The organism is Nostoc sp., from assembly GCF_036916975.1.
Classification (GTDB): domain Bacteria; phylum Cyanobacteriota; class Cyanobacteriia; order Cyanobacteriales; family Nostocaceae; genus Nostoc.
Genome location: NZ_JBALFF010000064.1, coordinates 1 through 100,458, shown reverse-complemented (window position 1 = coordinate 100,458; position 100,458 = coordinate 1). Strand labels below are relative to the sequence as shown.

The window sequence follows — 100,458 nt, the reverse complement described above, 5'->3', positions numbered from 1 at the left end:
GCAGTAAGGGCAGTAAGGGCAGTAAGGGCAGTAAGGGCAGTAAGGGCAGTAAGGGCAGTAAGGGCAGTAAGGGCAGTAAGGGCAGTAAGGGCAGTAAGGGCAGTGCCATGCCCCTACGGATGTTATATGTCTCCCCTCTCCCATATTTGGGAGAGGGGCTGGGGGTGAGGGAAAAGATTTAAGCCAAAATTGGGATGCTCCCTTAAAAATGGACTAAAGGAGGAAAAGAGCCAGCCTTTTTAAGCAAAGTCATATCATGTCCGCTTGATTACTTATACCAATTCTGTATGAAGATGCGCCATATATGAGGAACGAACCGCAAAGGTCGCAAAGGACACAAAGAAAGAAACAAATAAGAAGTCAATAAAATTTAGCGCAGCCTCACAAAGAAATGGTATTACTAAACCTAAAGAACCCCAAAGAGCCAAAGCTACGCTTTGTCTCCCCTCCCGAAAAGCGGGTTTGGGTTGTTTGTTTGGTGCAATGACTGTGCGAATAATAACTAATTACCCGGGCTTGATATCATTGCCTAGTGACTTCCAAGAAATAAATTACTCAAATAAACGAACCACAGAGACACAGAGAACACAGAGGAATAAAGAGGAGAGAGTTTTTTGGGTATTTATTTTATTTGGAAGTCCCCTATTGAAGCGGCTTCTCCTAAATAGCGATCGCCCCAAAAGACAAAAATTATTTATACTGCAATAGAGTTCAGTTAAGGCTTGATCGTCCCTAACCCTCCTTAAAGGGGAAGAGGGGGAGATTTAGGGAGGGGCGGACTCTTCAGAAGTGGTAGTTTGACTGTAAACGTCGCCCCTTGTCCTTTTCCTAGACTATTTGCGTGGATAGTACCGCCATGTAATTCTACTAAATTACGCACGATCGCTAATCCTAGTCCTAATCCGCCATAGGTTCTAGTGCTAGAACTATCAGCTTGACGAAACCGATCAAAAACGTAAAGAAGAAAATCAGGGCTGATACCAATACCTGTGTCAATTACCTGAATCTGGGCATATTTATCTGTTGTCTGTTGTTTTTCTTGGCCAGTGACTACAGACAATTGCACGTTTACCCTTCCTCCTGTGGGTGTGAATTTGATGGCATTGGATAGCAGATTCCAAATTATTTGCTGCAAGCGCTCGAAATCACCGGATACTAAGAATTGAGAATTTTCGCCCAACATGCTTTGGGATTGTGCTTCTCTTGATTCTAGATTTTCCTGATTGATTCCTAATTCCAAATCTGAATTTTGGGTTTCTTTTGAAGGAATAAGGGAAAATCTTAAATCGATTTCCTTAGATTGGGCGGCGAGGCTAATAGTCTCTAGGCTCGACTGAATCATTGGAACCAAATTACAAGTACAGACATTAAGGCGTAACTTGCCTCTCATCATCCGTGATATATCCAGCAGGTCTTCAATTAGCTGGGTTTGCGCTTTTGCATTGCGTTCAATTGTCTCCGTAGCCCTAGCCATTAACGTTTCATTAAGCTTGCTTCGTTGCAGTAATTGCGCCCAGCCAAGGATGGCATTGAGGGGCGATCGCAATTCGTGAGATAATATTCCCAGAAACTCATCCTTCATCCGGTTAGCCTCTTGCAACTGCTCAGTTTGTTGTTGCAAAGAAGCAATTAAAGTCGCTCGTTCCATTGCGATCGCTATTTGGTCGCATACTGCTTGCATCATCCCTTTTTGATTCTCGGTAAAGCTTAACCGAGTGCAACTGCCAAAAGAAAGAGTACCCAACAAGCGTCCTTGGGCGATTAATGGGTATGCATAATAAGCAGTAATCCCTAAAGAGCGAATCAATTCTGTTTGCGCGTCAGTGGATTGCTGCACATTCTCTACAGAATGGGGATGCCGTTTTTGCGCTACACCACCAGAAACTCCTTCACCAACTGCCAACCACTCAATTTCCTTTGCCATCTCCTGAGAAATACCACTATAAGACCCCAACCGCATTACTTGAGAGTTATTCTCAACCAAATAGTTCAAATAAACATCTATTCCAATTTGCTCTCTTAGTTTTTGGTAGACCCTATCAATTAGTAGTACTGGTTCTTGGCTTGATAGTAAATCGCTGGCTGTGTCAAATAGTAGATTTAGCCTTTTGTAACCTAACGAGAGGGCTTTTTCTACCTGTTTGAGGTTGCTAATTTCTTGGAACACCAAAATACAGGTAGCCGGATGACCGTGCATTGCTGGTAAGGTATCAGCAAATACTAGTAGAGAGCGGACACCACCGGGGGTGTGCCAGTCTACTTCCAATCCATTCAGACGTTCGCCAAGAGCAACCCGCACTCCTGGCATTTGCTGATTGGGGATGCGATCGCCAGCCGCATCTGTATAGTGGTAAACTGTGTGATAGTCTGCTGCTGCTACACCTTTGGGAAATTCGCCCCCAGCTAATTCGTTAGCAGAGCGATTGGCAAAAGTTACCCGCGCCGTTCCTGGTTCGATAAACAGCAAGGGTCTTGGCATCAGATTTAACACATTCTCTAGCCATTTTTGCTGATTTAAGAGTACTTCTTGTGCCTGTTTGCGCTCCGTAATATCTAAAAATGCACCAACGCTTCCTCTGGTTTTACTTTCTTCGTCAAATAAAGGTGCAACGTACTCCAACAAGTTGACGATTTTTCCATTTTCATGAACAACATCGAGTTCACAACCCAGAACTTCAACACCATGAGTTGCAGAGTATTGCATCGGGAGTTCTTCTGCTGAGAGTTCCTTTCCCTCGCGGTAGATTTTAAAGCTTGTCGGTTTTTCGCCCAAGGGAGGGTTGAGGGAGGCATTTGTATGTGAGGATATTCCTAACTGCTTGGCAAAAGCAGGGTTGACCTTGATATTTTGGCATTCTGGATCTTCGGCAATGCCAATTCCAATAGGAATTACCTCTAATAGAGTTTGTAATTCAGTAATGCGGCGCTGTAAATCTTTGTTTAGTTGTAGAATTTGTTCCTTAGCCTGCTTTTGCTCGCTGATGTTGCGAGTCACAGTTGCTAAGGCAATTGGCTCACCTGTGTTTTTGTCTGTAACAGTGAAGATATTGTAATCAACTGGTATCGGTTGACCTGTTTGGAGATGCCGAAAACAGAATTCTCCCTGCCAACGCCCAAGTTGTAGCACAGTCGGCAATATATATTGTTGAAAATAGGCTTTGTCTTTGGGCATGAAGTAATCTAATACTGCCTTTTGTCTGACTTCCTCAAGGCTGGAAAGACCTACCAGCTTTTGACCTGCATCATTTATGTAGAGTAATTGACCCTTAAGGGTGGCGATACCAATAAAGTCAGAGCTATTTTCTACCAGCGATACTAATTTTTGTTGTTCTGCTTCTGCTTGCTTGCGATCGCTTAAGTCGAGGATGAACGCTACTGACTCCTCGCGGTTTTCTCCTAGCAGCACGTAACCAACTAAAACCGGGATGCGGCTACCATCTTTGCGAATATATTCTTTCTCGTAAGGGGTACAAGCAGCGTTGGTATTTCCCTTTGCTTCGGCGACACCTCGCTCATCTAAGTATAAATACTCTGATGGTGTGATATTGCTCCAACTTAACCTACCTGCTAACAAATCCTCTTGCGTGTAACCAATCATCCTCAAAAATTCGTCGTTTGCCTGTAAAATACCCCCATAAACATCGCCAAGCAGAATGCCGATAACATTAGAATCTACAAAACTTCCTAGTTTAGCTTGGTAGGTTCTCAGTGCTGACTGGGCAAGATCGCGTTGATGGCTGAGGCGTTCAACAACACTGGCACTTTGCCAAATCAAAATAGTAAAAATTACAATCAAAACGATCGCAAATACCGATACTGCAAAAGCCGGATCGTATTTTTCTGCCCGTTGACCTTCAACAATTACCCACCCCAATATAGAAGGGACTGCGATCGCGGCAATTAATAAACGACGTGCAAGTAAGCCGCCGTAACTATCACTTGTAACTACCCTCATTAACCCCTCTTCTGACCGCGCCCACAGAATGCCTATAGTTAATAAGCTGAACAACAGCGCTGTATGTAAAGCCATTGATGTTGTATAAGGGGCAAAACCGTAGAGAACTTTCACTTTGTAGGCATAGCCCATGAGCGCCTGAAAGGAAATTAAAGTAGCGATCAGAGCGATAATCTGAGCATACCAATAACTGCGGTGGGTTTTTGGATGAATCAAAATCTGTAGGGCGACGCTAACGAGCATAAAATTCAGTGCTGTGTTCACGCCCATTCGCCCCGGATGCGATGTCACTATACTAGTTGACAAATCACCAAACAGTAGCTCGTCAATGTGGAGATTCCAGCCAAACAGATATTCACAAAGTGTAAGCGCAGCTATTGTAGTGACAGCTATTGCACAGACTTTAGAAATTACAAGGGTATGCGGGGAATTTTCAATTGTTCCTTCCCCGATGCTCCCCTCCTCCCTTGCTTTTAAAAATAGCCACAGCGACACACCACACAGTATAAAACACAGGGCTGTATTCACTTTCATCGTGGCAGGACTACCAAAGAAGCCATGCTTGAAAACTTCAATGCCAAGACACCAACCAACTAGTACCAAGCTGCCAACAAAAACAGCGATCGCACCTGCTACTTTTGCCACAAGTGTATTTGTAGGCATTTTAAATATATCTTGCCACCGCAAGCGGTTAATATTTAACATTTATTGTTCTCTAACCGCATCTATCTAGTGTAGGAAACTTACCTATTTCTTACGGTTTAACCATTTCTATCCTTTGTATTGTAAGTTAACCCTTGACTTGCTTTTCATCTACCTCTATACATATTTTTTCTGGCACAATATCGAGTAAAAAATAAAGGTGGTTTTTTGAGCCACCTTTGTGAGTATTTTAAAATTGCAGAGTCTGTTGCTTACCATCATCTTGGAAACGTTGCTCTCCAACCCCAACAAGTTCTACAATCACCTCACGCCGTGGAGGTGTCCATTCCCCAACTCTTGCTTTAATTTCAACTACTGTTTGATTAGAGTCAGTAAACACGCTGATATTTGTTAGCGAAAAGTTTTTATTTTGATACTCGTTTGTCTGTCCATCATCTTCAAATAGTTGATATTCGTTATTACCAGGCCAAATCCGTAATCGGATCTCATCGAGTGGCGCTTGATCGACGTATTGCCTGACAGGTTGCATAGGAACGATCGCACCGCTACGGACATAGAGTGGCATTCTTTCGAGTGGTGCATGAGCAAGAATGTGAATCGGGCCTTCGTAGCGATCGCCACTCCACCAATCATACCAAGTGCCAAGAGGTAAATAGACAGATCGATGCTCAACTCCAGGGCGGTAAATTGGTGCAGCCATCAGCGATGCACCTAGCAATACTTGATCGTAGAGGCTATAGGTTTTTGGATCGTTAGGGAAATGGTATAATAATGGTCTTAAAATCGGTGCGCCTGTTGTTACCGCTTCCCAAAAAAGAGTATAGATATAGGGAAGTAGTTGATAGCGTAGATTAATGTATTCTCGACAGATATTTTCAACGCGATCGCCAAATACCCAAGGTTCATGCCGAGCAGTAGACATTGCCGAGTGACCGCGCATTAATGGGTAAAGCATTCCTACCTGCATCCACCGAGCGAATAATTCAGCGGTAGCATTACCAGCAAACCCGCCAATATCGCAACCGACAAACCCCACACCCGAAAGTCCCATATTGCAAAGCATCGGCAGAGACATTTCTAAATGCTCCCACAACGATTGGTTATCCCCCATCCACACAGAAGACCAGCGTTGCACACCAGCATAACCCGATCGCGTCAACACAAACGATCGCTCTGAACTTCGATGCCGTTCCAACCCTTCATAGCAAGCTTTAGCCATCATCAGCCCATACAAGTTATGCACTTCCGTGTGAGTCACATCAATTTTAGATTTTAGATTTTGGATTTTGGATTGAAAGTTCTCCTCCTCTCCCCCTGCTTCCCCTGCTCGCTCATCTCCCCCCTGCGGTGCATCTAACGGAAACCAAATCTTTTCACCATCATCACCGAAAGGGCGATCGTTTATGGCAGGTTCATTCATATCATTCCAAATTCCTGCCACACCAACATCAGTTAAGCTTTTGTGTAAATCAGCCCACCAGTTAGCCACATCAGGACGCAAAAAATCAGGAAAGACAGCTTTATCAGGCCAAACGTAGCCGTGGAACAACTCGCCATCAGCTTTCCGCACAAAATAGTCGTTTTCTAAGCCTTCGTCAAAAACATGATAATTTGCTTCTGGTTCATACTTCACACCAGGGTCAATGATTGTTACTGTTTTAAAACCATCCTCTGCTAAATCACTAATAAGTTTTGCTGGATTGGGAAAGCGTTGAGGACTCCAAGTAAATACCCGATAACCCCGCATATAGTCAATATCCAAGTGAATAACATCACAGGGAATGCGACGCTGACGAAATTCTTGCGCCAGTTCCCGCACAACGGTTTCTGATTCGTAACTCCAGCGACATTGATGATAACCTAGCGCCCATTTCGGCGGTAATGGCATTCTCCCAGTTAACTGAGTGTAAGTCTCCAAGATTTGGGCAGGTTCGGGGCCATAGATAATGTAATAATCCAATTCACCGCCACGAGTTTCCATCTTCCAAGTACCTGGTTGTTCAGCACCGATATCGAACTGACTCCAAAAAGAGGTGTTGAAAAAGATGCCATAGCCTAACTCTGGGCGCAAAGCCATAAAAAATGGAATTGCTTGGTACATTTCATCAGTCAGTGCATCATAATCTAAGGTATCCGTTGTCCAGTTGGTTTTTACCTGGCTGAGTTTATCCAGAAAGCCTGTGCGTTCACCAAAACCATAGAAATGTTCATCGGCTGCAATTTTTTTCCATCCTGCAACTGCGCCCATCCGCCAACCTATACCCATCTCTGCATCTTGGGCAAACGGGCGATTATCTTTGTCAAAATATGCAATGCGGCACTTTTCTCGCTGGACGCACACACGAATCTGCGCTGTTTCAATTTCTACCGTTGCTTCATTTTCCCGCACCGTAAAAGGTATTATTGCCCATTCTGCGTCATCTGCCGCCACTGCCCAAGAACGGCGGGGCATAAATTCTCCAGTTGGTGCAAAACGCACGCGGATTAAATTGGCAGCAAGGACGCTGATGGTAAGGCGTGAGTCGCCACAGTCAAAATTAATAATATTATTGTCCCAGGTTACAGCTTTTACATTGCCGATGGTTGTCCAAGGTTGGTTAGTAGTGGGTAGTTTTCCGAAATATTGCGGCATATCAGTTATTCAGCAGGTAAATACTTGTCCGTATTCATAATTACAGAGATACTCAACCTCAAACTCTTTCTTTCGCTAGAGGTTGGGTGAAAGATTAGCAGATATTTTTTAACATAGAGTAGAGTGGTTTGGAACGCGTACTTCCCCAATACGTCCAACGCCTTTACCAGTTGAGTCTAATACTGGTTTACCCAGCAGTAATTTTAGATGAATTTCACGAGTTTTGATTATCGTCCCCCTGGAATTCGTGCGATCATGCGATCGCGCTAAAAATAAACTTGCACATTTGGGATGCTCGCTATTTTTAAAATTTATTCTATTAACACAAATTAGGATATTACTTTCATTTCTATATAGCGGTTCCCATTCAGATGCGGTACAACATTATATCGCCAGGTGTAGGGGCTTGTCTAAGACAAGCCCTACCGATGTACCTCACATAAACGAGAACCGCTATAAGACTATGATTTGATTTCGTGAAAAAACTCGCCCTCAACTCGAAAAGCGTGATTCCATATTCCCTACTCCCTACTCCCCACTCCCCACCTATCCCAGGGCTGTTTCATTCCCTAAATAGCTAGAAAAATCAAGGTTTCTAGCGATTAAAAATTGATTATTTTGTTACTAACGTGCCGATAAAATGAACAATTTTACTGTTGTTTAAGTGCTTAAAAGTTCATCTCATCGTCACCCTCACTTACAATTTTTCTCGCTAACCATCTTGACAAATCCTGTTTGAAATGGAATGAAACAGCCCTGCCACCTATCCCGCTTGCGCTGCGCTTCGCTTCGCGCACCATATAAGTAGGTAGGCAAGATAAAACCAAACTATGTAATGAAAAGTAAAATCTCTGTATTTGGCTCGCAGTTGCGCTGTCTTCGCTAAAGCGCAACTACGAGCTAGTGATGATTATTTGCGCCCACTTACTTAGATAATTTCAAAAATCAAATATGATTCCTATAGTAAATTATGACGGTTGCAAGGCCAAAAGTTTTACAAAAGACTTTAAATTATTTTCAATTTTAAAAATATTTGGTCATTAAACCACGTCTATCTTGAAACCTATAGTTCTTCCATGATAAAAAGGATTTGCTCTCATCCCCCAACCCCGAATCCCAAATCTGGGATTCGGGGAGCCAGAATTTCAAACTCCCTCTCAAGCATTTGGGAGAGGGGCTGGGGGTGAGGGTGAAAACTACGGTTCTCAACTTAGATAAGGTTTACATCCCCTATTAAGCATATTTTGATGTCTATCATGATGCAGATACTTTATTTACAATTAATAGTCTAGGCTTATACAATAACAAGCTGGAATACACATCTAAGCTTGGTTGTGGCAAGGTTGAAAGACACATAAAGGCACAATCATAGAAGGGAAAATCTCAAAATATTTTTCCTTCTAGTTTCCCCTTACTCTTACCTTCATAACCTCGCTTGGAATTCCTCAGAAACAGACCTGGGATTGCCCATGTCACGGTTCGCGGTTTGATACGCAGGGAAAGGTAATCAACTGCCCAGCGATTAATGGGCTGGCACTATTGGAAAACAAGTAAAAAGTGGAGACTATAGCTTTAGTCTGACTCGAAAAAACTGCTTAAATTTCCATATATTGAGATCAGTGATATCATGTCCGCATAGTCATAGTTATGCTAACCACAGTTCTTACACCCCATCCCTAACCCCTCCCCGCTTGCTCTTAGGGGAGACAAAGCACAGCTTTGGCTCTTTGGGGTTGTTCGGGTTTAATAAGCAATCAAGCGGAAATGATATGAGAGGTCAAATATTCATAAATATTTTATTGAGTGGGCAAACATCCCACTTTTTTATTGTCAATCTCGTAAATATACGGGAACATCTTCTTCTCAGTTATAGTCACCTTATGTCACCTTGAACAGTAAGCAGGTTCCCACTGTAACCGATCAAGCGTGGATGTAGCCCAACCCAGCCATCGCAAGCCTCTATGTCTAATTTAACTTACCCTAACTCTCGTACAAGCCACCATTCGCATCTAAAGATGCGTACACTTACTGTTATTCATTACCAGCTTCTCCGAAGATTGTCTTTATATATACAATAATTATAATTTTTTAGTCAAATTAACGCAGACTTAAAACATTTTTAAATCCCGACAATCGAAGTTTGCTCATGGAAAAATTTCGCCCTAATCGACCAAATATTAGCATAATTCTTTATATATCCACTAAAACTTCATGATAGCTATATCAAACGCCATATTAAAGATTTTTGCGACCAAAACCCTATATACTAAATTAGACTTTGATAAATTTTAGAGTTTTGTTAATTGCAACACCAAAAACTATTAATTTTTAGATGAAATACTAGCGTATCTTATAGTCTATAGTTTTTAAGGTTTAGTCAAAACTATATCCAGTATCATCAAAAAACTGCAAACTTCATGTGGTGCAAAAATCAATCGGGGAGTGAAAACATGAATTTACGTAGAGATGCATTGCAAATCCTCAAAGAAACTAGCCGAACTTTTTATATCCCAATTAGTCTTTTACCGCCAGGATTACAAGAAGCAGTAGCATCAGCATATTTGTGTATGCGTGCCATTGATGAAATAGAAGATCATCCTGAACTAGATAACGCTACTAAAGCAAAGCTGTTAAGAACGATTAGCCTGACATTACAGGCAGGGGTTGATGGCTTCGCGGTAGATGCTTTCATTGCAGGATTTAGTGGGTATGAGAATACCTTAGAAGAAGTCACAGTGAGGGTTAGAGAATGGTCGATACTAGCACCAGAGACCATTGCACCTCGAATTTGGGATGCTACTGCTGCAATGGCAGACCGGATGGCTTACTGGGCAGAAAGAAACTGGAAAATTTATACAGAATCTGATTTGGATCGTTATACCTTTGGGGTTGCAGGTGCAGTCGGATTGTTACTATCGGACTTATGGGGTTGGTATGATGGAACGCAAACGAACCGTACCCAAGCCATCGGGTTTGGCCGCAGTTTACAAGCAGTTAATATCCTGCGTAACCATACTGAAGATTTAGGGCGTGGGGTAGACTTTTTCCCAGAGGGTTGGAGTGCAGAAAATATGCAAGAGTATGCTCGGCGCAATCTAGCCCTGGCAGAAGCTTATACCAAAAACCTTCCTACAGGGCCTGCCTTAGACTTTTGCCAAATTCCCTTAACCTTGGCTAATGGCACTCTTGACGCCCTTGCTAATGGTAAAGAGAAACTCAGCCGCAGTGATGTTTTTGCACTTCTCGAACAACTGATTAGTGTAAACATGAAAGCCAGCTAATAGTCTCTTAACGACTAATGGAGATGATTCTAAATTGCCTCCAAACTTGAGCATCCAAAATTCTACAGCAATTTTCTGTAAGGGAGTCAGTGTGGTTTTATATCAGGTTTGGTTAAACACTTAATAATATCTGTTCTGTAGATTGGGGAGCCATTGCGAAGAAAGCGGTTTTCCGACGAGCCTTGCAAGTGGCCTTTGAGGAACGTAGACCTGAATGCGAACAGCATCTGTCTGCAACATGCTGTTCGCGTTCCTATAGAAGAGGCTTAAGGCAGGGTAACCCAACATTTTATCCTTGCTTATGTTGGGCTTATGTTGGGTTACACTGCCGTTCAACCCAACTTACATCTTACATTGATAGATTTTACTATAAGTTATCACCCGAACTTGATATTATCCTTTGCTGCTAGCCTTTCTTTTTGGCAGAACGGGAGATGCCCGAAGTAGGTGTAGGTTGATAGCGCAGCATTTTGGTATATGCTATAAAGTAATTTAAATACTTATTTAAGATTATAAGTATAATAATTTTCTTGTTTGACCACCAATTTACGTAATATTAGCTAAACTTTAGAAAATCTTCAAACCATTTCCAGCAAAAATTACCTGGCAAGAGTTGATTAATATCTAAATAATTGAAAGAGAGTATAACAACTCACCGTAATTATTCGTGCAGCGAGTTGACAGTGCATGAGCTACTGCTTAAATCCCACCTGTCCCAATCCAGAAAATTTGGTACATAGCCAAAGGTGCCGCTCTTGTGGCTCGCAACTACTGTTGCGCGATCGCTATCAAGCGATCAAACCATTAGGTCAGGGTGGCTTTGGAGCAACCTTCTTAGCCAACGATCAAGGCTTACCAGGAGAACCAAGCTGTGTAATCAAACAATTACGCCCATCAGGAAGCGCCCCACACGTTTTACAGATGGCCAGAGAACTCTTTGAACGAGAAGCCAAAACTTTAGGCAAGATTGGCAATCATCCCCAAGTACCAAGATTGTTAGACTATTTTGAAGATGATGAGCAATTCTACTTAGTTCAAGAATACGTCAGTGGTGATACTTTGCAGGAAGAGGTCAAACTTAACGGCATCTTAAGCGAAACTGGAGTCAAGCAATTTTTAAGCGAGATTCTGCCACTACTGCAATACATCCACGAGCAAAAGGTGATCCACCGTGATATTAAGCCAGCCAACTTAATTCGCCGCACTCAAGATGCCAGAATGGTACTGATAGACTTTGGGGCTGTCAAAAACCAAATCACCCAAGGTACGGTAAATCAATCAGGACAGACAGCATTAACTGCCTATGCCATTGGTACTCCTGGTTTTGCACCTCCAGAGCAAATGGCTATGCGTCCAGTCTACGCCAGTGATATCTATGCAGTGGGAGTGACATGCATTTATTTACTAACTAGCAAAACTCCTAAAGATTTAGATTACAATCCCAACACTGGCGAGATGATGTGGGAGCAACTTGTGCAAGTGAGTGACCACTTGAGCAATGTATTGCGAAAAATGTTAGAGGTGTCTGTACGTAATCGCTATCAGTCAGCGACAGAAGTTCTCAGAGCTTTGGAAATAGAACCATATTTAGAAAGTTTAGCCAAGGGTTTACTAATTAAATCAGACACTGGGTCTAAAGAGCGAATACCCAACCACCCGGAAAATTCTGCTGTTTTATGTAACAACTCTTCTGCTGCTGCTGCTCCTGCTAGTACAGGAGTGGCACAGGTAGCGGCAGCAATTCGCGCTAGACGAGCCAAGGCAGCAGCAGAAGCAGCTGGATTACAGCAGGCTTCTGGGATTGCCAAATCAGCGACTTTAACTAATAGCAACAGTAATAGTTCACAAGTTAAAACTTCTAAAGTTGAGCGTAAATTAGATACCCAAGGTTTATTAACTGCCTATCAGAAGGGAAGACGAGATTTTGCTCTACACAATTTAAATTTGCTGAATCTACAAGGTGCTGACTTATCCCAAACAAATTTCCATTCCACTCAATTGCAAAAAACCAATCTCCAGGGAGCTAATCTTCACAATAGTGACTTTAGCAGAGCCAGTCTCACTCGAGCAAATCTCAAGGATGCTAATTTGAGCAAAGCATACCTTAACCATGCTGATTTAGAAGGGGCAGACCTGCGAGGCGCAGACCTCAGCAATGCTTATCTCACTAATGCCAACCTCCGAGGAGCTAATCTGTGTGGTGCTAATCTCACCAGTGCCAAAATTTCTGATGAGCAGCTAGCACTAGCAAAAACAAATTGGATGACCATCCGCCCCAGTGGTAAACGAGGCTTGTTGTGAGTTAAAAGTTTAAATTTGAGAGTTACTCTTTGCTCTAGCTCCCAGACTAGTACCGCAAAGCGGAAGTCAAAAGTCAAAAGTATTATGAAATAAGCTTTTTAGGGGTTTGAATTCGTGGTTCGTTCGTTTACCCTTCAAACTTGGCTTGACAGACTACTACTTCCTTCTTTTTTAAGGAGGCTTAGGCAGGATCAAGTCTTAAACTCAACTGGATTGTTTTATAAAGTTCACAAGGGTTCTATTTTCTCATGAGCTTAGATAAATCAGCCCTTATTCTTATCGATAAAACTCAGATTTATTCAAAATTGACCAAATCAATAATAACAATCGTATTAATTTGTGAGAATTGCAATCCAACCCGCAGATCCCCGACTTCCTAAAAGTTGTTGAGGATCTTGTTGATCGCTAATAATTCAGGATTGTTATAAGTAGGTAGGCAAGATAAAACCAAACTATGTAACGAAAAGTAAAATCTCTGTATTTGGCTCGTAGTTGCGCTGTCTTGCGCTTTAGCGCAACTACGAGCTAGTGATGATTATTTGCGCCCACTTACTTAGTTGGGTTCAACGATAGTCATCGCTCTTGCAAATATTAATAAATATCCTATATCTAGCAAAAATACGTAGTGATTTGGCAATTATTCATCAAATCTTTATAATTTTTATCTGTTACAAATAACAAATGATTATTTACAATAAATAATAAAGTATCATAATACTTTTTTTTAGATGTTTTCATGCTTTTAATGGCTAGAAACAACAGGGAATCTCGCATTTAAAAATTGTAAAATCTAACGCTCTTAAGCCACTCAATTTTTAAAATGCTAGCGGAAAGTGAAAAATTAATTATCCCTGGTTGTAGGCTGAAGCAGAATATTCACAACCGAAATCAGGTAATAGAAGGTTTACGTATAATGACTGACTTTGCACAAACGGAAATAGAACGGAGATTAACTTTATATCAGGTATTTATTAAGTTGTATGAACACCACAGCGGCCTTCTAGATGAAATTCTTCAGCTAGAAAACCTATCTCAACCTTCGTTGACAAGAGTGAAGAGATGTTACGTACATGGTGTGGTGGATACTTCTGCTGTTTATTTGATGACTAATTTGTGCGACAATCAGACCCAAAGTTTACGGCAGCCTCAGCAAATCTGGACAATAGGTCGTAATCGCAGCAGTGGTATTTGCATTGTTGATAATTATATGTCTCGTCGCCACGCTGCTATTCAATATATTGACGATCAAGGCTTCTACTTTATAGACTTCAACAGTACCAATGGCTCATTTGTGAATGGCGATCGCGCTTTTGTCCGGATCAAGCTCAAAGATGGCGATCGCATCCGTCTAGGTAGTATGACTTTTGATTTTTTCATGAATTCTACAGCCCGCGTTTTGCCAACTGTAGCAATGGAGTTATTGATGCAACTTATGCATCGAAATAGGGAGAATCAAGTAGAAATACTTACTTATCCCCGGAATAGACCAAAACTTTTACCTGAAAAACCAGATGATAATTCAGAAATTAGAAATTCTCCACTAATAGATAAGTTTGAAGATTGGTATGAAAACTTCAGTTCAGAACAGAAATCAGAAATTTTAGACCGCTTTTTTAGCAGAAAAATACCATAGAATCCCAGCTAAAAAATTGGAAATTATCTAGCAGTTTTCGTTTGCATAAAGTACATTTTTAAACCTCACCCCCAGCCCCTCTCCGATGCTTTGCAGAGGGGAGTGTAAGTTTCCTCAAATAGGGGGTGAGGTTCAGACTGCAATAACTCATCAATACTTTCAAAAAGGTGGGTTAGCTCTCTATGTAACCCACTACATATTAAAAGTTGCAGATAAATCCGCATTCCTTATTCTTCTGGCTCTAAATCAATTTCTTCCTCTTCATCATCTTCACTGGTTTTAGCTACAGAGTTAGCAGAAACAACAGCACCTTTATCTAGCTTTTCACGCACCAGTTTTTTAATTTCTTCAGCAAATTCTGGTTTTTCTTCTAGATACTTAATGGCGTTGTCTCGTCCTTGGGAGATATTGTCACCGTTGTAACTATACCAAGCCCCCTTGCGGACAATAATAGAAGTTTCTTCTGCCAAGTCTACAATACAACCCAAGGTAGAAATTCCCTTGCCAAAAATAATGTCAAATTCCGCAATCCTAAAAGGCGGCGCTACTTTATTTTTAGCAACTTTAACTTTAACGCGGTTCCCAAATTCATCTGTACCTTTTTTCAAGGTTTGAATCCGGCGAATATCCAAGCGTACCGAAGCGTAAAACTTCAATGCGTTACCACCAGTTGTGGTTTCTGGGCTACCGTAAGTAACACCGATTTTTTGCCGCAACTGGTTAATGAAAATTACTGTACAACCGGATTTTCCAATATTACCCGTAATTTTACGTAGGGCTTGGCTCATTAACCGCGCTTGCAAACCAACGTGAACATCACCCATATCGCCTTCAATTTCAGCGCGGGGAACCAGTGCTGCTACTGAGTCAATGACTACAATATCAACCGCAGCAGAGCGAACCAGCTGATCGACAATTTCCAAAGCTGATTCGCCTGTGTCAGGTTGGGAAATCAGCAAATTGTCAATATCTACACCCAAAGCCGCAGCATAAGTAGGATCAAGGGCGTGTTCAGCATCAACAAAGGCAGCAATACCGCCATTTCTTTGCACTTCGGCGAGCGCATGTAGCGCTACTGTAGTCTTCCCGGAACTTTCCGGCCCATAAATTTCAATTACCCGCCCCTTGGGTAAACCACCACCCAATGCTAAATCTAGGGTAAGCGCCCCACTGGAAATTGTTTCCACCCGCATCCGGGTAGCATCGCCCAGGCGCATGATTGCTCCTTTACCAAAGCTGCGCTCAATCTGGTTGAGTACCATAGTCAGCGCTTTTTGCTTGCCTGAAGTATCGGTGTTGATAGCCATTCTTGCCTCTAAATATATGGTTTTAAGGAGTGTTGCTCTGGGAGTTTGAGTAGAACAGATATACTATTTTAACCAGAAAATTCTGGAATAGGACTTCTCAAATCAAAAAAGGGGTGTAACAAGATCGTAACTCGATCGCTACCAGATTAGGGTAGTCTTGCATGATGATACCAACTTGCATTCAGAGATAGCTTTTTTTCGCTAGGTAAGCAAGAGGTTTTCAACAAAAAATTATCTAAACAACTGACCTTATGCACTGTACATAATGAGACTGCTTTATTTTGGAGATAGAAAACCTCTATCGTGGTGCGACGCCGAATAGCCCGTCGTAGACATCGCTCGTCAAATCTCGATTGACCACAACCAAAAACTAAGTAGTCTCCAGCATCGATAAGTTTAGTAAAGTTACTGCTATGACTGAATCCGGCTTGTTGGCATGGAGATAATGTCTTGATGTCATAGTAACATAAATTACATAAATTATCTTCAGCAAACGTGAATAAATCACAGTCTATTAAGCTACTTGAAAGCGAGGGATGGACAAAAGCAGATGCTATGCGTGCTTTGGAAGTAATTGATTTTAGTACTAATCCTGATGAAATTACCATTCGCAGAGCTATTTCGGCTTTTGCTGGTTCTGAATTAATTAAGCGTCAGCGTCTTCAAGCTGCCCAGAAAGGTCTGGTAACGAAGAAAACTAAAGAGATTGAGTTGAAGGAGCAGGAATATGCTGCCAAATTTGACGAAGTTAAAAAGTATCCAAAACAGGAAAGAGACAAATACGAAGCTGAAATTAAAAGCTTGTCTCAAAGAAATAATATTTTAGAAGTTGAGATCAAAACAATATATTCTCAAAACAAAATTTTAACCGGAGTTAATGAACAACTCAAAAAAGACAATAAATCTCTAAAAAATTTAGTCGATCAAATTAGACTTAAACTAGCTATAAATACTAAAGAAATTCTTAAATATGAAGATAGTGAAATTCGGAAAGCAGTAATTACTTTTTTCAAATGGACTTTAGGATAAAAAATTGACTATATGGCTTCTCAAAAAGATAAAAAAAGAAATTTTAGAAAAATGAGTTATCGAGTTGTTCAACTTGCTAACTCAAAGAATCGAAGTAAGCTTCATAAAAAAGACCAAATTTGGCTAAAAGAAAACTTTTACAAAAATATTGGTTGGGATAATGTTATTAACCTTTATCAAAAAATAGAGGAATTTATCGGTAATTATCATATTGAAGAACTGACGCTTGAAGAATTATTTATTGAGGCCGATCGGATTGGCAATAAATATCTCACTAATCAAGAAATAAAAGAATATAACCAGAGCTTATCTAAAGAAGTTAACGAGGTAGGAGAAGAAATAGATAAGCAGTATCCTGATACTGAGATGGAATTTATTGATTTTAGTCAAAATACTAATATCAAATATAAAAATAAGCGTAATCAAAAGACATATAAAACAGTCAATTTTTAGCAATCAAGATGGTTAATATTGAAGATAAACAACTTAAAGAATTATTTGAGCTTGCGGACACAATTGGTAACAAGCGATATCACAGGCTAACTCATCAAGATTTTGAAACTTATAGGAAATTCGATTACTGGCGATATGTTAATGGTGATTATGAGTGTGGTACAACTCAAGATAGTAAAGATTGGGTGAGAGAAAATTCCAATTGGTACTGTCCAATTTGTGGATCTCATTACTCTGACAAAGGTGGTAAGACGATAGATCACAAGCTACCTCGCTCACAGTATCCTTGGTTATCAATGGAATTCAAGAATTTATGGGTCATTTGCCGGGTTTGTAACAAAGAAAAGGGTGAAATGCATTGGTACAAGTATGAACACTATATATTTGTTCACTATCCCGATGTTTATCTTGCTGTGAAGATGGCACGTCCTACCCAGTTACTCCAGTCTTTGAAGGATTAAACTAACATTCAATAATGAATACTGGATTATCTCGATCCAGAATTAAGGTGAGAAGTTTTATCTGTTAAAATATAGTCAAAAGGGCTAAAATAGTCACAATTACTATGCAGACCTACACTCTGACTGATGCTCGCAACAAACACGGTGAGGTTTTTGATAAGGCTGCTATTGAGCCAGTTCTACTAACGAAGCAATCACGGCCTAGTCATGTGATTATTTCAGCCGAGAGCTACCAAAAATTAATTAATCGGCTGGAAGAATTAGAGGATATGGTTTTTGGTCAAGCAGCTGAAGTTGCTCTGAGTCAGTCCAAAATGATTGGTGCGGAGGCTTTTACATCTGCATTAGAGCATTTAGCTAATGGCGAAGCTTGATGGTCTAGCAACTGTTCTTGATTTTCTGAACGGTTTGCAGCCTAAAATAGCAGCACAGATTGCCAAAAAGGTTTTGGCTTTGAATGTTGAGCCAAAACCTGCTGATAGTGAGCAACTATCTGGTTATCAGGGTTTATATCGAGTTGATAGTGGTGAATATCGAATTGTTTACAGGTATTTTCCTGATCAAGATTTAGTAGAAGTGATTTTAGTCGGTAAGCGTAATGATGATGATGTCTACAAAAGATTAAAGCGTTTACTAGCATAAACTTCTGTTTTCATTAAAATGCTAAAATCGCTCCAGCACAAATGCTTTCAGGCATCTTTGATGACTTTTGACCTTCCCGACTCTCTGATTCTCCATACGGCACTTTCAGTTTCTGGATTAACTGACTATATCCGCTTGCTGTTAGAGCAAGATGAACAATTACGGCAAGTTTGGGTAACTGGTGAAGTTTCTAGTGCTAATCACCATCGCAGTGGTTTATTTTTTACGCTGCAAGATACCGATCGCACCGCCGGAATTAAGTGTGTAGTATGGAATAGCCAATTGCCAAAACTCGCTCAGATACCCGTTCCCGGTGAGCAAATAATCATTTTGGGTAGTATTCGCCTCTATCCGCAACGGGGAGAGTATCAGTTATCAATTTGGCAGACTCTACCTGCTGGTGTTGGTTTACAGGCGCTACGCTATCAACAACTAAAAAATCGCTTGCTGGCTGAGGGATTGTTCGACACGCAAAGAAAGCGATCGCTCCCCACCCACCCCCAAACGATCGCTGTCGTCACTTCACCAACGGCTGCTGCTTGGGGTGATATTCAAAAGACTCTCAGACAAAGGTATCCAGGTTTACACGTTTTGTTTTCTCCGGCTACAGTCCAAGGTGAGCAAGCGCCGGAATCTATCGTCAAAGCAATTGAACGGGTGGAAAAGGATGGACGCGCCGAAGTGCTAATTTTATCGCGGGGTGGTGGCGCGGTTGAGGAATTGGCTTGTTTTAATGATGAACGTGTGGTGCGATCGCTTGCTAGTTGTTCTATTCCTGTAATTACTGGTATCGGTCATCAACGAGATGAATCTTTGGCAGATTTAGTCGCAGATGCTTGTGTGCATACACCCACTGCGGCGGCGGAAATGGTTGTGCCAGCACTTTCAGAGTTGTATACTGAGCATCGGGGGCGAGTTGTAGCTTTACATGAGGCGGTGCATGACTCTGGGGAAAATGCTTTTAATAAATTGCAAGTATTAAGAAATCGTTTGCGACGTTTGCGGTTAGATCGACAAGTGCAGCTGGAGGTGGAAAAGTTAGCTTGGAAGCGTCAGCATTTGGTGCAAATTACAACCGGGCGATCGCAGCAAGCAACGCAGCATTTAGAATTATTACGGCAAAAGTTAGCTAGTCTTGACCCGAAAGCGGTGTTACAGCGTGGTTATGCGGTGGTGAGACAAGAAGATGGAGCGATCGCTCGTTCTGCTGCTGAGTTGGCTGTGGGGCAAGATTTGTTGATTCAGTTGGGGCAGGGTGGGGTTAAAGTGAAGGTTATGGAAGTAAACGAACCGCTCCAGACGCAGAGGACACAGAGAGGTTAATGGTTAAACGTAAGAGTGCTTCTAGTTCTGAGGAAGGTTGGAATTATGAGGCAAAGGTTATTGAAATAGAGGGAATCATCGCTGGTATTGAATCGGGTGAGTTGGAATTGGAAGCTGTGTTTGAGCAATTCGCAAGTGCTGTTGAGTATTTGCGTCAGTGCGAAAGTTTTTTGCAGCAACGACAGCAACAGGTAGAGTTGTTGATTGAAACGTTAAGCGATGAGTAGAAGCCAGAGCCGGCTGGTGCGGTTGTTCGGGTTTAATAACTAATTAACCTTTGTTTACATCGTCTTTCAATAGCACTTCTCGAATAATGGCGGAGCGCTCAAGAGCAGAGTGCGCCTCCTCTTTCAATCTTTGTGCTGCGAATGGGAGGTTGCGAGCCTCCATCCTTAAAGCCAAGCGATGTGATAAAGAAGCTTTCTCTTCCAATGCCCTCAAAGCGATCCATAGCGCCTCCTCTATGGCATCAGACTGCTTATTCAGCAAAGTTTTTGCTGAATAAGCATGACCCGTGCGACACCGGAAGCGCAACAAATTTCCCTCTTCGACTTCCCAAAGGATACCACCGCAGTCAGGACAGCCAAAGGTTGATGCTTTACCGGGTCGATCGCTTTCATTTTCTACTGCTTCTAAATTCAATTGCGCTATTTCAGTTTCAAACTCCATCTTGCTAGGTATGGGGTTTTCTGGTTCTATTTCCATTGGTATATTAACTAAACCTACCAAAATAGAAGGAATATCTGAAAGTGGCACAATATGGTCAATATCCTCTACATTCTCGATCGCATTACGTGGCATATCAGAAAACAAAGCATCGTCGGGATTTTGGACAATTGCCACACCGCCCCGCATTTTAACAGCCATTAGTCCGGCAGTGCCGTCGTCAAGCATACCTGTTAGTAGCACAGCAATCACTCGCTGCCCATAGGTTCGCGCTGCACTGCGAAACAATGGATCAATGGCGGGACGACAACGGTTTTCTTTTGCTCCCCGCGTCAAACGCAAATATCCTTGTTCTACCAGTAAGTGGTAGTCAGGAGGAGCGACATAAATCCTACCATGAACAATAGCTTCCCCGTTTTGAGCATGAGACACTGGTAAGTTGGCAGCGCGACTTAATATTTTTGGTAGAACACTCGTACCGTGACTGGATACATGAAGAACTATAATCACAACAGCATTGAGATCGGGCGGCAAATTCTTAACTAGATAAGTCAGCGCCTCAACTCCACCTGCTGATGTTCCAACAACTATAATATTCTGTTCAAGCATTTATGTAACGATTTCACTATCAGCATGAGCAACAAAAGCAATATTTACTGGCGTTAACTATCATAACGCAGCCAAAGAATTTGCTCACCTAGCTTTAAGATAATTTATTCTTCATTTGAGGATTGACACTCTCCAGTCCTAAAAGACTCAGCTAGCTTTCATCCCATGTCTGAAGTAGGAAGCTCTGGTAAAATCTTTACATAAATGAGGATTTTAGGGCTATTTTCAAAACACTGATTTGTCTATGATAATCTGCGGAATGTGGGCTTTAACTCTATCCGCTCAATTAATTTACGATGTCTCAGCAACAGCGCATCCTCCTAATTGTCGATGATTCCCCAGAAGATCGAGAACTGTATCGGCAATATTTGCTGCGCGATCGCCAATATTCCTATACTATTCTGGAAGCAACGTTAGGGGTGCAAGCACTAGAACTGTGGCAGCGACACCAGCCAGATGCGGTTTTACTTAATTATCGACTACCCGACCTGGACGGACTGGAATTTCTGGCTCAATTGCAACTCATGGCCCCACAGCCTTGCCTACCTGTGATTGTCGTCACCGCAGAGGGCAATGAAGCGATCGCACTTCAAGCCATCAAAGCGGGCGCACAAAATTATCTTGTCAAAGAGCAAATTACCCCAGAAGGGCTGCAAATAGCAGTCAATGGGGCCATTGAAACAGTGCGACTACACACCCAACTACAACAGCGGATTGAACGAGAACGCGTAGTCTCATATATTACCCAGAAAATTCACCAATCGCTGAATCTGGATGAAATTCTCCAGACAATCGTAACCCAAGTCAGAGAATTTCTTCACACCGATCGGGTTTTGGTGTTTCGGTTCAAACCTGACGGCAATGGTACAGTCGTAGCAGAATCGGTTGGGGCAGAGTGGCGATCGCTGCTTTCTTCGACTATATATGATCCCTGCCTCGCTGAAAACTACCTTGGATGGAATCGACAAGAAATAAGCTCCGTTCCCGCCTTTATTGAAAATTATATCCAACGCTATAGTCAAGACGTAACAGCAATATTTGATATTCCGTGCCACCTGGAATTATTAGCTCATCAAGTGAAAGCTAATCTGGTCGTGCCGATTATTTATGGTGACTACTTTTGGGGGTTGCTCATTGTCCATAAATATGCTATATCACGGAGGTGGCAGCCCTTAGAGATTGACTTGGTTAGAGAAGTGGCGAGTCAAGTTGCCATTGCAATTCGGCAGACGGAACTTTATGAGCAGGTACAGAATGGGCTGACCGATCGCAGACGGGTAGAAACGCAACTATGGTCAAGCGAAGAACAGCTGCGATTGGCACTGTTAGCTTCTCGAATGGGAACGTGGAACTGGAACATCCAGGCGGGAAAAATTTCTTGGTCAGATAACCTAGAAGCCTTATTTGGACTGCAACCAGGAGAGTTTGACGGCTCATTAGAGATGTTTGTGGCGCGGTTACACCTTGACGATTGCGATCGCGTGCTGGCAGCTGTAGCTCGTGCTGTCGCCACTGGAGAAGACTATGACATTGAATTTCGGGTAGTATATGCCAACGGTAAGATTCGGTGGACACTGAGTCAAGGCAAGGTGTTCTACGACCAACAGGGGCAACCGATGCAGATGGCTGGTATTGATATAGATATCACCGAACGCAAACGGTCAGCCGAAGCTGTGCGCGAGAGTGGGGAACGTTTCCGGCAACTTGCAGAAAATATTGATGCAGTATTCTGGATCGCAGAAGTGTCGGAAAATCGAGTCAGCTATGTCAGTCCTGCTTATCAACGCCTCTGGGGATTAAACCCGGAAGAATTGTATCAAGGACAATCATGGGTCGAGCGTATCCACCCAGAAGATCGAGAATCGACTGATAGAGCGTTTCATGAAAAAGCTGTCGCAGGTAAATTTGATCGGGAATACCGGATTATTTTACCCGATGGTAGTATTCGCTGGGTTCACGATCGCTGCTTTCCACTTCGAGATCAAACAGGAGAGATTTATCGGTTTGCAGGTATTGCCGAAGACATCAGCGAACGCAAACAGGTAGAGCAGTCCCTGCGAGACAGTGAAGAACGCCTGCAAATGGCACTGGAAGGTTCTGGTGGCGGTCTATGGGATTGGAACATTGTTACCAATGAAGATTATTTAAGTTCCCGATGGCTGGAAATGCTGGGATATGAGCAAGGAGAGTTACCTGGCAACTTTAGCAGTTGGGAGCTACTGATTCATCCTGATGATAAAGTTTGGGTGATGGAACGCTTGAATGCTCACCTTCAGGACGATTCGGTGTCTTACAAATTTGAATATCGGATGTTAACCAAGTCTGGGGAGTGGAAATGGATTGCCAACCACGGAAAAGTGGTTTTGCGCGATCAACAGGGCAATGCACTTCGGATGGCAGGCATCCATCATGATATAACTGACCGCAAACAAGCAGAGGAAGCATTACGCCAAAGCGAGGAACGTTATCGGTGCTTGGCAGAATTAATCCCGCAATTAGTCTGGACAGCCAACGCAGAAGGAGCGTTAATCGATGTCAATCAACGTTGGTTGGAATTTACAGGATTAACGCCAGAACAAGCCTACACCAACGACTGGAAAGAGATTGTCCATCCAGAAGATATAATTATTATGGCTCAAAAGTGGAGCGAGGCAGTACAACAGGGTACTTCTTATCAAGCCGAAGGTCGGATGCGGCGGGCAGATGGTGTTTATCGCTGGTATCTACACCAAGCAATTGGGCAAAAGGATAAGCAAGGTCAAATTGTGAAATGGTTTGGCAGTGCAACTGATATCGAAGCACAAAAACAACTCGAAACTGAACGCGATCGCCTATTCCAGCTAGAGCAAACAGCCAGAGCCGAAGCAGAACGTGCCAATCGCATCAAAGATGAGTTTTTAGCTATCTTATCTCACGAATTGCGATCGCCTCTCAACCCGATTCTCGGCTGGACAAAACTGCTGCAAACTCGCAAATTTAATGAAACCAGAACAGCTGAAGCTTTAGCCACCATCGAACGCAACGCTAAACTGCAAACTCAACTGATTGATGATTTGCTCGATGTCGCCAAGATTCTGCGCGGCAAACTCAGCATCGATGCCGCTCCTGTGAATCTGGCATCTGTGATTGAATCTGCGATCGACACGGTAAGTACAGCAGCTGTTGCTAAATCAATACTATTACATCCAGTACTGCCAAATATTGGGCAAGTTTCTGGAGATTCCAACCGCCTGCAACAGATCGTTTGGAATTTACTTTCTAATGCTATCAAGTTTACTCCCAAAGGCGGACGGGTAGAAATCCGACTAAAGCAAGCCGACGATCAAGCACAAATTATCGTCAGCGACACTGGCAAAGGTATTACCCCTGACTTTCTCCCCTATATTTTTGAATCATTCCGTCAAGAAGATGTCTCAATTACTCGCAAGTATGGCGGGTTAGGATTGGGGTTAGCGATCGTCCGGCAGTTAGTTGAGGCTCATGGCGGCACGATCGCGGCTGATAGTCCAGGTGTTGGCTTTGGAGCCACCTTTACAGTCCAGTTACCACTGCTGAATGTTCAACCGGAAATCAACCAGATAGATGAGTTGTCACAACAAGCACTCGAACTTACGGGGATTAGAGTCCTCACAGTTGATGATGATGCTGATGCGCGTGAGCTATTAACAGTATTGCTGGCTGAATACGGAGCGCAAGTCTTGACTGTTTCCTCTGCGGCAGAAGTGTTAGCAAACCTAGAGTCCTTTCAACCCGATGTTTTAATCAGTGATATTGGGATGCCCGAAGTCGATGGTTATTCCCTAATTCAACAAATCCGAACTTTAACCCCCGAAAAAGGCGGAAAGATTCCCGCGATCGCTTTGACTGCTTATGCCAGAGTTGAAGATTACCAGCAAGCCATAACCAGTGGCTATCAACGCCACGTTATCAAGCCCCTTGATCCAGAAGAGTTAGTTCAAGCTGTGGTAGCACTTGCACATACTAAACCATCCCCTTCCTGAAAATGATTCGGTTTAGGTAACTTCCAAATAAAAAAATACCCAAAAAACTTTCTCCTCCTTATTCCTCTGTGTTCTCTGTGCCTCTGTGGTTCGTTTATTTGAGTAATTTATTTTTATTGTCAGTCCCTAAGTACTTATCTGCTGAATAAACATCTGATGTTCCACTGAACTTAGCCCTTTCTGCAACACTGCCAACACCTGTTGCATATTTCCTGCAACTAATGCTGATACATCAAGCCACAATCCCGGAAACACTTGACTTTGAACTATCCCTGACGCATTTGGGATCAGCGCTACGTATTCACCATTTTGCAAGCTGAACCAACTAACAATAGTTCTTCCATGATCAAAAGGATTTGCCCTCATCCCCCAACCCCTTCTCCCAAATCTGGGAGAAGGGGAGCCAGAATCGGGAGCCAGAATTGGGAGCCAGAATTGGGAGCCAGAATTTCAAACTCCCTCTCCCAGACTTGGGAGAGGGATTTAGGGAGAGGGTGAAAACTACGGTTCTCAACTTAGATAAGGTTTAGTTGCCAAAGTTTGAGCGTTTGCAGCTAATCTTCTTCCATATATAAGAAACACTTAAGCATTTGCTGCAAATGTATAATTAATTCTTGCAAATACTTAATTCTTTGCAACAAATGTTCTTCCATCTATAAGAAATCCTTTAGCATTTGCAGCAAATGTATAATTACTTCTTGCAAATGCTTAATACTTTGCAACAAATGTTCTTCCATTTATAAGAAACCCTTAAGCATTTGTAGCAATCATTGTAATGAACTTATAAATCTATTTATCACGCGAAATATAATAACAAAGGCAGTTTTTGCAAGAGAAATACTATCCTCTCTGTCTCCTGAGTTTTTTGTTAAAGCAGACTACATCTATCTTTTATTTAGATAAGTGCAAAAAGGACATAAACTTTTTGATGTAAAACGATGCATTAAAAGGTGGTTATGGCTAAATTTCTTTTTGTAACTGACTTAGATGATACCCTCGTGTATCGCACTGTGGGCGATGACAGCGCTTTGCCAGAACTAAATCAACTACTAAGTCAACATCGCCAAGAATACGGCACTAAAATTGTTTATTCTACTGGGCGATCGCCTGTACTTTACAAAGAACTCCAAGCTCAAAAAAATCTTTTGCAACCCGATGCCCTCGTCCTGTCTGTGGGTACAGAAATTTACCTTGATGGTACAGATACTCCCGACTCTGGTTGGTCAGAAATCGTCTCTCCGGGATGGGAACGGGAAACTGTATTATCTATTACCCAGAAATACCGTGAGTTAGTTCGGCAACCAGATTCCGAACAGCGTCCCTTTAAAGTGAGTTGTTTTCTAGAACAGGATGCATCTGCGAATGTTATACCACAACTTGAAGCAGAGTTGCAGAAATCTAATTTAAATGTAAAGTTAATCTACAGTAGCGGTATTGACCTTGACATTGTACCCCATAGCAGCGATAAAGGTCAGGCAATGGAGTTTTTACGCCAGAAGTGGAAATTTGCAGCAGAACAAACAGTTGTCTGTGGTGATTCGGGTAATGATATTGCTTTATTTGCTGTAGGCAACGCACGGGGCATCATTGTAGGGAATGCCCGAAAAGAGTTACTTCAATGGCACAATGAGCATCCCTCTGAACACCGCTACCTGGCTTCATGTTTTTGTGCAGGTGGAATTATCGAAGGATTAAATTATTTTGGTTTTTTGTAATGATTAGTTATTTAAAAGGTATAGTCGCTGGTATCCAAACAATTGGCGCTAATCGCGTGATTCTGACTCTGGAAGTGAATGGCTTGGGGTATGATTTGCAAGTTCCCCAACGGCTAGCAAACCATTTACCAGAGTCGGGAGGAGTAACGCAAATTTTTACCCATTTCCAAATTCGTGAAGAAGTACCGTTACTTTATGGCTTTGCTTCCCCAGCCGAACGCGATTTATTTCGTCACTTGCTGACTGTTACCGGTATTGGTGCAGCCTTAGCGATCGCCCTCTTAGACACTCTGGAACTACCAGATTTAGTCCAAGCAATTATCGCCGGCAATACACAAATATTAATTCAGGCTCCCGGTGTCGGTAAAAAAATCGCTGAACGCATCTGTTTGGAACTAAAAAGCAAATTAGTCGAGTGGCGCAAATCAGCCGGGTTCTTCGTCGCCACAGGCGGGCCAGCACCAGGAATTCTCGAAGAGGTGCAAATGACCCTCTTCGCCTTAGGATATACTGCCCATGAAGTCAGTCACGCCCTGCATGTCGTCAGCGAAGACATCGGATTACCCAAAGATGCCTATGTCGAAGATTGGATTAAACAAGCGATCGCTCATCTCAGCAGCGAACAAGTTTAATTATCATTTGTCATTTGTCATTTGTCATTTGTCATTCTCCCCCTGCCCCCATGCCCACCAACCCCTATGCTTGGCTAGAACAGTCCTTAGCAACAATTCATCGGGCTGACTGGTATCGTTCAGTACAACCTATCAACGGCCGTCCGGGTGCAACGGTAGTTTTAGCTGGGCAAGAGGTAATTAATTTTGCCAGCAATGACTATTTGGGATTAACTGGGGATGAGCGGTTAATCGCAGCCGCAACTGCTGCGATCGCAAAATTTGGAACTGGTAGTACTGGTTCTAGATTACTCAGTGGGCATAAGGAATTACACAGAGAATTAGAAGAGGCGATCGCATCTACCAAACAAACAGAAGATGCCTTGGTATTTAGTTCCGGGTATCTAGCCAATTTGGGTACAATTACCGCCCTTGTAGGCAAGCGTGATTTAATTTTATCTGACCAGTACAATCATTCCAGTCTGAAAAATGGAGCAATTCTCAGTGGTGCAGTAGTTGTGGAATACCCACACTGTGATATGGCAGTATTAAAAACTCAGTTGAGTCAACAGCGACAAAACTACCGACGCTGTTTGATTCTTACTGATACTGTCTTCAGCATGGATGGCGATTTATGTCCGTTGCCAGCACTATTGGCGATCGCTGATGAATTTAACTGTATGCTGCTAGTTGATGAAGCTCATGCCACTGGAGTACTAGGAAAAACTGGCGCTGGGTGTGTCGAACATTTTGGATGTACAGGAAAGCAGTTAATTCAAGTTGGCACTTTGAGTAAAGCTTTAGGTAGTCTAGGCGGATATGTAGCAGGAAGTAGCGCCCTAATTGATTTCTTACGGAACCGCGCACCCACTTGGATTTACACAACTGCACTTTCACCGGCTGATACGGCGGCGGCTTTAGCAGCAATCAAGATAGTCCAACAAGAACCGCAACGCCGTACCCAATTGTGGCAAAATGTACATTACTTGAAAAATTTGCTGCAACAATTACCTAATTTAAAATTACTGCCTTCGGAATCACCTATATTATGTTTTCAATTGTCCAGTGCGACAAATGCCCTCAAAGCTGGAAAACAGCTAAAAGATGCTGGCATTTTTGCCCCAGCAATTCGTCCTCCCACAGTGCCGATAAGTCGAATTAGAATATCTTTAATGGCAACTCATGAAGCAGCACATATTGAAAAATTGGTAACAGTCCTGAAGGATGTCAATTACAGCGAATTTTATGTGAATTGATCGCAGTAGGTTGGGGATTAATTGAAGATAGTCCTGTTAACGAACTATGTTCAGTTTAAGTCAAGAGTCTAAGAAGGGCAGCGCGAATTGAATGCCTCAGCTAAATCCCACGTTGTAATGCGAGTCGGAAGCCGTCCCCACAACAGCACTCAACTCTACGAGAGGCTTTGTGCGTTCGTCACAAAACGTAATTACGAATTACGAATTACGAATTACGAATTACGAATTACGAATTATTTAATGCCGTATTATGTTCCCGGACGAGAGCGAATACCATCGGGTATATGATAGCGATCGCCTAATATTTCTAACAAAGGGCCATTAACGTCAAATTTAACCATACTTACCGACGCGACCAAAATATTCACCCGATAGCGATAGCGTCCCAAATCAATTCCCAGTAAACTGCAAAGCATAATCCGAATCGTGGCTTTATGGGAAACTACTAAAACATTACCTTGAGGATGTTTTTCTTGAATTTCAGCAATTACAGGCATAGAACGGTTAGCAATATCTACCGCAGTTTCTCCACCAATGGGTGCATTCCAAGCGGGTTCTGTTAACCATTTTACATAGTTTTCTGCGTAATTCTCTTGGGCAAACGATTTACTCTTCCTTTCCCATTCGCCGTAACTACCTTCTTTAAGTCCCTCACGCAACTGCATATCCATACCGATAGCATCACAAAATGGTTTGGCAGTTGCAATTGTGCGCTTCATCGGGCTAACATAAACCGCTTCCCACAACAAGCTTTGATAAACATCGGCAAAACCGGATGCCATCTGCATCCCCTCTGTTGTCAACTCGGCATCAGTTTCACCGCAGAAATTACCACTTTGACTAAAAGTAGTTTCTCCATGCCGCAGTAAATATAAATTGAGTGTCATAGCTTATATAGCGATTAGGATAAAGGAGTTTGTGCAAAAATAAAATACCATCAATCTCGCAATCGATTATGTAGACAGGAGGACAAAGTAATCAACCAAAAAAGTTAATCCCCTGACAAACTTTTGATCTCCTTGACAAAAGTAGCGGTAAGAGCTATTTATTTTGACATTTTTTATAAACTTGGGTAACAGCATTTCTTGGAGTTGAGTATTGATCAGCAGCAAACCAATGTTCTAAATATAGAAGATTAGTAATAAATTCTGGTGGATACTATATTATCGAGTAATTAACCTCTTACAAAAGAAGTTTTATAAATAAATAAAAATCTATCTAGAGGTAAATTACTAAAAATTACAAACTAACTTAGGGTGTATACAGCCTTTGCAATAAGTATTGGTTGTTCCAAAACATTTTCATGCCCCATATTCGTTATTTCGAGTTACTGCGTTATGGCATTGTTGTATTAAGTGTCGCACTTGCATTAGTGCTGATGTTGATGCTAAACCCTTGGTTAAGCATGAGTGGAACTCCTTTCTTGCTGTTTTTTAGCGCTGTAATGGTGAGTGCTTGGTATGGTGGTTTGAAATCAGGGCTGTTAGCAACCGGCTTGTCTGCGTTACTGAGCGATTACTTCTTTCTCCCCCCAGCTTACGCTCTGAATTTTGACTTATCTAATTTTCTGCGAATTGGGTTGTTTGCATTACTTGGATTGCTCTTTAGCATCTTAGGTGAGACATTAAGGACTGCTAAAAGTTGGGCTGATGGAAATCTGCAAAAGCTGAAAGTTAGTGAGGAACGATTTCGATTAGCGTTAAGTAGTTCAGATATCGTGATCTTTCAGCAGGATCGCGATTTACGATATCAGTGGATTCATAATCCTCCAGGTCTAGGCACTGCTCAGGAAATGCTGGGTAAGTCTGATGATGAATTATTTCCAGCCTTAGTAGCAGAGCAATTGAAGGCAATTAAGCAGAAGGTACTAGAGACTGGTGTTTCAACCCGCCAAGAGGTTTATCTGACAATTGGTGGAGAAAACCGTTACTACGATTTGCTGGTTGAACCATTAAGGGATGTAGACAATAGCATTCAAGGTATTACCTGTGTAGGTGTAAATATTAGTGAGCGCAAGCAGGCAGAACTAGAAAAAGCCACGTTGCACCAAGAACTTAAGCAAGCGATTCAGCAAAAAGACGAATCTCTGGCATTACTCAATGCTTGGGTTACTAGTTCACCAGTGGGGCTGGCTTTTCTCGATACCGAACTTCGCTACATTCATGCGAATGTTGCGTTGGCACTTACCAATGGTGTACCGCAAAGTGAACATATTGGTCGCACCTTTAGGGAAGTACTACCAGAATGGGCAGCCCAAATTGAGCCTGTATTTGAGCAAGTGATGCAAACCAGGCAGCCCTTACTCAACCAGGAAGTGAGCGGTGAAACCTATCCTCCTGGAGTATATCGTTATGGTCTTGTCAGTTATTATCCCGTGTGTTTACCGGATGGGCAGTTATTAGGAGTAGGCATTAGTTCAATTGATATTACTCAACTCAAACAAACTGAGCAAGCACTACGGGAAAGCGAAGGGAAGTTTCGCAGTGTGGTTGAGTCAAACATGATTGGTATTGGCTTCTGGGATAGAGACGGTGGGATTACAGAAGCCAACGATGCCTTGCTGAATATGGTAGGTTATTCTCGTGAAGAATTAGTTTCTGGAAAGATTAACTGGCAACATTTAACTCCTACAGAGTACGTGCAACTCGATAAGCAAGCACTGACTCAACTTGAAGACAGTTCCTTTTGCACACCCTATGAAAAAGAATATATCCGTAAAGACGGCTCACGCTTGCCGATTTTGATCGGTGGTAGTTACTTTGAAGGGAGTGTAAATCGAGGAGCTTTTTTTGTTGTTGATATTACAGAGCGTAAGCAGGCTGAAGAAAGACTCCGTTATATTGCCCAAATTAGTAGTTTTTTTTCCACTTCCCTAGATTACGAAGAAATTTTGCAACAAATCGCCAAAATATCAGTTACCCAGCTTGCTGATTGGTGTAGCGTTGACATTTTAAATGAAGATGGTTCTATTCGCCGTCTACCCATTGCCCATGCAGACCCATCGAAAGCGGAGTTGGCGCGTAAACTTCAGGAGTATGCCACAGATTACAATAGTGTAAGTGCAATTACTAGAGTATTGCAAACGGGGCAAAGCGAATTAATAACAGAGGTATCTGACTCGCTAGTGGCAGGTATTCAGAATCAGGAACATTTAGAACTGATTCGGCAATTGGGGATAAAGTCTGTGATGATTGTGCCGTTAATTGCACAAGGGCGAGTCCTCGGCACTATTAGCTTTGTCAGCACCCAATCAAACCGTCGCTACGATCGCACTGACCTAACTTTAGCAACAGATATTAGCCATCGGGCTGCCTTAGCAGTAGAAAATGCCCGACTTTATCGAGATATCCACAAGGCTTTAGTTGATTATGCCGAATCTCTATCTCTTCTAGATGCGTTCTTAGAAGCTGCTCCCGTTGCCGTATGCTTTTTAGATAGGGAATTGCGATATATCCGAATTAATCAAGTTTTTGCTGACATTAATGGTTTGACCATAGAAGAACATCTAGGACGCAAATTTGGCGAAGTGTTGCCAAAAATGGCGGCTAAGGAGGAGCTACAGTTACAGCGCGTGTTGGATACTGGAGAACCCCTGCTGAATGTAGAAATCAGTGGTAAGACAAGGGAACAACCAGAACGTTATGGCTACTGGCTGGGTAACTATTATCCCGTCAACAACGCAATGGGGGAAACGGTAGGAATTGGGATTATTTTGGCAGATGTGACAGCAGCAAAGCAAACAGAAGTTGCTTTGCGAGAAAGCGAAGAAAGATTCCGAACAATGTTCAACCAGGCAGCTGTCGGCATTACTCTGGTATCGTTGGATGGGCAATTTCTGCAAATTAATCCTGCCGTATGTGAAATTACTGGATACAGCCATGAAGAGTTAATCCAATTAAAATGTCAGGATATTACCCACCCTGACGATTTAGAAGTAGATTGGGAAAATGCACGGCGAGTTTTGGCCAAAGAAATTAGTGGTTATTCCCTAGAGAAGCGCTATATCCGCAAAGATGGTTCTATTGTTTGGGTAAACCTAACTTCATCGGCAGTTTGGGATGATAAGGGACAACCAAAGTATGCATTGGGCATTATTGAGGATATTAGCAAACGGCAAGCCGCGCTGCACGAACAGCAAGCTGCGCTACGCGATCGCAAACAAGTTGAAACCACACAAAAGTTTTTAGTCGAAGCCAGCACCCTACTAGCTGCCTCATTGGATTATGAAATCACCTTGGAAAGTGTGGCTAATCTAGCAGTTCCAACCTTAGCCGACTGGTGTATTGTAGATGTTTTCCAGAAAGATTGGTCAAGTAAACAAATTGCGATCGCAATTGCCGATCCCACAAAACAAAATATTTTAGACGAAATCCGACGGCGTTATCCACCGAAAAATAGAGCTAAACAGCTTGTGCATCGGCTACAGTTGGGAACATCTATATTTTATCCCGAATTATCAAACTCTCATCTTCTACAAATGGCTGAAGATGACGAACATCTGCAATTGCTGCAAAGTCTGGGTATTCGTTCGCTAATGGTGATTCCAGTTCGTTCTCGTGGGCAATTATTTGGAGCAATCTCTTTTTTTACAGCCGAGTCAGGTCGGCACTACAAACAAACAGACTTGGCTTTAGCACAGGATATTGCTCGTCGGGCGGCAACAGCCATTGACAACGCTAGATTATACCAAGAAACTCAACGGTCTGTCAATCGCACCATACTTTTACAAAAAATAACTGCTGCCCTCTCAGAAGCCCTAACTCCCCAACAGGTGGCTGATGTTGTGGTGAACCAAGGGATTGCCGCCTTGCAAGCCACTGCTGGTTCCGTTACCTTACTTACTGAGTCTGGTACTACCCTGAAAATTGTCCAAGCAATTGGCTATCCACAATCAATGATAGATACCTGGGCAAATTTTCCCATCACTGCACCTAACCAAATAGCGGAAACAGTCAGAACTAGGCAGCCGATTTTTATAGAAAATTTAGCAGCCATGATTGCTAGATATCCCAACTTAACAGATGTTGTGACTCTCACAGGGAATAATGCCTGGGCTTCCATTCCATTGATAGCAGAAGGCAAAATAATTGGCGCACTGGCATTAAGCTTTAACACTGGACAAATATTTAATCAAGAAGACCGGGGATTTATGTTGACACTGGGACAACAGTGTGGTCAAGCGATCGCCCGCGCTCAACTTTATGAAGCCGAAAAAACTGCCAGGGCGCAAGCCGAGACAGCCAACCGAATTAAAGATGAATTTCTCGCTGTCCTTTCCCATGAACTTAGAACTCCCCTAAATCCCATTTTAGGATGGGCGAAGTTACTTAGAACCCGCAAGTTTGACGAACCCACGAGAATCAGGGCATTGGAAACAATCGAGCGTAATGCCAAGTTACAAACCCAACTGATTGGAGATTTACTTGATGTTTCGCGGATTTTACAAGGTAAAGTTAGTTTAAATCTTTATGCAGTGGATTTGAAAGTAGCGATCGCAGCTGCACTAGAAACAGTCCGTTTAGCAGCCGAAGCCAAATCAATTGAAATTAAAACGGTGCTAAGTCCTAATATTGGCAAAGTTTTGGGTGATGGCGATCGCTTGCAACAAGTAATGTGGAATCTCCTTTCCAATGCCGTTAAATTCACACCCACAGAAGGACGAGTAGAAGTGCGTCTAGAGCAAGTTGGGTTAGAAGCCCAAATCCAGGTGATTGATACAGGTAAGGGTATCATGCTGGAATTTTTGCCCTACGTCTTTGATTACTTCCGACAAGCAGATGCCAAGACAACCAGGATATTTGGCGGATTAGGATTAGGACTGGCAATTGTGCGTCATTTAGTAGAACTTCACGGTGGTACAGTTCAGGTAGAGAGTCTGGGAGAAGGAAAAGGGGCAACATTTACAGTCAGACTACCTTTGCTGAAAAATTCTGAGTTGCGAGTTGAGAGTGGTGAAGCTTCAGAAGCAGAATTTAGCACTGACGACACATTACTTGCTGGAGTAAAAATCTTGCTTGTGGACGATCAAGCAGATGTGCGAGAGTTTTTTAGCTTTGCGCTAGAACAATATGGCGCAATTGTAACAGTAGCTGAATCAGCAAGTGAAGCGCTGGAACTACTAGTGCAATCAAAGCCAGATATTTTGTTAAGCGATATTGGAATGCCCTTAATGGATGGCTATATGCTGCTGCGCGAGATGAGAAAATTACCGCCAGAACAAGGCGGGCAAATTCCGGCGATCGCATTGACAGCTTATGCTGGAGAAATTAACTACAACAAAGCTTTGGCAGCAGGATTTCAAAAACACCTACCTAAACCCGTCGATCCGGCAGATTTAGCTACTGCGATCGTTAATCTCATCGGACAGAATCAACCTTAAAAGAGGCAGGGGGGAGAAGCCCATACATAAATTTAGGGCTGCTGAAAACTTGGACGCATTATAACTCGAAAGCACTTTCGGACTGAAATAAATATTTTATGCTTTTGGGCGTAAAGAAATTTACCTACTTTGAAACCCTTCTTGCAGGGAAATTCCAGTATCTTTCTCCCTTGCCCCCTAGAGCTATTTCATTCTATACATAAACCGCCCAGAACTAAAGTTCTAGGCTTATAGCTAAAGTCCGTTAAAACGGACTAAGTAAGTGGGTCAAATTAAATATAAAACCTCCAGCTTCCCTCTCCTTAATAAGGAGAGGGATTGAGGGTGAGGTTTGCTCTTATAACTTAATTACGACTATCTACTTATAACGGTTCCCATTCAGATGCGGTACAACATTATATCGCTAGCAGGGGCTTGTCTTTGCCATGCCCTTACCGATGTACCTCAGATAAACGAGAACCGCTATATAACCGCTATAAGAGAGGTGAATTCATTATGAGGCGGGCTAGATGAGAATGAAATAGCCCTACCTGCCCCCAGCGAGAACTGCCTCAACCAATAGGCCGATTACCAGGATTGACTGCATGAATATATTCACTACCCGATTGCGGTCTTCCTCGCTTATAACAAGCTTCTTCTGGTTTACCCCATCCTAGCTGCAAAATCATTTCCAAAAAGCTAGAATTTTCCCACTTGCACAAACCTGCCCATTCTGTTCTTTGAACAATTCTTTCTACATCAGATATGACAATTTGTTGGTACTGTTTATTATTGTTGAAACTCAAATATAAATCCATCCCCATAGAGACTTCATACCAAAATTCTACAATAGAATTTCTAGCAGTTTTTAATATCTCTAAGTCACTGTTTAGAGCTATTAACTCACTGTCTACTTCGGGATAGTTCAACTTTTTACCTTTGACCGTTACCTCACGCCAAATAATACCTGAAACTTGATTTTCCCTCTGATATTCATGAATTGCAGCTTTGAAATCTTGATAGGCAGTGAACTGTTGCAGCCCATCAGTCATCAGAAACTGGTCAATTACAGGATTACCAGAGACTGGTATTTCTAATTTTAGGCGTTTTCCCTTGAGGCAGGCTTGGCGTTCGGCTGCCAAAATTTGAATTAGTTCCTGGGCGGTGTAAACCTTTGACATTAGAATACACTCTAGTTAGTCATTAGTTATTAGTCATTAGTCATTTGTTATGGACTATAGACTATGAATTGGGAGCATCCCGTCAGGTGGAAAAACCTTGATAGCCCTCATCCCCTGATTGTCTCCCCTCTCCCACAAATGGGAGAGGGGCTGGGGGTGAGGGAAAAGATTTAAGCCCTCATTGGGATGCTCGCCTATGAATTAACTTTCTAATCTGTAAACACGGATATTTTAATATTATGCTTTGATATCGGCGGCAATGTAGTAACAGATATCACTAAAAAGTAGGGCAGACCAATTTGGTCTACCCCATAAGTTATTTAGCTAACTCACTACTAAACTCATTAAAGGCTCGCCGTTTTAGCTGTGCTGTTTCAGTGCGTGGTACTAAATCAAAGATTTTACGAAATTGATCGTCTATCTCTTCAAAAGGTACTTGACCTTTTTTATTTAAAACTACCTCACCTGATTTATTAAACACCACGACTTGAGGAACACCCCCAGAATAGTAATATCCTACTTCTGTAGGATTATAGGTCTGTTTAAGCGGGATACCATCTACATTAATAGGCATAATCTCTGCTACCCGACCATAGAATTCCTGTACCCGTGAAATGGAAATGGCATATCTTTTAGAATCGCTGCTGTCATCCAAATAAAAGGCCAAAAATATGGGTTTATGTTCCGCTAAAGCCTGTGCTAGTGTCTGTCTAGGAGGAACCAATGAACCATTGCCAGCATAAACGACAAAGATGTTGCCATCATATAAATCATTATTAAGACCAGCATAAGCAGGTTGCATACTTATAATGAAAAGACTTGCAAGCAACAACAGGCATTTGGACAACCACCTTCGCCAGCCAGTAATTTGTTTATGTAAAAAAAGAAACTTTCTGCTATTCATCAAAAGGAACCTTGCAAGCTACTACTTGTTGTGAGTTTGTGCTGAATTCGGCAAACTGGGCTGGATATGTAATTACGCCCGCGCACTTCTTTTTAAGATAACGCCTACTGAGATTATCTCTCGGAAGGGGGAGTGGGGAGTGGGGAGTGGGGGAGATGGGGGAGTAAATTCTTCCTTGTCCCCCTCATCCTCATGACCCTTGTTTCCTTTTTCGTAATGTCAAGGCTGGCTTTTTAAGTCAGGATTCGCTAAACTCACGCATATTAAATTTGCAATTAAATACTTTCAATTAGCAACTGCCATTCGACTAGGATACCGATGTGGGAAACAAAATACAATTCATAGATAGGCTGCGATTGGGTTTCGCGGTGTCAGTGGCAAAGAGTGTAACGTTTACAGTGCGATGTCTTCGACGGGCTGCGCCTACGCTCCGTCTGGGTGCTGGTAGTGTATTACCAGGCGCAATTGCTCGTCGCATTGAACCCCGCCTTTTACAATTATTGAGTCAGCAAGTTAAAAACGGGGTGATTTTAATTGCTGGTACTAACGGCAAAACCACTACAGCGCTGCTTTTAAGCACAATACTAGAACGCAAAGGCTACCGCGTCACTCATAATTCTACAGGTGCAAATCTGGAAAATGGCTTGATGACGGCGCTGTTAGAAAGCACCAACCTACTAGGTACGCTAAATGCTGATTACGCCATTTTGGAAGTTGATGAAAATATTGTCCCAAAAGTATTAACGCCACTTCAGCCGCGAATTATTCTCTGTTTAAACTTGTTCCGCGACCAACTCGATAGGTACGGCGAAGTAGACACAATTAGTAAGCGTTGGACAAAAGTTATTTCTACCCTACCACCAGAAACAGTGGTAATTCCCAATGCTGATGACCCAACTTTATCTAACCTTGGTCAGCAGTTACCCCAACGGGTGTTATTCTTTGGCTTGAATGAACCAGAACATTATTTAGAAGCAATTCCTCACGCCGTTGATTCTATTTATTGTCCCAAATGTGGACATTCCCTAGATTACAAAGGTGTTTATTTGTCTCATTTGGGAGATTTTACTTGTCCCAAGTGTGGTTTTAGTAAAAGTAAACCGACTCTAGAAAGTAGTGAATGGTCGCAAATTCTAGTTGGTTTGTACAACAAATATAATACTTTAGCTGCTGCTACTGCGGCTATTGAGTTAGGAGTTGATGAAGTAACAATCAAAGATACTATTAATACCTTTCAAGCTGCCTTTGGTCGTGCGGAAGATTTGGTAATTAACGGTAAACGAGTGCGGATATTATTATCAAAAAATCCTGTAGGAACCAATGAAACCATTCGCGTAGTTACTCAAAGCACAGATAAAACCACACTGCTAGTCTTGAACGATCGCACGCCCGATGGGACTGATGTATCCTGGATTTGGGACGTGGATACCGAGAAATTAGTCGAACGCGGCGGGACTTTAGTAGTTAGTGGCGATCGCGTCTATGATATGGCACTACGTCTACGTTACAGCCAAAAGTCCCCTGATAGTAACTTAAATTTAATAGTCGAAGAAGATTTGCGACAAGCGATCGCTACTGCACTAGAGCATACACCAGATAATGAAACCTTGCACATTCTGCCCACCTACTCAGCCATGCTAGAAGTGCGAGAAGTCTTAACTGGTCGTAAAATTCTTTAACTTAAGCATTGGGGAGTAGGAATTAGAGAAATTTTTCCCATTCCCCAGTTCGCAACACCTAATCCAATTACGAATTACGAATTACGAATTATGAATATGAGTTCTCAAAATTTGGAATTAACAATAGGTTGGTTATATCCGACGCTGATGAGTACTTATGGCGATCGCGGTAATGTAATTACTATAGAACGTCGCGCCCAGTGGCGGGGATATGATGTGAAAGTGTTACCCCTAGATCAAAATGCCACAGCCGCAGATATTAAAACTGTAGATGTCATTGTTGGTGGTGGCGCACAAGACCGTCAGCAAGAAATTGTCATGCGTGATTTGCAAGGTGCGAAAGCTGACGCGATGCGTGAGAAAATCGAAAATGGAACACCAGGAGTATTTACCTGTGGTTCCCCCCAATTACTGGGACATTATTATGAACCAAGCTTAGGACAACGGATTGATGGTTTGGGAATACTCGATTTAGTTTCCGTGCATCCTGGTGAAAATACTAAGCGCTGTATTGGTAACTTGGTAATTGAAGTGACAGCTTCACGCCTAGCACAAGAATTAAAAGAGATGACAGGTAGCACACCATATTTGGTAGGCTTTGAAAATCACGGCGGACGCACCAAACTTGGGAAAGTGGAAGCTTTAGGACGAGTGGTGTATGGTTTGGGAAATAATGGTGAAGATGGGACAGAAGGAGCATTTTATCAGAATGCGATCGCTACTTATTCTCATGGCCCTTTATTGCCGAAAAATCCCTTTGTTGCTGATTGGTTAATTCAAACAGCGCTGCGGTTAAAGTATCAGCAAGAAATTACCTTAGAACCTTTTGACGATAGTCTCGCTATACAAGCACGAGAAGCGATGTTTAAACGGTTGAAAGTCAGTTTACCAAGTGCTGCTACCACGAAAGTTTAAATTTTCGGGTTTTTCTCGTTCCCTGACTTTCACAGGGAAGCCCTTGGCGTTGGCGCAGCCATCGCAATTTTTTCGTTTCCATTTTTACCCCAAGGAGATTATATAATTTTTCGTTTCCTGGATTTGACAAGTAACGCAATTCAGGAGACTCTGCTTTTTATTTTAAATTAACAAAGGGCAAAGCATGACTCAAGCCTTAACCAAACAAGTAACATTTGATGAATTTATCGCTTGGTATCCAGAAAACTCACAACGACGCTATGAACTGCATGATGCGGTAATTGTTGAAATGGCTCCTTCCACAGGTGATCATGAACAGATTATTGGATTTTTAGTTGGGGAAATAGTTACAGAATACAAACGTTTAAAACTACCTTATTTCATCCCCAAAACAGCATTTATTAAACCGAATCAGAGCGAAGCAGCTTACTCACCAGATGTACTGTTGTTAAATAACTCTAATTTAGTAAATGAACCTCTGTGGAAAAAAGAATCTACTGTAAGCCAAGCTGCATCAATTCCTTTAGTAATTGAAGTAGTAAGTACCAACTGGCGAGACGACTATTTTACCAAAGCAGGTAAATACGTTCGCGCAGCGTCTCGAAGAGAAGATGTTGGAATACCTGAATATTGGATTGTAGACTATCTAGATTTAGGTGGTAGGCGCTTTATTGGGAATCCTAAACAACCAACAATCTCGATTTACCAATTAATTGAAGGTGAGTATCAAGTTAGGCAATTTCGGGGAAGCGATGCCTGCGGCGGTAAACTACGCATTCAGTCGCCAGCGTTCCCAGAGTTGAATTTAACTGCTGAACAGATTTTTCGGGCTGGAGAAGTCGCGTAAAAAACGGCTAATAAAAGTAAAAGAGTGATCAAAGACTCATCCACGAGTATAAAAGACTCATCCGCGAGTATCAAAGACTCATCCACGAGTATCAAAGACTCATTAGCAAGTATCGAAGACTCATCCACGAGTATAAAAGACTTGTCCACGAGTATAAAAGACTTGTCCACGAGTATCAAAGACTCGTCCACGAGTATCAAAGACTCATCCACGAGTATCAAAGACTCGTTTACCAAGATAGTAGATTGCTTTGATATCTTGCAGCATTCTTAATTAGTAGGCGCGATCGCCTGAAACTCGAATTTCTAGGAACCAATAGCCAAAGCCACGTAGACTAAAACCTAAGTCTGGAAAAAATTTAGTCCTCTTAAGAGGACTTTCGCTATTAGCGATATGTTTCTAACCTATGGCGGTTGTTGGGATTAGTGCAAAATATTAGTGGTTGTGAAATTGTCCAGCGAAGCAGGGGCATTATATATAACTTTTGTTGGCAGGTGAACCTCAGTATGGCAAATACGCCTCAACGTTTTCTAAAAAAAATCCGAGAAGCGAAAGAGAAACAGCTTAAACGATTAGATTTAAGCAATGATTGGAATATTGACAACAAGAAAAAATTAACAGAGATTCCTGCTGAGGTGTTTGAACTCGAATGGTTAGAGGTTTTGAATTTAAGCGGCAACCAAATAACGACACTGCCAGAAGCGATCGCCCACCTGCAACAACTCACCACCCTGGATTTAAGCGGCAATCAAATAACGACGCTGCCAGAAGCCATCACTCGCCTGCAACAATTCACCTCCCTAGATTTAAGCCATAACCAATTAAATACCCTGCCAGAAGCGATCACCCGCCTGCAACAACTCACCTTTCTGTATTTAAGCCATAACCAATTAAATACCCTGCCAGAAGCGATCGCCGAACTGCAACAACTCATCTTCTTGGATCTAAGCCGCACCCAATTAACAACGCTGTCAGAAGGGATCGCCAGCCTGCAACAACTCACCTCCCTGGATTTAAGCGACAACCAATTAACAACACTGCCAGAAGCGATCGCCCACCTGCAAAAACTCACCTTTCTGGATTTAAGCGGCAATCAAATAACGACGCTGCCAGAAGCGATCGCCCGCCTGCAACAACTCACCACCCTGAATTTAAGCGGCAACCAATTAACGACACTGCCAGAAGCGATCGCCCGCCTGCAACAACTCACCACCCTGGATTTAAGCCGCACCCAATTAAGGACGCTGCCAAAAGGGATTGCCAGCCTGCAACAACTCACCACCCTGGATTTAAGCTACAACGAATTAACGACACTGCCAGAAGCGATCGCCCGCCTGCCACAACTCACCTCCCTGGATTTAAGGGGCAACGAATTAACGACACTGCCAGAAGGGATCGCCAGCCTGCAACAACTCACCTCCCTGGATTTAAGCGACAACGAATTAACGACAGTACCAGAAGCGATCGCCCGCCTGCAACAACTCACCTCCCTGTATTTAAGCCGCAACGAATTAACGACACTGCCAGAAGCGATCGCCCGCCTGCCACAACTCACTTTCCTGGATTTAAGCCGCAACCCTATCGAAAAGCCGCCGCCAGAAATTGTTAAACAAGGCATTGAAGCAATTAGGGATTATTTTCGACAACTAGAAGTAAAAGGCACAGATTATCTGTACGAGGCAAAGTTACTAATAGTTGGCGAAGGAGAAGTAGGAAAGACAACACTGGCGAAGAAAATTGAAGACCAAAATTATCAACTCCGAGAGGAAGACTCTACGAAGGGAATTGAGGTTATCCAGTGGCGTTTCCCAATGGAAAATGGGCGAGAGTTTCGAGTCAATATCTGGGATTTTGGTGGGCAAGAGATTTACCATGCTACTCACCAGTTTTTCCTCACAAAGCGTTCCCTTTACGTTTTAGTGGCAGATATCCGCAAGGAAGATACAGATTTTTATTACTGGCTGAATGTGGTGGAACTGTTGAGCGATAACAGTCCACTCCTAATCATCAAAAATGAGAAGCAAAACCGCCACCTAGAAATCAATGAACGTGAGTTACGGGGACAGTTTACTAATTTGAAGGAGACTTTACCAACAAACCTTGCTGACAATAGAGGTTTAGAACAAGTTTTAGAACAAATCAAGCATTATATTAAAAACCTGCCTCATATTGGTAGTCCTCTTCCAAAAACCTGGGTTAGAGTCCGGGAAGCTTTGGAGAGTGACGCACGCAATTACATAGGTTTGGATGAATACCTGAACATCTGCCAACAAAATGGGTTCACCCAAAGAAATGATAAGTTACAGCTGAGTGGCTATCTGCACGATTTGGGAGTATGCTTGCATTTCCAAGAAGACCCACTTTTGAAGAAGACCGTCATCCTCAAACCCAAGTGGGGAACTGATGCAGTCTACAAAGTGCTGGATAATGAAACAGTGATTCGCAACCTGGGCAGTTTCACACGGTCTGATTTGGCAAACATCTGGTGTGAAGACGAATACGCCGCGATGCATGATGAACTATTACGCCTGATGATCAACTTCAAGCTGTGCTATGAAATTCCTAGAAGCCAAGGAAAGTATATTGCCCCACAATTGCTATCTGCTAATCAACCCTCCTATGATTGGGATGAAACCGACAACCTAATTCTGCGTTACACCTACGAGTTCATGCCCAAAGGCATCATCACCCAATTCATCGTTGCCATGCATGAGTTGATTAATGAGCAAAAATGTGTTTGGAAAAGTGGGGTTGTTCTCAGCGAAGACCAGACGAAAGCAGAGGTAATTGAATATTACAGCAAGCGGGAGATTAAGATTCGATTCTCAGGTTATTACAAAAGAGATTTGATGACCATAGTTATACATGAACTCGATAAAATTCATGACTTGTATAAGCGACTGAAGTACAACAAGTTAATCCCCTGTAATTGCCACACCTGCAAAGATAGCCAAGAACCACACTTTTACCCCTTTGAGATATTGCGAAAGTTTGTAGTTGATAAGCAAGAAGGCATTCAATGTCAAAAAAGCTATCAAATGGTTAATGTGTTGGATTTAATTGATGATGTGATAGATAGGGGGAAAGAGAGATTTTTTGTAGAGCAGTTAAGGGTTGAATCGAATTTTCCTCAATCCCCGCAAATACCATCTAATATATATATCAACCTAAATCAAGTTCAAGAACAACAAAATCAAATTCGTCAAAAGGAATATAATTCAATGTCAACAGTAAATCAATACGGTTCTGGGGATAACGTTGGTGGCGATAAAGTCATGCATGATAAAATCGGCACTCAAATCAACAACTCGCAAAACTTGGCACAAGCTGCAAAAGATATTAAAGAACTTTTAGATCAACTGTCACAGGAATATCCTAATAATACTAGGATTGTTGGCTTGAAAGCAGTAGAGGAAATAGAACAGAAGCCAAAATTGAAAGCTCGAATTATCAATGCCCTGAAAGAAGCAGGATCAGAAGCTCTGGAAAAAGTAGTTGATCATCCTGCTGTTAGCATTGTCATAGCAGCCGCCAAGGGCTTTATAGATACCTGAATATATCTTAGTTTATCCACAGTACACAGCTACTTTGCTCGGCTATTTTGAAGAAATTAAATAGTTAGGAATAAGAATTAAATAACATACAATTTATGTCCTTGGTTTACCTCACCCTCAATCCCTCTCCTTATAAAGGAGAGGGAAGCTAGATAGAGAATGAAGTTTTGCATTTTATTTAATCCACGTTCCTTACTTGGGTAATAATTTATAAAATAAATTACCCTTTACTAACCAGTTAATTTTAACTCCAAACTCCAAACTCCTAACCCCTAACCCCTAACTCCTAACTCCTAACTCCTAACTCCTAACTCTTTCTACTATTCTTCACCTTTCTCCTGAAGGAGCGATCGCCAATCTTCAATCGCCTTCTCTGTCCACAGCCAATTTTTAGCTAATTTATCTACCTGAAAGTTGACTGGATCAGACTTAATTACCAATTGTCGCAACTTGATCGCTTCTTTCAGATATTGTGTCTGCTTACCATTAGATTGGCTCAGTGCAGATTTATACAATCCGAGAGCTAAACCAGCATAAGAAGTTAAAGCATCTTGAGGGACTGTAGATGTTGAGCCTGTTTTCTGTTCTTTAAGAGCTAAATTCAAAGCCTTAAACCAAGAGTCATTACCTCGATTTAGATCGCCTTCAGTATAGTAAGCAAATCCCAAAGCGTTATTATACAAAAGCGATTCTGGGTTAGCTTTTGCCGCAATTTCCCAGTAACGGCGGGCATCATCGACGCTATAATTACTGTTTCCGGCTTGGATAGACTGCCATGCTAATCGTCCCTTGTAAAAGTTGACAGATGGATCGTCAGCTTGTTTACTTGAAATCAGTTTCAGGGCGGTTTCAGCCGCAGTCAATGCGCCACGATTGAGTAGTTCTTCTACAGCCAATAACCCACTTTGCAAGTCGCCTTGACTCAATTTTTCTGTAGCAGTGGCGGTGACAATTCCAGTCTCTGCTGTTTGTAAGTCGGCATTTTGCTGTTTTTTAATGGGTAAAGACTGGGTAGGAATTACTGGTATATTAGGCATTAGCTGCTGGGGACGATGCCACCACCAATTTAAAGCGATCGCAGATGCTAACGCACCGATCCCCACAATACCGACAATCGGCCACATCTGGCGGCGTTGGGTACGAGGTCTTGGTGGCGGTGGTTGCGATGCCTGCGGCGGGCTACGCCTACGCAAAAAATCAGCAGAATTTTGCCTATTTCTTTCAAAGTTTCCAGCAGTTTGAGGTGGCGGCGCTGGGGCTTCTCCCCACAAATCTGCTTCTTCTTCCGAAGAAGTCATTTCTTCGGAAACCTGGCTTTGCTGAAAACTATTTTCTGAAATTTGTTGATCCACTTCAGTTGGATCTTTTTGGTTATCTAGCTGACGAAACAAATCCGAAACTATCGCACAATCTTCTGCATAGCTTGGGTCATCATACTCAATTTCATCAACAAGATCGCCCCAAGTATCTTCACCTAGCCAGTCCAACCCAGAATCACGCGCCAAACCAGAAGGAATCATATCCTCCATTCCTAAAGGCATCTCGCTATCGTCTGCCATAGCAGAGTACATTGTAGAAGTTATACCTAAAGGCGAACCATACTGGTTGGGCTTTGCACTTTCCGATAACTCAGTTTCCTGGCTCAGAAAACCGTCAAATTCTGGCTGGAGATACAAAATCGGTAATGCCCAGTACATCTGGTGAGAACCATAGGCAGAAATTAATCCTTGGCGTACCCGACTAACGCACAAATCTACTGGATATCCCTGACTCAAGTTGCGGTAAAACAATTGTGTGAGCGTCAACGCCACTTCATCAGGAATCCGTTCTGACATCGCCAAAACGCTTCTAATTCCGCGCTTCACCAGACTTTCTGCCAGATTTCGTTCCCCAGTATCTCCAGAGGGATCGGATGCAGCTGTGTACGCCCCCAAGCAGGAGTTAAACACTGCCATTTGGATGTTATTGTTGACGAGCAAACCAGCCAGATCGTCCCCAGTTAAGATTTCCGTTAAGCCAGTTCTGCGACTAGCAAGATAAATTTCTCCACCATTGGAACCTAAGTTACTATGACCAGAGTAGTGGAGAACATGGTATCTGCCTTGTTCTAAAGCTTGCGTCAGTTCTTCCCGCCCTGGTTGATCTAAGACAGTGAGTTCAATTTCTGGAAAACGGTTGCTATTTTCAGCAATTCGTGGTATGCGGTGGAGTTCTGCTTGGAGTTTGACAGCTTCCTGTGTCTGTAAGTCAAGGCGGACTTGATCTGAGGGGGAAGCGATAACCATCAATACTTTTACACTACCTTGTTGTAGTGGTGTGGGCATATTTTGCGTAGGCGTAGCCCCCCGCAGCGATCGCATTGGCGAAACTCCCAAAATTCCACTTTGGAAGCGAGAAAAAGCGACATAAGGCCCAGTAGCCAGAGGGCGATCGCCTGCGTGCATCACTTCCCAAGGCAGACGAGCTAGCCTAGTGTCTTTTAGCCCCAACCGTAAGCGTAGTACTTGTTGATGGTTCTGGGCAATACCTTGGGCAGTAATCCAACTATCCCTGAGAGTGCCTTGAAATAGGGCGTTATAAAATTGTTGACCTAAGGCCACCAAATTAACAGAGTTTTTGGCGATATCGCTTTCGTGTCCGCCAGAGGTGAATGCATCTCCTTGTAACACCGAGTTCAACGGATCATTCATCAAATGCCCAGCAGTTATCAACCAATCAGCTACAGGCCAAGTCACCAATTCTTCTGCCAATGGCACTCCAGGCGCGACTTGTTCCGTCCGCACCAAGTAGTCATTTCGCCCTACAGGAGTTACCGAGATGTGGAATTCCTGGGTCACAGTTTCTCCTGTTTGCCTCCTAAATCTGGTTTGAAACGCGAAAGTTTCAAGTCGATTTTTCGCTTCCTCTGATAAATTAGATGCATCCCACCCCTAAATGTTTCTGAATTCTAGTTGTTTTGCTTTTTCTGCCTTTACAACTTTATCCGGATTGGATTACTTGCGATTAGAACACTTAATTGGTAGATGCACCTTGATCTTCAACTCCCCTAGTTGGCTAAAACCCACTGGGGGTTTTTTTAATTTTGGCAAACAACAGCAACTTCTGACGCAGATATTCTCTACCAGAAAATAGTACTTAACCCTAGAATACTTGATTAGTAGATAGGATGTCCCTTGATTTTTAACTCCCCTAATTCAGTTAATATCCACTCTTGTTTTTTTGACACAGGAGAACAATCAATTTTCTCAGAAATTTATCCGGAGCATGGTGGTTAAACCTAGAACATTTAATTGGTAGATGCACCCTGATAACTAGCTCCCCTGGTTGGCTAACGCCCACTGGGGGGTTTTTTTATGAAGCAAGTAAGCACAAAACTTACGCACTAAAAACCTGAAACCTATATCTAAATAAGCTTACGCCAGTTGCTTCTCTTGTTCAAAGACGCTCTTGCTAGCAAGCTTTAATACCATTTCAGTTTAATAATGATACAAATACACTCTTTTGGGGCCAGGCATTGCCTGGCCTTTACGATAAATCTATATGTATCAGGATTTTCGTGAATTGATATAATAGTCCGCAGGGAACCCTTTGAGTAGTTACATACCCTACGCATTCCTACGTTACTACCGCTACGCTAAGATCAAGGTACTGGCTCCCCTGAAAAAGGGGGAACTCTAAGAGCAAACTTTTTCAGGGGTTTAGGGGATATCTTGTGCGTAAGCCTTAAAGCAGCAATTATCCTTAACATACCGATTATTTAGGGCAGCACACCAATCATTTAATTGGCAAATTAGTCAGGGTAACTAACCCCTCTGAGGTTTTTCTTTGATAAACAAACAGTAACAACTTCAACCTCTGCTAATTTATCCGGTAGCGACACATTTACTAGAGAAAAGATTATTGGTAGATGCACCCTGATAACTCACTCCCCTAGTTGGCTAACACCCAGTGGGGGTTTTTTCTAGTTGCTTTGGCATAGCCAGTCCTAGACATTACCATCAACCCCGATTTTGGCGATTTTTTCCCGAAGATACTGGCTGCTCCTAGTAAAGATTACTGGTAGATGCACCCTGATAACTCACTCCCCTAGTTAGGCTAACACCAACTGGGGTTTTTTTATTAAAAAAAATAACTGACCTTTGTCCAAATTTATCCGGAGTATGGTGTTCAACCTGAGAACATTTAATTGGTAGATGCACCCTGATAACTAACTCCCCTGGTAGGCTAACACCCACTGGGGGTTTTTTTTGGCTTAGACGCGTAGCAGCTTGTCCTTAGACATCGCCTAGATAACTGGAGTCAATTTACCTTCTGTTGCCAGGATAAAGCATAACGCGATCGCCCCGTCCCTGAATCCCTTTCTTTTTATTATGAGGTAGATATCCCATACCAAAATGATTGCTATGGTATTTAATCATATTCTTAATTTTTTTTCTACATTTTCACCCTGACTCCCAAAAATTAAAAGCAGGGAAGGAGAAAAAGTTATTAGTTCAGGGTTTTACTGTTAAGCTGCCAAGAATGACCAGCTATATGGTAATATTTTATGGCATTATGCTAAAAAAGTTTGCCTAGAATCAAAGAGTCCCCAACCCATGAGTTTAGCTGTAATTAAGTTCTCTTCTGAAGAGTGCGGCATCTGCCACAAAATGTCTTTTTATGACAAAAAGGTGGCACAAGAACTGGGTTTAGAATTTATTGATGTAAAAATGCAGGATACCGCTACTTACCGCAAGTATCGCAAGATTTTATTAAGTCAATATCCCGATAAATCAGAAATGGGATGGCCTACTTACATCATCTGCAATTCTCCAGAAGGGGAATTTCAGATTGTGGGTGAAGTAAAAGGAGGCCATCCCAAAGGGGAGTTTAGAAGCCGTCTTCAAGAGGTTCTAAATTCTCCAGCTAAGTAGGTAGGCAAGATAAAACCAAACTATGTAACGAAAAGTAAAATCTCTGTATTTAGCTCGTAGTTGCGCTTTAGCGCATCTTTATCCAGATGCGCTAAAGCGCAACTACGAGCCAGTGATGATTATTTGCGCCCACTTACTTAGTCAAAACTAAATTACCTCAAAAGATTTAACCTCTAGAACAGGGCCAATCATGGCAGCTGTCATGATATCTTCACGCACCTGTCCTTTAACTTTTGCTTTTTGTCCGGCTTTGAGCAAGTCTTTGTCAGCCCCTTTGAGGATTTCGTAAGTAACGCCCTCTTCTGTAACTAACGCCCATGCGCCTGTGCCAATATCACGGCGTTCGATTGTACCTGTAAGTGTAATGCTCATAAATAGTGCTGAGTGCTGAGTGGGGGAGTTAGGAGTTAGGAGTTAGGAGTTAGGAGTTAGGAGTTATAAAAATTTATTCCCCATGCCTAATTCCCAATTCTCTATTTATGCTGTTTTTTCTTCGTTTTTCAATGCTAAACGAGCTAGTCCATAACAGATTAGGGCATTAGCAATGAGGAAGAGGCGTGCTAGGTGACCACTTCCTAAACCCATAACTGCTGGATCTAAAAATGCACTTACTGTCAAGCACGCTGCTACACCTAAGGTTGAACCAATGGCAAACCATCTCCAACTAGGATGTCCCAGTAGCAATGCCATTAACACTATGGGAATCAGTACGCTAGCAAATAGGGGATTCAATGCATCGGTTCCCTGGAGACTATTGCCGAGTTCGGGAATTGAACTGCCCAAAACCCGGAAAGGCCATTGGGGAAGATCGAAAATATAGATTCCTTTGAGAAAGAATAACCCGGAACTGCCAGCGATTAGTCCACTAAATAAAGACCAACTCCAAGTGAAGGGGAAGTAAACCCGTAAAAACCAAGCTAGTAGATAGGAACCAACTACCATTAAAATCTTAGGTAACAGTGCGATCGCACCACCATCAATCCAAAAGCCGGGGTTAAGATAGCCGCTATCCCGTAACCAGCGAAAGAAATCTGGAAAACTGATTTGTCCCTGGAAAGCTAGTTTAACTGCTGCTGCTGCATTAAGTTGTCCAGCGCCATAATAGTTCAAACCATCATCCTGGATAACTAGCGCTGACTGCTTAAGGACTTTTAAAACTTCATCTGGTTCTTTGATCCCAGCAGCTTTGATTAATGCCGCAACGCCAGCAACGTGAGGAGAAGCCATGCTTGTACCCTGGAAGCCCAGAAATACCCCTTCGCCCTTTTCGTCAATAGTTTCTTGGAGAATCTTACCAGCTTCACTACCACCAGGAGCAGAGATATCTACCCCAGCACCAAAGTTAGAATAGGGCGCTCTTTCACCATCTGGGCCAATTGCGGAAACGCCGATGACGTAAGGATAGCGGGCTGGATAGCTTGCCCCATTAGTGTTTTCATTTCCGGCTGCGGCAATGATAACTACGCCTTTTCTATGGGCATACTCGATCGCTTCTTTCATCAACTGGCTTTCACCGCCACCGCCTAAGCTCATATTAATCACATCTGCGCCTTTATCAGCAGCAAATTTAATCGCTTCGGCAATATCGGCTACAGTACCGCCACCAAAAGAACTGAGTACCTTCAACGGCATCAAACTGGCTTCATAGGCAATTCCAGCTACACCATATTTGTTATTTGTGGCTTGGGCAATAGTTCCGGCAACATGGGTACCATGACCATTATCGTCTGTGGCTTCTTCTCGGTCGTTAACGAAATCATAGCCTTTGACGAATTTTGTCTCATACAAGTCGCGCACCTTGGTAATCCCGGTGTCAATTACTGCAACTGTGATGCCACTGCCTTTAGTTTGACTCCATGCGCCTTCAATGCCAATTTTGTGCAAGTTCCACTGCTTGCTGTAATATTGGTCATTGGGGCCAGTTAATGAGGGGGTTGTCTCATCATCTTCTTGGGGTCTTAAAAATTCTCCAAGCCAAGCTGGCTTACCGGGTTGAGGAATCGTGCTGTAGATATAGTTTGGTTCTATGAATTCTGTCGCTTGGGCAAACTGAGATTTTTTCAGTTCTTGGAGGCGTTGCCGATCGCCTTTGATAATATACACATTATCTTTTTTGGAAAACTTGTTGTCTAATTGGGGTGTAACGTTGTATTGTTTGGCGATCGCTTGTAGATCCTTCTCCACCACCAGTGATGGAATATCTTCCCGAAAATCAAGCACAATCGTCTCAAACTCTCCTTTGGCTGCCAATCCCTGAAAATTCAGGAAACCAAATATGGCAGATCCCAGCCCAATGACAAACAAGCACCATAATATAAGCTTTCTCATATTAACTCATCACCGCTTTTTGCCAGTTTGCTCACTACCATAACTTATCTCTATCCTTTAGTGGTGGATTTTGCACTTTTAGTTACAAGTTTCACTCAGGAATTTTTTAAACGATGGAACGTGGTCTTTTGTGGTTGCCGTTATTAGTAATGTTTTTCTGGTTGGCTTGGCAAGGCTCCAAGGAATATCAAAAGGTTGAAGCCTATCGCACTTGGGCAGAGCAATTTGAACGGGCTAAGTACGATATTTATTCAGTATTAGGTCAAAAAGGCAACAATCTAACTTGGGGAAAACCCACGCCTAAAGGGCCTGTTAAACTAGAAACATTCTCTTTGCTTGATGTTAAACAAATATATCTTTTAGTGGATGACAAAAAAGTAGATTTAGAAAGTATACCAGAAAAAGGTCGTTCTATAGAGTTAGAATTTCTATTTTCCGAATCTACTGATTCAGTGCGGGTTCCGTTTACAGAAATCCCTTTGGCAGCAGAATGGGGTAAGTTTTTGCAGGGGGCGTTAGAAAGTTTGCGAAAGGAAGCAAATCAGTAGTTATATCAAGTCTGCAAAATATTCTCCTTTTTTGTACTTTTACAATACGGAGAAGTTGTGCCATAACCGCACGTTTGGGGTAGTGCAGACGGAGGCGATCGCAATGCGGATTTTGATTAAGATATCACCTGAAGATAGAGAAAAATTGTAGAAGCACTTTGGGGAAATATACGCAATTTCAACTAAAGAAGTAAATTCATCAAAGTAAATATCTAACCTAAGACGTGTTTTTCTCAAAGTCTCTCCAGAGAAAGAACTCTTTGTACCCTCGATTTTTTACAATGTTATTAGTAAAGCTAGATTTTTCCCTACCTGAAAAAGCTATGAGTGATAAAAATCAAGAAAATCAAATTAATCAACCAGTAAGTGAGGATACACATTTACGCCAAGAACCGAACGTCAATGAAAGAAACTTAACAGCAAATCCAGGAGATAAAATTGCTGATGAGTCTCAATCTGTTGAAGAAAAAGCTAAACAAGTAGCTGTGGATGATGTACCAGATATTACAGGCGACAAGATTACAGTCCCAACTTATTTCGTTGTAGATGAACCCGATGGGACAAAAAAAGCACTGCACCACGTTAAAGATGCTGAAGAAATTTCTGACGTAATTCGCGCAGCCCGACTTGACGAAAATGGAAATCGGATTTGGTAGTAGCCCTTCACTAAAGACACACGGGGACACAGGGATAGGGAGAATTGTTTCTTTGCGTCCCCGTATCTGTTTTCTTTGATTGAGTTAGTCTATTAATGAGGTAATCAAAATCTGAAAATTTTCCCAGAGTAGACGATTATGGGAAATGTTGCAACTAGCAAAGAGTTGGCATATTGGACTACGGCAGAAATTAAATAATTCGTAATTCGTAAATTTTGTTTTGTAATGGGGATTTAACCCCAATCGCATTACTTGTCGGTTTTAGAACCGGGGGACTAAAACCCACGGAACCAGTTAAAAATCAAATCTTTAGAGTATTTATATATAGATAATGACTTTCGGTTAGTTAATACTCAACGAGAAGCAACACAGCGACCAAGTTATACAATAGCTGTTCGCAAAGATTGAACTAACAAAATTTTCTAATGCTAAGTAAGTGGGCGCAAATAATCATCACAGGCTCGTAGTTGCGCTTTAGCGCTAAAGCGCAACTACGAACCAAATACAGAGATTTTACTTTTCGTTACATAGTTTGATTTTATCTTGTCTACCTACTTATGCTGCCACTACAACAACAAGTTAGTTCTACTGACAGCTACAACTATCTGCTATTTTCGCCCAATGGGGTATATGCAGACGGAGGCGATGTCTATGACGGGCTACGCCTACGCAACCAAATACAACAGCTACTTTTGCCAACAATCCTATTTTTACATGGTGCGGGTCAGAGAGGTTCTAACTTAGATGATGTGAAAAAGTACGGTGTTGCCAAGATTGTAGAACAAGAAGCGGATTTTCCTTTTATTGTCATTTCACCCCAATGTCCACGCGGTGAATATTGGAATGTAGAGCGATTAAGCGCCCTTCTGGATCGGGTTATCGCATCCTATCCTATCGATCTAGATCGAGTTTACCTGACCGGCTTAAGCATGGGTGGTTATGGAACATGGCATTTAGCAGCAGCACAGCCAGAACGATTTGCAGCGATCGCGCCTATCTGTGGCGGTGGTAACCCACAAGCCGCACGTAATCTAAAAAATCTTCCTGTGTGGGCATTTCACGGAGCCAAAGATAATGTAGTTCCCTTAAGCGAGTCTGAAATCATGGTTTCTGCACTCCAAGCCCGCGACGGGAATGTGAAATTTACAGTTTACCCAGAAGCTAATCACGACTCGTGGACGCAGACATATAATAATCCAGAGTTATATAAGTGGTTTTTACAGCATCGACGCCAGCCGGCTATAGGTTAAAGATATTTTTCTCTGCATTGGAGTGAAATCTGTCGGTATTTATGCAGGGACGATTACTAAAACTTCAAAATATTTTCATTGAAAATATTTTTTAGCCCTCGAAGATTAAAACTTCTAAGAAGTTTTTAAGTACCAGGGTGTAAATAATTAAAGGTTTGTAGTAAGCAGTTCTAGTCCTAAAGGTAGAGCTAGAGTCACTTACTACAAACTAATTTCAATATTTTCGACATTAATTAATATAGTTTCGATTATTCTTACCGATTTACATATTTATACCTTTGACATTAGAGAATATAACTTTAATAATGTTATTACATTAAAAAAATTGATTCTTATATAGAACTCCTATTTTATTTTTGCCAAATTTACTGAGAGGAAAAGCCCGATCCGGCTAGCTTCTGAGTCAGCTTTGCTTTGAAAAATAAAATGGAATTGCTATATAACTTGACATTAATAGGGTTGCATTATGCTTTTATCGAATTCCAAAGCCAGTTTAAAAAGTCGCCAAAAAAATCATAAAATATCTAGAAGCTTTTGGACACCTACTAACATTGTGCTGCTCAGTGGATCTTTAACCATTCTACCGATTTGTACATTCATAATTTTATCCTTCTTATTGCCTTTATTCACTGCTAGCTTATCCGCTTCCACTGGAACGTCGCATTACTCTACATCGATTCCTTGGATAGATAATGTATCTGAATGTGAACATACTGGGAGAAACTGGCGCGATAGCAAGTGTTGGGATAATGTACACGATCCTACGTTCTAAATGGACATGGCATTAAATAATTCGTAATTCGTAATAGAGCCTCCGGCACGCTGCGCGGTTTTCATGCCCAAAGGGCTGTACGTAATTCGTAATAGAGCCTCCGGCACGCTGCGCGGTTTTCATGGCCCAAAGGGCTGTACGTAATTCGTAATAGAGCCTCCGGCACGCTGCGCGGTTTTCATGGCCCAAAGGGCTGTACGTAATTACGTTTTGTGACGAACGCACAAAGCCTCTCGTAGAGTTGAGTGCTGTTGTGGGGACGGCTTGCGACTCGCTATTTAGCTGAGGCATTCAATTCGCGCTGCCTGTAGAGACTCTTGACTTAGGGACTTCCAATAAATAAATTATTTCAATAAACGAACCACAGAGACAAGGCAGCGCGGTCTTGGGGGTTTCCCCCATGAGCGACTGCCGCGCAGAGAACGCAGAGAGAAGAAATAGAGAGAGTTTTTGCGTCAGTTTTGGAACATTTTTTTATTTGGAAGTCCCTTAAACTGAACATAGTTCGTTAAAAGCTATGCAAATCATCAGAACAATTGCATAAGAAAGACAAAACAGGCTAACAGTCTTGGAATTAGATCAAAATAGATATGTAGCTTGTTGTTTGTCCAACCTTGAATCAACCTAACTTCCTTCGTGCGAAATCTGCAAGAAACTCACTTAAATCGGGCCCGCGCCAGTCTCAGACAAGCGTTGTCTTGGTATGGATATCTTCGTAAGTCAGGACAGCTTTCATCCAACCCGGAATTAGCAGGTTTGTTGAAACCAGAATTGGAAGCTTTGAATTCCACACTCAAGAAGTTGGACTCTAACGTTATTAGAATTGCTGCCTTTGGTTTGGTGAGTCGGGGTAAATCGGCAGTTTTAAATGCCTTACTGGGAGAGAAGATTCTGCAAACTGGTCCCCTAAACGGTGTCACTCAATGGCCCCGTTCCGTCCGTTGGCAGCCCGGTGGTAAGGTACTAGTAGAGTTAATTGATACCCCTGGATTAGATGAAATTGAGGGTGAGTCACGGGCGGATATGGCGCGAGAAGTAGTGCATCAGGCTGATTTAATTTTGTTTGTCGTGTCTGGTGATATCACGCGGACTGAGTATCAAGCACTGCTGGAATTAAGGCGATCGCAAAAACCCCTGATTTTAGTATTTAACAAAATAGACCTTTATCCAGATACAGACAAGTCGGCTATTTATCAAAATTTGCAACAACTCGGTACAGGAAATTTTGCAGCAAAGCCTCTACTACCTGATGAAATTGTGATGGTGGCGGCGGAACCAGCCGCAATGGAAGTGCGGGTTGAGTGGCCTGATGGTCGTGTCAGTTATGAATGGGAGACCCCACCACCGCAAGTAGACGAACTCAAAGAAACAATTCTGAACATTCTGAATCGGGAAGGGCGATCGCTTCTGGCTTTAAATGCACTGATTCAAGCACGAGATGCAGAAGCCGCGATCGCTCAAAAAACTATCGACTTACGCGAACAAGAAGCCGAAAATATCATTTGGCAATTTACCAAATACAAAGCTTTGGCAGTAATGCTCAATCCCATTGCTTTTTTAGATATCCTTGGCGGAACTGTTGCCGATTTAGCTTTGATTCGCGCCCTAGCTAGATTATATGGTTTACCCATGACTAGTTACGAAGCTGGGAAAATTTTAAAAACGATTTTATTTAGTTCTGGTGGTTTGCTACTTGGGGAATTAGGTAGTAGTTTGCTTTTGGGTTTGGGTAAAAGTACGGCGGCAATTACCAGTGGTGACAATCCTAGTAATATTACTGCCTTTGCTGGCAGTGCGATCGCTCAAGCTGGTATCGCCGGTTATGGTGCCTACTCCGTTGGCAAAGCTGCCCAAGTCTATCTCGAAAAAGGCTGCACTTGGGGACAGTTGGGCGCTAGTAGTGTCATTCAAGAAATTCTCTCTCAAGTTGACCAAAACACAATTCTGTATCGGTTGCGACAAGAATTAGGCATAAAATATTGATAATAAATAAGAATTATTTTCCCTTTGTTGCCGTTTGTCAACTTCTATCAAACTCCTCTGACAATTGACTGACATTCCGAATTTGGGATGCAAGACTGAGAACATGACCATCTCTACTAGTAGTCTGTCAAGGCAAGTTTGCAAAGTGAGATACTTCTTAAACATCTCTTTTTTCTCTAACTCTGTGCCCTCTGCGCCTCTGCGGTTCGTTCCTTTACGCTTCAAAGTTAGCTTGACAGACCACTAGTAGTCTGTCCCATTAATTTTGATGGGTGAATAAGTTCGTAGTAACGACTTTAGTCTTTGATTTGAGCGCCCAAGCGCTCACTACAAACCAAGCATTGTTGACTTGGTGGCTAGGGACTTCAACTAGTGGAATTTCTTTAGCTTTTTGAATCAAAGATGACAATAGGGTAATTCCCACTCAAATTAGCTAAAAAGATGGCGGTGTTTACCACCACCTCTGATGGGAAGCCTATCTAAACTGGAAATGTGAGCTTCATGGGTTCATTGAAAGCTCACAGTTAATATCTATCTCTGTAAATTAAAGGTAAAAGTATCATGACAAAAACCTTAAACTCATTTGAAACTGCTGGGGCAAATATTGAACAAGCCATTACTGAAGCCATTACTGAAGCGCGGACAACTTGTGAGCAAGATGGCAGTGATTCAGCTGGTTGTGCCGTAGCCTGGGACACTGTAGAAGAATTACAAGCTGAAAAAGCTGATCAACAGCAAGCCAAATCAAAGAAAACCTCTTTGGAAAACTACTGCGATCGCCATCCTGATTCTGTAGAATGTCTAATCTACGACGTTTAACTTTTACGTAAATCAGTTGTTGCTGATTGTGTAATCTGCTTAATTGCCTCTAAATCAGGTGATGGCGTTTCACTTTCAGTTCCCAACCATAAAAGATATTCGATATTTCCAGCCGGGCCAGTGATCGGCGACCAAGTTAAACCCTTGTATTTCCATCCTAATTCCTGGGCTGTCTGCAACACCTGGAAAATGGCATCAGCTTGGTCGTTTGGATCGCGCACAACACCTTTTTTACCCACACGGGATCTGCCAACTTCAAACTGTGGCTTGACTAACAATACAGCTTCTCGGTTAGCCTGAGTTAGTTGCCACAAAGCAGGTAGAATTTTCGTTAAAGAAATAAACGATACATCGACCACTGCCAAATCAGGAATCGGGTCATTTTCACCATATAACTCATCTGGTCGGAGTTGGCGTAAATTGGTGCGTTCCCGCAAAACCACCCGCGAATCATTTCTTAAGAGCCAATCAACTTGTCCGTAACCGACATCAATTCCGTAAACTTTTTTTGCTCCAGCTTGCAACAGACAATCAGTAAAACCACCAGTAGAAATCCCCCCATCTAAACAAATGCGCTCTACTACGGGAATGGCAAATACTGATAAAGCTTTGGAGAGTTTTTCACCGCCTCTAGAAACAAAAGGCGATCGCTCTTTAATATTTATTTGAGCAGTAATATCAACTTCAGTCCCAGCTTTATCAACTAGCTGCTGATTAACAGTAACTTCCCCCGCCTGAATTAGCCGTTGTGCCAAGGCGCGAGAAGAACATAAATTTAACTCTACTAATAATGTATCGAGTCGCTGTTTAGCCAATTAATTAGACTCTCCTGGTAAGATTAAAGTCAAAGCACGATTGATAATTTCTTTTTGGTTAACCAGCTTTTCTAATTCTTCGACTTCATAACGACCTTCTTCTACTTCAAGCGTTGCCTGATCAATGGCATTTAAATAGGCTTCTGTTAAGGTTTCTAACAATTCTTCTGGCGTGAGATAATAGCCCCCAGCTTTACGCCGCTTATTTTCCCGTTGAATTTCCCGAACCGAATTCCGAATAGAGACTTCCCAGGAGCGAGTCGTGCGATTTTCAGCTTGTTGTTTTATCAGATGCAACAGCAAAATCACTGCATAGCAACGAATCGTTTTGATTATGTCATTTCGGCTCATTTCTGTTAATTCTTCAACTATAATCAATGCCCCTTGAACATCGCCTTTAACAAGCAAGTCTTTTAAACTTAATAATTCTTCCATAATCAGCGCTTCAAACATCGGCAACTTATATTGTGGCTTATGGCGGTTCTAGTTCAAATAAGATAAGCTAATGCGTTTTATCTAGGAGCGATATCTACGATGGGCTACGCCTACGCAATTACTAAATCTTTGCTAGTCTTTGCAAAACAACCTGGTATCGGAACTCAACATCCTCTCGATCCAATTTTTCCAATAAATCTTGGCTGCCACGTCTAATCATATTTGCATGACGTAATAGCGTCGCGTGGTTATTTTTGTTCTGTGTGTACTCAGCAATAATTGCGATCGCCTCCAGCAAACGGATTGTAACTGCCACCTCTTGCCGCGCATACTGTCGAATCTGGTGAAAGGCATCATCAACTAGTCCTGCAAACGTCACCTGGTCGGCAATTAAACGCAGCTGATCGTTATCATCGTAGCAGTATTGGGATGGGAACTCTCCTTGAGTCAAACGGCATAGGGCTACACTAAGCTGGTCAATACACCGAATTGCCGTGAATGGGTCGTTGACCGCAGGGGAAATCGCACGAATAGCAATTTCCACTAGTTGCTTAATCGAAAATTCTACATCTTGAAAGGCAGTGCGTTCTCTACCCAAAATGAATGCTTGATTGATTTGCTTTGTGAGCTTTTGATTCCCACGTTCACAAGGAAAAACCCTCACCAGCTTGCTACCTCGCACAATAAACTTACCTGGGCGCTGCTTTAAATGCAACACCAGGTCTTTCGATTTAGCAATCTTCATCAAGCAGTCGTAATCAATTGCTCGAATATAACCACTGCTAGTCGCTAAGATTGGATAGGCTTTTTGCTCGAAATCCCTTGCGATTTCCTCAACAAGTTGCCCCTTGTGATTGGGGTGACTATTTCCCAGATTTTCAGAGAATACATAATCAATATTAGATTCTAATTCGTCACTAATTTCCCTGATGATATGCCATGCATGAATTGAAGTTGAGGCGTGGTGGATGAAGTAAATTAGTACGGCGATGCTGGCCATCGCCAGCAGGATGGCGACAGCGATTGAAATTTTCGGTACAAATGCTTGTTTTCCATCAGTATGAACACTCCATAACACGAGCAAACAGTAAATAAACGTAGCAATAAACGTGCCGAGTACGAACTGAAATTTGATGTCCTGCATAAAATTTCGCAGTACTCGCGGCCCGAACTGTTGAGAAGCCAGCGTCAGAGCAACAAGGGTGACTGAGAAGACAGTACCAGCTACGGTAATCATTGAACTAGCGATCGTTGAAAGCAGAGTTAGCGCACTATCCGATCCGCCAGTGTAAATCTTCAAGCCCGACCTTTCTATTAGTTCTGACTCGCCTATGAAGTCAAGTCTGAGCATAAAGAACGCTAGCGCGATCGCTGCGCCTGTGATCAGTAATGGCACAAACCAGTAGCTAGAACGCAGCCCTTCCCGAAGTTTGATCCGGTTATATTTTTTCATCTGCTATAGTTCGTATATAATTGCGATCGCTATTTTTTGGATTAATAAGCAATTTTGAGCGATCGCTACTTAATGTATTATTTTTTGCGAATAAAAACATCAAAATAATTAAGATACAGCAAAATCCGTGTATTGCCGTAGTTCAGCCGGATGGAAACCCAAGACAATATCTTCGCGCAAAATACCCGCTTCCAATAATGCCTCTGCTACAGGCTGGGAAGTACCATCATATTGAATCCACACTTTATGATTAATAATATCTATATGTACCATCGAACCATGTACGCGGCGCACTCCATCCCAAGCGATATGTAAGACTTCATAATGGTCTCGCTCCGAGTCAATCACGGCTTTTGGCTCTATTTGACCATTAGCAGGTTTATGAGTAGCATATTCAAATATCAACTGACGAATAATTTCACGATACCGATTTAGTTTATCCATTTGATAATCTTTTATTATTGGCTCGTAGAGTTTACAAAAAAAGCGATCGCTCCTTCCCAACAAAGATAAAAGTGCGATCGCTATATTTTATACTTCTTATTGAATGACTAAATATCCTCTTCGCTCAACTCGCGTGTGATGTGATCAAATGGCTCATCCACAAAAGTAGTATTAACCACACCTGCTGCTGCTACTTGTTCCTTAATCAGATCCTTGAGAATCTGGATACCACGAACCGTAGGCCCAATAGGCACTCCTAAAGAATTGTAAGTTTCCCGTAGCCCTTGTAGCACCCGCTCATCCAATACATTCGTGTTTCCAGCAACCAGCGCATAGGTGGCATAGCGCAGGTAGTAGTCCATATCCCGCAGACAAGCTGCATAACGACGAGTTGTATAAGCATTTCCACCGGGGCGAATTAATTCTGGCAGTTCTTCAAATAACTTTAAACCAGCTTGCTTGACAAGTGCAGCTGCATTAGAGTTTATCGCCGCCGCCGCTTGTACTCGTGCTGTACCACTGTCAAAGTAAGACTTCAGGCTATCGATCGCATTCCGGTCAAAATACCGACCAGCTAAGTCATAATTCTTAATTAAACTTGTTACCGCATCGCGCATTCCTTCTTCTCCCAATCATTACTATTTATGGTTTGATTTTTATTTGGCTGCACTTATGCACCAGTAAATTTTTGTGCTATTAAAAATAGATTCGGCACAAAAACAATTTATCCACTATCTATGGATTCTATGCCAAAGTTGACCCCTGATGTGATGAACTTTCCAGTTTTGTAGAGATGATCGCTGAAAGCTTAATATAACCTGATAATCCAGATATCTGTAACACAGGCTACAAAATCTGCTAATCTCTAGTATTTAAGATATCTCTGGTGTGTCACGGTCTGATTGAGATAAGCAGGGTTAGGATGCAATGTAAGATTCTGGTTTACTTTAGAAAATTGGTAGAGAAGGAGTAACAATGACAACACCACAAGAAGTCTTGAAGAGAATTCAAGATGAAAAAATTCAGCTGATTGATCTCAAATTCATCGATACAGTAGGGACTTGGCAGCACCTCACACTGTACCAAGACCAAATCGATGAAACTGCATTCACTGATGGTGTACCTTTTGACGGTTCCAGCATTCGGGGTTGGAAAGCGATCAACGAATCAGACATGACGATGGTACTCGACCCCAACACTGCTTGGATCGACCCATTCATGGAAGTCCCAACGCTAAGTATAATTTGTAGTATCAAAGAACCCCGCACGGGTGAATGGTACAATCGTTGCCCACGCGTTATTGCTCAAAAAGCAGTAGATTACCTGGTTTCCACTGGTCTTGGTGACACAGCCTTCTTTGGCCCTGAAGCTGAGTTCTTTATCTTTGACAGTGCTAGATTTGCCCAAACCGCCAACGAAGGCTACTACTTCTTAGACTCAGAAGAAGGTGCTTGGAATTCTGGTAAAGCCGGTACAGATAACAAACCCAACTTGGGTTACAAACCCCGCTTCAAAGAAGGTTACTTCCCAGTCGCACCAACGGATTCTTTCCAAGATATCCGTACAGAAATGCTGTTGACGATGGCACAATTAGGTGTACCCATTGAAAAGCATCACCATGAAGTAGCTACTGGTGGTCAGTGCGAACTAGGTTTCAAATTTGGAAAGTTAATCGAAGCGGCTGACTGGTTGATGATTTACAAATATGTCATCAAGAACGTTGCCAAAAAATACGGTAAAACCGTTACCTTCATGCCAAAACCAATTTTTGGCGATAACGGTTCTGGTATGCACTGTCACCAATCCATCTGGAGAGACGGACAACCTCTGTTTGCAGGTGATAAGTATGCTGGTTTGAGCGACATGGCATTGTACTACATTGGTGGTCTTCTCAGACACGCACCAGCGCTGTTGGCAATTACCAATCCTAGCACCAACTCATACAAGCGCCTAGTACCTGGTTATGAAGCACCAGTAAACTTGGCTTACTCCCAAGGGAATCGTTCTGCTTCTATCCGTATTCCTTTATCTGGGACTAACCCCAAAGCCAAGCGTTTAGAATTCCGGTGTCCAGATGCTACTTCTAACCCCTACTTAGCATTTGCTGCAATGCTTTGTGCTGGTCTTGATGGCATCAAGAACAAAATCCATCCTGGTGAACCCTTAGATAAGAATATCTATGAACTCTCTCCAGAAGAACTGGCAAAAGTTCCTTCAACTCCAGGTTCTTTAGAACTGGCGTTGCAAGCACTAGAAAAAGATCACGCCTTTTTGACCGAATCAGGCGTATTCACGGAAGACTTTATCGGAAATTGGATTGACTACAAGTTAGGTAACGAAGTCAAACAGTTGCAGCTGCGCCCTCATCCCTACGAGTTTTATCTCTATTACGATGCTTAATTAAGTACCGTATCTATCTAAATATATAAGTTTAGCCACCCTAGAGTAGAGGGTGGCTTTTTTTTCAGAGTTATCAGTTGAGACATTCACTCAAAAATCAACCTTAAAACTTAGCTCATAGAAGCATGACTTGGCCCATAAATCATCCGAGTGTTAGCATCTACTTTCCCTTGAATCGGGTTCCAGTAGTGAGATGCTTCTTCAGGAAGACCAAGTTCTTGTGCAGCCCGCATCAGTATTGATTGTTGGCGATTCTTGACTTGCTGATGTTCACGCACCATTAACGCACGAGATTTTTCTGCGATAGACATAACCATAGTCCTCTCTATTTTCTGAATATATAATTTTTACTTTTCTAAATACTAATATAGCAAAAATTCTGTAACATAAGCTACTTTTTGAAAAACTTTATATTTACTTTTGCTGACAATATTAGGTATTTTTCCCCAAAACTGGAAAAATCCTCCCTAATCTACCTTTGATGGCTAAAATTATCTGGCTTCAGATTTGTCTAACTTGAGAATTTTACCTTTGCAACAGTAGGTAATTTATTCGTTACAATTATTTATATAAATTAATCAAAACTTGAGCTATTTTTATGCCTGAGAGTTTAACTAAGCTGACTTATCAAACCTTTCAGCAGAGCAAAAATTACTTTGGTCTGGCTCACAAAATATTAAGTTTGCGGTTGAGCAAGCTGGTGTATCCGACACTTGAACAAAAGACCAAACCCATCCCGAATCAGCTTTTACTCAAACTTCAACAAAGATTGAATCAGTTACTGGAAACAGACTGGCAAGATGCCCAAAAAGGTGTGTACCCAGAAAGTTTGCTGTTTGACAATCCTTGGGAAGACTTTTTCCGCTACTATCCATTGTTATGGCTAGATTCCCCTCAAATGTGGGAGCGGGTTAAACAACAGAATTACCAAGATTTTTCGCCGGAAATTGACACAGATGGTTATCCCAGCTACTACGTGCAGAACTTCCATCACCAAAGCAATGGCTACTTGAGTGAGTTGTCAGCCAATTTATATGACTTACAAGTAGAAATTCTTTTTGGTGGGGCAGCTGATGCAATGCGGCGGCGGATTCTCGCTCCTCTCAAGCAAGGGCTGAAAGCAATTAATTCGGTTGCACCACGGCAAGCCCGTATTTTGGATGTAGCTTGTGGAACTGGGCGAACTCTAAAGTCGATTCGGGCAGCCTTGCCTCAAGCATCTCTGTTTGGCACAGATTTGTCACCAGCTTATTTGCGTAAAGCAAATGAACTACTATCCCAAATTCCAGGAGAACTGCCGCAACTTTTACAAGCCAATGCCGAAGAGTTGCCCTATCTAGATAACTATTTTCATGCTGTAACTTCTGTTTTTCTCTTCCATGAGTTACCAGCATCTGTACGTCAGACAGTCATTGAGCAATGCTTCCGGGTAACAAAACCAGGAGGAGTCTTTATTATCTGTGACTCAATTCAGTTGAGTGATTCACCTGAGTTGGAATATATAATAGATTCTTTTCCCGAAACTTTCCACGAACCCTATTACAGGCATTACACCACTGATAACTTGCTAGAACGTTTAGAGAGAGCAGGTTTTGAGAATATTGAGACGCAAGTCCATTTTATGAGCAAGTATTTCATTGCTCATAAGCCAGCTTGAGATAAAACCTTCTCATTCTCATAATCTTTAAATAAACTTTACCTAAAAAGGGCAAATGCAAAATTTTGCATCTGCCCTTGAGTGTAGAATAATTAAGAAGACTAAGAAGAGGTAGCAGATCCTTCTTAATATTTATTTCGTCGGCAGCCATCTGTAAGAAGAAGGAACCAGGGGCAAGAGTAAGTCAAAAATAGTAAGATTCGCTGCCAAGTGCAATAAACCTATACTACTTGTGCGAATCTATCCTTTAGATAAGCTCAGATGCAGCGCAAGACATTTTATGCTTCGGCAAAGCACGCCAAAGCGAAAATCAATTATTTGCTGATGTAGATAGCCAGCTACTCAATGTATGAGAAAAACTATTTGGCAATAAAGTGAAATTGCCTTAAAACTGTTTCCTCAACAAGCAAAATGTCTGAATTAGATGTGCTTTAGATTAACTGATAGCCTAAGTAACATCTATTTCTAGAAAAGTTGAGGATTGAGACGCAAAGCTTCCCACCGAATATGAGCAACAGTTGTGTACCTTTTGAGAAGTTGGTGATGCTGTTGATCGAGGCACTTAATTTAATTTGCGTTTTGATCGCCAGGATTGACGCTAACTATATATACAAAGCTTGCAGTTGAAATACTAAGCGATCGCTGAAGATTTTCGTGTGTCAACTGTATATATATTTGCCAGAAAAGCTGTGTAAACGATGTTAACAGAACGCTGTGTTTTCTGATACTTTGTTTCCTTTAAAAAAAGCATTGCTTCAAGGTAGTTAAACCACAGGATAGATATTTCTAGATTTTTGCGTCGCTTCTCTGCGCCCACTACCGCGATGACGTGGCGTATCATCTGAAGCTTCAGATGCCGCCGAGAGCCACTGTTTTGCAGCAGGCGTGGAAGGCAGCCCATAGGATAAATGATTGACCATTGTTTGGCAGTTAGAAGCTAAGGGGCCGAACATCAGACTTGAGACTAAAAGAGAAATGGCAGCACGCATAGTAGCAGATGTCTATTTTGAAACTATCCACTTCACTGATACTTAGCTTTTTGATTAATATCCGGACAATTCATCAAAAAGTATTCTGTTTTACTGAAAATAAACTCTTTTTATCCTCCGTTTAAATGTTCGACTAATAACCAATTACTAAAGTGGTTCTGACGGCCCCACAATGTAACTAATTTTTCGTTAGGATAAGCGCGTAATTGCTCGTCGATATGCGATCGCAAAGTCACAAGCTGCCAATTTTGACCTTGATATGCAGCTGGTGCTGTGACAGTGAATCTGTATTCCTGCCGATCGAAGCGGTAGAAAATGCCTTGGAAACAGTTACTTTCCCGAATTAATCCCTTACCAAAAGTAGAGTCAGGGTACTGATTCCACGATGGGCAAGGGCAATCACCACTAGCTGGATAGGCTTGTGGGTTATTTAAGTAATACAGTTGCCAGTGCAGCCAATCCGAATGATTGGGTGGAAGATTAAATAAAGGAATAATTGCTGCTTTTGAGCGATTATCTTCTAATAAAGCCGTTTGCAGCGCCCTAACAGGTAAATCCCTCGGCTGGCAGTTTAACTCAACACACATCGCTGCTGCCATCCCTGCGGCTTGACCAATGCCCATAACCACAGGTTGTAATCTGGTGGCCCCATTGGCAATGTGGGAGACAGAAATATTCTTTTCACAAACTAAAAAACCATCTGTTGTGGCTGGAATTAGGGAACTGTAGGGAATTGTAAAAGGAGTTCCAGTCCAGCGTCCTCCCCAACGGATAGATTTAGGTTGCAGTGGGAATTGAACATTAGGATAATGATGATCATTGGCGTAGTTACCAACTGCGATCGCTTCATATATAGATGCAACTCTACCTCTTGCGATCGGCAAAATATCCTGTTCTCGGACAGTAGTTAGCCCCACAAGGCGGCGGCTTTCCCGGTAATAGGGATGCAGTGCAAAAGCTGTAGGAGTGTGAGGAAATACTTTTTCTGCTAAACCATAACGACGACCAAGCTGATTTTGAATAAAATGGGCAAAATTTTGGCTGTGCCAGCGAGATTCTTGGATAAATTCACCTCTGGATACATCTGACTCTATCAATCGCCCTACTCCTTCGCCGTAGTCATTGCCACAGATTGGCCAGTTCATCATAAACAGTCCACCAGGCAAACGTCCATAATTCAAAAATGTCTCTGCTCCATAGCCATCCCAAGCACCTGTAAACTGGGATGGATTATAGTTAGGCGCAGGCGGAATTTCTAGAGCAACGGCTTCACCAAAGTCTTGCATAATCACTACATAAGTGGGCGCTTGCACTGGATATCTTTCAGTTAAAGAGTTAAAAGCTACTGGGGCGCTGGGTTCTCCCCACTCAGATTGCAATTCCCAGCCCCAGCGATAGGGTATCTCAGCTAAAGCCAATAAATCTCCTAATTCTGTGCCGTCGAGAATAATTTTGGCTGTGACAGCAAAATCAGCAAAGCGCACACCAGTAATAGAATCACCCTGTCGGAACACTTCTATTGGCACTTGTCCAGAAATCCAGTGTAGATTAGGCAATTCTTGCACCCAATCTGCAAAAATCTCTGCCCCAATGCGGGGATCGTAACTAAAAAAGCTTACCCAACTGTTATCTAATCCTCCGGGCTGTCGTTGTCGCAATTCCTGCAAAAACGCACCCCATAATCCTGTTTGAAAGGCTTCTAATTCGTTGCCATCGGGTGCGGGTACTCCTGCCGAAGTCAGCATTCCCCCCAACCAAGCAAATTCACTCACTAAAATCGTTTTGGCTCCCCGTCGCGCCGCTTGGATAGCAGCCGCACTGCCTCCGGTTCCCCCACCGACAACTAAAACATCAGCTGTGTATGTTTGATTAACCATTGCTTAACCTGACTGGAGTTTTGACATATTCTCCCCAGATAGCTTGGCATCAAACAAGATAAATTATCACGACTTACGCGAAAATCGCCAAAAAATATCAGTCCTATATAGGGTTACTATAGCGATTGTCGAATGGAAAATACACTTTGACCTCTCTCCATTCCTCTCTTCCTTTAAGGGGAGAGGCTTTGAATTTTACTCCCCAACGCTAGCTCTTAAGGGGTTGGGGGTTAGGTCTGTATTCCATACGAAAACCGCTATATTTGATTGCGTTAATACACCCGACAATACCTAATTTTTTTCAGAAATCAAACCGGATTCCCATATTTGATCGTGTCAAGAAAAATCATTTTTTTATCTAGCTAGATATACCGATTTTGTAAAAATGAGATATTCAAGTTTTGTACTCAGCTAGCAGAAAGATTTTAGCAAAGTTGGTATTTTTGATTTATGCATCAGATAATTCAATATCAAATCCTTTAATGGCAAGACTTACAAAGAATTTTATTCTGGCTGCATTTGCATAGGATTTAGGGTTACATCTAACAATAGATTGATATTTTTAGCCGTAATCATAAAAACTTGATATTAAACTGCTATGAAAAAGTAGAAGTTGTATATACAGCTAAAGATAGAGGTTGTAACTATATTTCGTATTTAAACTTAATATAAATATAAAGTATATGGATTACTAGTAATAATCAAAATATGATGTTTACTAATTGTTTTAAAGAAAATGATAAGTTAAGCACAAATCAAGGAAAGAATGTCTCAATTGTTGAAATAGCACTTTTTATAGATCAAATCAAAAGTAATATCTGGCTATTTGGTATTCCATCTTGGCTTTTTGGTATAACCGATAGAAGCATAGCTGCATTTGCTGATGGTTATTTATCTCCTATAGAAATATTTCAGCTACTTACAGCCTCTTTCTTTTTTCTGAGTTGGCTATATCTCAAGCCTGATGAAAGCTTCAACAGCAATGATTTAGATCCCAGTCAATATCAAGAATATCTTGCTCGTACTCAAGCTAACAAGCTTCAAGTAAAAAAGCTCCACATGATTAGCCAGGAGTATATTTTACCGTTTCCTTATATTTGCCAAATTTATCATTTATTGAATTTAAGGCATTTGGAAACAGTTCATAGCTTTAGCCTTAATAACCTGAAGATTTTTCAAATTAGCCACTTTCAGCCCACAAGCACTGGTGGAATAATCAAATTTCAAACAATATTAGATTCGCCAGCTAATGCTCTGAGAATTTGGCGACAACCGATTGTAGAGGTGGATTTAATATTACATACTCCCTACACTGTTGAACTGAGTATCCCAGTCTACAATAACAAAAGGATATTTGTTATATTTCATGCTTTCCCATTAAATGACTTAGAGCATCACTTCTTTATAGATATTTATAGTGATTTAGAGTGGCCAAAACCATTATTACAAATAATATTGCATTTGGCTTCTTGTTTGACACTATTTGAAGATTTGCCGTATCTAAGAGCTTTAGCTGATAAAAAGATAGGGCGTTTATTCAATTTAAGTAAAGCTCCAAATCACGAGACTGCATTGCTGTTTAAAAGATACGTTGAGCTATATGGTTCGAGTGGAGAACCAACTAAATTACTTGAAGAGAGTTAGGAGTTTGGAGTTAGGAGTTAGGAGTTAGGAGTTTGGAGTTAGGAGGTTGGAGTTAGGAGTTAGGAGTTAGGAGTTAGGAGTTAGGAGGTTGGAGGTTGGAGGTTGGAGGTTGGAGGTTGGAGGTTGGAGGTTGGAGTTAGGAGGTTGGAGTTAGGAGGTTGGAGTTAGGAGTTACGCAAAACTACACGCTGTAGGGGCAATTCATGAATTGTCCCTACCATAAAATCAGGGTTTTGGCTATTATTTGCGTAAGTCCTAATCATGTCCACTTCATTACTTATTAAACCTCAAGAACCTCACCCTGCCAAAGTTATGCTTTGTCTCCCCTCCCCAAAGCATCAGGGAGGGGCTGGGGGTGGGGTGGTATGACTGTGGGAATCATAAATAATTACCCGGACTTGATATTACCTGACTTTGTTTGGTTAAGCGCGTGCTAGTAAGGGAGCAGCAGCTAATAAGGTTTTGGTATAAGGATGCTGAGGATTAGCAAAAATGGTTTTTGTCAGACCGAGTTCGACAATTTTACCGTTATTCATCACGGCAATACGATCGCACAAAAATCTCGCTAACCAAAGATCGTGAGTGATGAACAGATAAGTTAACTCAAATTCTTCTTTTAATTGCAACATCAAATCCAGCACTTGCGACTGTACGCTAGCGTCTAACATACTCACGGGTTCATCGCAAATGAGAAGTTTAGGGTGAGTAATCAAGGCACGAGCGATCGCAACTCTTTGCTGCTGTCCTCCAGACAAATCTGATGGATAACGCTCATAATACACTTTTGGCGGTGTTAACCCAACTTTCTCTAGCATCCACAAAACCTGTTCTTTTGCCTTAATGGGATCGGCTAAATTGTGGATAAATAAAGGATCGGCGATACTTTGTCCTACTGTCATCGCTGGATTGAGACAAGCATGGGGATCTTGAAAAACCATTTGTATTTGTCGCCGCGAGGAGCGAATTTCTTGACGCGATAGTTTTGTTAAATCCTGTCCTAAAAACTCAACTTTGCCACTAGTAGGACGAATTAGTTGCAAAATTGTCCGTGATAGTGTACTTTTACCACAACCTGATTCCCCAACTAAACCGAGAATTTCTCCGGGATAAATATCCAGGTTGATACCATCTACTGCTTTAATTGTCTGGGCTTGTGTTTTAAGCAGTCGTTCAATAAAATTAGGTTCTATGGTGTAATATTGCTTAAGTTCACTGATACTCAAAATTGGGGATTTATCATTAACAATCGGTAATTGCTTTTCTGAGTCATTGGCAATTATCAATTCTCCATCATGATTTACTGCTTGAATATGTAAAGCTGCTTTTAAGAGCGATCGCGTGTATTCATGTTGAGGATGTCTAAATACGGTTTCTGTAGAACCCATTTCTACCATTTTGCCGTTGTACATTACGCCAATGCGATCGCAATACTCAGCCACCATTGCTAAATCGTGAGAAATCAGCAACAATCCCATGTTTTCTTCACCGCACAGACGAGTTAATTCTTTCAATATCTGCCCGGAAACGGTAACATCTAAACTGGTGGTGGGTTCATCGGCAACAATTAACTTGGGGTTGAGGAGTAAAGCTAAAGCGATCGCTACCCGTTGGCGCATTCCACCGCTAAACTCGTGGGGATACTGATTCCAACGACTAGGGGGAATATTCACCTTTGCCAAGGTAGCAAGTGCTTTTTCTTTGGCTTTTGGGGTTGATAATTCTGGTGAGTGCGCCTGGAGGGTTTCGATACAATGCTTACCAATCGTCATTAACGGATCGAGGCGTGTCATGGGATCTTGAAAAATTAAGGCGATCGTTTCTCCCCGAAATTTCCGCAACTGGTTAGGCATCAAGTCAAGCACTGACTGTCCTTGAAATGTCACCCGTCCCTCAATGCGACTAGAGGCTGGTAGTAAACGCATTACTGCCCGTCCTATAGTTGACTTACCACAACCCGACTCTCCCACTAATCCCATTCTTTCACCTGGTTGCAAGGTGAAAGATACATCATCAACCGCCCAGCTTGCTTCTTCTCCACTCCGCGCAGGATAGGCAACTCGCAGATTTTCGATACAAAATAAGGCTTCACTCATAGTTTAGTTATCAGCTCTAAGCTACCAGCTTTTATAATTTCAAATTTAAGATAGTTTATCAGATTAATATTAAACATCCGTTGTGCGAACATCTTTATTGTTTTAGTGTAAGCGTAGCCTCTTCAAGATAACCCTTGAAGCTGGATTAACCTAATGTATCTATCGGCAACCAACCCAAAGTCAGCTACCATATCCGCCAATGTTCTATCATATTTTAAAAATTAGTAAATCAACTGGATGCAAACGGAGGTTTAGCTAATAGCTAAGTTGCTAATTTTATTATTTTGGTAAATACTGCCTGTATAAAATCCAATTTTTTGATTTAGTATTGACTGCTACAGACTTAAATATTTGCTCCAGTATTATCACTTGATCGAATCGACACCATTGCTAAACGAGTATAGATCATACATTGCCAAGGGTGCGATCGCGTATCTGCCCAACCTAACAGGGCTGTTTCTTTCTCAGTTACCTTAGATGAAATCACCAGTTTATTTCCTCCTTTTTAAGGAGTGTTAGGGAAAATCAAGCCTTAACTGAACTGTATTAGAATATAGCGGTGATGCCAATTGTCGTAATAAAGCTTTAGCTGATTAATTCACCCATTTGTAGGAAGTAATTAGTAAGGAAATAAGTGTATTTTGCTTATAATCAGACCAACACAAGATGGTTTGAAATAGCATTTACGCAATAGATGTATCAATCATGTCAAACCTGATATTCACCGGATGTATAAAAATAAAACCCTTGGTGCTTTCAACAGCTTTTGTGCTGGCTATACAGACTTCTGCTAATGCTGAACAACCCCTTCCTAGTTTGACTCCAGCACAAGCTCAACATTTATCCCGTGACTTAGTACCATATAACTCTCAAGACTTTTTTACACAAGGAAAAAATTCGATTGAGAGAGAAATTCAAATTCTTAAGCTAGGGCAACTGCGCTCAATTAAACCTGTTCTTAAGATTGATTCACTACCGCAGATAAAAATACCCCATACTCAGCAAAACCCTAATATCTTAATAAGGTAACAATCATCATGCGTTTATGAAATCTTAGAACCCCAGGCATCATAATCAGTATGCCCTACTTCGTTTTTACAGAGCTTTTGTGTTTTAATAAACTTTGCAACACAAATTTACAATATCAATCATCTAGCAAACCCATCAACGCTTGAACTTCAACGTCTTGCGGCTCTGACAATTGACCTTGTAACTTTAATAGTTCATCTTGTAATGCTTCTGCTACATGGAGCATATTAGATTCTTGTGCAATTTTTAGCTGATTTTCTTTAATCTTGATTTGTTTAAGCAAATTATTTTCAACATGAATTGAATTGTGATGTTGAGCAATCATAGGTTTATATTTTTGATCAATCTACGGAATGGAATTAAATTTACCATCTATGTATTATTCCACAGTTTCACCATTTTTTAAATATCTGGTGATTTAATCTTTGCTAGTTGTAGTACAGCAGAGCGTAAATAAACATATCATTTGAAATGGCGCAAAAGCTTGGAATACAATTATGCGTGAATGCGTGACTTTTGCCTTGCGGTATTAGTGTTTACGGGTATAACATTAATACAGCATACCCGTATTTTTAGAAGCTTTTACAAAAATGTCAATCATGATATAAGATTGGTTAACTTAAAAGGAATTGTAGATAACACATATCGAAATACACATGAGTACCTGAAAAACGTGGAGTCATACTACTAGGTCGAAGCAAGCTACGCTTGTCGCAGACTACAACAGAGGACAGGGTGAAATAAAACTTTCAGAAACTTTTTGCGTAATTCCTCACAGATTAATTTGTCTCTTACTTCACCGAGTATTCCTAAATATTTTAAAGACTTTTTTGTGAATGATATGAAATTAAAGCTTATAAAAAGATACATTTTTCCCTTTGTAAAAATTCTATCTACAATCCTTATAACAAGCGCGATTGGATTGGAATCATGGAATATTTATGCAGTAATAACGAATACTAATCTACCAAGCAGCCTTAATCCAATTTTTTGGATTGAGCGTTTTGCCATGACTAGCCATTTTCTCGAAAGCATTATAGCAGCTTTTTATGCACCTTCAAGAAAAAAGATGCCAAGAAAGTATGCTACTTATACTTTTTTCGTAGGCACAATTGGGTTGTTAGAACTGTTTGATTCAGAGAATGACTCTTAACGCCTCTACGCCTTGAGGCATAGGTTTTTGGATTAGGTCGGTTGGTAGGGTGGATTAACACCTGACGTAAGAGTTATTAAATAATTCGTAATTCGTAATAGAGCCTCCGGCACGCTGCGCGGTTTTCATGGCCCTTTGGGCTGTACGTAATTCGTAATTCGTAATCCGTAAATTTTGTTTTGTAATGAAGAGTGCTGTTGTGGGGACGGTTTCCGACTCGCATTACAACGTGGGATTTAACCCCAATCGCATTACTTGCTTTTTTATTGAAGCGGGGGACTTCAACCCACGGACAGCTGTTAAATCCATGCTACTAAGCAAAAGTCAGCTGTGGAGGTTTACCAATGTAGGTAACTGGTGAATTTGACAGGCAGAAGGGAGTATAGTTTGTATAGTTAGCTTTTTGCTGAAATTTTAGTTTGACACTAAAGGATTAAAAAATGTCTACAGATACTCACATAGTTGCTTACGTTCAAGAAAGTGATTTTGATGCTGTTTTAACTGAAAGTGAAGAGAAAGTTGTTGTTGTTGATTTTACTGCTACTTGGTGTGGCCCCTGTCGCCTGATCAGTCCGTTAATGGATCAACTTGCTGAGGAATACAAAGGTCGCGCTAAAGTTGTTAAGGTAGATGTTGACAGCAACAAGCCAATTTTCAAAAAATTCGGTCTTCGCAGTATTCCAGCAGTTTTAATCTTTAAAGATGGTGTTTTAGCAGAAACTATCGTGGGAGTTTCACCCTACGAAGACTTCAGCAACGCTGTTAAGAAGCTTATTTAGCTAATTCGTAATAGAGCCTCCGGCACGCTGCGCGGTTTTCATGGACCTTTGGGCTGTACGTAATTCGTAATTCGTAATTAAAAAGGTTTTGATATCAAGTCTGGCTAATCATATATCATTAAAATCTTTTGGCGTCAATCATAATGAGAAGTGTTCAACTGAACATGATATGATTCCTCTGCGTAATGATGGCAGTCACGTAATTATGAATTATGAATTTTTTAAACCTTCTGTTTTCGCCTATAATGTGCTTGAAGTAAGCCAGTAGAATATTGTTTTGAGTCAATTAGCTCCAATTTTTCTTCAGGGCTAGGCGGTGGGAAAAGTTGTATACCGCCACCTAAGATAATTGGAATAGTTGAAATAATATATTCGTCAATCAAGCTGTGCTGAAGAAACGAATTGATTAATGCTCCACCACCAACTAGCCAGATGTTTTCATAACCTTGAGCCTCTATATTTGCTAAGGCGGGTTTCACTGTATCAGAAACAAATACAACGTCCTCACGTTCAGATTGGAGAGGGCGCTGGGTGAAAACGAAGGATTTTTTGTCTGGATAAGGCCATTTATCAAAACCAAGCCCTACAAGATATGTATTGCTACCTAACACAATAGCATCAATCGATTCGTAGAAATCAGTGTAACCGTAGTCTTCACCGTCTGTATCAAGGATTGATAGCCAATCAATTCCGCTATCACTGCGAGCGATGTAGCCATCCAAACTAGCTGCAATGTAGAGTGTAACTTTGGTCATTGTGCTTTTGAATTTGGTAGTTTTCACCCAATTACTTAGGTTTTTTGATTATGCGATTTAAAGCGTCCTGCAATAAATTCTCGCTTAGATAAATGCTTTGTAGAGCGTTTGGTAACTCGCTCTCGCCACATCTGGAAACTAGATTTTTTCATTTCGCGCCTCATTAGGGCGATTACCTCTTTTTCCAGCAGCCCAAACTGAGTCTCAATAGCATCAAAAGATGTTCTATCTTCCCATGCCATTTCTATGATGCGATCAATGGTTTGTGAATCGAGGTCAGGTAGTTTCATTTGTTTGCTGGCAATTGATAAATTAGAGCTATATATATTTTACTTTTCGTTTTGAAGAACCATTGTGTCTGCTGCACCCAGTTGCAGGGCATAAAGGTTAGCATAAACACCTTGCTGATTGATCAGTTCGGCGTGAGTACCCTGCTCTACAATTTGTCCCTGCTGAATTACTAATACCCGATCTGCCTGGGTAACTGTACTGAGGCGGTGGGCAATTACGAAGCTGGTACGGCCTTGGAGCAAACGAGCGATCGCAGTTTGTACTAGCGCTTCTGTACGCGTGTCAATGCTGCTGGTGGCTTCATCAAGAATCAGAATTCGGGGATTAATTAACACCGCACGAGCAATACTGATCAGTTGTCGCTGTCCTTGGCTCAAGGGCGCTCCCCGTTCACCTAATTGAGTTGCATAACCCTGTGGTAGTGAGGTAACAAACTCATGCACATTTGCCAACTGTGCAGCCGCTTCGATATCAGCTTGGGTAGCATGGGAAGCGCCAAAAGCTATATTTTCGGCGACGGTGCCAGTGAAGAGAATATTGTCTTGCAGAACGATGCCAATTTGTCGCCGCAGACTTGCTTGAGTAACGCTACGCACATCAATATCATCAATTTTCACTGCACCGCCAGATACATCGTAGAAGCGCAAAATCAAGTTAATAATTGTACTTTTTCCCGAACCGGTCGGCCCTACTAATGCAATCATCTGCCCTGGATAGGCGTGCAAATTTACCCCTTTGAGGACCAGTTGATTTGGGTTGTAGCTAAACTTGACGTTATCAAATGTCACTTCACCCTGAATAGGCGGCATTTCTGTCGCATCGGGTGCGTCTTTAAGTTGTGACGGTTCATCTAGCAATAGAAAGATTCGCTCTAATCCGGCGAAGGCAGATTGAGCTTGGGTGTAAAACTGGCTGAGAATTTGGATCGGGCGGAAGAACTGCTGGACGTAAAGTAAAAAGGCTGTCACCACACCCACTGTTGCAGATCCGGTAACCGCAAGATAGCCACCATAAGCCAGCACGCCTGCGGTTGCTAGGGTGTTGAGAAAATCAATGGAGGGCAAAAAAGCCGAAGTAATTGCTACAGCCTCGACGTTAGCATCTCTATTGGCAGCGTTAAGAACGTCGAACTCTTGAATATTCATCTGCACACGATTAAATGCCTGTGCTTCTCTGACGCTGCTAATATCTTCTTCTAACTTGGCGGAAAGCTGCCCAATAGTTTGTCGGGTGACGCGAAACCTGGCTCTTGCCCAACGGGCAAATAAGCTGGTGGTAAAAATCATCAGTGGCACAACCAGATTGCTCAACAAACCGAGTTTCAGGTTGATTGAGAGCATCGCAATGATGATGCCTACCAAACTGAAAGTGTTGCCTAGCATTTGAGCGATCGTCAGTCCAAATGCCTGATTTACAGTATTGACATCATTCAGCAGGCGGCTCATTAAATCGCCTGCTTCGCTGCGATCGAAGAAGCTGAGTGGCAGACTTTGGATTTTAGTAAAAATATCTTGCCTCAGTTGAGCCAGCAATCGCTGCATAATCCAGCCGACTCGAATAATTTGACCCCGGATTGCTAATACGCCAAGTGCGTAGTTTAGGGCTAGTAGTCCTAATAAGAGTAGTAGTCCTTGCAAATTTCCTTGTTTAATCAGGTGATCAATCGACCAACCGATAAAGAATGGGCCAATTGCTTGGGTTACAGCACCAATAAATACTAATGTCAGGGCGATGGGAATTTCTTTACGATAAAGTAGCAGGTATTGCAAAAAACGCCGCAGGGTGGAAATTTGCTGGCTCGCTTGCTCAGATGCAACAACGGGAACTGTGGCTCTCATAGCAATTTTGGATTTTAGATTTTGGATTTTGGATTAAAAGTCTTTGCTTTTATTTAGTTGTTATAAAAATCTCAAACGAGACTATTTTTTATTAATACGCTTGGGTTAATACCATTTATTTGTGAGGCTACGCCAAACCCTTTTAACTTCTTTCTTTCTTTCTTTCTTTCTTTCTTTCTTTGTGTCCTTTGCGTCTTTGCGGTTCGTTTTTATTTCTTATACTTAAACCTTATCTAAAGTTTTTTTACGTAAGTCCTATCTTTGTCAAAGTCAATTTTTTTAACGAACCGCAAAGGACGCAAAGAGCGCAAAGGAAGAGAAGGAAGAGAGAAATGCTTGTATTGGATTACTTTTGATAATTTGGTATTATTTTTTCCTTTTGCTTTACTTGAGATTCCAAAATCACACCGTAGAGTGGGCTGGTTTGCATTAATTCTTCGTGAGTGCCTTGTGCTACCAATCGTCCTTTATCCATGAGAAAAATGCGATCGGCATTCTTCACGGTGCTAATGCGTTGAGCTACTACAAAAGTTGTACAAGCTTTTTGGCGCATTAAGCTATCTAGTTCGGCTTGAATGTGAGCAGCCGTTTTAGCATCTATAGCTGAGGTGCTATCGTCCAAAATCAGAATGCTGTAATCGGTTAGTAGGGTACGAGCGATCGCAATTCGTTGTTTTTGCCCACCAGATAAGCCCACGCCCCGTTCACCCACAATTGTCTCGTAGCCATCGGGTAGACTACTGATAAAATCGTGCATTTGGGCAGTTTTGGCAACCTCAATTACCTCATTTAGGGTTGCATTGGGTTTTGCATAGGCAATATTTTCGCGGATTGTGCCAGAGAAAAGGGTGGTTTCCTGAAATACAATACCAATGTGCGATCTGAGACTTTTGAGGGTGAAACTTTTTACATCTCGTCCGTCAATGCGAACTGCTCCCCCTGTGACATCGTAAAAGCGGGGAATTAAGTTCATAATTGTGCTTTTCCCGGAACCAGTCATCCCTAAAACGGCGATCAGTTCGTTGGGTTTGGTTTCAAAGGAAACTTCTTTGAGAGTTTCAGTTGTCGCTCCCGGATAGCGAAAGGATACATTCTCAAAGGTGATTCTACCACCACAGGTTTCAAATGGGATAGCACCAGGGCGATCGCTAATTTCTACCTCTGCATCTACAACTTCGTAGACTCGTTCGGCGGAAGCAGCTGATTGAGCGATCGCCGGTGCAGCAAATCCAATCAACAAAATTGGTTGCAGAATCAAGGCTAGGTAAGAGTTAAACGCCACCAGTTCGCCAATAGAGAACTTCCGCCCAATCACTTGCGCTCCCCCGTAGGCAAAAACTGCCAGTGTTACTAAGTTACTTACCAAAAAGATAAAGGGGAAGGTATTGTGGATGGCGCTAATGGTCTTCATGTTTGCCCTAACTAGACCATCATTCATGGTGGTGTAACGCGACCTTTCGGTTGATTCCCGCACAAACGCTTTTACCACCCGGATTCCTAGCAAGTTCTCTTGCAATACAGCATTCAGGTCGCTTAGTTGCTCTTGTACTTGCCGAAAAAGTTTGTTATTCCGAGTGATAAATTGTACCATCAACCATGCATTTAGGGGGACTGCCGTTAGGGTAATTAGTGCTAGTTGCCAGTTCATCACCAGCAAAACCACTGAAATACTTACCAATGTCACAATTGAACCGACGACCTGAATTAAGCTGGTACCAACAAAGGTACGGATCTGCTCAATGTCGCTGGTGACACGGGTTAACAGTTGGGAAGTCTGCGCTTGGTCATGATAACTGAAACTGAGATTTTGGATTTTGCTGAAAATTTTGTTTCGCAGGTCATAAGCTACACCTTGAGACGCTGCTTCTGCTAGATAGCTTTGCCCGAAGTTAAATATACCACGAGCGATCGCGGCGACTACCATCCAAGCAGCGCTATATAGCACAATTTGGAGGTTATCTTGCGTAATACCCTGATCAATTCCCCACCGAAATAGTTGTGGGGTAACTGCGTTTGCGATCGTCAACAGCAACAGGCTAACCAATGCTCCTAGCGAAGTCCATCGGTAAGTGCTTAAACTCTTAAGCACACGCTGAATTGGCTGTATCGACGAAGTTTCCTGGAGTTCTGGTTGCTGAACCACTGAAATCACCCCTGTATCTTAGGAAAATTATCTCGTATTTTGATGGTAAAAAACCAATTGGTCAGTACGGAATGTGATATCTATTTGTGGTGAAAAGTCCAAATTTTGGTTCCAATTTTGGGACAACGGCATGGGAAAATACCTATTTGGCAAGCATTGCAGCTAATCCATTAAAATAAAATACCTCAGAAACCCAAAGAACAAGAATAATGGCTCAAAATTTTCATAGCAATTCCCAACTTTCCTCGGACATGTCAACTGCTATCAATCACACAGCACAGCCAAGTTCTGAGTTCTACTCTATTTTTTCTGAAGAAGAAGTTTTAGGGATAATTCATGCATTAGAAGTCAAACGAGAAATCCCTCTAAAGTATTCTTATAAAGGTAGAGGTGCAAAAATATGGGACGATTTTTATCGAAAATATGTTATCCCAACATGGTATCGAACATCAAATGTAGAAATTGAACTTTTAAAAGAGAATTTTAAATACTTGAATGACAATATTCAAACTGGTAAAAAAGTCAACATTGTAGACGTGGGTGCAGGAAATTCATATCCCGTTAAAAATTTTATTCAAAGACTTAATAAACTCGGAAAAGTTAATAAATATATTGCTTTAGATATCAGCGAAGAATTGCTTCATTTATCCAAAAATAATTTTAAAAAATGGTTTCCTCTAGTCGAGTTTATCAGCTCCACAATTGATATAGAAAATAGTTGTGTACCACAAAAATTATTCCAAAATAAAGTTAACTTGGAAATTGACGACACCGCAAAAATATTTTTCCATTTAGGTGTTACCATCGGTAATCATCAAAACAGAGATGAGGTGCTAAAAAACTTTCGAGATAGCATGGGAGAAAATGATTTACTGGTGTTTACTAATGAAACTGGTTCTAGTTCTAAATGGGATGGTAATGTCAGAGGTGGCTGCAAGTATCATGTAGAAGAAATATATGGATGGGTTAAAAGCAAGATTGGAATTAAATCTGAGGATTGTGAATTGGTGAGAAAGTATGATTTAAAAACAGATAGTATAGTTGCTAATATGAAATTTAGTCATAATTACACTCTAAATTTCAGTCGAATGGGGATAGATAAGAAGATTGAAATATCTGTTGGTGAAGAAGTTACTATTTGGCGACATCATAAGTATGAAATCCCTAAACTTTTGCAAGAACTAGAACGTTCTGGGCTGGAACTTATTCACTATAGTATTGATAAATACAAATCACATATTATGGTGATTTGTAAGGTTGCCAGTAGCTAACCTTTTTAATTAGACTTTCTCTGTCATCTCCAAAATACTGAACTTACAGAACATAGGGATACAAGTAAGTGGGCGCAAATAATCATCACTGGCTCGTAGTTGCGCTTTAGCGCTAAAGCGCAACTACGAGCCAAATACAGAGATTTTACTTTTCGTTACATAGTTTGGTTTTATCTTGCTTACCTACTTATAGCGCTTCCCGCATGGGTAAGGTACAGAAAAAACAATTAACCACAGATGAACACAGATACTCGTAGTGACACGGAATGCCCATTATTGTCAACTTAACGGTAAAAGCCATTTCCCGCAAGGAACTTTAATGATGCGAAAAAATCAGTTTAACCGAGTACCGTGGGTTTAAATCCCCCGGTTCAAAAAATAAGCAAGTTTTGGGTCGGGGTCTAAGTCCCCCGAAGTAATGCGAGTCGGAAACCGTCCCCACAAACTTCTCTTCGTCACAAAACAAAATTTACGAATTACGAATTACGAATTACGAATTACGAATTACGAATTACGAATTACGAATTACGAATTACGAATTATTTTAACTTCGCTTGTGCATCAATTAAATGTACATCAAACGTCGTCTAGCCTGAGGAACTGGCCGCCCTAAATCTTTAGCCGTTTCTATCCATTCCTGCATCACTAATTCTACATTATGCAGGGCTTCTTGATAAGTATCACCGTCAGCAGCACAGCCTGGTAATTCTGGTACTTCAGCAACAAAGGCTTCATCTAATTCACTCCAGCAGAGAATAATTTCATAGCGAAACATCATTTTTAGTTCCTAACTTATACTTGATAATTACTGCACGAACTTGTTTAATTTGATAGCTTTTGGCTTTTCCTCTCTTATGTTGCAGATTCAATATTTCTTCAACATCGGCTTTGCTAAAAATACGATGATCGCCACGAATCCGTTCCTGAAAGCCCAATCGATATAAAAGTTGCCACAGTTGGGCGAAAGGAATGTCTGTATCAGAAGTCCCAGAGAGGATCTTTTCTAAGAGTTTGTCTTGCTGACTCACGTTTTTATGGCTGTCTTAATGCTTCTATAGTGTCATATTTATTTAAAATCAGGGTATATGTGAGTGTTTACTCAAATTTACAAATGATATAGGCAACTACAGAGGGCAAACTGTTCAGATTGCTCATATCATAATGCTGAGGTATAAATCCGTCTCAGTTAACGTAAGATATTGAGTAATAAATATTACAAGAATATGAAGAAGCAAATTCTAGCCATAGCTGCCTTTTTAACCACGATTAGTTTGACAACAACCGTACAAGCAGCAAATTCTGAACATGTTAAACAGTTATTGGCAACCAAGCAATGTCAAAACTGCGATTTGAGCAATGCAGGTTTAGTGATGGCTGACTTATCTGGAGCCAATTTGAGCGGTGCTAATCTCGCAGGTGCTAACCTCAGTCGGGCAAATTTGAGCGGCGCAGATTTGCGAGGTGCAAACTTGAGTGGCGCGAGTTTATTTGGTGTTAACCTGAGTGAAGCTAAATTTAGTGGGGCCAATTTAGCGGGTGCTGATTTGAGAAATACTTATTTAGCAAATGCACAACTAACTGGTGCTAACTTGAATGGTGCTAACTTGAATGGTGCAGTTGGTATACCATCACAAATTGCTTCACCAGAACAATTTTATGCTTTGGGTGTAGCAGAAGGGCAAAAAGGTAACCAACAGCAAGCAATTAGTTATTTTAATCAAGCGATCGCTATTAAACCAGAATATGCAGGTGCTTATTTAGCTCGTGGTATCGCCCGTTACCAAATACTAGATAGACAAGGTGCATTCCAAGATGCCCAAGTTGCTGAAAAATTCTTTACATCCCAAAATAATACCACTGGAACCCAAACAGCCCAAGCTTTTATTAAAGAACTCCAAACACCCGTAAATGAGAAGGTAAGCGCTGGTAGCCCCAGTTTCGTAGACTTTTTAGGAAGTCTTGGCTCAGTCTTGCTCCAGTTCTTCCCTTTTTAAGAGGCATAATAACAAATGACAAATGACAAATAACAAATGACTTTATCTCAAGAATTATGGACAGCAAATCAAGACTTAGCCCAAGCTTGCCTAAAGCATCCTTTCGTTCAAGGCATTGGCGATGGTACTCTTGAGCAAGCTAAATTTGCTTACTACGTAGGGCAAGATGCTTTTTTCTTAGAAGCTTTTGCCCGTGCGTACAGTATCGCCGCAGCTAAAGCACCAGACTGGTTAGGTTTCACCACATTTCATAACCTAGCTAGTGGAGTTTTAGAAGAACTGCGGCTGCATAGTGGCTATGCTTCTAGGTGGGGAGTTAATTTGCATTCTGTAGAACCAGCAGCCGCTACCCGCCGCTATACTGATTTTTTGTTAGCAACTGCTTGGGGTGGAGATGTGGGCTTAACTGCTGCGGCGATGTCTCCCTGTATGCGTTTGTATGCCTTTTTGGGAGAAGAGTTAGCTGGTAACGGCATTCCTAATCATCAATATGCAGACTGGATTCGTACTTACAGCAGCACAGATTTTCAACCACTAACACAACAATTAGAAAGTTTGGTTGACAATTATGCCCCTAGCAATTCTGTTGTGCATTCAACCTATCGTTATGCTATGTTTTGTGAACGCGACTTTTTTCAGGCTGCGTGGATTTTGGAGTAAAGTAGCACAGATGTGATTAATGTCAACAAAAGCCTAGAAATAGCTTAAGTGTTGGTTTCCTTACCCGCCTGGAACTAAAGTTCAAGGCTACAAGCTAAAGTCTATTGAAGTAGACTTCATATTTTTGGGTATATATTTTTAGTCACTGGAGTTTCTATACTCAATACTGCCTAAAGCGTAACCGAACCCTATTGTCAAGACACCTATCTGATTAATGTTAAGAAATATTTTGTTAATAGCATCTATAACTAGTGACGTAGATCGCAAAGGATAAAACGCGTTACATTTATTTACAATGTCTTCAGTAGACCTTTATATATCTAACTCTGTTTGATCACTCTAGAAAATGAAAAATCAGATGCCATTTTTAATACAAGACAAGAAATAGGTTTGAGTTTTTATTTTCTAATGCAATGCAGAAAATTGTGACTTTTTGACAAAAGTCACTTTCAAGAAGGATTCTAAATTATTCTCTGGCAATAGTGATGATAGAGCGTTAAACCCATTTAAAAGGAAATTGCATGTGGATCGTCAAAATTGCTTTACGTCTTCCGTATACATTCGCGATCGCTGCCTTGATGATTGTGATCTTGGGTGTAGTAACGATATTTGGCACATCGGTTGATATTTTTCCAGCAATCAACATTCCGGTGGTTAGCATAGTTTGGACTTATAGTGGTACTACATCTGAGGAAATGGCAGAGCGAATCGTGACAATTAGCGAACGCGCCATGACAACAACAGTTGGTGACATTGAACACATTGAATCTCAATCTTTAAGTGGTGTTAGCGTCGTCAAAGTTTTCTTTCAACCGAGCGTTAATATAGCCTCAGCAGTCGCTCAAATTACCTCTGTCAGCCAAACAATTCTCCGTCCTTTGCCACCGGGGATCACGCCGCCATTCATCATTCAATACAACGCTTCTAGCGTGCCGATTATCCAGATGAGTGTTAGCAGCAAAAACTTGCCCGAACAAGCACTCAACGATTATGCTACTAACTTTGTCCGCACCCAGTTAGCAACAGTACAAGGGGCGAGTGTACCTTTGCCCTATGGTGGTAAACCTCGGCAAATTATGGTTGATATCGATCCCCAAGCGATGTTGGCTAAAGGCGTTTCTGCCCAAGACGTGACTAACGCTGTCAGCGCCCAAAACTTGGTTTTGCCCGCAGGCGATATGAAGATAGGCACTCGGGATTTTGCCGTCCGAATTAACAATAGTCCAGATGTAGTGGCAGCCCTCAACGACTTGCCGATTAAGCAAGTCAATGGTAATGTTACTTACATTCGTGATGTGGCGCAGGTAAGAGATGGCTTTGCCGTGCAAGCGAACATAGTCCGTGAAAATGGCAGGCGATCGAGTTTACTGAGTATTCTCAAGAGTGGGAATGCCTCAACCATTGATGTGATTGCTCGGGTAAAAAATGCTTTGCCCCGCATTCAATCGACTTTACCCCCAGGACTGAATTTAGCGTTTTTGTTCGATCAATCTGTATTTGTTAAAGCTTCGATTCAAGGCGTTCTCAAAGAAGGATTGATTGCTGGGTGTCTCACCGCGCTGATGATTTTGATTTTCCTGGGAAGCTGGCGCAGCACAGTGATCGTCGCCGTATCGATTCCCCTCTCGATGCTGGTTTCGATTATTGTGATGAGTCGTTTAGGACAAACTTTCAATATTATGACTTTGGGTGGTTTATCCTTAGCCGTCGGTATTCTCGTAGATGATGCCACAGTGGAAATTGAAAATATCCACCGAAATCTCGGACAAGGTAAACCAATCAAGCGAGCAATTTTAGATGGAGCGCAGCAAATTGCAACTCCAGCACTTGTAGCAACATTATGTATTTGTATTGTCTTTGTGCCGGTTGTGTTTCTCAGTGGAGTGGCAAAATACCTATTTGTACCGCTAGCGATGGCGGTAGTATTTGCCATGCTTGCTTCCTATCTGCTATCTCGGACTGTAGTACCGACGATGGCAAATTATCTCCTACCACATGAAGCGGACTGGCATAGAGAAAACGAGGATCAGAATGGTCATGGCGATCGCCACACCGATTCGCTATTGCAAAATAATAATGGTAATAATGGTAGCGACAACCACCAAAGGTTAGAGCCAACAAGGAAAACTGCCGAACCTGTTAAGAAAGATTGGATATGGGGGCTACACGAAAAGTTTAACCGACAATTTGAGAAATTTCGCAGTTGGTACTACGATGTCCTCACCTCAGCATTGAATCACCGTCGCATAGTTTTTGTGCTGTTTGGTGCTTTTATAGTAAGTGCAGGTGTTTTGTTGCCCTTCGTCGGTCAAGACTTTTTCCCTGAAGTCGATGGTGGTCAGTTTAGCTTACATGTTCGAGCCTTACCTGGTACTCGTTTGGAAGAGACAGAAAGAATTGTCAGCCAAGTTGAAGGCGTTATCCGCCAGACTGTACCGAAGGAAAATCTCTCGAAGATTTTGGATAACATCGGCTTACCCAATAGTGGTATTAACCTTACCTATGGCTACAACGGAGCGACAATTGGCCCGGCTGATGCTGATATTCTGGTGTCTTTAAAAGAATCTGGTTCAACTTTTTCTTACATCAAGCAACTCCGCCAGAAATTGAAAGTGACATTTCCCAATTACACCTTCTTTTTTGAGCCAGCTGATATTGTGACTCAAATTCTGAATTTCGGTTTACCTGCTGCTGTTGACGTACAAATATCTGGGCCTCTGCAAAACTCAAAAGCCAACTTTGAAATTGCCAAACAAATCGAAGCGCGGATGACGCGTATTCCTGGTGCTGTAGATGTACACATGCAGCAAGTTGTCGATGCTCCAGAGTTACGTCTTGATGTAGATCGCACCGAGGCTCAACAACTGGGTATGACTCAGCGTGATGTTGCCAATAGCGTTCTTACTTCCTTAAGTTCAAGCGGTCAAGCCGCAATTAACCAATGGCTCGATCCCAAAAAAGGCGTGAGTTACACCCTTGCTGTACAAGTTCCCCAGTACAAAATTGACTCTATTGACAGCCTGAAAAATACGCCAGTTAGCAACGGTCAAACTGCACCCCAACTTTTAGGTAATTTGGCTAGTGTCAAACGTGACACAGTAATGCAAGTTGTGAATCACTACAACATTCAGCCAGTTTTCGATATCTACGCTAACTCCTCAAATCGCGATCTGGGGGGAGTTGCCAAGGATGTGAATCGAATCATCGCTGATTATCAGAAAAAATTGCCTCACGGTAGTCAGATTAATGTCCGAGGGCAAGTGCAAACGATGAACTCTTCGTTTCTAGGACTTGGTTTAGGACTGGTGTTTGCAATTGTGCTAGTTTACTGCTTAATGGTGGTGAACTTCCAATCTTGGCTCGATCCCCTGATTATTATGATGGCGCTACCAAGTGCTTTAGCTGGTATTGTCTGGATACTGTTTGTCACCCGCACCACCTTTAGCGTCCCTTCGTTAATGGGTACAATTATGAGTATAGGTGTAGCAACATCAAACAGTATTCTACTGATTACTTTTGCTAATGACCAGCGTCAAGAAGGGCAAAATGCCTATAAAGCAGCCCAGGCGGCAGGTCATACGCGGTTGCGTCCTGTGTTGATGACTGCCTTAGCCATGCTCATCGGTATGGTGCCAATGTCTCTCGGTCTTGGTGAAGGTGGCGAGCAGAATGCGCCCTTGGGTCGCGCTGTAATTGGCGGCTTGTCAGCTGCAACAGTTGCGACTCTTATCTTTGTACCTGTTGTATATAGCATGTTACGGCGTCAACAACCTCATCCTATCGATGAGGATGATGACGATTTAACTTTCTCAGATCCACAGACTGCATACTCCTTGTCATCATCCCAAGGTAAGTCATAAGCAATTTCATTGTTCAAAATTGCCAAAGCCAATGAAGGTAAGAATCTAGCTGCCGAATTCATGCAAATTATACTAATTTTCTAAAATCCGGCAACAGATTCAAACCTTCAAACCCACACTGAATCTGACTTTCTTAATTACGAATTACGAATTACGAATTACGAATTAGTATTACCTATGGATTCTCAGCCTCCTCTATCTCCTGATTCTCAACAACAAACGACTTCTAGAAAACAAAAGCGCGGCATCGGTCGAATTGGTTGGGGTGTACTTGGTGCTGTTTTTTTTGGTAGCCTACTACTCATAGGTATTCTGCCCCGGTTAACCCAAAGGTCAGAATTACAAGCGGCAGTCAAAGAAGCAAGCACCATACCCTCAGTCAACGTTATCACTCCCCATCGCGCTGCTGCTACTACCAATTTAGAACTCCCTGGTAGTGTTGTAGCCCTTAATCAAACAACTATCTACGCTCGCAGTACTGGGTATTTGCGGCGGTGGTACGCAGACATTGGCGATCGCGTGCAGGCTGGCCAATTGTTAGCAGAGATTGATTCACCAGACATAGATCAGCAAGTTTTGCAAGCAAAGGCAGAGTTAGCACAAGCACAAGCCAACGTGCTTCAAAGTCGTGCTAGTTTAGCTAAAGGTGTTTCTGATTTGAAGCAAGCCCGCGCTAACCTATTGATAGCACGTCAGACCTGGCTGCGCTGGAGTGTTCTTGTTAAGCAAGGTGCAGTGCCTCAACAAGATGCAGATACAAAATATGCTACATATCAGGCTAATCTTGCCAACGTTGAGGCAGCACAAAACACTGTTAATTCTGACTCTGCCAACATCAAAGCAGCACAAGCTAACGTCTACGCAAGTCAAGCAAACTTCCAGCGTAATACTGTGTTGCAGTCTTATAAGAAAGTCACTGCTCCTTTCTCAGGAGTGATTACCGCACGTAACGTAAATACAGGTGTTTTAATTTCAGCAGGTAGTGGCAGCACCAATACCAGCAACAGCAACACTAGCAATACCAGCCTTTATACCATTGCTGCTTATGACAAGCTAGATGTGAATGTGAATGTTCCACAGAGTTTATCACCGTCATTTCAGACTGGTCAAACAGCACAAATTACAGTCACAGAGTTACCACAACGATTGTTTACGGGTAAAGTAGTGCGGACTAGCAACGCTATAGATCCAAATACTCGCACTTTGCTAACACAATTAGAAGTGCAGAATTCCGACGCTATGCTGCGACCGGGGATGTATGCTACTGTAAAATTTGCTATTAACCGCGCTAATACTCCCTTTGTTGTGCCAGATAGTGCTTTAGTTGTCAATGCCGGAGGTACGCAGGTAGCAACTTTAACCAAAGACCAAACAGTGCATTATCAAAAAGTTGCCGTTGGGCGAGATTATGGTACTGAAGTAGAAATTACATCAGGTTTGACAGGAAATGAATCGCTGATTGCCACTCCTACGGTTGATCAGACTGAGGGTTTGCGCGTGCAGCCAGTTGCACAAACAAAGTAGACTCAATGTTTTGACATTCCCGATGCATAAATGCAGGAGAGGGAGGCAGGGGAGTAAAGAGAGTTATTTTTCAGTAATTCTCTTCTGCCTCTGGCTCAACAGTCTGCCTCAAGCAAAAAATTCTTTAACCGAACGGTATTGAATGCTGTCCCTCAATAAGCGTAGCTAGCCGTAGACATTGCTTGCTGTGAAGGCGTTGCATGGCGTTGCATAATAGAGGCATGACTTGAGTCTTGGCGTTGGACATGATATTAAGCGTTTTCCCGATCTTCTACTCTTATTTTCTCATCCAAAAACTTTAACTGCTGGTATATACAGCTAATCTGCGGTAAATCCACATCTGCTGCTTGCGCTTTCCGTAATGGGTTCCCAAAAATTGCTTCTACTTCTAAAGGCCGCCTTTCGTCGTAGTCAATTTTCATGCTGGTACGATAAGGCTTCATTTTCACGGTGTAATCCAGCATTGTTTGAATGAAGCTATCAGGAATGATGCGTCTGCAACTTTTTGAACCTGCTGCAACTTCATACATCAACTGTTCAACTAATTTGCGGGTGTGAACATAGGACATTAGCTCATCTGTTCTAGCGTTGAGAATTACAGACAGTCCATTATAGGGAATATTCCACACTAATTTTTTCCATCGCCCTAGTAATAAGTCTTCAGCTAATTCCGTTGAGATACCAGCACTCTTCAAGTCATCGGCAATTTGCCGCATTTTATCTGTAATCCCAGTAGGATTATAGCCAGAAGCATATCCCCCTATGGTAATTTGTCCATAGTCGAGGTGGCGGATATGTCCTGCTCCGACTTTATTGGAACAGAGAAAACACAACCCACCAATAATGCTGACATTGCCAACTATTTTCGCAACTTCTTCTTCCACCGCCAGTCCATTTTGCAATACCAACACTACCGCATCATCCCTGACGAGTGGCGGTAACATCTGCGGCAATAAATGGTTTTGTGTCGTCTTTAGCGCTACCACTACCACATCGCATTGTGGCATTTTTTCTATATCATTGTAGGCGTTGACTTGAGTCAGGGCGAAATCACCATCTTTTGACTCAATAACTAAACCAGATTTACTGACATATTCATAATCACTTTTGAGCAAAAAGTGAACATCTAAACCAGCTTTTTGCAGTTTTGCACCATAAAAGCCACCTAATGCACCAGTTCCTAGAATGGCGTAACTACGCTTGGACATTTTGCTAACAAAGAGATTTTTATATAAACGATACTAGCTGTGTATCCCTAATAAGTCATCATATTTCAATTCCTGCCTTAATTAAAAATTCTCTCATCGTGGAAAATATAGAAGCGTAGGTCTAGCCCGTCGTATACATCGCACTTCCACATTTCCAAAGCGATCGCTAATTCTATGATGGCATTGTAGGCGATCGCTTTACAGAAAACCTCAAAAATAAAGCGATCGCTGTTGTACAAGAGTGAGTGCGTTAGCGTAGCTCACCGTAGGTATCGCTTTGCAGAAAATCTCAAAAATAAGGCGTAGACGATTAGCGGCTTGTCGTTATACCTACGGTAACGCACCAATATATTACAAAAAGCAGCAAATAAAATTTCAGTAGATATTAAGTCTAGTGGATAATTTGGGGAACACTAAGAAAGCCTAATGAGTTAAATATAGCTTTTATGTCTACTGAGTTAGCAGCTGAGACTCTATTACCTCTTTCTATCCAAGAACGTAAAGTACTAATTTTGAATCATGCTTTATTAATTGATGTGACTCATATTGCGGATGAAGATTTGCATACAGCATATAAGTACGGAAAAATTATCTCTTCAATAGCACCTGCTTATTTTCAATATCAAATTGCACAAGATAACCAGAATTTATCAGTTCTAAAATTAGATATACAATCTGAGTTAATTAGCAATAAAACTGAGAAATTTGCAGATAATTTTATTGAATGGTTAAAAGCTGATTTTAAAAATAAAAGTGCAATACTTGAGCATCATCCTAACCCGCGAAATCTTTTTGAACTCTGTGGAGCAAAATTACTAGTAACTAGCAACTCAGGTCAACTTTTTGCTGAAGATTAAGCCAAAGTCTTGGGCCATTTCCTAAAGCTTTACCAAGACGTATTGCTATATCTACTGTAATTGAGGTTTGACCATTAATAATTGCCTGAATTGTTTGATTAGATACTCTTAAAAATTCTGCCAAATTTACGGCATTAATATCTAAATGATCTAAAACATCTGCAATTTCTTCACCAGGATGTATTGGTCTTACTAATCTATCATCATTAATATCTTGCCAATTATCCATAATTAATACTTCTTACTTAATAATTTGGTTAACCTTATTTAGCATTCTCTAACCAATTAATATCATACAAACACAGGAGTTAATGATAATCTTTAAGCTGCTACTGCCTCTAAATTTCTCATGACTCTTGTTTTGTTATTCAGTTACAAAATCGCCTCAAGATTTAAAATAAACCCCTGTAAAACATCTTCTCCTGACAAAGTAACAGGCGATTCCAGCACATCAACCTCTTGTCCTTGTCGATAAATTTCCACTTGCCGCGATTTCCGATTAATTAACCAACCCAAACGCACACCATTATCTATGTATTCCCTCATCTTTTCTTGAGCAACTTTCAAACTATCACTTGGCGAAAGTAACTCAATTACAAAACCAGGAGAAATGGGAGGAAATTTTTGTTTTTCTTCTTCAGTTAAAGCATCCCATCGTTCTAACTTTATCCAACAAGCATCAGGTGAACTATCTGCACTATTAGGTAATTTAAAACAAGTAGAAGAATCAAAAGCGATGCCAGTACCATCGGTATCTGACCAGTTAAATAATTGTTGGGTTAGTCTACCATTACGATTTCCGGTTTCTCCCCCTGTTGGTGGCATAATAATTAATTCTCCGGTTGCAGTGCGTTCAAACCTCAAGTCACGGTTTGCCTGACATAGATTAAAAAACTGCTCATCTGTCAGTTCCAATACTGATTGAAGGTTGACGGTTAAAGCATTCATGGTGATATTACAGATTGAAATATTAACTCAGGAAAGATGCCTAGCCTACAGACTATTCTATCCCCTTCATCCATTTTTTCTGCTTCTAGTGATACCTAACACACACGTAAATATTACCAAATCATTCCCAAATTCAACACAAAACCCTGCAAAACATCTTCTCCTGACAAAGTAACAGGCGATTCCAACACCTCAACCTCTTGTCCTTGCCGATAAATCTCCACTTGCCGCGATTTACGATTAATGAACCAACCCAAGCGCACACCATTATGTATGTATTCCCTCATCTTTTCCTGTGCAACTTTCAAACTATCACTTAGCGAAAGTAACTCAACAACAAAATCAGGACAAATGGGGGGAAACTTTTGTTTTTCTTCTTCAGTTAAAGCATCCCATCGTTCTAACTTTATCCAAGAAGCATCAGGGGAACGGTCTGCACCATTGGGAAGTTTAAAACCTGTAGAGGAATCAAAGGCAATACCCAGTTTATTTTGCTCATTCCAAATCCAAACTTGAGCAGTTAGCCCAGCGTTACGATTTCCGGTTTCTCCCCCGGTTGGTGGCATGATAATTAATTCTCCGGTTGCAGTGCGTTCAAACCTCAAGTCACGGTTTGCCTGACATAGATTAAAAAACTGCTCATCTGTCAGTTCCAGCACAGGTTTAAGGTTGACTGTTAGGGCGTTCATAAGCAGGATAGGCAATGAAGCCTAGAGGTTACACTTATTTTATGATGGTATTATAGAAAGCGATCGCCTGTTGTCCAAGAGCGATCGCCTGTTCTGGAAGAGTTAGTGCGATCGCCTTGCAGAAAACCTCAAAAATAAAGCCTAGACCCGTAGCGGCTTGCTGTTAGACATCGCCTGTTGTAGAAGAGTGAACGCGATCGCACTTCATAAGCCACAGCTAAAGCAATATTTTGCAATGCAAAATGCTAAATTCTTTTATTTATAAGGGTTTTTTTGAAATTTTTATTCAGCATAACAATAATTGAATAATCAAAAGTACGATACTATAGATGCAACAACTCAGATATGTCAATCTAACAATCTAACATGAGTAACAATTTATTAAGCAAAAATATTACAGAACAAATGCAGGAAGAAGCAGAGATACAAATCCGCGACAAGAAAAAAGTCGTTGACTATAACACAATTGAGTATCCTATTAAAGTTATAGTTCAAAAATACCTAAAAGGTCTTGATGATGATTCTAATGAATTATTTATTCCAGATTACCAAAGAGCGATGATTTGGGATCAAAAAAGACAATCTAAATTTATTGAATCTATTTTATTAGGTTTACCTATTCCTTATATTTATGTTGCAGATACTTCCGGGGAAGCAACAGACGAAAATCCTTTAGAAACAAAAGATTTAGCTCGTTTAGAAATCATAGATGGAACACAAAGGATTCGCACTTTAGCGAATTTCATTAATGATAAGTTACGTTTACAGGATTTAGAAAAGTTAGATAAACTGAAAGGATTTATATTTTCTAGTCTACCTATTGCACGTCAAAGACGTTTTCAACGAACAACCATAAGAATGATTCAACTCACAGAAGATGCTGATGAAGAAACTCGTAGAGATTTATTTGAAAGAATCAATACGGGTAGTGTTGAATTAAATCCAATGGAAAAAATTAGAGGTATTAGAAGAGGAGCTTTTCTTGATTTGATAGATGAATTAGCGAAGTACCAAAAATTTATTAGTCTTTGTGATTTTACAGAAACCTCAATTAAAAGAGTAGAACCCCAAGAATTTGTTTTACGATTTTTTGCTTTTTTAAATAATTATCAAAGTTTTAATAAGAATATTAATGAGTTTCTTGATAGTTATGTACAGGAACTTAATAAAGATGAACCAAATACTCTAGAAAACATGAAAAATGAATTTTATGCAATGATTGATTTTGTTGAGATGTATTTTCCAACAGGTTTTAGACAAGGGAAGAAAAAGGATAGAACAACAACTCGAATTAAATTTGAATCTCTTGCTGTTGGTATAACTTTAGCTTTAAGACAACAAAAAAACCTCAAGCCTACATCAGTAGATTTCCTGGATTCAAAAGAATTTATAGGATACACTAGTAGTGATGCTAGTAGTTCTAGAAATAAAGTTATTCGTCGTATTGAATATGTCCGTGATCAGATTTTAGGTAGAGTTTAGTGAAAGAAGTATTAGATTTAGAGGATTTCAACGAACGTGCTAAAGACGTTAGTGATTATCTTCATTTTCTGAGAGATTTGGAGCAAGGCCAAATTTTATTAAGTAAGGATGGTGGAATTTCTAAAATTGATTCTGAATTAGATAAAAGTTTAAAATCTACTGGATTTTTATTACTTTACAATCTTATAGAATCTACTATGAGAAATGCTATTCAAAGTATTTTTGATGAAATTAGTAATAAAGGTGTTTCCTTCGATCAACTAAGACTAGAAATTAAAAAAATAATTTTGCAAAATTTAAATAAACGTGATGTTGATAAAGTCTTACAAGAAATAACAATTATTTCCCTAGATATGATTAAATATGGCTTTAATCGTGATGGTCTGTTCTCTGGTAATGTAGATGCTAGAGAAATCAAGATAATAGCTAAAGTATATGGATTTTCAGCCATTACTGACAAAGATACTAGAGATGGAATTGATTTAGTGTCAATAAAAAAAAATAGAAATGATTTAGCTCATGGTGTTATGTCTTTTAAAGAAGAAGGTTCACTCCTCCGACGCTAATTGTGAGCATCAGTGAGAGGTTAAGATAATTGCACATTTGTCAAGAGGGTGCAGGAAAAGGCGATAAATCTAGCTTGGAGAATGGCTTTCGCAGATATTTAACCACGCCTAAGTCTTGATTCTCTGGGGCAGCGAAGTACTTAATCGGGTCATCCGCTTTGCCTTTGTCATTTGCGACACTAAAATGGTACAAACCGCGAAATATCATCTCCAAAGAAATGCGGTCAAATGGCAGAGATAATTCGTCTGCAACCGCATCTCCCAAGTCAACCAAAACAGCATAAAATAACCAAGTAGCCCAGACTTGTAGCTTGATACCATTAATAGAACCAGTCCATAAATAAGATAGCCCCAGCAAGCGTTTTACTGTGTAGAAAGCTTCTTCAACTCTCCATCTTCGGCGGTATAAATCTGCCACAACATAAGGAGGTAAAATTTGTGGATCAAGGACAGAAGTAATGTAAGAATAGCTAGTTTTAGCAACTTTTATCTCGATTAAACGTAAAGTCAGTACTGGTGCGCCACCACGACCAGTACCAAGTTGAATCAATCGGTCTTTAAGAGAATGGTCATAGCTAAAAATCTTTAGATATTTAATAGATGCTTTGGCTTTTAAACGAGTAATAAAATGGACTTCTTGATTAATCAGTTGTTGTAAAAACTGGAAATGATAGAAACCTCTGTCAAGTAAAATTAAAGTCTTAGCAGTCACTAAATTTAGTAATGCAGATTCAAAATTTGTGTCAGAAGCAGCAGGATTAGTGTGAAACCAAACTTCGACAGGTAAACGAGTAACCAAATCAATAACTGTACAAATTTTACCTGCAAGTTGCCCTGCTTTCACGTCTTCCAGGCTTTTTAGCTTCCGAAATAGAGCCTCTAATGTAGACCCATCAGCTATCCATATTCGTTCAAAATTACAGAGTGAAAACTTCACGCTATCTGGCAATGGTCGCCTGAGTCTTTGTTGCCAATTAAATTGCAATTTAGGCAATAAATCTTTAAACGCTCGCTCAAATAATTCAGAAGGAAAAACTAAAAATCTTTCTGAGAGTGATTGTTGAGCAACTTTAGTAACAGGACACCATAATAAACCTTCTCGTGCTAACAGACGATTCAACTCTTGAACGCCAGGAACTTGTCGCCACAACAGTGTTAATACTGCTGCTACCATTAAAGATAAATTGAGAACTCTGTCTCGTAATCCTAACTGTTTATAATATTTTTGTTGGGCAAAAACTGCTGGGGTTAATAAAGCTTCTAAGTGTTTAGCGATCGCTTCATTATCTATAGTAGGAGTATTATGTCGGTGTGGGTGGTCAGAGTTTTGTTTTGGTCGCTTGGGCATGGTGGTAAACCAAACTTTTCATTACCTCGTTTAATAATTGAATTTACCTAAGAATGTTGCCCGCTTCTTGCAAAGTTATTTTGTCGTTACAATACTTTTTCTTACCTTATTTAAGTTGTCAAGTACCTTTAAGATAATGATAATCAAATAGAGGGGGAGGAGGCAAGCGTCGCTTGCCTCCTCCCCCTCTCCCCATACACGATTATCATTCTTATTAAGACTATTTTGAGTATTTTAGCTGATTGACAAAAAGCACTTTATTCTAACCTCTCACGGATGAATTGTGAGTGGATCGTGAGTAATTTGCCAACCATCTTTCTGTAAAGCTGTTTTGACAACTTCATGAAAGACATCTTTAGCAGACATACATATCTATAATTATATATTTGATTTTCATTTAGCCACATTCCATCCAATTTGTCAAAACCGTTTTTTATGTAGAGACGTTCTATAAAACGTCCCTACATTTATGATTAGGGATTATTCAATGCCTTCAATCCGGTCTTCAACTTCTTGGTACAACTCGCGCAGACGATCTAAATTATCCTCGCTAGTCTGCCAATAACCGCGTCCATTCACTTCTAACAAAGTTGATACAATCTTGCGGAAAGAATGGGGATTAAGGTTCAACAACCGTTTCTGCATTTCTTCATCTTTGATGAAGGTTTCGTTAGTATCCTCGTAAATCCAGTTATCCACAGCGCCGGCTGTCGCACTCCAACCCGTTGTATTTACCAATCGTTTGGAGAGTTCGCGCACACCTTCGTAACCGTGATTTAGCATTCCCTCGTACCACTTGGGATTTAACAATTTGGTACGCGCATCCAAACGCACGGTTTCTGATAATGTCCGCACTTGAGCGTTAGCTGTGGTTGTATCTGCAATATAAGATGCTGGTTTTTTACCATCACCCCGCAGACTTGCAACTAACTTAGTGGGATCTGAATCGAAGTAATGAGAAACATCCGTTAAACTAATCTCCGAAGAATCCAAATTTTGGAAAGTTGCATCAGCAGTTTTCAAGCTACTTTCAAAAATCTGCCGGGATTCGTCCATAATTCCGGGGTTATCGGAATTGAAGGAGAAGGATTTCCGGTTGAGATACATTTCCTGCAACTCGGCTTCGCTATCCCAAGTACTGTTTTCTACCGCCAAGTTGATATTTGACGAGTAGGAACCAGAAGCATTGGAGAAAACGCGCGTCGCAGCTTGACGCAGATTAATCCCCATTTCCTCCGCTTGCAGCAAAGCGTGTTTGCGAACAAAGTTCATTTCTAAGGGTTCATCCGCCTCGGCTGCCATTTTCACGCCTTGGTCTAGCAGGTTCATTTGGTTGATGAACAAGTCGCGGAATACTCCAGAACAGTTGATTACTACATCAATTCTCGGTCTTCCCAACTCTTCTAGAGATATCAATTCCAACTTGTTCACCCGTCCCAAAGCATCGGGAACTGGACGCACGCCCACCATCCACATAATTTGGGCTAGGGATTCACCGTAAGTTTTGATGTTATCGGTTCCCCAGAGGACACAGGCGATGGTTTCTGGCCATTTACCTTCGTTTTCCGCCTTATTACGAATCAAAAGCCTGTCTACGACAATTTTGGCTGATTGAACTGCTGCCGTTGTGGGGATGGATTGGGGATCGAGTGCATGGATATTCTTACCTGTGGGCAATACATCCGGGTTGCGGATGGGATCGCCACCAGGACCGGGTAGGATGTACTCACCTTCCAAACCTCTGAGTAATGCTCCGAGTTCGTTATCGGCACAAACTTGTTGCAGACAGAATTCCAAATACTCAAGTAGGGGTTTTAGGGCTGTGGTGTCAACTTTGGGATAACCTGCTTTATGCAATGATTCTACCCAAGGTTCTTTTTTACCCATGTTGAAGAAATTCAACCGGGAAACCAAAGAAACTCGCCCTTCTGCGTCGATTTGCTCTTGGACAAGGGCAGTAACTGCTGCACGGGTTGCCAAGGTGATGTCTTGCAGTAATTGGACATCTTGTAAAATGCCTCTGTCATTATTTTGGTAAATATCGTCAATGTTACGCCCAATACTATTGGCGATAATTCCCGGCAAGCCTTGAAGTCCTTCTTCCTGACGATCTAGACTAGCAATATTTACCAGAGTTGCGATCGCTTCTTCTGCACTTGGCGGTTTACCAATGACGTGCAACCCACAAGGCAACAACCGCGACTCAATTTCCATCAACTTCCGGTAGACGTTGCCAACAATATTATCCCGCTCATCGGCACTCATGTCTCTGGCATCGGTTTCTGGCAGGTTAATATCCTTATCCAGATTCACGATCCGGCATTTATCCATGATGCTGTTAACAATGGAAACACCCCGCCCACTATCTTTCAAGGTTTGGTAAGAAGCAATTAACTCGCTCAGTTCCTTCAAACCTTTATACAAACCAGCATTTTCTGCCGGCGGTGTCAAGTAGGAAATTGTTTCGGCATAACTGCGACGTTTGGCAATTGTCGCTTCACTCGGATTATTGGCGGCGTAGTAATACAGGTTGGGAATTGAGCCAATTAAGTTATCTGGATAACAATCACCAGACATCCCCATCTGTTTACCTGGCATGAATTCCAATGAACCGTGTGTACCAAAGTGCAGTACAGCATCAGCTTGCCAAACTTGCTCTAGGTAAGTGTAGTAGGCAGCAAAACCGTGGTGAGGACTAGCTGAACGTGAGAACAACAGCCGCATCGGGTCGCCTTCATAACCAAATGTAGGTTGCACACCGATGAAGACGTTACCGAATTGCTTACCATAAATCAGCAGATTTTGCCCATCACTGTTGAGATGTCCCGGAGGTGGCCCCCAGTTTTCCTCTAAGCGGTGAGAGTATGGAGTCAGCGCCTCATACTCAGGAACCGACATTTTATAAGCAACGTTCAGTTCTGGGCTGTTGTACTGCGCTTGGGCGTCGTGGATGACTTCTTGCATCAACGCTTCGGCTGATTCTGGCAACTCTGGTAAATCGTAGCCGTTATTTTTGAGTGCTTTCATCACCTCGTAGATGGAAGCAAATACATCTAAATAAGCGGCGGTTCCCACGTTGCCTTTATCTGGCGGAAAGCTGAAAACGGTGATGGCGACTTTTTTCTCTAGCTTCGGTTTGCGGCGCAGATTTGCCCATTTTAAGGCGCGTTCGGCTACAGCTTCAACCCGATCGCGCAGTGCGATCGCTTTCCCTGTAGTCCCATCCCTACCCGATAATATAATCGGCTCAATTGCTCCATCCAATTCAGGAATCGCAATTTGCAAAGCGACTTGAATTGGATGTAACCCTAAATCGCTATCCATCCACTCTTCTGTGGTTTGGAATACTAAGGGTAAGGCCACCATGTAAGGACGGTTTAAGCGTTTGAGTGACTCAATTGCTTTCGGATGATCTTGTCTGGCTGGCCCACCCACCAAAGCAAAACCAGTCAGCGATATTACAGCATCTACTAACTGTGTGTTGGTATTTGGTTCATAGAAGTAAGCATCCACAGGCTTGGAGAAATCCAAACCACCAGCAAAAACCGGTAATACCCGTGCGCCTAATGCTTCTAATTCCTGCACCATTGCGACATAATGGGCATCATCCCCTGTGACTAGGTGAGTGCGTTGTAATACTAACCCAACACAAGGAGCTAGGGGATCTTTGAGATCGCTAGAGATATCCTTACGAGCCGTATACCAATTCAGGTACTCTCTGACATCTTCAAACATACAGGGAGCCAAAGGATGCCAAATCCCTAAATCGGGATAAACCACCGGCTGTTGATATGTAGAAGGTGCAAAATTTTGTTTCTCTAAATCTTTAAATACGTATTTATCAGCTAGCATCAGCAAGAAGTTTTCCAGGTTTTCTGGAGAACCACCTAGCCAATACTGAAAACTGAGCATGAAATTTCGGGCATCCTGTGCTTTCTCCATCGGTAAAAACTTTAGCACTTGCGGCAGCGTTCGCAAAAGCTTCAGCATCCCATCTTGGAATCCCGCACCGGATTTTTCTTTGCGTTTCCGCATGAATTGAGCGATCGCACTTTTTGACTGACCCAATTGTGCCAAGGAAAAGCTGCCCATTTTACTCAGGCGCATCACCTCTGGCATTGAGGGAAAGACAACCGAAACATCTAAGCGATCGCGGTGTGGTTCTACTGCTGCTACGACTTTCTGTGCTAAGTCTTCGATAAAAATGAGCGAAGCGATGAAGATATTCGCACTCTCAATTTCTCGCTTAAACTCCTCATAATTCTCTGGGTCGCGGAGTTCCTCAATCAAGTACCCGCTGATTTCAATCGCCAAGTTGGGATTGTTCGCGTTAATCGTGCGAACTGCTTGCGACAATGCACTCTGGTACTGGGACTCAAGCACGACATAGACCACCTTGATTAAACTACGTCCGCGTAAGTTATCAGGCGCAATGTGTCTAATGGTGGACTTGACGTGGGTGAACATGCTTCTTCGGCTCCTTTGATGCGTGTTCTCTACTAGAAGTTAAGAGCGGCATTATCAGCCACCGTTAACTTCTGATCTTTAGGCAATATGTGTTTTTTATCAGAAAACACTTACCCACTGGGCATTTTATCCTCTATCTGACACAAATCGATATAAAAAACGAAATATTTCTTTGTATTTGTTGACTTTATATAGAAGCATCGACTCACTTATATGTAAATATTTTGTAATATACTTTTTAATCGTTAAATAGTTATTTAAAGATATACGCGATTGAGCAAGGCTTATTAAATCTTACCTAGTGGCGATAGTAATAAAATTAAGATAAAGTATTACGAGGATAAAAAAGCTTGTTTTAGTGAGATATAAAGCACTTGAAATAAGCGATAAATGTTTTAATAGTAAACTCTTTAAGTAGACTAAAGTGTAGTTTAGTGGTTGGTCTGTTTAGGGACTTCCAGAGAATAAAATATACAGTTACCAATAATGATAATCATTGTTAGGGGGGTAGGAGAGGCTGCTTACGGCAGCCTCTCCTACCCCA

General features: G+C 41.6%; 76 protein-coding genes and 2 pseudogenes. 41 read left to right on the top strand and 37 right to left on the bottom strand.

Annotation, left to right across the window (positions count from 1 at the left end; translation table 11 throughout):
* Positions 1-742: 742 nt before the first annotated feature.
* Both V7K73_RS15710 and V7K73_RS15705 read right to left on the bottom strand, forming a co-directional pair.
* On the bottom strand, positions 743-4,660 hold the full coding sequence (locus tag V7K73_RS15710) for a PAS domain S-box protein (protein WP_334881482.1): 3,918 nt from the start codon (positions 4,658-4,660) through the stop codon (positions 743-745).
* A 187-nt stretch (positions 4,661-4,847) separates the two neighbouring features.
* Positions 4,848-7,250 (bottom strand): glycoside hydrolase family 31 protein, encoded by a 2,403-nt coding sequence (locus tag V7K73_RS15705; RefSeq protein WP_334881480.1) that lies wholly within the window; start codon positions 7,248-7,250, stop codon positions 4,848-4,850.
* Positions 7,251-8,675: 1,425 nt separating this feature from the next.
* On the opposite strand from V7K73_RS15705, the gene V7K73_RS15700 reads away from it, so the two are divergent.
* From V7K73_RS15700 to V7K73_RS15685, 4 genes are all read left to right on the top strand, one after another.
* Complete coding sequence (locus tag V7K73_RS15700) at positions 8,676-8,804, top strand: Rieske 2Fe-2S domain-containing protein (RefSeq protein ID WP_334881492.1); 129 nt, start codon at positions 8,676-8,678, stop codon at positions 8,802-8,804.
* 896 nt (positions 8,805-9,700) lie between these two features.
* A complete protein-coding gene (locus V7K73_RS15695) occupies positions 9,701-10,531 on the top strand; it encodes a phytoene/squalene synthase family protein (protein WP_334881478.1) in 831 nt (276 codons plus the stop codon).
* A gap of 687 nt (positions 10,532-11,218) precedes the next feature.
* The gene (locus tag V7K73_RS15690) at positions 11,219-12,832 is read left to right on the top strand and encodes a serine/threonine-protein kinase (RefSeq protein WP_334881476.1); all 1,614 of its coding nucleotides are present in this window, start codon (positions 11,219-11,221) and stop codon (positions 12,830-12,832) included.
* Between the two features lie 913 nt (positions 12,833-13,745).
* Positions 13,746-14,465: an FHA domain-containing protein gene (locus tag V7K73_RS15685; protein ID WP_442936768.1), complete on the top strand. Its 720-nt coding sequence runs from the start codon at positions 13,746-13,748 to the stop codon at positions 14,463-14,465.
* A gap of 227 nt (positions 14,466-14,692) precedes the next feature.
* On the opposite strand, the gene recA is transcribed toward V7K73_RS15685, so the two are convergent.
* Complete coding sequence (recA, locus tag V7K73_RS15680) at positions 14,693-15,772, bottom strand: recombinase RecA (protein ID WP_334881472.1); 1,080 nt, start codon at positions 15,770-15,772, stop codon at positions 14,693-14,695.
* Between the two features lie 495 nt (positions 15,773-16,267).
* Between recA and V7K73_RS15675 the strand changes: the two genes are divergently transcribed.
* The 7 genes from V7K73_RS15675 to xseB all read left to right on the top strand — a co-directional run bounded on the left by V7K73_RS15675 (position 16,268) and on the right by xseB (position 19,907).
* A complete protein-coding gene (locus V7K73_RS15675; RefSeq protein WP_334881470.1) occupies positions 16,268-16,801 on the top strand; it encodes a hypothetical protein in 534 nt (177 codons plus the stop codon).
* A gap of 12 nt (positions 16,802-16,813) precedes the next feature.
* Positions 16,814-17,254 (top strand): hypothetical protein, encoded by a 441-nt coding sequence (locus V7K73_RS15670; protein WP_334881468.1) that lies wholly within the window; start codon positions 16,814-16,816, stop codon positions 17,252-17,254.
* An 8-nt stretch (positions 17,255-17,262) separates the two neighbouring features.
* Positions 17,263-17,715, top strand: coding sequence for an HNH endonuclease (locus V7K73_RS15665; protein WP_334881466.1), 453 nt, complete (start codon positions 17,263-17,265; stop codon positions 17,713-17,715).
* A gap of 104 nt (positions 17,716-17,819) precedes the next feature.
* Positions 17,820-18,089, top strand: coding sequence for a type II toxin-antitoxin system Phd/YefM family antitoxin (locus V7K73_RS15660; RefSeq protein WP_334881464.1), 270 nt, complete (start codon positions 17,820-17,822; stop codon positions 18,087-18,089).
* Positions 18,076-18,357, top strand: coding sequence for a type II toxin-antitoxin system RelE family toxin (locus tag V7K73_RS15655; RefSeq protein ID WP_334881462.1), 282 nt, complete (start codon positions 18,076-18,078; stop codon positions 18,355-18,357). The genes V7K73_RS15660 and V7K73_RS15655 overlap by 14 nt, the downstream gene beginning before the upstream one ends.
* A 60-nt stretch (positions 18,358-18,417) precedes the next feature.
* Positions 18,418-19,680, top strand: coding sequence for an exodeoxyribonuclease VII large subunit (xseA, locus tag V7K73_RS15650; RefSeq protein ID WP_334881460.1), 1,263 nt, complete (start codon positions 18,418-18,420; stop codon positions 19,678-19,680).
* On the top strand, positions 19,680-19,907 hold the full coding sequence (gene xseB / locus V7K73_RS15645; protein ID WP_334881458.1) for an exodeoxyribonuclease VII small subunit: 228 nt from the start codon (positions 19,680-19,682) through the stop codon (positions 19,905-19,907). The genes xseA and xseB overlap by 1 nt, the downstream gene beginning before the upstream one ends.
* A gap of 43 nt (positions 19,908-19,950) precedes the next feature.
* On the opposite strand, the gene V7K73_RS15640 is transcribed toward xseB, so the two are convergent.
* Positions 19,951-20,955: a chemotaxis protein CheB gene (locus tag V7K73_RS15640; protein WP_334881456.1), complete on the bottom strand. Its 1,005-nt coding sequence runs from the start codon at positions 20,953-20,955 to the stop codon at positions 19,951-19,953.
* A gap of 296 nt (positions 20,956-21,251) precedes the next feature.
* On the opposite strand from V7K73_RS15640, the gene V7K73_RS15635 reads away from it, so the two are divergent.
* Complete coding sequence (locus tag V7K73_RS15635) at positions 21,252-24,956, top strand: PAS domain-containing protein (protein ID WP_334881454.1); 3,705 nt, start codon at positions 21,252-21,254, stop codon at positions 24,954-24,956.
* A 126-nt stretch (positions 24,957-25,082) separates the two neighbouring features.
* On the opposite strand, the gene V7K73_RS15630 is transcribed toward V7K73_RS15635, so the two are convergent.
* A complete protein-coding gene (locus V7K73_RS15630) occupies positions 25,083-25,322 on the bottom strand; it encodes a hypothetical protein (protein ID WP_334881452.1) in 240 nt (79 codons plus the stop codon).
* A gap of 590 nt (positions 25,323-25,912) precedes the next feature.
* Here V7K73_RS15630 and V7K73_RS15625 point away from each other — a divergent pair.
* Genes V7K73_RS15625 through bioF form a run of 3 tightly spaced genes read left to right on the top strand, consistent with a single transcriptional unit; the run spans position 25,913 to position 28,538 of the window.
* The gene (locus V7K73_RS15625; RefSeq protein ID WP_334881450.1) at positions 25,913-26,671 is read left to right on the top strand and encodes a sucrose-phosphate phosphatase; all 759 of its coding nucleotides are present in this window, start codon (positions 25,913-25,915) and stop codon (positions 26,669-26,671) included.
* Complete coding sequence (gene ruvA, locus V7K73_RS15620) at positions 26,671-27,303, top strand: Holliday junction branch migration protein RuvA (RefSeq protein ID WP_334881448.1); 633 nt, start codon at positions 26,671-26,673, stop codon at positions 27,301-27,303. The genes V7K73_RS15625 and ruvA overlap by 1 nt, the downstream gene beginning before the upstream one ends.
* 50 nt (positions 27,304-27,353) lie before the next feature.
* Positions 27,354-28,538, top strand: a complete 1,185-nt coding sequence (gene bioF, locus V7K73_RS15615; RefSeq protein WP_334881446.1) for an 8-amino-7-oxononanoate synthase — start codon at positions 27,354-27,356, stop codon at positions 28,536-28,538.
* Between the two features lie 248 nt (positions 28,539-28,786).
* Here the strand turns inward: bioF and V7K73_RS15610 are convergent, their stop codons facing one another.
* Positions 28,787-29,425: a histidine phosphatase family protein gene (locus V7K73_RS15610; protein ID WP_334881444.1), complete on the bottom strand. Its 639-nt coding sequence runs from the start codon at positions 29,423-29,425 to the stop codon at positions 28,787-28,789.
* A 416-nt stretch (positions 29,426-29,841) separates the two neighbouring features.
* Between V7K73_RS15610 and V7K73_RS15605 the strand changes: the two genes are divergently transcribed.
* Positions 29,842-34,917, top strand: a complete 5,076-nt coding sequence (locus V7K73_RS15605; RefSeq protein WP_334881442.1) for a PAS domain S-box protein — start codon at positions 29,842-29,844, stop codon at positions 34,915-34,917.
* Positions 34,918-35,468: 551 nt separating this feature from the next.
* Here the strand turns inward: V7K73_RS15605 and V7K73_RS15600 are convergent.
* Both V7K73_RS15600 and V7K73_RS15595 read right to left on the bottom strand, forming a co-directional pair.
* Positions 35,469-36,077: a hypothetical protein gene (locus V7K73_RS15600; protein ID WP_334881440.1), complete on the bottom strand. Its 609-nt coding sequence runs from the start codon at positions 36,075-36,077 to the stop codon at positions 35,469-35,471.
* A 316-nt stretch (positions 36,078-36,393) separates the two neighbouring features.
* Positions 36,394-36,981 (bottom strand): thylakoid membrane photosystem I accumulation factor, encoded by a 588-nt coding sequence (locus V7K73_RS15595; RefSeq protein ID WP_334881438.1) that lies wholly within the window; start codon positions 36,979-36,981, stop codon positions 36,394-36,396.
* Positions 36,982-37,301: 320 nt separating this feature from the next.
* On the opposite strand from V7K73_RS15595, the gene V7K73_RS15590 reads away from it, so the two are divergent.
* From V7K73_RS15590 to V7K73_RS15575, 4 genes are all read left to right on the top strand, one after another.
* A complete protein-coding gene (locus tag V7K73_RS15590) occupies positions 37,302-38,660 on the top strand; it encodes a Mur ligase family protein (RefSeq protein WP_334881436.1) in 1,359 nt (452 codons plus the stop codon).
* A 96-nt stretch (positions 38,661-38,756) separates the two neighbouring features.
* Positions 38,757-39,575, top strand: coding sequence for a type 1 glutamine amidotransferase (locus tag V7K73_RS15585; protein ID WP_334881490.1), 819 nt, complete (start codon positions 38,757-38,759; stop codon positions 39,573-39,575).
* Positions 39,576-39,759: 184 nt separating this feature from the next.
* Positions 39,760-40,422, top strand: coding sequence for a Uma2 family endonuclease (locus V7K73_RS15580; RefSeq protein ID WP_334881434.1), 663 nt, complete (start codon positions 39,760-39,762; stop codon positions 40,420-40,422).
* Positions 40,423-40,928: 506 nt separating this feature from the next.
* Positions 40,929-43,976: a COR domain-containing protein gene (locus V7K73_RS15575; protein WP_334881432.1), complete on the top strand. Its 3,048-nt coding sequence runs from the start codon at positions 40,929-40,931 to the stop codon at positions 43,974-43,976.
* Positions 43,977-44,296: 320 nt separating this feature from the next.
* Here the strand turns inward: V7K73_RS15575 and hetF are convergent, their stop codons facing one another.
* On the bottom strand, positions 44,297-46,813 hold the full coding sequence (hetF, locus tag V7K73_RS15570) for a cell division protein HetF (protein WP_334881430.1): 2,517 nt from the start codon (positions 46,811-46,813) through the stop codon (positions 44,297-44,299).
* Between the two features lie 1,758 nt (positions 46,814-48,571).
* Here hetF and V7K73_RS15565 point away from each other — a divergent pair.
* Positions 48,572-48,889 carry a thioredoxin family protein gene (locus V7K73_RS15565; protein WP_334881428.1) on the top strand — a complete coding sequence of 106 codons (318 nt, stop codon included), beginning with the start codon at positions 48,572-48,574 and terminating at the stop codon, positions 48,887-48,889.
* Positions 48,890-49,036: 147 nt separating this feature from the next.
* Here the strand turns inward: V7K73_RS15565 and V7K73_RS15560 are convergent, their stop codons facing one another.
* Both V7K73_RS15560 and V7K73_RS15555 read right to left on the bottom strand, forming a co-directional pair.
* Positions 49,037-49,261, bottom strand: a complete 225-nt coding sequence (locus tag V7K73_RS15560; RefSeq protein ID WP_334881426.1) for a hypothetical protein — start codon at positions 49,259-49,261, stop codon at positions 49,037-49,039.
* 105 nt (positions 49,262-49,366) lie between these two features.
* Complete coding sequence (locus V7K73_RS15555) at positions 49,367-51,217, bottom strand: S8 family peptidase (RefSeq protein WP_334881424.1); 1,851 nt, start codon at positions 51,215-51,217, stop codon at positions 49,367-49,369.
* Between the two features lie 113 nt (positions 51,218-51,330).
* On the opposite strand from V7K73_RS15555, the gene V7K73_RS15550 reads away from it, so the two are divergent.
* The gene (locus V7K73_RS15550) at positions 51,331-51,765 is read left to right on the top strand and encodes a hypothetical protein (RefSeq protein WP_334881422.1); all 435 of its coding nucleotides are present in this window, start codon (positions 51,331-51,333) and stop codon (positions 51,763-51,765) included.
* Positions 51,766-51,804: 39 nt separating this feature from the next.
* Here V7K73_RS15550 and V7K73_RS15545 read toward each other — a convergent pair whose 3' ends face one another.
* Positions 51,805-52,002, bottom strand: coding sequence for a hypothetical protein (locus tag V7K73_RS15545; protein ID WP_334881420.1), 198 nt, complete (start codon positions 52,000-52,002; stop codon positions 51,805-51,807).
* Between the two features lie 86 nt (positions 52,003-52,088).
* On the opposite strand from V7K73_RS15545, the gene V7K73_RS15540 reads away from it, so the two are divergent.
* From V7K73_RS15540 to V7K73_RS15525, 4 genes are all read left to right on the top strand, one after another.
* Positions 52,089-52,421, top strand: a complete 333-nt coding sequence (locus tag V7K73_RS15540; RefSeq protein WP_334881488.1) for a hypothetical protein — start codon at positions 52,089-52,091, stop codon at positions 52,419-52,421.
* Positions 52,422-52,978: 557 nt separating this feature from the next.
* Positions 52,979-53,671 (top strand): prolyl oligopeptidase family serine peptidase, encoded by a 693-nt coding sequence (locus V7K73_RS15535; protein WP_334881418.1) that lies wholly within the window; start codon positions 52,979-52,981, stop codon positions 53,669-53,671.
* A gap of 1,408 nt (positions 53,672-55,079) precedes the next feature.
* Positions 55,080-56,426: a GTP-binding protein gene (locus V7K73_RS15530; RefSeq protein ID WP_334881416.1), complete on the top strand. Its 1,347-nt coding sequence runs from the start codon at positions 55,080-55,082 to the stop codon at positions 56,424-56,426.
* Between the two features lie 561 nt (positions 56,427-56,987).
* Entirely contained in the window at positions 56,988-57,245 is a 258-nt protein-coding gene (locus tag V7K73_RS15525) for a Calvin cycle protein CP12 (protein ID WP_334881414.1), read from the top strand.
* Here the strand turns inward: V7K73_RS15525 and V7K73_RS15520 are convergent.
* From V7K73_RS15520 to apcB, 5 genes are all read right to left on the bottom strand, one after another.
* A complete protein-coding gene (locus V7K73_RS15520; protein ID WP_334881412.1) occupies positions 57,242-58,060 on the bottom strand; it encodes a TlyA family RNA methyltransferase in 819 nt (272 codons plus the stop codon). The two genes, V7K73_RS15525 and V7K73_RS15520, sit on opposite strands and share 4 nt — an antisense overlap.
* On the bottom strand, positions 58,061-58,495 hold the full coding sequence (locus V7K73_RS15515) for a DUF29 family protein (protein WP_334881410.1): 435 nt from the start codon (positions 58,493-58,495) through the stop codon (positions 58,061-58,063). It lies immediately after the preceding gene.
* Positions 58,496-58,616: 121 nt separating this feature from the next.
* Positions 58,617-59,948 carry a DUF2254 domain-containing protein gene (locus V7K73_RS15510; RefSeq protein WP_334881408.1) on the bottom strand — a complete coding sequence of 444 codons (1,332 nt, stop codon included), beginning with the start codon at positions 59,946-59,948 and terminating at the stop codon, positions 58,617-58,619.
* A gap of 108 nt (positions 59,949-60,056) precedes the next feature.
* On the bottom strand, positions 60,057-60,392 hold the full coding sequence (locus V7K73_RS15505; RefSeq protein ID WP_334881406.1) for a XisI protein: 336 nt from the start codon (positions 60,390-60,392) through the stop codon (positions 60,057-60,059).
* A gap of 107 nt (positions 60,393-60,499) precedes the next feature.
* Positions 60,500-61,009, bottom strand: coding sequence for an allophycocyanin subunit beta (gene apcB, locus V7K73_RS15500; RefSeq protein ID WP_334881404.1), 510 nt, complete (start codon positions 61,007-61,009; stop codon positions 60,500-60,502).
* Between the two features lie 358 nt (positions 61,010-61,367).
* Between apcB and glnA the strand changes: the two genes are divergently transcribed.
* Positions 61,368-62,792 carry a type I glutamate--ammonia ligase gene (glnA, locus tag V7K73_RS15495; RefSeq protein WP_334881402.1) on the top strand — a complete coding sequence of 475 codons (1,425 nt, stop codon included), beginning with the start codon at positions 61,368-61,370 and terminating at the stop codon, positions 62,790-62,792.
* A gap of 110 nt (positions 62,793-62,902) precedes the next feature.
* Here the strand turns inward: glnA and V7K73_RS15490 are convergent, their stop codons facing one another.
* Positions 62,903-63,103 (bottom strand): hypothetical protein, encoded by a 201-nt coding sequence (locus V7K73_RS15490; protein ID WP_334881400.1) that lies wholly within the window; start codon positions 63,101-63,103, stop codon positions 62,903-62,905.
* A gap of 287 nt (positions 63,104-63,390) precedes the next feature.
* On the opposite strand from V7K73_RS15490, the gene V7K73_RS15485 reads away from it, so the two are divergent.
* Positions 63,391-64,449, top strand: coding sequence for a class I SAM-dependent methyltransferase (locus V7K73_RS15485; RefSeq protein ID WP_334881398.1), 1,059 nt, complete (start codon positions 63,391-63,393; stop codon positions 64,447-64,449).
* Positions 64,450-65,213: 764 nt separating this feature from the next.
* Here V7K73_RS15485 and patX read toward each other — a convergent pair.
* Positions 65,214-65,402 (bottom strand): heterocyst-inhibiting protein PatX, encoded by a 189-nt coding sequence (patX, locus tag V7K73_RS29885; protein ID WP_442936767.1) that lies wholly within the window; start codon positions 65,400-65,402, stop codon positions 65,214-65,216.
* On the opposite strand from patX, the gene V7K73_RS15475 reads away from it, so the two are divergent.
* Positions 65,362-65,484, top strand: a complete 123-nt coding sequence (locus tag V7K73_RS15475; RefSeq protein WP_334881395.1) for a hypothetical protein — start codon at positions 65,362-65,364, stop codon at positions 65,482-65,484. The two genes, patX and V7K73_RS15475, sit on opposite strands and share 41 nt — an antisense overlap.
* Positions 65,485-65,548: 64 nt before the next feature.
* Here the strand turns inward: V7K73_RS15475 and V7K73_RS15470 are convergent, their stop codons facing one another.
* Positions 65,549-67,315 (bottom strand): FAD-dependent oxidoreductase, encoded by a 1,767-nt coding sequence (locus tag V7K73_RS15470; protein WP_334881393.1) that lies wholly within the window; start codon positions 67,313-67,315, stop codon positions 65,549-65,551.
* Between the two features lie 711 nt (positions 67,316-68,026).
* On the opposite strand from V7K73_RS15470, the gene V7K73_RS15465 reads away from it, so the two are divergent.
* Positions 68,027-68,959 (top strand): hypothetical protein, encoded by a 933-nt coding sequence (locus V7K73_RS15465; RefSeq protein ID WP_334881486.1) that lies wholly within the window; start codon positions 68,027-68,029, stop codon positions 68,957-68,959.
* Between the two features lie 422 nt (positions 68,960-69,381).
* Here V7K73_RS15465 and V7K73_RS15460 read toward each other — a convergent pair whose 3' ends face one another.
* Positions 69,382-71,052 carry an ABC transporter ATP-binding protein gene (locus V7K73_RS15460; RefSeq protein WP_334881392.1) on the bottom strand — a complete coding sequence of 557 codons (1,671 nt, stop codon included), beginning with the start codon at positions 71,050-71,052 and terminating at the stop codon, positions 69,382-69,384.
* 343 nt (positions 71,053-71,395) lie between these two features.
* Positions 71,396-71,539 (bottom strand): hypothetical protein, encoded by a 144-nt coding sequence (locus V7K73_RS15455; protein WP_334881390.1) that lies wholly within the window; start codon positions 71,537-71,539, stop codon positions 71,396-71,398.
* Between the two features lie 218 nt (positions 71,540-71,757).
* On the opposite strand from V7K73_RS15455, the gene V7K73_RS15450 reads away from it, so the two are divergent.
* A complete protein-coding gene (locus V7K73_RS15450; RefSeq protein WP_334881388.1) occupies positions 71,758-72,081 on the top strand; it encodes a hypothetical protein in 324 nt (107 codons plus the stop codon).
* A gap of 115 nt (positions 72,082-72,196) precedes the next feature.
* Here the strand turns inward: V7K73_RS15450 and V7K73_RS15445 are convergent, their stop codons facing one another.
* A complete protein-coding gene (locus V7K73_RS15445) occupies positions 72,197-72,406 on the bottom strand; it encodes a hypothetical protein (protein ID WP_334881386.1) in 210 nt (69 codons plus the stop codon).
* Positions 72,407-72,922: 516 nt separating this feature from the next.
* Here V7K73_RS15445 and V7K73_RS15440 point away from each other — a divergent pair.
* Entirely contained in the window at positions 72,923-73,234 is a 312-nt protein-coding gene (locus V7K73_RS15440; protein ID WP_334881484.1) for a hypothetical protein, read from the top strand.
* A gap of 440 nt (positions 73,235-73,674) precedes the next feature.
* Positions 73,675-74,013: a thioredoxin gene (gene trxA, locus V7K73_RS15435; RefSeq protein WP_334881384.1), complete on the top strand. Its 339-nt coding sequence runs from the start codon at positions 73,675-73,677 to the stop codon at positions 74,011-74,013.
* 221 nt (positions 74,014-74,234) lie between these two features.
* On the opposite strand, the gene V7K73_RS15430 is transcribed toward trxA, so the two are convergent.
* The 4 genes from V7K73_RS15430 to V7K73_RS15415 all read right to left on the bottom strand — a co-directional run bounded on the left by V7K73_RS15430 (position 74,235) and on the right by V7K73_RS15415 (position 79,040).
* On the bottom strand, positions 74,235-74,768 hold the full coding sequence (locus V7K73_RS15430; RefSeq protein ID WP_334881383.1) for a dihydrofolate reductase family protein: 534 nt from the start codon (positions 74,766-74,768) through the stop codon (positions 74,235-74,237).
* Between the two features lie 35 nt (positions 74,769-74,803).
* On the bottom strand, positions 74,804-75,058 hold the full coding sequence (locus tag V7K73_RS15425; protein ID WP_334881382.1) for a TIGR03643 family protein: 255 nt from the start codon (positions 75,056-75,058) through the stop codon (positions 74,804-74,806).
* A 39-nt stretch (positions 75,059-75,097) separates the two neighbouring features.
* Positions 75,098-76,897, bottom strand: a complete 1,800-nt coding sequence (locus V7K73_RS15420; RefSeq protein WP_334881381.1) for an ABC transporter ATP-binding protein — start codon at positions 76,895-76,897, stop codon at positions 75,098-75,100.
* Between the two features lie 346 nt (positions 76,898-77,243).
* Positions 77,244-79,040: an ABC transporter ATP-binding protein gene (locus V7K73_RS15415; RefSeq protein ID WP_334881380.1), complete on the bottom strand. Its 1,797-nt coding sequence runs from the start codon at positions 79,038-79,040 to the stop codon at positions 77,244-77,246.
* A gap of 209 nt (positions 79,041-79,249) precedes the next feature.
* On the opposite strand from V7K73_RS15415, the gene V7K73_RS15410 reads away from it, so the two are divergent.
* Positions 79,250-80,311 (top strand): L-histidine N(alpha)-methyltransferase, encoded by a 1,062-nt coding sequence (locus V7K73_RS15410; RefSeq protein ID WP_334881377.1) that lies wholly within the window; start codon positions 79,250-79,252, stop codon positions 80,309-80,311.
* A 565-nt stretch (positions 80,312-80,876) separates the two neighbouring features.
* Here V7K73_RS15410 and V7K73_RS15405 read toward each other — a convergent pair.
* Positions 80,877-81,089 carry a type II toxin-antitoxin system HicB family antitoxin gene (locus V7K73_RS15405; protein ID WP_334881375.1) on the bottom strand — a complete coding sequence of 71 codons (213 nt, stop codon included), beginning with the start codon at positions 81,087-81,089 and terminating at the stop codon, positions 80,877-80,879.
* Positions 81,073-81,339, bottom strand: a complete 267-nt coding sequence (locus V7K73_RS15400) for a type II toxin-antitoxin system HicA family toxin (protein WP_334881373.1) — start codon at positions 81,337-81,339, stop codon at positions 81,073-81,075. Before V7K73_RS15400 ends, V7K73_RS15405 begins: the two co-directional genes overlap by 17 nt.
* A gap of 195 nt (positions 81,340-81,534) precedes the next feature.
* Here V7K73_RS15400 and V7K73_RS15395 point away from each other — a divergent pair, with 195 nt between their 5' ends.
* The 4 genes from V7K73_RS15395 to V7K73_RS15380 all read left to right on the top strand — a co-directional run bounded on the left by V7K73_RS15395 (position 81,535) and on the right by V7K73_RS15380 (position 88,349).
* Entirely contained in the window at positions 81,535-82,305 is a 771-nt protein-coding gene (locus V7K73_RS15395; protein WP_334881371.1) for a pentapeptide repeat-containing protein, read from the top strand.
* A 36-nt stretch (positions 82,306-82,341) separates the two neighbouring features.
* Positions 82,342-82,965 (top strand): TenA family protein, encoded by a 624-nt coding sequence (locus tag V7K73_RS15390; RefSeq protein ID WP_334881369.1) that lies wholly within the window; start codon positions 82,342-82,344, stop codon positions 82,963-82,965.
* Positions 82,966-83,486: 521 nt separating this feature from the next.
* A complete protein-coding gene (locus V7K73_RS15385) occupies positions 83,487-86,825 on the top strand; it encodes an efflux RND transporter permease subunit (protein ID WP_334881367.1) in 3,339 nt (1,112 codons plus the stop codon).
* A gap of 177 nt (positions 86,826-87,002) precedes the next feature.
* A complete protein-coding gene (locus V7K73_RS15380; RefSeq protein WP_334881365.1) occupies positions 87,003-88,349 on the top strand; it encodes an efflux RND transporter periplasmic adaptor subunit in 1,347 nt (448 codons plus the stop codon).
* A 251-nt stretch (positions 88,350-88,600) separates the two neighbouring features.
* On the opposite strand, the gene V7K73_RS15375 is transcribed toward V7K73_RS15380, so the two are convergent.
* Together V7K73_RS15375 and V7K73_RS15370 are read right to left on the bottom strand one after the other, a co-directional pair.
* Complete coding sequence (locus tag V7K73_RS15375) at positions 88,601-89,557, bottom strand: putative 2-dehydropantoate 2-reductase (RefSeq protein WP_334881363.1); 957 nt, start codon at positions 89,555-89,557, stop codon at positions 88,601-88,603.
* A 77-nt stretch (positions 89,558-89,634) separates the two neighbouring features.
* Positions 89,635-89,796, bottom strand: coding sequence for a hypothetical protein (locus tag V7K73_RS15370; protein ID WP_334881361.1), 162 nt, complete (start codon positions 89,794-89,796; stop codon positions 89,635-89,637).
* Positions 89,797-90,003: 207 nt separating this feature from the next.
* Here V7K73_RS15370 and V7K73_RS15365 point away from each other — a divergent pair, with 207 nt between their 5' ends.
* The gene (locus tag V7K73_RS15365; protein WP_334881359.1) at positions 90,004-90,414 is read left to right on the top strand and encodes a hypothetical protein; all 411 of its coding nucleotides are present in this window, start codon (positions 90,004-90,006) and stop codon (positions 90,412-90,414) included.
* Here V7K73_RS15365 and V7K73_RS15360 read toward each other — a convergent pair.
* The 3 genes from V7K73_RS15360 to V7K73_RS15350 all read right to left on the bottom strand — a co-directional run bounded on the left by V7K73_RS15360 (position 90,380) and on the right by V7K73_RS15350 (position 92,051).
* On the bottom strand, positions 90,380-90,643 hold the full coding sequence (locus V7K73_RS15360; protein ID WP_334881357.1) for a HigA family addiction module antitoxin: 264 nt from the start codon (positions 90,641-90,643) through the stop codon (positions 90,380-90,382). The genes V7K73_RS15365 and V7K73_RS15360 overlap by 35 nt on opposite strands.
* Positions 90,644-90,786: 143 nt before the next feature.
* Complete coding sequence (locus V7K73_RS15355; RefSeq protein WP_334881355.1) at positions 90,787-91,362, bottom strand: Uma2 family endonuclease; 576 nt, start codon at positions 91,360-91,362, stop codon at positions 90,787-90,789.
* A 113-nt stretch (positions 91,363-91,475) separates the two neighbouring features.
* On the bottom strand, positions 91,476-92,051 hold the full coding sequence (locus V7K73_RS15350) for a Uma2 family endonuclease (RefSeq protein ID WP_334881353.1): 576 nt from the start codon (positions 92,049-92,051) through the stop codon (positions 91,476-91,478).
* A gap of 366 nt (positions 92,052-92,417) precedes the next feature.
* Here V7K73_RS15350 and V7K73_RS15345 point away from each other — a divergent pair, with 366 nt between their 5' ends.
* Together V7K73_RS15345 and V7K73_RS15340 are read left to right on the top strand one after the other, a co-directional pair.
* Positions 92,418-93,533, top strand: a complete 1,116-nt coding sequence (locus tag V7K73_RS15345) for a DUF262 domain-containing protein (protein ID WP_334881351.1) — start codon at positions 92,418-92,420, stop codon at positions 93,531-93,533.
* Positions 93,533-94,099, top strand: coding sequence for an MAE_28990/MAE_18760 family HEPN-like nuclease (locus tag V7K73_RS15340; protein WP_334881349.1), 567 nt, complete (start codon positions 93,533-93,535; stop codon positions 94,097-94,099). Before V7K73_RS15345 ends, V7K73_RS15340 begins: the two co-directional genes overlap by 1 nt.
* Positions 94,100-94,151: 52 nt before the next feature.
* On the opposite strand, the pseudogene V7K73_RS15335 reads toward V7K73_RS15340, so the two are convergent.
* The 3 genes and pseudogenes from V7K73_RS15335 to V7K73_RS15325 all read right to left on the bottom strand — a co-directional run.
* Positions 94,152-95,447, bottom strand: a pseudogene (locus V7K73_RS15335) (IS4 family transposase); the annotation flags it as partial.
* A 279-nt stretch (positions 95,448-95,726) separates the two neighbouring features.
* Positions 95,727-95,813: pseudogene (locus tag V7K73_RS15330) on the bottom strand (element excision factor XisH family protein); the annotation flags it as partial.
* A 114-nt stretch (positions 95,814-95,927) separates the two neighbouring features.
* Positions 95,928-99,914 carry a magnesium chelatase subunit H gene (locus V7K73_RS15325; RefSeq protein ID WP_334881347.1) on the bottom strand — a complete coding sequence of 1,329 codons (3,987 nt, stop codon included), beginning with the start codon at positions 99,912-99,914 and terminating at the stop codon, positions 95,928-95,930.
* Positions 99,915-100,458 lie beyond the last annotated feature (544 nt).

What these genes read in the sequence shown, in the direction of transcription:
- V7K73_RS15360 (WP_334881357.1), bottom strand. Translation starts at nt 90,643, where the DNA reads ATGGATAATTGGCAAGATATTAATGATGATAGATTAGTAAGACCAATA.
- V7K73_RS15600 (WP_334881440.1), bottom strand. Translation starts at nt 36,077, where the DNA reads ATGTCAAAGGTTTACACCGCCCAGGAACTAATTCAAATTTTGGCAGCC.
- V7K73_RS15710 (WP_334881482.1), bottom strand. Translation starts at nt 4,660, where the DNA reads ATGTTAAATATTAACCGCTTGCGGTGGCAAGATATATTTAAAATGCCT.
- V7K73_RS15345 (WP_334881351.1), top strand. Translation starts at nt 92,418, where the DNA reads ATGAGTAACAATTTATTAAGCAAAAATATTACAGAACAAATGCAGGAA.
- xseB (WP_334881458.1), top strand. Translation starts at nt 19,680, where the DNA reads ATGGTTAAACGTAAGAGTGCTTCTAGTTCTGAGGAAGGTTGGAATTAT.
- V7K73_RS15625 (WP_334881450.1), top strand. Translation starts at nt 25,913, where the DNA reads ATGGCTAAATTTCTTTTTGTAACTGACTTAGATGATACCCTCGTGTAT.
- V7K73_RS15510 (WP_334881408.1), bottom strand. Translation starts at nt 59,948, where the DNA reads ATGAAAAAATATAACCGGATCAAACTTCGGGAAGGGCTGCGTTCTAGC.
- V7K73_RS15380 (WP_334881365.1), top strand. Translation starts at nt 87,003, where the DNA reads ATGGATTCTCAGCCTCCTCTATCTCCTGATTCTCAACAACAAACGACT.
- V7K73_RS15685 (WP_442936768.1), top strand. Translation starts at nt 13,746, where the DNA reads ATGACTGACTTTGCACAAACGGAAATAGAACGGAGATTAACTTTATAT.
- V7K73_RS15610 (WP_334881444.1), bottom strand. Translation starts at nt 29,425, where the DNA reads ATGACACTCAATTTATATTTACTGCGGCATGGAGAAACTACTTTTAGT.
- V7K73_RS15555 (WP_334881424.1), bottom strand. Translation starts at nt 51,217, where the DNA reads ATGAGAAAGCTTATATTATGGTGCTTGTTTGTCATTGGGCTGGGATCT.
- V7K73_RS15515 (WP_334881410.1), bottom strand. Translation starts at nt 58,495, where the DNA reads ATGGAAGAATTATTAAGTTTAAAAGACTTGCTTGTTAAAGGCGATGTT.
- V7K73_RS15605 (WP_334881442.1), top strand. Translation starts at nt 29,842, where the DNA reads ATGCCCCATATTCGTTATTTCGAGTTACTGCGTTATGGCATTGTTGTA.
- V7K73_RS15450 (WP_334881388.1), top strand. Translation starts at nt 71,758, where the DNA reads ATGTCAAACCTGATATTCACCGGATGTATAAAAATAAAACCCTTGGTG.
- V7K73_RS15635 (WP_334881454.1), top strand. Translation starts at nt 21,252, where the DNA reads ATGTCTCAGCAACAGCGCATCCTCCTAATTGTCGATGATTCCCCAGAA.
- V7K73_RS15580 (WP_334881434.1), top strand. Translation starts at nt 39,760, where the DNA reads ATGACTCAAGCCTTAACCAAACAAGTAACATTTGATGAATTTATCGCT.
- V7K73_RS15410 (WP_334881377.1), top strand. Translation starts at nt 79,250, where the DNA reads ATGGCTCAAAATTTTCATAGCAATTCCCAACTTTCCTCGGACATGTCA.
- V7K73_RS15550 (WP_334881422.1), top strand. Translation starts at nt 51,331, where the DNA reads ATGGAACGTGGTCTTTTGTGGTTGCCGTTATTAGTAATGTTTTTCTGG.
- V7K73_RS15375 (WP_334881363.1), bottom strand. Translation starts at nt 89,557, where the DNA reads ATGTCCAAGCGTAGTTACGCCATTCTAGGAACTGGTGCATTAGGTGGC.
- V7K73_RS15505 (WP_334881406.1), bottom strand. Translation starts at nt 60,392, where the DNA reads ATGGATAAACTAAATCGGTATCGTGAAATTATTCGTCAGTTGATATTT.
- V7K73_RS15365 (WP_334881359.1), top strand. Translation starts at nt 90,004, where the DNA reads ATGTCTACTGAGTTAGCAGCTGAGACTCTATTACCTCTTTCTATCCAA.
- ruvA (WP_334881448.1), top strand. Translation starts at nt 26,671, where the DNA reads ATGATTAGTTATTTAAAAGGTATAGTCGCTGGTATCCAAACAATTGGC.
- V7K73_RS15485 (WP_334881398.1), top strand. Translation starts at nt 63,391, where the DNA reads ATGCCTGAGAGTTTAACTAAGCTGACTTATCAAACCTTTCAGCAGAGC.
- V7K73_RS15655 (WP_334881462.1), top strand. Translation starts at nt 18,076, where the DNA reads ATGGCGAAGCTTGATGGTCTAGCAACTGTTCTTGATTTTCTGAACGGT.
- V7K73_RS15470 (WP_334881393.1), bottom strand. Translation starts at nt 67,315, where the DNA reads ATGGTTAATCAAACATACACAGCTGATGTTTTAGTTGTCGGTGGGGGA.
- V7K73_RS15665 (WP_334881466.1), top strand. Translation starts at nt 17,263, where the DNA reads ATGGTTAATATTGAAGATAAACAACTTAAAGAATTATTTGAGCTTGCG.
- V7K73_RS15430 (WP_334881383.1), bottom strand. Translation starts at nt 74,768, where the DNA reads ATGACCAAAGTTACACTCTACATTGCAGCTAGTTTGGATGGCTACATC.
- V7K73_RS15690 (WP_334881476.1), top strand. Translation starts at nt 11,219, where the DNA reads ATGAGCTACTGCTTAAATCCCACCTGTCCCAATCCAGAAAATTTGGTA.
- V7K73_RS15405 (WP_334881375.1), bottom strand. Translation starts at nt 81,089, where the DNA reads ATGATGTTTCGCTATGAAATTATTCTCTGCTGGAGTGAATTAGATGAA.
- V7K73_RS15420 (WP_334881381.1), bottom strand. Translation starts at nt 76,897, where the DNA reads ATGAGAGCCACAGTTCCCGTTGTTGCATCTGAGCAAGCGAGCCAGCAA.
- V7K73_RS15425 (WP_334881382.1), bottom strand. Translation starts at nt 75,058, where the DNA reads ATGAAACTACCTGACCTCGATTCACAAACCATTGATCGCATCATAGAA.
- apcB (WP_334881404.1), bottom strand. Translation starts at nt 61,009, where the DNA reads ATGCGCGATGCGGTAACAAGTTTAATTAAGAATTATGACTTAGCTGGT.
- V7K73_RS15705 (WP_334881480.1), bottom strand. Translation starts at nt 7,250, where the DNA reads ATGCCGCAATATTTCGGAAAACTACCCACTACTAACCAACCTTGGACA.
- V7K73_RS15575 (WP_334881432.1), top strand. Translation starts at nt 40,929, where the DNA reads ATGGCAAATACGCCTCAACGTTTTCTAAAAAAAATCCGAGAAGCGAAA.
- V7K73_RS15540 (WP_334881488.1), top strand. Translation starts at nt 52,089, where the DNA reads ATGAGTGATAAAAATCAAGAAAATCAAATTAATCAACCAGTAAGTGAG.
- V7K73_RS15585 (WP_334881490.1), top strand. Translation starts at nt 38,757, where the DNA reads ATGAGTTCTCAAAATTTGGAATTAACAATAGGTTGGTTATATCCGACG.
- glnA (WP_334881402.1), top strand. Translation starts at nt 61,368, where the DNA reads ATGACAACACCACAAGAAGTCTTGAAGAGAATTCAAGATGAAAAAATT.
- V7K73_RS15695 (WP_334881478.1), top strand. Translation starts at nt 9,701, where the DNA reads ATGAATTTACGTAGAGATGCATTGCAAATCCTCAAAGAAACTAGCCGA.
- V7K73_RS15440 (WP_334881484.1), top strand. Translation starts at nt 72,923, where the DNA reads ATGAAATTAAAGCTTATAAAAAGATACATTTTTCCCTTTGTAAAAATT.
- xseA (WP_334881460.1), top strand. Translation starts at nt 18,418, where the DNA reads ATGACTTTTGACCTTCCCGACTCTCTGATTCTCCATACGGCACTTTCA.
- V7K73_RS15460 (WP_334881392.1), bottom strand. Translation starts at nt 71,052, where the DNA reads ATGAGTGAAGCCTTATTTTGTATCGAAAATCTGCGAGTTGCCTATCCT.
- V7K73_RS15385 (WP_334881367.1), top strand. Translation starts at nt 83,487, where the DNA reads ATGTGGATCGTCAAAATTGCTTTACGTCTTCCGTATACATTCGCGATC.
- V7K73_RS15445 (WP_334881386.1), bottom strand. Translation starts at nt 72,406, where the DNA reads ATGATTGCTCAACATCACAATTCAATTCATGTTGAAAATAATTTGCTT.
- recA (WP_334881472.1), bottom strand. Translation starts at nt 15,772, where the DNA reads ATGGCTATCAACACCGATACTTCAGGCAAGCAAAAAGCGCTGACTATG.
- bioF (WP_334881446.1), top strand. Translation starts at nt 27,354, where the DNA reads ATGCCCACCAACCCCTATGCTTGGCTAGAACAGTCCTTAGCAACAATT.
- V7K73_RS15660 (WP_334881464.1), top strand. Translation starts at nt 17,820, where the DNA reads ATGCAGACCTACACTCTGACTGATGCTCGCAACAAACACGGTGAGGTT.
- patX (WP_442936767.1), bottom strand. Translation starts at nt 65,402, where the DNA reads ATGTTCGGCCCCTTAGCTTCTAACTGCCAAACAATGGTCAATCATTTA.
- trxA (WP_334881384.1), top strand. Translation starts at nt 73,675, where the DNA reads ATGTCTACAGATACTCACATAGTTGCTTACGTTCAAGAAAGTGATTTT.
- V7K73_RS15595 (WP_334881438.1), bottom strand. Translation starts at nt 36,981, where the DNA reads ATGAATAGCAGAAAGTTTCTTTTTTTACATAAACAAATTACTGGCTGG.
- V7K73_RS15560 (WP_334881426.1), bottom strand. Translation starts at nt 49,261, where the DNA reads ATGAGCATTACACTTACAGGTACAATCGAACGCCGTGATATTGGCACA.
- V7K73_RS15670 (WP_334881468.1), top strand. Translation starts at nt 16,814, where the DNA reads ATGGCTTCTCAAAAAGATAAAAAAAGAAATTTTAGAAAAATGAGTTAT.
- V7K73_RS15355 (WP_334881355.1), bottom strand. Translation starts at nt 91,362, where the DNA reads ATGAATGCTTTAACCGTCAACCTTCAATCAGTATTGGAACTGACAGAT.
- V7K73_RS15465 (WP_334881486.1), top strand. Translation starts at nt 68,027, where the DNA reads ATGTTTACTAATTGTTTTAAAGAAAATGATAAGTTAAGCACAAATCAA.
- V7K73_RS15325 (WP_334881347.1), bottom strand. Translation starts at nt 99,914, where the DNA reads ATGTTCACCCACGTCAAGTCCACCATTAGACACATTGCGCCTGATAAC.
- V7K73_RS15640 (WP_334881456.1), bottom strand. Translation starts at nt 20,955, where the DNA reads ATGCTTGAACAGAATATTATAGTTGTTGGAACATCAGCAGGTGGAGTT.
- V7K73_RS15565 (WP_334881428.1), top strand. Translation starts at nt 48,572, where the DNA reads ATGAGTTTAGCTGTAATTAAGTTCTCTTCTGAAGAGTGCGGCATCTGC.
- V7K73_RS15395 (WP_334881371.1), top strand. Translation starts at nt 81,535, where the DNA reads ATGAAGAAGCAAATTCTAGCCATAGCTGCCTTTTTAACCACGATTAGT.
- V7K73_RS15350 (WP_334881353.1), bottom strand. Translation starts at nt 92,051, where the DNA reads ATGAACGCCCTAACAGTCAACCTTAAACCTGTGCTGGAACTGACAGAT.
- V7K73_RS15630 (WP_334881452.1), bottom strand. Translation starts at nt 25,322, where the DNA reads ATGAGGGCAAATCCTTTTGATCATGGAAGAACTATTGTTAGTTGGTTC.
- V7K73_RS15525 (WP_334881414.1), top strand. Translation starts at nt 56,988, where the DNA reads ATGACAAAAACCTTAAACTCATTTGAAACTGCTGGGGCAAATATTGAA.
- V7K73_RS15535 (WP_334881418.1), top strand. Translation starts at nt 52,979, where the DNA reads ATGCTGCCACTACAACAACAAGTTAGTTCTACTGACAGCTACAACTAT.
- V7K73_RS15390 (WP_334881369.1), top strand. Translation starts at nt 82,342, where the DNA reads ATGACTTTATCTCAAGAATTATGGACAGCAAATCAAGACTTAGCCCAA.
- V7K73_RS15490 (WP_334881400.1), bottom strand. Translation starts at nt 63,103, where the DNA reads ATGTCTATCGCAGAAAAATCTCGTGCGTTAATGGTGCGTGAACATCAG.